The sequence below is a fragment of the Kitasatospora sp. NPDC052868 genome (assembly GCF_044547105.1).
Taxonomy (GTDB): domain Bacteria; phylum Actinomycetota; class Actinomycetes; order Streptomycetales; family Streptomycetaceae; genus Kitasatospora.
This window is the reverse complement of record NZ_JBITZW010000006.1, coordinates 1-114,090: the sequence shown is the minus strand read 5'-3', so window position 1 is coordinate 114,090 and position 114,090 is coordinate 1. Positions and strand designations below refer to the sequence as shown.

Sequence of the window (114,090 nt, the reverse complement as noted above, 5' to 3'; positions counted from 1 at the left end):
TCAACGCCTTGGTCTTGGTGACGGCGGCTTCGGCAAGTTCTGTCAAACCCGGCGCTCCGACGAGCGGCCGGTCCGAAAATTGGTTGAGACCACCTCATGTACGGACCGGGTCCGCGTCGAGTACCGTCCAGACAGCGGCGGCCCACCCGAAGGCCCGCCGACGGGGGGAGACCGAGGGGATCGGGGAGGGTTGCCCGTGCACCGCAACCGCAACCGCGCCGACGCGCCCACCGACGCCCCGCCCGGGCCCGCCTCCGCCGACGCCTGGCGGACCTTCGGCACCCGGCTGCGCCACTGGCGCCGCCGCGCGGGCTTCACCCAGGCCCAGCTCGGCGCCGCCGTCGGCTACGACCACACCGCCATCAGCAGGTTCGAGCACGGCACCCGCCGGGCCGGCCCGCGGCTGGCCGCCCGGTTCGACGAACTGCTCGCGGCCGACGGCGACCTGCTCACCGCCTGCCGCCGGGCCGAGGAGCAGGACGAGGACGGCCGCCCGCCCGCCCCCACCGGACTCGCCCGCCCGCCGCTGCCCGGCGGCCCCGCCCCCGACGAGGGCCTCGCACCGCTGCCGCCGCTCGCCGCCCTGCTGCCCGCCCGCCTCCCCGACTACGGGCTGCTCTGCCCGCTGCACGGCGCCGCCGGGTGCGCCGTCCCCTCGCCCGCCGACATCGCCGGCCTGCACGCCGCCTTCTGCGCCGCCCGCCCGGCCGGCCCGCCGCCCCTGGACGCCGACACCGCGCACGCCCTCACCGGCCTCCTCGCCGTCCACCTGCGGGCCGGCGAGGAGAGCCTGCGCCCGGGGCTGCCCACCGTCGAGCACACCCTGCGGGCCATCCTGCGGCGGCTCGCGCTGACCGCGGACGCCCGCGCCCGCCGCCCGCTCGCCCGGCTCGCCGCCGAGTACGCCCACGCCGCCGGGGGCCTGCGGATGCAGACCGGTCGCAACGCCACCGCGATGGCCTGCTTCGACCGGGCGCTCACCTGGTCCGAACTCGCCGACGACCCGGGCACCCAGGTCGCCGCGCTCAGCGACATGAGCACCCTCGCCCGGCTGGAGGGCGACGCCGCCTCGGCCCTCGGCTACGCCCGCGAGATCGGTCGCGCCGCCCCCGGCACACACTGGGCGGGCGCGATGGCGCAGGTCTCCCAGGCCCGCGCGCACGGCCTGGCCGGCGACGTCCGCGAGACCGTCCGGCACATCGGCCGCGCCCGGCTGCACCTCGACCACATCGGCGCGGGGGACGAGTTCGACGCGCCCTGGCTCTCCATCGCCTCGATGCGCCTGCGGGTCGAGGCCGGCGCCGCGGCCGCCCTGCGGGACGCCGCCGCGACGGTCGGCGACCCCCGGCTCGCGCTGCGCGCCGCCGAGGCCGCCTACACCGCGTTACGACTCCTGGCGCCAAACCAACTCCCCAGCTCCAGATTGCTGTTCACCATCCGCATCGCCGACTGCCACCTCTGCGCCCACGACCCGCAGGCCGCCGTCGAACTTCTCGACCCGCTCCTGGCCGACGCCCGGACCGACGCCGACGAAGCCGCGCTCCCCGCCCTGGTCCGCCATGAACTGCGCGGTCTGCGCGGCCGGTTGGCCGCCCACCCGACCCGGCACCCGGGCGTCACCGCCACCACCCGCCGACTGGCCGAACTCACCCGCTGAGCCCACCCGCAGAACCCGGCGGTGGAGCCTGTGAGCAGGGGTCACAGGATGATCGCCTGTCTGGCTGCCCGCCCCGGCCGACCCGACGATGGCGGCATCGGACGCCCTGCCACCCGCCGCGGCCGCCATCCGCCCGTCGTCCGAGGGCGCGGCCGCGCCCGAACGACAAGGTGGTGATCGCTGTGAGCAGCATCTCCGACCCGCCCCTGCCCGAGCGGACGAGGACCGGGCCGGCGGTGGCCGAGGAACCGTCGGCAGCCGCACCCGCACCCGCAGCCGACCCCGCCCCGGGCTTCGACCGGTGGCGCTACGCCGGGGTGTTCGTGCTGCTGTTCCTGTTCGGCACCGAGACCTTCCTGGTGTCGCCGCTGCTCCCGACCATCGCCGAGTCGATCCGCACGAGCGAGTCGGCCGCCGCGGCCAGCGTCACCGCCTACGTCCTGGTGTACGCGGTCTCCGCGCCCTTCCTCGGCCTGCTGAGCGACCGCTTCGGGCGCCGCCGCACCCTGCTGGCCGGCACCCTGCTCTTCGTGGCGTCGAACGCGGCCGCCGCGCTCTCCACCGGCCTGACCCTGCTGGTGCTCTCCCGCGCGGTGGCCGGACTGGCCGCGGCCGCGGCCGGCCCGGCGATCTGGGCGCACATCGCGGAGACCGCGCCGGACGCGGTCCGCGGCCGGGCCCTCGGCCTGGGCATGGCGCTGTTCTCCTCCGGCCAGGTGATCGGCGTGCCGCTGGGCGGCTTCCTGGCCGGGCTGGCCGGCTGGCGCTCGGCGTTCTGGGCGCTGGCCGTCGGCACCGCGGCGGCCGTCCCGCTGCTGCTGCGCCAGGTGAAGGGGAGCACCGCGCCGGCCGGCCCGCAGGTGGGGGCGGTCCGGGCGGTCCTGGCCGGCTGGGGCGATCCGGCGCTGCGCCGGGCCCTGCTGGTGAACACCGTCTTCCACGCGGCGAACCTGGGCGGGTACACCTTCCTCGGCGCGGTGCTCGTCCAGCGCTTCGACCTGTCGGTGGAGGCGCTCGGCCTGGTGGGCGTGCTGGTCGGCGCGGGCAGCGTGGCGGGCTCTCTGCTGGGCGGCCGGCTCGGCGACCGCGCGCGGGCGGCCGGGCGCAGCGACCTGCCGCTGCTGCCGCTCTGGGGCGTGCTGCTGGCGGTCGGCATCGCGGTCTTCGCGCAGGGCCCGGTCCTGGTGGTCGCGCTCGCGGGGGTGGTGGTCTGGTTCCTGGCCTCCGGGAGCTTCGTGACGGACCAGCAGACGCTGGCCGGCACCCTCGCCCCCGAGCTGCGCGCCACCTCCAGCGCCTGGCTGACCTCGACGATGTACGCGGGCACCGGCCTGGGCGCCTGGGCGGTGGGCGCGTTCGACGACGTGGCGGACGGCACCCTGCTGGTCGGCGGGGGGCTGGCGCTGCTCGCCGCGCTCGGCGGCCTGGCGGTCAACCTCCGCCTGCGCCGGGCCGCCGCCTGACGTGCCCGAGAACGCCTGACGGAGCCAGCGAGGCTTCAGCCGGCCCGGCGGTCCTCCGCCGGGCCGCCGGCGACGGCGCGCAGCGGGTGCGCCACCAGGTCGGTCATCCGGGCCCGGTCGGCGGCGCCCGCCGGAGTGAACAGCAGCACCAGCGCCGACGGGTCGTCGACCGGGTGGAACGAGGACAGCGCGAGCCGGACCGGGCCGATCCCGGCCGGTTCGACGGTGACGGTCCGGGCGGTCAGCTCCGCCACCGAGTGGCAGCCCCACCAGTGGCGGAGCTCCGGCGCGTCGGCGTCCAGGCGGCGGTAGACCTCGCCGGTGCGGGAGTCGCCCAGGGCGGGCCCGGCCTGCGCGCGGAAGTGCTGGAAGACGTTCATCGCGAGCGGCTCCCAGTCGTGCAGCACGGCGCGCAGCCGGTTGTCGGCGGCCATCAGCCACATCAGGTTGCGCCGGTCGGCGGGGACGGCCTCGGGCGCGCCCCAGAGCGCGGCCCAGGCGGGGTTCCAGCCCAGCAGGTCGAAGTACCGGTCGAGCAGCACGGCCGGGCTGGTCGGCCAGGAGTCCAGGACGGGCTGGACGGCCTCGGCCAGTCGGCCGGGACCCTGCTCCCCGCCGGCCGGCGACGGCTCGTGGTACCCGGCGAGCCGCATGGCGTGCCGCAGCCCGGCCGCGTCCAGCCGCAGGGCCCGGGCGACGGCCTCCAGGACCTGCCGGGAGGCGGTGACCCGGCCCTGCTCCAGCCAGGTGTACCAGGCCAGGCCGACGCCGGACAGCGAGGCGACCTCCTCGCGGCGCAGGCCGGGGGTGCGGCGCCGGGCGGTGGCGGTGAGGCCGACGTCGGCGGGCTTGAGGAGTTCCCGGTGGGCGCGCAGGAAGGCGCCGAGTTCCTGTCCGGCGGCGGGAGTTGACACGGTGGTGCTCCTCGGCGGGAGGCGGTGCGGGCTGTTCCAGAGTAGGCGGTGCCCGCCGGTGGTGGGGCCCTGGAGAGGTCCCAACCGGCGGGCATCACACAGTGTTAACAATGGCGCGCGGTCAGCGGGGCGTCAGCTGCCAGAGCCGGACCGGCATGTGGCTGACGTGGCCGCGCTCGCGCTGTCGGCGCCAGGCGCTCTCGCCGACGGCGCGGAAGAACGCGGCCCGCCGCTCGGCCGGGACGAGCCGGCTGTAGTAGTCGCCGAAGGTCGCGGCATGGAAGTGCTCGTACTGCTCGGCGCTCTCGACGGTGACCACGGCGTCGCGCTCCAGGTGCCCGTCGACGGCGAGGTGCGGGCCCAGCACCCGGGCCAGGTCGTCGACGGTCCGGGTGCGGACGGCGATCGGCAGCACCCCGCCGCGCTCGAACACGCCGGGGACGGCGTCCTGCGGGGTGCCGAGGGCGACCAGGGCGTCGCGGACCAGTTCGTCCTCGCCGCCGAGGCCGTGCGCGTCCCGGGCCGGGTGGTAGGTGGTGAGCAGGAACCGGCCGCCGGGGGCGAGGTGTTCGGCGGCCCAGGCGAAGATCCGCTCCTCGTCCGGGTGGAGCCAGTGCAGTACCGAGGTCTGGGTGATCACCTCGGCCCGGTGCGGCAGCGGCTCGGGCGCGGTGAGGTCGGCCTGGTGCAGGGCGACCCGCGCGCCGTACGGCCGCAGCCGCTCGGCCGCCTCGGCCAGCCGGTGCTCGGAGCGCTCCAGGCCCACGGCGAGCCGCAGTTCGGGGAAGCGCTCCAGCGCCGCCTGGAGCAGCTGGCCGATGCCGCTGCCGAGGTCGATCAGGGTCTGCGGGGCGGTGGTGAGCTGGTCGAGGACCCAGTCGCGGTCCTGGACCTGGCGCAGCCGGCTGGCGTCGGCGTACCCGGCGAGGGTGCGGGCCTGGATCTCGACGGCGGACGCGGTCACGGTCGGGCCTCCGGAAGGGTGGTGGTGGGGTGGTCGGCGGCGGGTCGGTCGACGAGGTCCAGCAGCCGCTGTCGGGCGGCGCTCTGGTCGTACCGTCGGTAGAGGTTGATCCGGTTGCGGGCGAGGTCGCCGCGGTGCACGTACTCGTAGAGGTCCTGGCGCTGGCCGAAGCCGTCCCCGGTGAGCTCCCAGGCGAGCCGGAACAGCCGGGACTTGCGCTCGGCGTCGATGCCGCGCCCGCGCATGTAGCGGTCGAGGTGCGGGCGCAGCCGGGGGTTGGCGAGGTCGCCGGCGGTGGGCTGGATCAGCAGGCCGGACGCGCCGATCCGGCGGACGATCTCGACGGCGCTGCCGGCCACCTCGGCGGACCAGACGCGGGAGGCGGCGGTGTCGCCGGGGGCGAACAGGCCGCCGTCGGTGACGCTGCCGCGGGCCTCGGCGGCGTCGAGGAAGTACTCGGTGAGCTCGGCGTACCCGGCGAGCCGGCCCAGGTCCTCCTGGATGTTGCGGAAGCCGTCCACGCCGATCGACTCGGCGACCAGGGTGGCGGTGGCCAGCAGGGTGCGCAGCCGCTCGCGGTAGCGGATGTGGCCGACGTACGCGCTCCAGGCGTTGATCCGCCCGAGTCCGGTGCGGGCCAACTCGCCGTCGCGGAGCAGGAAGACGCGGTCCCAGGGGACGAGCACGTCGTCGAAGAAGAGCATCGCGTCCTGCTCGTCGAAGCGCGCGCCGAGCGGGTGGGCGTGGCCCCAGGGGGCGCTGCCGAGCGGCTCGCGGGCGAGCGTGACCAGGCCGGGGGTGTTCAGCGGCAGGGCGAACCAGACCACGAACTGCTCGCCGCGGCGCTGGGTGAACGAGGCCGACAGGTAGACCAGCACCTCGTTGGCGAGCGGGGCGAGCGTGGTGAGCTGCTTGGCGCCGCGCACCACGATGCCGCGCTCGTTCTCCTCCAGGACCCGCAGGGCCAGGTCCGGGTCGTCCACCGGATCGGCGGAGCGGTCGATCTGCGGATCGCCGAGGGCGTGCGAGAGCACCAGGTCGTTGGTGGCGCAGTGCCGGTACCAGGCCTCGGCGTTGGCGCCGAAGCGCGGGTCGGCGGCGGCCAGCCGGTGGCGGAAGTCGTAGACGCCGACGGCGATCGAGGCCATGAAGGCAGGGGAGCGGCCCTGCTGGCCGAGCGCCTCGGCGTGCCAGAACTCGGCGCTGCGGCGCTGCAGCCGGAGGTCCTCCAGGGTGCGCGGCGGCTGATAGGCGCGGGCGAGCCGCAGACCGCTCTCCGGGTCCTTCCAGGTGAGCAGTTCGTGGTGCTCGGGGTCGTGCTGGAGGTCGATCAGCCGGGCGAGTTCGTCGGCGGCCGGGCGGAAGGCGGGGTGCTCGGCCGGGTTGTCGATCCGCCGGCCGTCGAGGTACAGCTCGCGGCCGTCGTCGAGTTCGGCCCGGTACCGGTCGCCGGTGAGCAGGCCGCGGGCGGCGCCGGGGGTGCCCGGGCCGCGGTCCGTTTCCAGCAGGGTCATGTGCCGACTCCTGTCGAGGTGAGGGGGGCGGGGGCCAGCAGCCGGTACTGGCCGTCGTGGTAGAGCAGCGGCTCTTCGGCGTCGGTGCCGCTGTCGGTATCGATGTCGGAGCCGGCGGCGGCGACCCGGCCGACCAGGATGGTGTGGTCGCCGCCCGGCAGCAGGCCGTGCAGCCGGCAGTCGAACCAGGCCAGGGCGTCCTCCAGGACGGGGGCGCCGGTGGTCTCGGGCCGCATCGGCACGGCGGTGAACACGCCGAGTGCGCGGCCGGCGCCGGGTGCGGCGAAGCGCCGGGCGACCGCGATCTGACGACTCGTCAGGACGGAGACGGCGAACCGGCCGGAGCCGCGCACCGCGGCCGCCAGCGGGCTGTGCCGGCTGACCGCGACGGTGACCAGCAGCGGGTCGAGGGAGAGGGTGCAGAACGAGGACACCGTCTTGGCGAAGACCTCGTCCCCGGCCCGGGTGGTGACGACCGCGACCCCGGTGCTCCAGCCGCGGGCGGCGGCCCGGAAGGCGGCCTCGGTGGCGGATCCGGCCGACGCGGCAGGTGCGGTGGGTGCGGCGGCCTGCGGGCTCCGGGCGGGGGCGCTCATCGCAGCCCCACCTTGTACGCCCGCAGCCACTCGTCGACCTGGACGAGGTGGTCCAGCCCGCCGACCGGGTTCGGCGCGGTCCGCGGTCCGGGCAGCGGCCGGCCCGCGGCCAGCAGGCCGCGGACGGCCTCCCGGTCCACCAGGTCGAACACCGGCGCGTTCGGGTCGGCCAGCAGCTCCCGGGCCCGTTCCGTCAGCACCTCGGTGTAGCGGACGGCCGGGGTGGACGGGTAGCCGCTCTTCGGCCGGTCGGCCACCTGCGGGGGCAGCAGGTCCCGGACGGCGTCGCGCAGCAGGCCCTTGGAGCGCCCCTGCGGTGCCTTCAGCGCCCACGGGACGTTCCACAGGTACTCCACCAGGCGGTGGTCGCAGAACGGCACCCGCACCTCCAGGCCCACCGACATCGACACCCGGTCCACCCGGTCCAGCAGCGGGGGCAGCCAGCGCGTCAGCGCCAGGTGGAACACCTCGCGGATCCGGGCCTGTTCGGCCGGCTCCCCGGCCAGCCGCGGCACCTCGGCGATCGAGCGGTGGTAGGCGGCGGCCGTGTACTCCTCGGGGCGGACCTCGGCCGCCACCTCGGGGCGCAGCAGCGCCGCCGGGGTGGTCCGGCCGTGCAGCCAGGGGAAGGTCGGCGCGGCGAGGGCCGCCGGGTCGTGGAAGTACGGGTAGCCGCCGAAGATCTCGTCGGCGGCCTCGCCGGAGAGCGCCACCGTGGAGCGCCGCCGCACCTCGCGGAAGAGCAGGTGCAGCGAGGCGTCCATCTCGCCCCAGCCGGGCCGGTCGCGGGCGCGCAGCACGGCGTCCCGGGCGTCCAGCAGGTCGTCGTCGGGCACCAGCACGGAGGTGTGCAGGGTGCCGATGTGGTCGGCGGCGGCCTGCACGTAGGGGGCGTCGAGGGTGGTGCGCCAGGCGTCGGGGGTGCGGTCGGCGCTGCCGGGGAAGTCCACCGAGAAGCTGGAGATCTTGCCCTGGCCGGCCCGTTCGCGGGCGGCGGCGGCCAGCGCGGTGACGGCGCTGGAGTCCACGCCGCCGGAGAGCAGGGTGCAGAGCGGGACGTCGCTGATCAGCTGGCGCTCCACCGCGTCGGCGAGCAGGGCGCGGACGGTGTCGCGGGTGGTCGCCTCGTCGTCCGGGTGCTCGGCCGACTCCAGCCGCCAGTACCGCAGTTCGCGGGTGGCGCCGCGGGTGACGCTGACCAGGTGGCCGGGGCGGACCTCGTGCAGGCCGCGGAACAGCCCGTGCCCGGTGCTCGGCGCGGCCGGCAGGGCGAACAGTTCGGCGATGCCCTCGGCGTCCAGCTCGGCGCGGAACAGCGGGTTGGCGAGCACCGCCTTCGGCTCGGAGCCGAACAGCACCCCTCCCGGGTGGGCGTGCCAGTACAGCGGTTTGATGCCCAGGTGGTCGCGGACCAGCAGCAGTTCCTCGCGCCGGTCGTCCCAGAGGGCGTACGCGAAGATGCCGTTGAACCGGGTCGGCGCGTCCCGGCCCCACTGGAGGTGGGCGCGGAGCACCACCTCGGTGTCGGAGCGGGTCCGGAACGCGTGGCCCAGGGCCTCCAGCTCGGCCCGCAGCTCACGGTGGTTGTACAGCTCGCCGTTGTAGCCGAGGACCGTGCCGGGCGGCCCGGACGGGCGGTCCGGCAGCGGCTGGGCGCCGCCGTCCAGGTCGATCACGGACAGCCGGCGGTGGCCGATCGCGGCGTGCCGGGACAGCCAGACGCCGTCCGCGTCGGGGCCGCGGCAGAGCAGGGTGGCGGTCATCTCCCGCAGCACGCGCTCCTGGTGGCGCAGGTCGGTGTGCCAGTCGATCCAACCGGTGACTCCGCACATTCAGGACTCCCGGGACTCGTCGGTGGTGGCGGCCTCGGGTGCGCAGGCCTCCCAGCGGCAGCCGTGGCCGGTCGGGCCGTTGTGCAGGCGGTGGGAGGGGCGGTGGCCCTTGGCCCGGATGTTGGCGGAGAGCGCCTCGGTGCAGTAGGTGCACGGCGAGGCGAGCGTGATCCGGACACCGGAGCGGCGGGCCTGCTCGCGGTAGTCCCAGATCGCGCAGTGCGTGATGGTCAGCGCGGCCCGTTCGGCGGAGGGTGCCGGGTCGTCGTCGAACTCGTAGTCGGATCCGTACAGTTCGGCCTGCCGGGCGATCCGGTGGATCGGATCGGCGGCGCCCCGGCCGTAGTCCGGTTCGACCTCCCGGTGCACCTCGGCGTTGGAGCGCGCCCAGGCCGCCAGCACCTCCTCGCCGTACCGGGCCACCAGGAACCGCTCCATCAGCGCCTGGCCGCGGAAGAACACCCGCTGCCACTCGGCGGCGGGGGCGCCCGGGCCCGGCAGGTCGGCGAAGATCTCCGACTGGAGGGCGAACCAGTCGGTCAGGTGCAGTTCGTCACCCCGCGAGACCAGGTAGCGGGTGAGGCCCGCCTCGGCCTCGTGCAGCCGCCGGCGCCACAGCGCGGACCGGTCGGCGTCGGGCATCGCCCGGTACGGGGACCGGGTCTCGGGCCGGGGGCGGGCGCCGGTGCCCGCCGCGGCCAGCACGGCCGTCAGCCCCCCGGCCTCCGGCCCGTTCGGATCACCGGTTCCGTCGGTCACATCACCCATCGGGCCGTCTCCCTTCGGCTTCACGTGCAGCTCGGACCGCTTGTCGTCTGCCGCCACGCTACGGATCGGGGTGACGGCGCCAGTAGCCCCGAACGGAGCCGGCCGGGGCGCCGATGGTCGCCGTCGGGATGCTCCGAAGGTCGCCCGGACCGGTCGGAGGCGACCGGTCCGGCACACGGGTGAGGGCGGGCCCCGCACAAGGCGGGACCCGCCCTCGGGGCGGTTCGTCGGAGCGGTTCGTCGGAGCGGTTCGTCGGGGCGGTTCGTCGGGGCGCGCCCGGATCGGGCGGTCAGCCCGCCAGGCCGTGCCGGTGGGCGTAGAGGGCGGCGCGCAGCCGGTCGGACTGGCCGGTCTTGCGCATGGCCTGGGTCAGGTGCTTCTTCACGGTGGCCTCGGCCAGGGCGAGTTCGCGCCCGATCTCGGCATTGCTCAGGCCGAGCCCGAGTTTGGCGAGCACCTCGCGCTCCCGACCGGTCAACCCGGCCTGCTGGGGCGGCGGTTCGGCGGCATGCGGCGGTGGAACGGCCTGGTGGGTGCGGGCGGCCGGCGGCGCCGGCAGGAACACCGACCCGCCGGCCGCGGCGAGTTGGACCGCGCCGATGATCCGCTCCTCGGCGAGGTCGAGCGGGAAGCAGCCGCTGGCCCCGGCCAGCAGGATCCGGCTGGCCTCGGCGGTGGACTCGGCCCGGCGCAGCAGCAGGACCCGGGCGCCGGGTGCGCCGTCCGGCCCGCGCAGTGCGACCACGGCGGCCAGGTCGTCGCCGAGCCCGGCCCCCCGGCCGAGCAGGATCACATCGGGTCTGACCCGGTGCACGGCGGCCACCGCGCGCACCGGGTCCCCGGTGGACCCGACCACGCTCAGGCCCGGCACGGTGGCCAGCACGCTGCGCAGTCCGGCGCTGGCCACCGGGTGCCGTTCGACCAGGAACACCCGGGTGGCGGTGGGGTGGTGGCGGTCCTCGGCCGCGCACATCGGGTGGCCGCAGGCGCAGCCGCCGGTCGTCCGGGCGGGCGGCGCCGGTTCGGCCAGCAGCTGGTGGCCGGCGATCAGGTCGAGCGGGTTGTCGATCTCGGCGTGCAGCGAGTCGACCGGGGCGTCCGCGGCCGCGGACTGCTCCGGGGCGCCGAGGGCGGCGCCGCGCTGCGGTCGGCGGGCGGGGTGGCGGCGGCCCCGGTGGCCGGCCGGCGCGGAGAACTTGCTCAGTGCTGCCATCGCGGGCCTCCGGGTACGGAGGGCAGGTCGGTGTGGTGCGGCATCGCGGATGCGGTCCCCTCGGAAATGGCGGGCCGGCCCGGTGGGCACGGCGCTACGGCGGGGATCCGGGGCGGCGCCCGACGGGGCGCGCGGGACGGATCCCGGGGTGAGGAGGAGGGCGCCGACCGGCCGCGGGTGTGGTCTCGGGAGGGTCAGCGCGCGTCGCGCAGTGGACACAGCTCGTCGAAGCACCTGCGGTGCCAGGAGCCGCCGATCCCGACCAGGGTGAAGTCGGTCCGCCGATAAACCATGTGGGAACCCTAGTTCCGGCCGCTCTTGCAGGTCAAGGACAGGACCGGGCCCCAGCGGCCGGGGCAGCGCCTCACCGCCCACCGCCGATCCTGTGATCAGCGGTAACAGCATGAACTCCTGACTGGCTGTCCGGTCCGCACCTCCGCAACCCTCCTCACATCGGCCGGAGCCGTGGACCGCCCCGTGCGGACGTCCTCGCCGACCCGCCCCGAGGCCGCCGCAGGACCAGGCCGGAAGCCACCGCGGACCCGGCCCGGCCCGCTGCCCACCCCGTTCCGCCCACCCCGTTCTGTCCACCCTGCTCTCTCCACCCCGCCGCGTGACCCGAACCGCCCACCCCGGAAGGACACCCCGCCCCATGCCCGCCCCGCCCCACCGGCCCGCCGCCGGCCCGTCCGGCGCCCCGACCCGGAGGGCCGGCGGGTGACCGGCTTCCTGCTCCGCCGCCTGCTGCTGGCCGTCCCCACCCTGCTCGGTGTCACCGCCGTGGTCTACGCGACCGTCGCCCTCGTCCCCGGCGACCCGGTCGCGGCCTTCCTCGGCCCCGGCGCCCCGCCCGAGGCCCGCCGGGAGCTCACCGAACGGCTCGGCCTGGACCGGGCCCTGCCCGTCCGCTACGCGGAATGGCTGGGGCACGCCCTCACCGGCGACCTCGGCACCTCCGTCTCCAACCAGCGCCCGGTCTCCGCACTGCTGCTCCCCGCCCTCGGCCAGACCCTGACCCTGACCGCCGCCGCCTTCCTGCTGGTCCTGCTCGGCGGCACCGCCCTCGGCGCGCTCGGCGCACTGCGCCCGCACGGAGTCGGCGGCCGGCTCTCCGGCGCGCTGTCCACCCTGGCGGTCTCCGCCCCGCAGTACTCGGTGGCGCTGCTGCTGATCGCCGTGTTCTCGGTCCAGCTGCGCTGGCTGCCGGCCGGCGGCACCCACGACGTGTTCGGCTCCGGCGGCCCGGCCGACCTGGTCCGGCACCTGGTGCTCCCCGCCCTCGCCGCCGCGCTCGTCCCGCTCGGCCTCACCGCCCGGGTGTTCCGGGCCGCGCTCGGCTCGGTGCTCGCCGGCGACCTCGCCGACGGCCTGCGCGCCCGCGGACTGGGCCGGGCCGCCGTGCTGCGGCACTGCGTGCACAACGCCTCGCCCGCGCTGCTGACCATCGGCGGCCTGCAACTCGCCTACCTGCTGGAGGGGGTGGTCTTCGTGGAGACCCTGTTCGCCTGGCCCGGCATCGGCCGGCTGCTCTACGACGGGCTGACCGCCCGCGACCTGCCGCTGGTCCAGGGCGGGGTGCTGGTGGTCGCGGTGGCGTTCGTCGGCGTCAACATCCTGGTCGACGCGGCGCACGCGGCGATCGATCCCCGGGTGAGGAGCTGACATGGCGTCGAGAAGAGCGGGCGTCCTCGTCCCCGCCGCACTGGCCGTCCTGCTGGTCCTGGTCGCCGCCGCCGCGCCGCTGCTCGCCCCCGACGACCCGACGGCCGGCCGCCTCCAGGACCGGCTGCTCGACCCGGGCACCCCTGGCCACCTGCTCGGCACCGACGGCCAGGGCCGCGACCTGCTGAGCCGGCTGATCTGGGCCGCCCGGGCCTCGCTCACCGGCGGGCTCGTCCCGGTGGCCGTCGCCGCCGTCGCCGGAGCCCTGCTCGGCATCGCGGCCGCCCTCGGCAGCCGGTTCACCGAACAGGCCCTGCTGCGCTCGCTGGACGTGCTCTACGCCTTCCCCGGGGTGTTGCTGGCGATCGCCGTCGCCACCCTGCTGCGGCCCGGCCTCGGCGCGACCGTCCTCGCGCTGTCGGTGGTGCTCACCCCGGCGGTCGCCCGGGTGGCGTTCACCGAGACGCGGCGGATCCGCTCCGCCGAGTACCTGGAGGCCGCCCGGGTGAGCGGCGCCGGCTGGGGCGCGCTCGTCCTGCGCCAGGTCCTGCCGGTGGTGGCGCCCGTGGTGCTGGTGTACGCCTCCTCGTTGGTCGGGCTCTCCATCGTGTACGCCGCCGGCCTCTCCTTCCTCGGCCTAGGCGTCGCCCCGCCCACCGCCGAGTGGGGCGCGATGCTCGACGAGCTGCGGCCCGCCCTGCTCACCCACCCGTGGGTGGCCGTCCTGCCCGGCCTCGCCATCCTGGTGGTCTCGGTCGTCTTCAACACCCTCGGCGAGGCCCTGCGCACCCGCATCGGGGACGGCGCCGCGCGCCTTCCGGAGGCCGCCCGCCTTCCGGAGGCCGCGCACCTCCCAGAGGCCGCCCACCTCCCGGAGGCCGTCCGATGAGCGCGCTGCTGGAGGTCGAGGACCTCACCGTCGAGTACCCCGGCGGGGTGCGGGCGGTGGACGGGGTGTCGCTCACCCTCGGCGCGGGCGGCGCGCTGGTGCTGCTCGGCGAGTCCGGGAGCGGCAAGACCACCGTCGCCCGCACCCTGCTCGGCCTGCCCGGCCGCGGAGCCCTGGTCACCGGTTCGGTCCGGCTGGAGGGCGCCGACCTGGGGGCCCTCGGCGAGCGGGAGCTGTCCGCGATCCGCGGCCGGCGGATCGGGTACGTGCCGCAGGACCCGACGGCCTCGCTCGACCCGCTGCGCCGGATCGGCCCCCAGCTCGCCGAGGTGCTGCGCCGCCACCGGGTCGCCGACGGCCGTCGGGCGGCCCGCGAGGCCGTGCCGAAGCTGCTCGCCACCGCCGGCATCCCCGACCCGGAGCGGGTCGCCCGCGCCTACCCGCACGAGCTCTCCGGCGGGCTGCGCCAGCGGGCCGCGATCGCCCTCGCGGTCTGCTGCGGTCCCGGGCTGCTGATCGCCGACGAGCCGACCACCGCCCTGGACGCCCTGGTCCGCGGCCGCATCCTGGACCTCTTCGCCACCCTGCGCGCCGACTGCGGCATCGCGCTGCTGCTGGTCACCCACGACCTCGCGGCCGCCCGGCGGGTCGGCGGGACGGTCGCGGTGATGCGGGCCGGGCGGGTCGTCGAGCACGGCCCGGCCGAGCGGGTCCTCGCCGACCCGGACCACGCCTTCACCGCGGCCCTGGTCGCCGCCGAACCGGGAGCACGCCGATGACGGGCAGGCCGATGACGGGCACACCGCCGACGGGCGATCCGTCGACCCTCGGGGAACAGCCCGCGCTGCTCGCCGTCGACGGCGCGGTCAAGCGCTACCGCGACCGGAGCGCCCTGGACGGCGTCAGCCTGACCGTCGCACCGGGCGAGACCGTCGGCCTGGTCGGCGAGTCCGGCTCCGGCAAGTCCACCCTGGCCCGGCTCGCCCTCGGCCTGCTGACCCCCGACGCGGGCACCGTGCGCTTCGCCGGCCGCGACCCGTCCCGGCTGCGCGGACGCGCCGACCGTGCCGTCCGCGGCCGGCTCCAGTTCGTGCCGCAGCACCCGCGCGGCTCGCTCAACCCCGGCCTGCGGGCCGGCGAGGCGGTCGCCTTCGCGCTGCGCCTGCACGGCACCCCCCGCCGCGACCGGCCGGCGGCCGTCGCCCGCCTCTTCGAACAGGTCGGCCTCGCCCCGGGCCTGGCGGACCGCTACCCCCGCGAGCTGTCCGGCGGGCAGCTCCAGCGGGTGGCCGTGGCGCGGGCCCTGGCCACCGGCCCCGACCTGGTGGTCTGCGACGAACCGACCTCCGCGCTGGACCGCAGCGTCCAGGCCCGGCTGCTCGACCTGCTCACCGAACTCCAGCAACGCACCGGCCTGGCCTACCTGTTCATCTCCCACGACCTCGCCGTGGTCCGGCACCTGGCGCACCGGGTGCTGGTCCTGCGGCACGGCCGGGTGCTGGAGGAGGGCCCGGCCGCCGAGCTCTGGGACGCCCCCGCCCACCCGTACACCCGGGCGCTGCTCGAAGCCGCCACCGGCCGCCCCCCGGGCACCTGAACCACCCGCACCCTTCCCACCTGCACTCTCCAGCTCTCCAGATGAACGAGGACCCCATGAGGCACAACGCCCGCATCCGCTCCAGAGCCGCCGCGCTGTCGGCCGCCGCCGTCCTGCTCACGGTCGCCGGCTGCGCCTCCGGCACCGACGGCAGCGGCGCCGCGGGCGCGGGCGGCGACGAGCGCGGCGGCACCCTGGTGATCGGCGCCACCGGCAGGCTGCCCAACCCCGACACCGTGATCGGCGGCGCCGGCTTCGAGGGCAAGCGCCTGGTCGGCTTCCAGATCTACGAGGGCCTCACCCGCTACGAACTCCTCAAGGACACCGACCGGCCGCCGGTGGTCACCGGCGCCCTCGCCACCTCCTGGGAGGTCGCCGCCGACGCCAGGACCTGGACCTTCACCCTCCGCAAGGGCGTCACCTTCCAGGACGGCACCCCGTTCGACGCCGACGCCGTGCTCTTCAACCTGGCCCGCTACCTGGACCGGAACAGCCCCGAGTACACCGACGCGCTCGGCGCCGCCGCCAAGGAGTACGCGGGCGACATCGCCTCCTACCGCAAGACCGACGAGGACCACGTCGAACTGGTCACCAAGGAGCCCAACGGCCACTTCCCCGAGGACCTCGCCCACGTCCTGATCGCCAGCCCCACCGCGGTGCGCCGGACCGGCTCCGCCGACTTCTCCCAGCACCCGGTCGGCACCGGCCCGTTCGCCTTCGCCTCGCAGACCGAGGGCCAGGAGATCGACCTGGTCGCCAACAAGACCTACTGGCGGGGCGCCCCCAAGCTCGACAAGCTGGTGATCAAGGCGCTCCCGGACGCCGCCGCCCGCACCGCCGCGCTGCGCTCCGGCGGCGTGAACTGGATCGAGTACCCCAACCCCGACGACATCGACAGCCTCAAGGCCGACGGCGTCCGGATCGCCGGCAACAGCTACGACCACCTCTGGTACTGGATCCTGGACACCGCCAAGGCGCCCTGGAACAACCCGCTGGTCCGCCGGGCCGCCAACTACGCGATCGACCGCAAGGCCATCGCCGAGAAGCTGCTGCACGGCACCGCCGACCCCGCCTACCAGGCCGCACCGCGGGCCACCGCCGCCTACGACCCGGCCGGCGACGTCTACTCCTACGACCCGGCCAAGGCCAGGCAGTTGCTCGCCGAGGCCGGCCTCCCGAACGGCTTCGCCACCTCCGTCACGGTGCCCACCGGCGGCTCCGGCAACCTGCTGCCGGTACCGATCGCCGAGGCCCTCCAGCGCGACCTCGCCGCCGTCGGCATCAAGGTCGAGCTGCGCACCACCGACTGGACGACCCTGATCGGCGCCGAGGCCAAGGGCCAGGTCGCGCTCGGCTCGGACGCCATCGCCCAGTCCACCACGCTGTTCCAGTCCGAGGCGCTGCTGCCGCTGTTCATCGGCTCCAAGAGCCCGTTCTGGACCGGCCACTACGCCAACCCGCAGGTGGACGAGCTGCTCGACTCCTCCGCCGCCTCGGCCGACCAGGCCGGCCGGCAGGCGGGCTACCGCAAGGCGCTCTCCCTGGTCACCCAGGACGCGCCCTGGCTCTTCGTGGTCAACGACCGCAACCCGCGGGCCCTTTCGCCCAAGGTCCAGGGCCTGGTCCAGCCGCAGTCCTGGTTCCTCGACCTGACCACCGTCCGGGTCGGCAGGTAGCCCGCCCGCCGGCCGGCCCCGACCGGGCGGCGCACGCACCACACCCAAGGCACCACAGGAAGGACGGCCATTCCCATGACCGCCCCGCACCAGCCGCACCACCTCACCCAGGCCGTCCCGGCGACCGCGCCGCCCGCCGAACCGCCGAAGTGGGGCGTCACCCTCCCGCTGCCGGGCCTGACCATCGACCGGCACCGGTTCCTCGTCGAACGGCTCCCCGACCTCGGCTACACCGACGTCTGGAGCGCCGAGGGCGGCGGCACCGACGCCTTCACCCCGCTCGCCGCCACCGCCGCCTGGTCGCCGAGCCTGCGGATCGGCACCGGCATCGTCCCGGTGCACACCCGCGGCCCGGCCGTACTCGCCCAGACCGCCGCGACGCTGGCCCAACTCGCCCCAGGCAGGCTGCTGCTGGGCATCGGAGCCTCGGTGCCGGCGCACGTCACCGACATCAACGGGATCCCGTTCGACGAGCCGTTCAAACGCACCAGGGACGTGCTGCGCTTCGTCACCAGGGCGCTGCGCGGCGAACACGTCTCCGGCGACTTCGACACCTTCTCGATCAGCGGCTACCGGCTGCCGCACCCGCCCGCCGACCCGGTCAAGGTCATCCTCGGCGCCCTGCGCCCCAACATGCTGCGGCTCGGCTTCACCGAGGGCGACGGCGCCATCACCAACCTGCTGTTCCCGCAGGACGTACCGAAGATCCTGGACGCCGTCGGCCCGCAGCCGCCCGGCAAGGAACTGGTGGTCAAGGTGTTCGTCTGCCCGACCGAGGACACCGACTACGCGCACCGGGCCAGCCGGCCCTTCCTCGCCTGGATCCTGAACCGCGAGCCGTACCGGAAGTTCCACGAATGGCTGGGCCACGGCGACCTGCTCGCCGAGACCCACCAGCGCTGGGCGGCCGGCGATCCGGAGGGCGCCCAGAAGGCCCTGCCGGACGAGGTGGTCGACGGACTGTTCGTCAGCGGCTCCCCCGAGGAGTGCCGCGAGCGCATCCTCGCCTACCACCGGCCCGGCGTCACCACCATCCAGCTGTACATCTCCCTGCCGCCCGAGGTCTTCGTCAGCCGCTCCCGGCTGCTCGACACCCTGGCCCGGCTCGGCCCGGCCGCGCTCTAGGTCCTCTCCTTCGGATCACGCCGGGTGGTCGCCACCGACCCTCCACGTCACCTTGCGAGGCACCCATGGAACTCGAGATCCGCGGCGGGGTCCGCGCCGCCGCCGTGCCGGGCCGCACCCCGCAGGAACGCCAGGCGCTGCGCTGGGCCCCCGACCTGCGGGACCGCACCGCCGACCCCGCCCACGTGGCCCGCACCGCGCGGGAGAACGAGGAGGACGGACTGGACAGCGCCCTCGTGGTGCAGTCCAGCTCCTGGCCCGACCCGTGGCTGGTGGCCGGCTGGGCCCTGGCCGCCACCAGCCGGCTGCGGATCGCCGTCGCCCACCGGGTCGGCACCACCGCGCCCACCGTCGCCGCCCGCTCGCTCGCCACCCTGGACCGGCTCTCCGGCGGGCGGGCGGCGGCCCACGTCATCGTCGGCTCCAGCGACCTCGACACCGCCCGCGACGGCGACCGGCTCGACAAGGAGGAGCGCTACCGCCGGGCCGACGAGTACCTGGAGGTCTTCACCCGCTACCTGGCCACCGGCCAGGACATCGACCACAAGGGCGAGTTCTACACCGTGCACGCCGCCCGCCCCGGCCTGCGCCCGCGTCCCGGCGGTGAACTGCTCTCCTTCGGCGGCTCCTCCCCGCAGGGCCTCGACCTCGCCGCCCGCTACGCCGAGGTGTACGCCGTCGGAGCGCTGCCGCTGCCCGACACCCGCCGCCGGATCGCCGAGGTCAGGGCCGCCGCCGCGGCCCACGGCCGCACCCTGCGGATCTGGCGGCACGTCACCGTCGTCCTCGCCGACACCGACGAGGAGGCCCGCGAACGCGTCCGCCGGCTGCGGCACGACGCCCTGCGGCTCACCTCGGGCCCCGACGGCGACCGCTGGGCGGAGGCCGTCCAGCTCGACCGGGACCGCGAGCGCGGCCGCTCGGACCCGCGCCACGGGGCGGACCAGGTCGCCGCGTACATCCGCCGCTCGCTCACCGCCGCCTACGTCGGCTCGCCCGCCGGCGTGGCCGCCCGGATCGGACTGCTGCGCTCGGCGGGGGTGGACATCGTGCAGCTCGACCTCCCGGTGGAGACCGACCACGACCGCGAGCTGCGCCGGGCCCTGGTCACCCGGCTGCGCACCGGCCGCGGCACCCTCGCCGCCGCCCGCGGCTGGTGACCCGGCGCCGGGCCGGCCGCACGGGGGCGGCCGTGGAGAGCCCTCTGCGCTCCCTCCGGGCGCCCTGCCGTCGACCGCCCGTGCCGCCCGGTCACTCGTAAGGATTGATCTGCCCGGCACCGGGGTTGCCCGGGGCGCGATCCGCGCATCAGCTGTCTGTTCGTGCAGACACGGGGCGCAGGGGGCGAGCAGAGGTGGAGGCGCGCGTGGTCGAGTCCAGGTCCGCGACCGAGCCGGCGACGGAGGGCGGGCCGCCGCCCGGACGGTCCGAACGCCTTCAACTACGCCTGTTCGGCGGCTTCGAGCTGTGCTGCGGTCCGGAGCGGCTGGCCCTCCCGCTGAACAGCCAGCGCCTCGTCGCGCTGCTCGTCCAGGACCTCCGCAGGGGCTTTCGGCCCACCACCGTGTGACGGCCCGGCAGGCATGCGGCCCGGGCGGTCGGCCCGCAGCAGGCGGGCCGGCCGGGCCGGCTCGGTCAGGCCCGGCGCGGTCAGCCCCGGAGGTGCGGCTCGGGGGTCCTGGCGGCGGAGGCGGGCGGCGGGGTCTGCCGGTAGAACAGGTCGATGTCGACCTCCTCGCCGCCCACGGTCAGGGTGTCCCAGACCCCGCTCGCGAGCAGGGTGCGCACGGTCTCGCCCTTCAGGGTGCGCAGGTGGTCGCGGAGGACGGTGTCGTCGGGCAGGCCGGGCAGGCGCGGTGCCAGCCGCTCCCGGATCGCCCGCAGCCGGACCATCAGGGCCTCGATGTCCGCCTCGACGTCCGCCTCGGGGTCGGCGCTCTCGGGCGCGGGCTGCTCGATGCTCAGGGCGATCCGGTCCTTGATGGCACAGCTGCCGCCCTGCTCGTCGGTGGTCACCATGGCGTTCCAGGCCCGGCTCTTGTGCCGGTACTGCAGCATCGACATCGCCGCCTCGTGCCGGACGAAGTCCGCGTCGCGGAAGGCCCGCCCGCGCCAGGCGCCGGTGAGCGAGCGGGCGAGCGAGATGGCCGAGGCCAGCCCGCTGTTGAGCCCGCGTCCCGGCCAGAAGTGGATCGCGTTGGCGGCGTCGCCGAGCAGGAACCCGTACGTCCCCGGGGTGCCGGAGGTCGGCGGGTAGAGCCGGGCGGTGAAGCGCGGCCGCTGCACCATGTCCAGCCGGAACCCGGTCACGGCGCTCAGGTCCTCCTCGGCGACGCCGAACAGGGCCAGGCCCTCCAGCACCCGCCGCCACAGCGCCGAGCCCTTGACCAGGGCGGGCAGGAAGAGCGTCCCGTGGGTGGCGCAGCGGAAGTCGCCGTCCTCGTTGCGGCCCATCAGGCACGGCCGCGAGGCGACGCACTGCTCGAACACGTGCCGGACGGGGTCGACCCCGATCACCTCGGCGGCCTCGGCGTCCGTCAGGCGCATGTTGAGGAAGCCCTCGCCGCGCAGCGAGTTCAGCAGGAAGCGGTTCTGGGCCACGGTCAGCAGGACGGACATCGGGTCGGTCAGCCCGGACTTCACCCGCAGCCCCAGCACGACGTCCTGGAGGTGCCGGCCGTCCAGCGAGTAGATCGAGGTGTCGGGGGTGCCGAACTTGTCGGTGAAGTACTCCCGAGTGCGCGAGCGGCCGCCCTCGCAGATGGCGAGCACCTGGTCCTCGGCCAGCTCCGCCCGCTGCTCGGCCGGGTCGAGGTTGGCGGGGACGAGCCGGATCCGGTCGGACTTCTCGTTCGCCAACTCCAGCAGCACGTCCTCGATGTAGGCGATCCGGATGTTGCGCGGGGCGAAGCCGCGCACGGAGTCCGGACCGGCCGGCCACATCTCGGAGTACGAGTCGGCGCCGAACAGGCGCTCCTGGACCTCCTCGGGGAGGTTCAGGTACTGGCGGCTCTGGACGGTCACGACCTGCTGGCGCCGGACGTTGCCCTGCGCCTGGGTCTTCCAGAGGACCCGCGAGCCGTCCTGGATCCAGCGGCCGTCGTACACCGTGACGGCCACGCGCCGACCCAGCAGGTGCTCCAGCAGCAGGGCGAGGCCCAGCCCCACCGGACCGCCGCCCGAGACGGTGACGCGCAGGACGGGCTCGGCGGCCGCGGGGGCCACCAGCTCGGTGATCGTCTCCATCGCGTCGGTGACCTCGAAACGGAAGACCTCGCCGCCGATCGTGATCACATCGCCGGACACCAGGACGTGGGAGGTCACCCGACTCCCGTTGACCAGCGTCCCGTTGCGGCTGCCCCGGTCGTACAGCACGTAGCGGCCCGCCTCGCGCAGCACCTCCGCGTGCAGGCGGGAGGCGCTTGTGCTGGTGATCCCCACGCTGCTGTCGCTGCTGCGGCCGAAGGTGACCGGCCGTTCGCCGACCGGGAACCGCCGCCCGGTCAGGGGCCCCTCGCGTCCGATGATCGCAGCTGGCATGACCACTCCGCTCTCTGGGTCTGTCGGTACTCGTCCTCGACCGGCGGCCGGCCCGGGCGTCGTCGGCCACGGCCTGGGGCCGCCGGATCGGCTCTCGCCAACGTCGGCGCTGCGGACAGGGGTTCGGGGCGGGCGGTGGATCGGGCCGGTGCCCGGACGCGGGGGCGGTCGGCGGATCGGTCGGGGACGGGGGCGGTCGGGGCTGGGCAGCGCCCGGGCGTTGTGGGACGCCCGGCCCGAACCGGCGGCGCTGCTCCTCGAAGGGGTCGGCCGGACGGCCGTTCGATCCGCTCCGGCCGTACGGGCTCGCCCCGTCGGCGCGCACGGTCCCGGACATCGACAGACCGACCCAACCGGTCACGGCCCCCACGTCCGTCACTCCGTGTGTCAGTCGACGGGCTCCAGGTTGTCGTCACGGGCAGCCGCGCGCAAGGCCGTGACGCCGGAAGTTGCCGAGCAGTTGCACGGCGGTGTTCTGGCGGAGACGCCGGCCGACGGTTGCGCCGCCCGCTCGGCGCACGGGGACCCGGCGGCGTTCGGGAGTGCTCCCACGCGCCCCTCGGCACCCCGGCACACGCTCTCCAGCATTCGCACCCCGGCACGCGCACCCCGCCCGGCAAGGCGCGGACGGGGTGGGCGGGGCAGCGTGGGTCGGGGCAGCGCGGACGGGGCCGGTCAGGCCTTCTTGACCACGCTCGACTTGAGCTGCATCGGCCCGAAGCCGTCGATCCGGCAGTCGATGTCGTGGCCGTCGACCCCGTCGACCAGCCGGATGTTGCGCACCTTCGTCCCGGCCTTGATCCCCGAGGGGCTGCCCTTGACCTTGAGGGCCTTGACGACGGTCACCGTGTCGCCGTCGGTCAGCACGTTGCCGACGGCGTCCTTGACCACCCGCTCCCCGGAGGCGCCCGCGTCGTCCGCCGCACCCTCGGCGGCCACCCACTCGTTGCCGCACTCGGGGCAGACCATGAGGGCGTTCATCTCGTAGGTGTACTCGCTGGAGCACTTGGGGCAGGGGGGAAGGTTCTCACTCACCCGGGCAGAGTATCCGAATCCGGACACCGGCCCCGCCCCACCCGGCCCGGCTACCCGCGGCCGGCCTGACAGCTGTGCAGGAATCGGTGCAGCAGCGCGGGCGGGGTGGGGAACGGCGTATGGCCGGCCGGGAGGTGGTGCCAGCTGACCGGGTGGCCCCAGCCGAGCAGGGTGTCCCGGACGGCCGCGCCCGCCGAGGGCGGGATCACCCAGTCGTCGGCGCCGTGGGCGATCCAGACCGGGGTGGCCGCGTTGGCCGGGCTGCGGCGCTCCGCCAGGTGCGCGGCCAGGTCGGCCGGCAGATACGGGGCGCTGAGGGCCAGGCCGGCCAGCGGGGACGGGTGGAGCAGACAGGTCACCAGGGCCATCACCGCGCCCTGCGAGAACCCGGCCAGCAGGACCCGGCCCGCCCCGGTGCGGCTGGTCTCGGCGTCCACCACCTCGTGCAGCCGCTCGGCCATGGCGAGGACGTCCGGCAGCCCGATCCGGTCCAGGCTGAAGACGCTCTGCGGGAACCAGGCGCGCACCAGGCGGCCGCCGCCGAGCCCGCCCGGCTGCTGCGGCGCGCGCGGGAACAGCCCCCGCGGGGGCCGGCCGGGCGGGCCGAGCAGCCGGGCGGTCGGGATCAGGGCGGACGGCTCCTGGCCCATGCCGTGCAGCCAGATCACGCTGGCGGGCGGCTCGTCCGCGTAGTGCGGCGGTCCCAGGGAGAGCTCGACGACGTCCAGCACCCGCGCTCAGCCCCGGGCCGCCGCGGCGGGGCGGGGAGGGCGTGGATCCGCAGGCCGGTGGAAGACCATCGACGCGTACTGGCCGCCGAAGCCGAACGAGTTCTTCAGCACCGTGCGGACCGGCCGCTCCACCGGCCGCGGGTTGGTCCGCACCGCGCACTCCGGGTCCGGTTCGACACAGGTCACCACCGGCGGCACGATCCCCCGGCAGAGCGTCAGCGCGGCCACCACCGACTCGACGATGCCGGAGGCGGCGGAGCCGTGCCCGGTCAGCGACTTGACGGCGCAGACGTCCAGCTCCGCCATCCGCTCACCGAAGACCCGGTGCAGCGCGCGGGCCTCGGTCAGGTCGTTGAGCCTGGTCGACGTCCCGTGCGCGTTGACCGAGTCGATCCCGGCGGGGCCGGTGCCCGAGCGCTCCAGGGCGGTCCGGATGACCCGCTCCACCGTCTCCACCTGCGGTGCGGTGATGTGCGTGGTGTCCACGGCGAGCCCCCAGCCGCCCACCACCGCGTGCACCCCGTCCACCCCGCGCCGGGCCGCGTGCTCGGCGGTCTCCAGCACGAGGGCGCCGGCGGACTCGTTGATGACCATCCCGGAGCGCCGCCGGTCGAACGGCATCGACGCCTGCGCGGGATCGCCCTTCCACCGGGAGAGCGCCATCAGCTGGTTGTACTGCGACAGCACGTACGGGGTGCTGCGGGATACCGCGGCGGTCACCACGACCACGTCCACCGTGCCCAGCCGCAGCAGCCGGGCGGCCTCCGCGATCGCCCGCAGCCCGCCCGAACAGGTGGCCTCCAGCCGGGTGGTGACCAGCGGGACGCCCAGCCGCTCGGAGACCTCGCGGGGGAACGCGGACACGTCGGTCGGCTCGGGTGGCAGCGGCCGGCCGTCCAGATAGGCGGCCACCGCCGCCGGGTCGTCCCCGATGGCGGTCCGACAGGCCGCGACCTCCTTGAGGTGGACGGCGTAGTCCCGCGGGTCCGAGCCGCTCGGGCCCGGCCACACCCGGGACCAGACCAGACCGGCGGGCCGGGCGAGCGGCCCGGTGACCCCGGCGTCGGTCAGCGCCTGGTCGACCGCGCAGTGCATGATCGTGTCGCTCCACGACCGGCCCGGAGCGCCCCAGCGCGCCCGCACCCGCTGCTTGAGCGCCTCGGGGATGACCCCGGAGACCCGGCCGCACGGCAGGCCCGACACGTCGATCCGGTCCTCGGCGACGAGCCCCGACCGGCCGGCCAGGTTGGCCTCCCAGAAGGACTCCACCGTCGCGCCGATGGGCGTGACCACGCCCATCCCGGTGATGACGATCCGACTGTCCACGCTAGCTCCCCTTCACGATCACGGCGGCACCCGCCGTCACCGCGTCCCGGCCGTGGCCGAGCGCGGTGACCAGGGCACCGGTGGCGCCGGGGACGGCGCGCGGCTCCCCGACGACGAAGTCCACGGACCCGAGCGCCGGGTCCGGTTTCCGCAGCAGGCCGACGGGCGGCACCCGGCCCTGGCGCAGCGCCTCCACGGCGAGCACCGCGTCGACGAGCGCGGAGCACTCCAGGGCGTTGCCGACGGTGCCCTTGCTCGACGTGGTGGGCACCGCCGGGCCCAGCCGCGGGGCGACGGCCTCGCACTCCACCTGGTCCAGCGCGGGGGAGCCGGCGCCGTGCGCCCACCAGAGGTCGGCGCGGCCGCCCGGGTGCGCCAGCACCTGCTCGACCACGGCCGCGGCGGCCGTGGACCGGTCGGCGGCGCAGAGCGTCTCGCAGGCGGCCAGCCCGGCGAGCGGGGCGGCGCCCCGGGCGCGGGCGGTGTCGGCGTTCTCGATCAGCAGGGCGGCCGCACCCTGGCCGACGAAGGTGCCGGCCCGGTCGAGGTCGAAGGGGCCGGACCCGGGGCGGGGCTCGCGCCCGAAGCGCTCCTCCCGGTCGAAGGCCACGGCGGTGGTCAGCGGCAGCGGCGGGCTGACGCCCACCACCAGCACCCGGTCCAGCTCCCCGCTCGTGATCAGCCGGACGGCCAGCGCCAGCGCGCCCAGCCCGCCGGCCCCGGTCTCGCCGTAGACGGAGAGGTTGGAGCCCTCGAAGCCCGAGGCGAGTGCGACGAACTGGCCGAGCTGGGACGGGATGCTCCGGATGTAGGCGTAGTCGGGCACCTCGTCGTAGAGCAGCTCGGCGATCGGCCGCTCGTCGCTCTGCGCCAGCACCGCGAGCCGCGGCAGGATCTCCGCCAGCTCGTCGGAGCCGTTGCTGCTGACGGCGACCACCGTGCCGCCGCGGGCGCCGTCCTGCGCCCCGGGCTCCCGGGCGGCCTCCCCGGCGGCCTGTTCCAGCGCGGCGCGGGCGACCGCCAGGCCCCAGTGTGCGCCCGGGCTCGCGTACTTGCGGATGTTCTTCCAGCGGGCGCCGTCCGGCCAGGGGGCCAGGGCCGGGTCCACCGCGGCGACCGGCCAGGGCAGGCCGGCGTCGGCGGTGAAACGGGGCCGGCCGGCGTCCAGCGCCTCCCAGGTGCGGTGCACGCCCGCGCCGGCGGCGGTGAGCAGGCCGGTGCCGGTGATGGCGATGTCGGGCACGGCGGGCATCCTCCCGGTGCTCACAGGCTCTGGTGGTCGCCGAGGCTGTGGCCCCAGAGCCGGTAGCCGCCGTCCACGGTGATGGTCTGTCCGGCGATCCAGGAGGCCTCGTCCAGGCAGAGCATCGCGACGACGTCGGCGCTGTTCTCCGGGGTGGTCATCCGGTCGCCCGCCCAGGGCGTGACGGACTGCTCGTGGTGCACGCCCTTGTGGAGGTCGGGCCGCACCTTGAAGACGCCGGTCTGGACGAGGCCGGGCCGTACGCAGTTCGCGACGATCCCGTACGGCGCCAGCTCGTAGGACAGGTACTCGGTCAGCGACTCCAGGGCCGCCTTGGCCGCGCCGAACAGGGCGGCGCCCGGGACGATGCGGGTGGTGGTGGAGTTGGTGATGGAGATGAACCGCGCCCCCGGGCGGTCCCGCATCAGCGGGATGGCGTGCTTGGCGAGCAGCCAGGTCGAGCGGGCGTTGGTGTCCTGGACGAACTGCCACTGGCCGAGGGTGGCGTCCTCCAGGCGGGTGAACTTGGTGGCCGCGCCGTTGGCGACCAGGATGTGCAGGTCGCCGTGCTGCTCACCGATGCCGGCCATCAGGTCCTCGATCGCCTCCGGTTCGGCGAGGTCGGCCTGGTGAAGCGTCACCGTGCTTCCCTGGTCGGCTAGTTCGGCGGCGATCTCCTTGGCCGGTTTGGCCCGGTCCACGTAGTTGACGCAGACGGTGGCGCCCCAGGCGGCCAGTTTGCGGGTGATCCCGGCGCCGATGCCCCGCGAGCCGCCGGTGACCAGTGCCACCTTGCCCTGCAGCGGTTGGAAGCCAGTGCTGCTCATCGTGCTGTCCCCTCGTCGGAATGGGTGCCGGCTGCGGCGGTGCCGGTTGCGGCGGCGGCGGTGGGAGCGGCCGCGGCGGGGCGGCGCAGCACCACCAGGCTCATCCGCCCGATGGCGTGGGTGCGCCCCTCGGCGTCGAACACCTTGCGGACCGAGTCGATCGTGCCCCGCCGCTCGTCGATCTCGGCCGAGCGCTCGGTCTCGGTGGTGAACCAGAACGGCTGGTCCGGGTAGACCGGCCGCAGGAAGTCCCAGGTGAGCCGCCGCATCCCGATGATCGCGGCGGGCGAGCCGTGCTGGACGCTCCAGCCGGAGGTCACCGAGTGGAGGAAGCCGCCGGGAACGATCCGCTCCTGGCGGTCCAGCGTGCGGGCGAACGCGGCGTCGTCGTGGATCGGGTGCTTCTCGCCCATCAGGTCGAGCAGGTGGTCCATCAGCGCGCCCTCGACCACCAGCGGGCCGAACCGCCGCACGGGCGCGGCGACGAGGTCCTCCCAGTACTTGATGTCCGCGCTCCTGCTGCCTGCGTTCGCGGCGTCCGGGTTCGCGGCGTCCGGGTTCGCGTCCGCGCTCGCGGCGTCGGCCCCGGTCATGCGGACCGCCTCCCGCCCGGCCGGTTGCGCATCACCAGGCGCCCGCCGTCGACGGTGATGGTCTGGCCCTGGATGTAGTCGGCCTCGTCGCCGGCCAGGAAGGCCACCACGGAGCCGATGTCCTCCGGGACGCCCCAGCGGGTGCCCGCGCCCTCCTCGCCGAGCAGGTCGGCGACGGCGGTGGTCATGTCGGTGCGCACCTTGCCGGGGGCGACGGTGTTGATCCGGATCCCCTTGTGGCCGACCTCGGCGGCGAGGGCGCGGGTGAGCGCCTCCAGCCCGCCCTTGGAGGCCGCGTAGGCACTCTGGCCCGGCCCGGGGATGCGCACCGAGTTCGACGAGATGTTGACGATGCGCCCCCACCCCTGGTCCAGCATCACCGGCAGGGCCGCCCGGCTGGTCAGGAACGGCCCGGTGAGGTTGGTGCGCAGGACGTGCTCCCAGCCGGCCGTCCCGGTCAGCAGCAGCAACCGGTCGTCGATCACGGCGGCGTTGTTCACCAGGACGTGGACTGCGCCGTCCTGTTCGGCGATCTCGTCGACCAGGGCGTTCACCCGGGCCTCGTCCGCGACGTCGGCGCGGTGCGCCCGGGCGCTGCCCCCGGCCGCCTCGATCTCCTGGACCACCTTGGCGGCCTCGTCGGCGGCCTCGCGGTAGACCACGTGGACGCGGTGTCCGTCCCGCGCCAGGCGCAGGGAGACGGCCCGTCCGATGCCGCGCGAGCCGCCGGTGACGATGGCGACCCTGTGGTGCTCGGTCATCTGCGCTCCTCCTCGATCGGTGCCACCGCGTCAGACGGCGGCGGGTTCGATGGCGGCGAGCACGGAGCCGACGGACCGGCGGTGGGCGTCGGCCTCCTCGTTCCAGGCGTCGAGGTCGAACTCCCCGCCGAGCTTGCGGTTGACCTTGCGGGCGAGCTGGAGGAGGTCCAGGGAGTCGAGGCCGAGGTCGTCGACGAGCGACTGCTCGGGGGTGACGGCGAGGTCGCCGAGTCCGGGCTTGACCTCGATGATCAGCTCGACCAGTTGGGCGAAACGGGCATCACTGGATGCGGACATGACAGCTCCTGGGGTTCTGTGGGTCGGGACGGCGGTGCGGCGGGTGTGGCGGGTCCAGGCCCTAGGCCGGGTCCTGGTCGGACAGGGCCCGCAGGGCGGCCCGGTCGGGCTTGCCGGTGGGGCCCAGCGGGAGTTCGGCGTGGAAGGTGATCGCGGCCGGCACGTGCTCGGGGGTGAGCGCGGCGCGGATGTGCCGGGCCAGCCCGTCGGCGGTGACGCGGCCGCCGGGGCGCAGGACGACGGCGGCCCGGGCCCGTTCGGTGCGGTCCCCGGCGACCACGGCGAAGACCGCGGCCTGGGCGACGTCGGGGTGGGCCAGGACGGCCCGCTCCACCGCCTCGGGGTGGAGCTTGATCCCGTTGGTCTTGATCACGTCGGCGATCCGGCCGTGGACGCTCAGGTAGCCGAGCCGGTCCGTCCGGCCGAGGTCGCCGGTGTGCAGCCAGCCGTCGCGGACGGTCCGCGCGGTCAGGTCGGGGTCGGCCCAGTAGCCGAGCATCGCGTGCGGTGAGCGCACACAGATCTCGCCCACCTCGCCGGGCGGCAGCGGCCGGCCGTCCGGGTCGAGGATCCGGATCTCGGCGACGGTCGGCCGCCCGACGGTGGCCAGCAGGGCCGGGTCGAGGTGCTCCTCCGGGGTCAGCCGGGTGACCGTCCCCGCCTCGCTCGTCCCGTAGGTCTGCAGCAGGATCGGCCCGAACAGCCCGACCGCCCTGGTCAGCCGCTCCGGGGAGGCCGGGCAGCCGAGGTAGTTGACCACCTTGAGGCTGGAGAGGTCGGTCGCGGCGGCGTCCGGGTGGTCCAGCAGCCGGTACAGCTGGGGAGGGCTGAGCGTCATCCGGGTGACCCGGTGGGTCCGGACGGCGCGCAGCACCTCGCCCGGCTCGAAGCCCTGGTGGAGCAGCACGGTGCCGCCGGAGGCCAGGGCGCCGTCGGCCATCACCCCGGCCATGTGGCTGAGCGGCAGGGTGACCAGGCACACCGACCGGAACTCCGAGGCCAGCCCCGCGGCGACGGCCAGGCTGCGCAGCCGAAACGCGGACGCCACCCCCTTGGGCCGGCCGGTGGAGCCGCTGGTGTAGGTCACCACACCGGGCTCCTCGGCGAGTTCGGCGAGGTCTGCGAGGTCGGCCGGTTCCGAGGACTCGGCCGGGCCCCCGCCGTCGGCGGCCGGGTCGAGCAGGTCCAGCAGGTCGGGCCCGGTGGCGCCGATCGAGGCCAGCCGCGGCGGGTCGGGCAGCCGGCCGCGGAGCCGGCGCGCCGTGTCGGCGTGTTCGGCGTCCACCGCCAGGACGGCCACCCCGCTCGGGGCGATCAGCTCCAGCAGGTCGTCGTCGGTGAACCGGCTCTGCGGGTCCACCGCGTTCGCGGTGTGCAGGTGCAGCGCGGTGGCGCCGAGCAGGTTCGCCGCGTACCGCAGCACCAGGGTGGCCGGGCTGTTGGTGACGGTCAGCACGCCGACCACCGGCCGCTCGCCGCGGCCCGCGCCGCCCGCCCCGACCCCGTGGCGGTGCAGGACCCGCGCCGCCGACCTGATCGAGCGGGCCAGCTCCGCCGCCGTGACGGCGCCGCCCCGCCAGCGGACGGCGACCCGCCCGGGTGCGGCGTCGAACACCTCCAGCAGCCGCTGGACGTACCGGCCGTCGGCGGGCGGCGGGCCGTCCGCGGGCCCGGCGCCGCGGGCCCCGGCCGGGGCGGTGGCGCCGACCGTGCCGGTCTCGCTGGTCATCAGGGCCTCCACTTCGCTTCGCCTCGACGGATCGGGGGTGTCCCGAGGGGGTGGGGCCCGGCGGGCGGGCCGGTCGAGGACCTCCCCGACCCGCCCGCCGCGCCCCCCTCCACGGGGTCAGGCCGCGTGCATGACGTCGTACTTGGCCGCCTCGACGAACTGCGGCGCCCACTTGCGCTTCTGCCAGAGGCAGTACCGGTTGAGCAGGTCGGCGAACACGCCCATCGGACGCCGGAAGTCGACGATCACGATGATCCTCGGCTCCTCGCTCTCGTTGATCACCTCGTGCTCGTGCGAGACGTCGAGGACGGTGCCCTCGCCCTCCCGCCAGGTGTAGTAGTCCCGCTCCAGCCGGATCCGGGGCGGGTTGTCGGTGGGTATCCGCACGCCGAGGTGGTAGCGGAGGATCCCCGCGTACGGGTCCCGGTGCGGGGGCAGCGGCACCTTGGGGTCGAGGATGGAGACGAAGGCGTTGATCACGTTCGGCGTGGACTCCGCGAACGCGAGCAGCGACGGGAGTTCGGTGCGGGCCAGCTCGTTCGGCCGCCCGAACATGTACGCGTAGTACAGCTTCCAGTCCTCCGACACCTGGGCGGCCCGGACCGGGTCGAAGGTGCCGTACTTCGGGATGTTCCGGTTCCTGAGCAGCTCGTCGACCTCGGCCTGGAGGGTCGGGAAGACCGTCTCCAGCTTCCGCACCGCCGGGAAGACGGTGCGCGGGGGAATGATCCGCGGCCGGTCGTTCCCCGCCGCGCGCAGGAAGACCCAGTTGGTGATGGCCCGCAGTCGTGCACCGTTGACGCTGGGTGAACCCTTCATGGAATGCTCCCGGTTGTCGTGGTTGGGCGTCGGTGGTCCGATCAGTCGGTGGTCCGATCAGAGCGAGGGGGCCGGCCGGACCTCGCCGGCCCGGGCGGACGGCAGGACGCGGCCCGCGACGTACCGGCCGGTGCCGATCCCGCCCATCAGCAGCACCCAGCCGGCCACCGGCAGTGCGGTGAGCAGACTGCCGACGAGCAGCGGGCCGACGGCGCTCTGGGTGGCCTCGCCGACCACGCAGGCGCTCTGGTAGAAGCCGTGCTCGCCCTCGGCGGCGAGGGTCGCGGACAGCCCCCACTCGCCGGCGGCCTCCAGCAGCTCGCCGACGGTCAGCGCGATCGTCGCGGTGACCAGGACGGCCACCTGGACGCCGGTCGGCACATGGCTGACCAGGCCCAGCAGCACGCAGCAGGTCGCCGTCCAGACGGCCGAGCCCCGGAAGCACCGCAGCGCCCCCGCGGTGGTCGTGGCGAGCCGGCTCACCGGGATCTGGCCGCCGATCGTGATCAGGGTGTTGATCATGAACAGCCACCCCATCGCGGACACCGGGACGTCGGTGTGCTCGGTGATCCACAGCGGCAGCACGGTGGTGAGCAGGGTGGTGTGCACGGTGAGGATCGCCGTGGACAGCGCGAGCAGCCCGCCGCTGCGCCGGGCGCGCGGCCGGTCGGCGTCCTCCCCGCCCGGCCGCCCGGCCGCGGTGGCGGCCGCCGGTCCGGGCCGGGCGCCGAGCGGCGTCAGCAGGAAGCAGACCGCCATCAGCACGTAGACGCCGCCGATCACCCCGTAGGCCAGGGCGTACCCGGAGGCGGAGTTCGCCGACAGCAGCCGCACCGCCACCAGCGCACCCAGCGCGAAGCCGACGTTGGTGACGGTGCGCGCCCAGGCGAGCCCCTTCACCCCGCTGCCGGCCGCGCCCGCGATCAGGCCCCGGCGCACCACGTTGCCGGCGCTGTCGAAGCCGCCGGCCGCGCAGAGCACCAGCATCAGCAGCCACGGCGTGTGCACCTGACCGGTGAGCGGCACCAGGACGGCCGTGCAGACGGCGGAGAGCGCCCCCGCCTGCCGGCCCAGGCCGCGGTCGATCAGCGCCCCGACCGGGAACGCCACCGCGACCGACGCCGCGCCCCACAGGGAGAGCGCCGTCGACGCGGCCAGCGTGCCCAGCCCGGCCGTCTTCAGCAGGTAGACCATCACGGTGGCGAGGAAGGTGCCCTTGCCGACGGACAGCACCAGGGTGGCGGCCAGCAGCCCGCCGGTGCCCTCCGGCGGGCGCGCGCCGAGCAGGGCGGCTAGTCGACGGCGCACAGTCCGCCCCGGCCCGCCTGCCACACCCGGGTGACGCCGTCCGGCGCCTCGATGTGGAACCGCATCTGCGCCAGGCACTGGTCGATGGTCTTCAGCATGCCGGCGTGGTCCGGCGCGCTGCCGCGCAGCAGGTCCATCCAGAGCGTGCCGCCCTCCGGCGCCAGCGTGCTGCCCACCGGGAACCGGGCGAGGTGGTCGATCACCCCGGGCTCCCGGAGGACGGCGTCCACGCCCTCGACCCGGCGCAGCACCCCGCCCTCCAGCGGCGGGTTGTTGAAGAACTGGAACTCGACGGTGTCCGAGCGCGCGGGGGCGACCGTGCCGACCGGCTGGCCGCAGGCCACCGCGATGCCGAAGGCCAGCCAGTCCGCCCCCGTCACCCGGCCGTACAGCTCGCTCTTGTACCCGCCGATGCGGCCGTTGACCTCGATCAGCCGCGGGCCGTCGGCGGTCAGCTTGACCTCGCTGTGGACCAGCCCGCGCCGCACGCCCAGCGCCCGGACGGCGTCCGCGGCCAGCCGGGCGATCGCCTCCAGCTCCGCCTCGGGCAGGTGCGAGGGGAAGAACGCGCCCACCTCGCGGAACGGGGTGATCATCGGCAGCTTGCCGCTGATCCCGAGCGTCTGCACCCGGCCGTCCTCCACCAGCCCCTCGACCGACACGTAGTCGGCGAAGTCGCCCTCGCCGCGGCCGCGCAGGAACTCCTCGACCACGAAGGGGCGTTCGGGGGTGGGCGTCAGGCCGGCGGGCAGCGCGCCGGGCTCCGGCACGTAGTAGGTGTCGCGGCTGCCCTGGCTTCGCACCGGCTTGACCACCACCGGGCCGTTGTGGGCCGTGAGTTCGGCCAGCAGCTCGTCCCGGCCGGTCACCACGGTGCAGCGGACGGCGTCCACCCCGGCCTCGGCCAGCCGCCGCCGCTGGGCCCACTTGTCGGTGAGCAGGGTGACGGTGTCGGGGTCGTGGAAGGACAGGCCCAGCCCGTCGCCGAGCTCGGAGATCAGCGGGACCATCGCCTCGCTGAAGGTCGTGACGCCGGCCGGGTGGTGGCGCCGCAGCTGTTCGACCGTCCGGCCCGGATCCTGCGGGTCGCAGGCGAGGACGGGGCCGAGGGCCGCGCACTCCGCCAGCTCCGGCTCACCGAGGGCGCCGGCCAGGGCCACGAAGACCGGGGTCTGCCCGCAGGCGGCCGCGGCCGCGGCGATCTCGGCGGGCCTGACGGCCGCGCCCGGGACGATGGCAACTACCACACTGGTCATGACTCACTCACACTCGTCGGGACGGATCAGGTACACGCGGTCCTTGAGCTCCTCGATGCGCTGCCGGTCGCGCCGCACGGCGTCCGCGGTGGCGCCGTGCAGGAAGATCCTCATGGTGCTGGAGTAGAGGTCCACGGTCGGGCGTATCCGCCCGCCCGGCTCGATCTTGAGGTTGAGCCCGAACACCGTCTCCAGGCCGCCCAGTTCGGCCACCACCTGCTGGTCGACGGCCTCCACCACGCCGGACAGCGCGGTGGAGGTGGTGGAGCAGACGGCCTCGCCGCGCCGGGTGTAGCGGCGGCCCGCGTACTCCGTCAGGAAGCGCCCGGGGTCGAGGTAGGCGAGCGCGGTCAGGGTGGCCTGGTTGCCGCCCGCGCACGCGTCGTGGAACCCCGGGTGCATGTTCCCGGCGATCCGGGAGCCGACCTCCACCAGGGCGGGGCCGTCGGGGGTGAGGATGACCTCCGCGTGCGTCGGGCCGTAGTCCACGCCCAGTGCCGTCAGCGACCGGTCCACGTAGTCGATCAGGGCCGGCGCCGGGCCCTCGTCGGCGCCCAGCAGGTGCTCCCAGTCGTAGATGTTGCGGCCGTTGGGAAGCAGCCGCTTGTGGTACATCCACACCCCGCAGACGTAGCGGCGGCCGCCGTACGACACCATGTCGACGACGTACTCCGCGCCGTGCAGGTACGACTGGACCAGCGCCTCCCGGTTGGTCTCGCAGTAGATCGTGTCCGAGGAGAGGACGGCCTCGGCGGCCGCCCGCACCTCCTCGGCGTCGGCGCAGACGAACACGCCGTCGCCGGCGGCGGACTTGAGCGGCTTCACCACCACGGGGTAGGCCGCGGCGCGCTGCGCCCAGCCGACCAGGTCCGCCACCTCGGAGCCCTTGAACTGCTCGGCGCAGCGCAGCCCGGCCTCCCGCAGCGTCTCGATCATCAGGTACTTGTCCCGCCGGGCCTCGGAGAGCGGGGTTCCGTTGGTCGGCACACCGAGCCGCTCCGACAGCGTGTCGGCGAGCGTCACCCCGGGCTCCTGGCCGGCCAGCACCGCCACCGGCTCGTACTTGGAGAGCAGTTCGACGGTCGTCTCCACGTCCTCGTGGACGATGTTCGCCAGGTAGTCGCCCAGGTCGGGAGCCGGCATCGAGGGCATGAACTCGGGCGTGCTCTGCACGTGCACCGTCTCGGCGCCCAGGGCGATGAACTCGGGCGAGAGGTACCTGCCCGAGGTGTAGGCATCGACCAGTACCACCACCGGTTTGTTACGTGACAACGGAACTCCTCGTGCTCCTCGTGCGGTTGGTCCGACGGGCGGCTGGGGGGCCTACCGCTTCGCGGCTGTCAGGTGGAGGAGAAACCCCCGTCGACGAAGATGGTCTGGCCGGTCACGTAGGACGAGGCCGCGCTCGCCAGGAAGACCGCGACCCCGGTGAAGTCGCCCAGCTCGCTGTTGCGTCCGGCCATCGTGCGGCGCGCCATGGCCTCCGTCCGGACCGGGTCCCGGAAGACCGCCTCGTTCAGCGGGGTGTGGACGAAGCCCGGCGCGATGGCGTTGACGCAGACGCCGCGCGCCGACCAGGCCTCCGCCTGGGAGCGGGTCAGTGCGGTCAGCGCCGCCTTGGAGACCCCGTAGGCGCCGCTGTTGCCGAACGCCCGGACGGCCTGCTGAGAGGCGATGTTGATGATCCGCCCCCAGCCGTTCTCCGCCATCCGCGGGCCGAACCGCTGGCCGAGCACGAACGGCGCGTCCAGGTTGGTGCGCAGCGTGCGGTCCCAGTCCGCCTCGGTCAACTCCTCCAGCGGGGGGCGGATGTTGACCCCGGCCGAGTTGACCAGGATGTCCGGGGCGCCGTGCCGCTCCAGCAGGGTGTCGGCGAGCCGGTGGGTGGCGTCGCGGTCGCCCAGGTCGGCGTCGATCCAGTCGGCGGTGCCGCCCTCGGCGCGCAGCGTGCGGACCGCCTCCGCCAGCGGCTCGGCGCGGCGGGCGGCCAGCACCACCTCGGCGCCGGCCCGGCACAGGGCCGAGGCGATCGCCAGTCCGATTCCCGAACTGCCCCCGGTGACGAGGGCCTGACGGCCCTTCAGGGAGAACAGGTCGTCGATGAACGCGTCCAAGGGGGGCTCCTTCGAAGGTGGCGGGACTCGCGGGCGGGCGGGTACTGCGCCCGGCCGGGCCTGAGGCCGCCCCGCGCACCGACCGCCGGCCTCAGGCCCGCTGGCGGGTGGGGCGCAGGCGGATGTCGTCGAGGTGGACGTGCTTCGGGCGACCGATCGCGAACCCGATGACGTCGGCGACGTCCTCGGGCGTCAACAGCGGCCCGTTCTCCTCGGCGATGGCCTCGAACCACGCGGCATCGTACCCGGCGGCGGCCTGGAATCCGGAGCGGACGAAGCCCGGTTCGATCAGGGTCACCCGGATGTTGTGCGTGCACACCTCCTGGCGCAGCGCCTCGACCAGCGAGTGCACGGCGAACTTGGTCGAGCCGTACACCGGGTTGGCCGCCGAGACCTGCCGGCCGACGGTGGAGCCGACGACCACCAGGTCCCGCACCCGGGCGCCGCCGTCGGCCTCCGCCTGCTTGACGAACTCGGCTGCGCAGGCGCGCAGTTGACGCAGCACGGCGAGGTAGTTCGCCTGGACGAGCTCCTCCCACCTGGACGGGTCGGAGCCCAGGACCGTCCCGGGCAGGCCCAGCCCCGCGGAGGCGACGAAGACGTCGGCCGGCCCCCACTCCCGTTCGGCCGCGGCGAGCAGCTCCTCGGTGTGGCCGGGCGCGGTGATGTCGCCGGCGAACGGGACCGCGCTGCCCGGCTCTTCGGCCAGCTCCGCGGCGAGTTCGGCGAGTCGTTCGGCCCGCCGCCCGGCGGCCACCACGCGGGCGCCCCGGCGGACGAGGTGGCGGGTGACGGCGCGTCCGATCCCGGAGGAGGACCCGGTGACGACGGCGATGCGTCCCTCTGTCATGTCGTACCCCTACTTGTCTGCGGCGAGGGAGAACTCGCCCTGGTCGATCAGGCCGGTGAAGTACTTGTGCAGCCAGCCGCGTTCGGGCGCGGGGAACTCCACGTCGAGGTGGGCGAGCAGGCGCCTGGTGCGGGTGTGGTCGTACCGGACGTTGCGTTCGGGCCGGCTCGCCCAGAAGTGCGCAAGGGCGACCTGCTCGTCGCGCTCGCCGAGGTAGCGCCCGAACAGCGAGGCGAAGTCCGCGGCCTCGTCCTGCTCCAGGGTGCAGCCGAGCTCGCGCAGCACGGTGAAGACGTCCTCGTAGCCGACCTCGTGGTGGGTGTCGACGTGGAAGGTCCCGCCGCGCACCCGTTCGCTGCGGGAGATCTCCAGGATGCCCTCGGCCACCAGGTCCACCGGGCTGAGCGCCAGGGTGCGGGCGCCGACCCGGGGCACCCGCCCGATCCGCACGGCGGCGCGCAGCAGTTGGACCAGCCGGTTGTCACCGCCGTTGCGCTGGAAGCGGCCGGACACCGAGTGCCCGGAGACGTTGCCGGAGCGGTAGATGAACCCGGCGCCGCCGGCCGCGACGAACGCGTGGACCAGGCGCTCCGCGTCGAACTTGCTGCGCTCGTACTCGTTGAGGAACTGCTGGCCGACGTTCAGGCTCTCCTCGGAGAAGACCGCCGCCGCGCCCTGCGGGCCGCTGCCGGACACCGCCAGGGTGGAGGCGTAGTGCAGGTCCTTGGGCCGGCCGGTGGAGGCCAGCCGGATCAGCGCCTGCAGCGGCTCGATGTTCAGCCGGTCGAAGGTCTCGCGGTCGCCGAACAGCCGGGTGTCGGCGGCCAGGTGGTAGATCGCGCCGACCTCGCGGCGCAGCCGCTCCTGCTCCTCCTCGGCGAGGCCGAAGCCGGGCTCGGCGAGGTCCCCGGACAGTACCGTGACGCGGTCGGCGTACCGGTCCAGGTCCTCGCCCGGCAGGTGCCAGGCGTAGGCGTCCCGCAGCCGCTCGGCGGCGGGGTGGCCGTCCCGGCCGCGGACCAGGCACTGCACTCGGCCCGTGGTGCGGGTCAGCAGGAGGTGCAGCAGGTGCGCGCCGATGAAGCCGGTGGCGCCGGTCAGCAGGACGTTGTCGTACTCCCGGACCGCGCCGGCCGGGGGTTCGCAGTGCAGGGCGCGCGGCACCTGGGCGAGCAGCCCGGTGCTGGAACCCTGCTCCACCACGAACTGCCCCTCGGCCGGGGGGAGTCCGGCGACCTCCAGGAGGTGCGCGCGGGTGGCGCGGGCCAGGGCGAGCATCTGCTCGGGGTCGTGCCGCCGCGGCGGGTAGGACAGGTCGGCGACCAGCTGGCCGTCGTGGACGCGAGCGGTGAGCTTGAGGGCGTGGCCGCGGTCGTTGCGCGGTCCGCGCACCGGGCCGAGCTGCCGGCGCGACGGTGCCAGGCGCAGGTCGTCGCCGTGCGGCAGGGCCAGCGTCCCGAGGTAGTTGAAGCAGACGTCGGTGCGCTGCGGCAGGCCGTGCAGGCCGTACGCGACGCCGTGGCGCGGGATGTCGGCCAGGGCCGCCGCGGCGGCCTTGCCGGTGGCGGCCGCGTCGTCGGCCACGGTGTCGATCCGGACGGGGAAGGTGGAGGTGAACCAGCCCACCACCCGGGAGACCTCGACCGACTCGTCAAGGGAGACCCGGCCGTGGCTCTCCACGTCCACCACGACCTCGTCGGTGCCGCGTTGGCGGGAGAGCGCCTGGGCGAAGGCGCCGAGCAGGGCCGCCTGCGGGGGCATGCCGGTGCTGGCCGCGGCCGCGCGGGCCAGGGTGTCGGTCTCGGCGCGGGAGAGCCGGAACCAGACCGCCTGGGCGTCCTCCTCCCGGTTGTCGCCGGCGGGGGACGGGCTCGGCACCGCGGGGAACCGGCCGAGGCCCTCCCAGTGCGCCAGGTCGGGCCGCAGGGCGGGGGCCTGGGCGCGCAGATGGGTGGCCCAGGCGCCGAAGTCGGTCGGGGCCGCCGCGGTGCCGGGGGCGGCGCCGCGGATCCGCTCGCCGTAGCGGCGGCTGAGGTCGTTGACCACGATGCGCCAGGAGACGGCGTCGACGGACAGGTGGTGGCAGACGAGCAGCAGGTGGGCCCGGGTGGGGCCGAGGAAGAGGTGGGCCCGGAAGAGCGCGCCGTCGGCGATCCGGATCCGGGTCTGCAGCTCGGCGGCGGTGTCCCGGATGTGCCGGGCGGCCGGGGCCTCCGCCGCGGGCAGGGCGGAGGTGGTGAACACGGCCGGGGGGTCGACGGGCACCCGGCGGTGGCCGCCGCCGGGTTCGGGCCGGAAGGCGGTGTGCAGCAGGGGGTGCAGGGCGACCACGTCCGCCACGGCGGCGGCCAGTTCGGCGGGCCGCACGGACCGGTCGGTGTCCAGCAGCAGGGCCTGGTTCCACTGGTCGGGCTGGGCGAACCCCTGCCGGAAGAACCACTCCTGGGCCGGCGACAGCGCGGTGTCGTCCGTCGGGACGGGCTCGCGGCCGGCACCCGGGCCGGGTTCGGCGGCATCCCGGCCGGCCCGCAGCCGGTCGGCCAGCGCCGCCGCGGTGGGCTCGGCCAGGAAGCCGGCGGCCGAGACCCGGTGGCCCCTGGCCTGGAGGTCCGCGATGACCTGGATGGCGTCGATGGAGTTGCCGCCGACCAGGGTGAAGTCGTCGTGGACACCGAAGTCGTCGTGACCGAGCTGGCGCCGCCAGGCCTCGCACACCTCGGCGAGCAGCGGGTCGTCGGTGGCGCGGGCCTGCTCGGTGCGGTCGGCGAGTCGGCTCTCGATCAGGCTCCGCAGCGCGCGCTGGTCGGTCTTCCCGTTGCCGGTGCGCGGGAAGGCCTCGAACACCTCGATCCGGTAGGGGATCATGTAGGACGGCAGCAGCTCGCGCAACTGCGCCCGCAGGTCGGCGGACCGGCCGTCGGCGGCGTCGGCCCGCGCCGCGACCGCGGCGACCAGCCTGGTGCGCTCCCCGGGGAGCAGCAGGGCGAGGGCGTCGGCCACGGCCGGCAGCCGGCGCAGCCCGGCCTCGACATGGCCGAGCTCCACCCGGTAGCCGCCGACCTTGACCTGCCGGTCGCCGCGGCCGAGGAACTCCAGCACGCCCCGGGCGTCGGCGCGCACCCGGTCGCCCGTGCGGTAGGCGCGGCCGGCGCCGGGGGCGGCGTCGTCCAGCTCGTCGGTGAAGGCCGCCGCGGTGGCCTGCGGGTTCGCCCGGTAGCCGAGCGCCACCGAGGGGCCGGCGATGTACAGCTCGCCGGTGGCGTCCCGCTGGTGGAACGCGCCGTCCGGGGTGCGGACGTAGAGGCCGGTCGCCCCCAGCGGGCTGCCGATCGGGACGGAGGCGGCGTCGCCCAGGGCGTCGAGGTCGGCCTCGCCGGTGAGCAGGTGTGTTGCGACGCCGACCGTCGCCTCGGTGGGCCCGTAGTGGTTGACCAGGGTGCGGGTGACGCCGGAGGCGAGGATGCGGCGGGCGAGCGGCAGGGACAGCAGCTCGCCGCCGAGCAGCAGGTGGCGCAGGGCGGGCCGGGAGTGCTCGTCCAGCCCGTAGGCCTGGAAGAGGACGGTCCAGTGCGAGGGGGTGGTCTTGAGGACGTCGATCCGCTCGCTCTGCAGGTAGCGGAGCAGGCCGGCGGGGTCGCGCCGGGTCGCCTCGTCCACCAGGTGCAGGGTGCCGCCGGTCCACAGGGCGAGGAAGACGCTGGTGTTGCCGAGGTCGGCGGCGAGCGTGGTGACGTGCGCGTAGTGCAGCGGCTCGGTGACGTCGAGCCGGGCGAGCAGCGATTCGGTGTAGTGCCGGATGTTGCCGTGGGTGACCATCACGCCCTTGGGCACCCCGGTGGAGCCGGACGTGAACAGCACGTACGCGGTGTCGTCCTGCGCGGGCCCGGGCCGGTCGGCCCCGTCCTCGTGCGGCGGCCGGACGTCCACGGCGTCGAACACGCCCAAGACGTCCAGCACCTCCAGTCCGCGCCGGCGCAGGTCCTCCTGGTACCGGGGCGAGCTGAGCACGAGGTCGGGGCCGGCCGCCAGGCCTCCCGTGTCCTTCGAGGCCGGTTCGGCCGGGTCGACCACCGTGTAGGCGGCGCCCGCGCCGAGGACCGCCAGCATGGCCGCGACCGCGTCGGGCGTGCGGTCGAGGTAGACGCCGACCAGGTGGCCGCGGCCGATGCCCCGGTGGCGCAGGCGACGGATCAGCCGACAAACCCTGTCGTCGAGTTGAGCGTAGGTCAGGAGTTCGCGACCTGCGGTGACGGCTGTTCGGTTCGGATGAGCCTTCGCGTGCGCGTGAACCAGCGCCGGGAGCATCTGCCGTAGTCCTCTGCGTGTCGACTCTTGATCGGTTCTCGATCGATGGACGGGCGGGGATCGGTGGACGGGCGGGGAGCCGGGATCAGCTCCAGAAGAGCAGCGGCTCCTGCGGCCCCTTGGAGGCGATGAAGGCGGCCGCGCCGACCCGGTGCTCGCCCTGGCCCGAGGTCACCGCGTGCAGCATCCGGGGGCTGAAGATGATGAGGTCCCCGGCGTCCGGGTGGATCTCGACCACCGGGGGCTCCACGGAGTCCCGCTCCAGGCCCTCGACCTCCAGGATGACCTTGGTCTCCTCCTCGGTGGGCTCCCGCTGCCACAGCTGCAGGGTGCCGCCCTCCGCGGGGACCTGGAGGTAGACGTTGGCGACCAGCTGGTTGAGCACGCCCTCGATCTCGGGGGCGTCGCTCTCCTGGTCGATCGCGTCGTTGTGCGGGTAGAACTCCGAGGTCGTCGGCTGGAAGACCCGGAAGGCGCCGACGAAGCAGGCCCGGCCGCGCAGGCGCAGCAGGTTCGCCCCGGACGGCCACAGCTCCTGGAGCTGGAGGCGGACCCGGTCGATCGGCGAGAGGTAGGGGTGGAACATCGAGCGGACGTCCTCGATCGCCGGCAGGGCCGCGTCGTGGTACTTCCTGGTCAGCTCGTCGTCCCACTTGGTGTCGATGTGCGGCATGTAGACGCGGCCGACGCTGCTGGTGTGCTGCTTGTGGTAGTTGCCGAGGGCCTGGTGGTTGATCGCCTTCTGGGCGACCTCCTTGGCGATGTCGACGGGGTAGTAGCCCCGGACGTGGATCGCGCCGATCTCGCGGTTCGCCAGCTGGAGCAGGCTCTCGGTGGTGAGCTCGTCAGCGATCTTGTTGGTCGCCGACCTGACGACCTGGGAGGTGACGGTCACGGAATGCGCTCCTTTTGGTGGACGGAAAGGGTGTGCGGGGGTGGCGCGGTGCCTTCGCGGGACCGGCCCGGTGAACAGGTCGGGCCGGTTGGGCCGGGCTGGCCGGTCAGGCCGGGTAGCGGCACGGGCCGTCTGCGCGCGGGGCGTCGAGGTCGCGCCAGACGGTGTCGAGGGCGTCGGCGAGCCGGCGGACGTCGTCGGGCCGGTGCACGGCCGACGGCGCGATCCGGAGGATCTCCTCGCCGGCCCGGACGCTCGGTGCGTTGATCGGCTGGATGTAGACGCCGTGGCGCTGCAGCAGCAGGGCGGACATCTTGCGGCACAGCTCGTCCTCGCCCACGAGGACGGAGACGATGTGCGACATGTCGGAGAGGAACGGGATCCGACGCTCCGTCAGCAGCCGGTGGAGCAGCTGCGCGTTGGCCCGCAGGCTGTCCCGTTCGGACTCGGACCTCCTGAGGTGGCGCACCGCGGCGAGCGCGGCCGCGGCCACGGCGGGGGGCAGCGAGGTGGTGAAGATGAACGGGCGGGAGAGGCTGCGGACCGCGTCGACCAGGGCGGCCGGCCCGGCGATGTAGCCGCCGCACACCCCGTACCCCTTGGCCAGGGTGCCCATGACGACGGTGAACTCGTCCGCCAGCCCGGTCCGGGCGGCGATGCCGGCTCCCTGGGGGCCGTACATCCCGACGGCGTGCACCTCGTCGAGGTAGGTCGTCGCGCCGTGCCGCCGGGCGATCTCGGCGATCCTGGCGAGCGGCGCGACATCGCCGGACATCGAGTACACCGACTCCAGCACGACCAGCTTCGGCCGGTCCGGTCCGGCCTCGGCGAGCAGTTCGTCGAGATGGTCGGCGTCGTTGTGCCGGAATATCCGCTTGGCCGCTCCGCTGTGCCGGATCCCGTCGATGATGGACGCGTGGTTCAACTCGTCCGAGAATACCGTGCAGTCCCCGGAAAGACCGGCCAGGACGGCGAGCGCGCCGTCGTTGGCGGTGTATCCGGAGGTGAAGAGCAGGGCCTCCTCCTTGCCGTGGAGATCGGCCAGCTCCTTTTCCAGGAGTACGTGGTGGTGATTGGTCCCGGCGATGTTCCGGGAGCCGCCCGAACCGGCGCCGAACTCCTCGGCGGCCTGCCGCATGGCGGCCACCACGGAGGTGTGCTGGCCCATTCCGAGATAGTCGTTGCTGCACCAGACGCTGATCTCGGACAGGCTGCCGCCGGTCGGGTCCTGTGCGGTCGTCGCGGCGGGGTACCGGCCGGCGATCCGGCCGATCTCCAGGAATTCACGGCCCCGCCCGGACGGCTCCGCCAGGCGCTGCGAAAAGAAATCGAGATGCCGGTTCACGATATCGACCCCCTCCCCGAATTTCGTGTTCTGTACGAATCTTCGCCACCGGTCGACCACCCCGGCCCGGAACACGCTAGGTGACCTCCGTCCGGACTGTCCAGGGAGATCGCTCTCTCCATTTCCACTCCGCGGTAATCGGCGGTCCACTGGGTGTGCCACTGCCTGTCCGATTTCCCGGCGATTACCGGGCGATGGACGAACCGTCGGCGGCCGCGGACCGGTAGTGCCATGCTTTTCCGGGTGCGCCGCGCGCCCGAGGGGAGGCTGTGCCGCGCATGGATACCGCGAACGACACGGGCGCCGGGGATGCCACCGACCGCACCGACCGCACCGACCGCACCGACGCCACCGGGACCTCGGGGGGCGGTGCGACGCTCTCGGTCGCGGCGGTGCTCGCCGAGTCGGCCCTGCGGCGGCCGGACCACCCCGCGGTCGTCCACGAGGGGCGGGAGATCCGCTACGGCGAGCTGTGGGAGCGGGCCCGGCGCTACGCGGCCGTGCTGCGCGAGGCCGGGACGGGCCCGGGCGACCGGGTCGCCCTGCTGCTGACCAACACGCCGCACTTCCCGATGGCGTACTTCGGGGTGCTGGCCCTGGGCGCGGTGGTCGTCCCCGTCCACCCGCTGCTGCGCGCCGGGCAGATCGCCCACCTGCTGCGGGACAGCGGCGCCCGGACGCTGGTCTGCGCGGCCTCGGCGCTGCCGGAGGCCCTGCGGGCGGTCGAGGAGGCGGCGAAGGAGGCGGCCGGGGAGGCGGCCGGGGAGGCGCCCAAGGCGGACCCGGCGGCCGAACCGGGCCCGCCGATGGCCGTGTTCACCCTGGCGGACACCGAGGGCGCCAGGGGTGCCGAGGGCGTCCCGCGGATCGACCTGCTCGCCGAGCGGGCCGAGCCGATCGACGGCCACCTGCCGCGCGCGCCCGGGGACATCGCCGTCATCCTCTACACCTCGGGGACCACCGGCCGGCCCAAGGGGGCCGCGCTGACCCACCTCAACATCGTCATGAACCTCACCACGACGGCCCGTTCGCCGTTCGACATGCGTCCGGAGGACCGGCTGCTGGGCTGTCTGCCGCTCTCCCACACCTTCGGTCAGCTGTGCGGGATGGGCGTCTGCTTCCTGGTCGGCGCCACCCTGGTGCTGATGCCCCGGTTCGAGGGCCGGCGGGCGGTCGAGCTGATGGCGGCCCACGGCTGCACGGTGTTCATGGGCGTCCCGACGATGTACCTCGCCCTGCTGGACGCCGTCGCCGAGGACGGCGCCGCCCGGCCGCGGCTGGACCGCGCGTACTCGGGCGGCTCGGCCCTCCCGGTGAAGGTGCTGGAGGAGGTGCAGCGGGCGTTCGGCTGCACCGTCTACGAGGGCTACGGCCTGACCGAGACCTCGCCGGTGGTGGCGTACAACCAGAAGGCCTGGCCGACCAGGCCCGGGACGGTGGGCCGGCCGGTCTGGGGCGTCCGGGTGGGCATCGCCCGGGCGGACGTCGAGGGGCGGATCGAGCTGCTGCCCGACGGCGAGGTGGGCGAGGTGGTGATCCGGGGCCACAACGTGATGGCCGGCTACCACAACCGCCCCGACGCGACCGCCGAGGTCCTGGTGGACGGCTGGTTCCGCTCCGGGGACCTCGGCAGGCTGGACGCCGACGGCTGTCTGACGATCGTGGACCGGAAGAAGGACCTGGTGCTGCGGGCCGGCTACAACGTCTACCCGCGCGAGGTGGAGGAGGTGCTGGTGCACCACCCGGCCGTCGCGCAGGTGGCGGTGATCGGCGTGCCGGACCGGGTCCACGGCGAGGAGGTGTGCGCGGTCGTGGTGCCGAGGCCCGGCAGGGTGGCGGACGCCGCCCTGGCCGCCGGGATCACCGCCTGGAGCCGGGAGCGGATCGCCGCCCACATGTACCCGCGGCGGGTCGAGTTCCTGGACGCCCTCCCGCTCGGGATCAGCGGGAAGGTGCTCAAGCGGGAGCTGGTCGCACGGTTCGGCGCCTGAGCCGGACGGCGGTCGGGTCGCCGTACCGTGCGCAGGTGTCCGCCACCGGCATCCGACGGTGCGTCACCGAGCGGCGGTGACGCACCGGTTTTCCTTGCTGCACTGATGAACTGACGAACCGTCAGGCCGCCGAGAGCGGTTCGAGGGTGATGGTGGTGGACCAGGGGGCGGTGTCGTCCCAGCTCGGCCGGCGGTCCGCGAGCTCCGGCCGGGCCGTGACGATCACCATCAGCGGCAGCGGACCGGGGGTGCGGACGGCCTCGCCGAGCGAGTCCAGCACCGGGTCGTCGGAGTGGTGCAGGTCCTCCAGGACGACCACCAACGGGTGGCCGGCCGCCGCCTGTTCGAGCGCGTTGCTCAGCCCGCCGGAGCTCTGGCCCTGGGGCCGGAGGATCCCGTCGGTGCTCCCGTCGGTGCTCCCGTCGGTGCTCCAGACCGTCGCCACGCCGTCCCGCCGCAGGCTGTCGCCGAAGTCGGTGACCAACCCGCTCTTCCCGGTGTCCCGGTTGCCCAGGATGGTGACCACGTGCGGTTTGCGCTTGCGGCGGACCAGCGTCAACAGGCTGATCAGCAAGTCCAGTTCGGCGGTCCGGTCAGGGGAGTGCAGGGTGCTGTCGGGGAGCGCCGGGGCGGCGGCAGGCCGCGGGGCGCCCAGGCGCGCCAGGGGCACCCCGCGCCCCGGGCCGGGCACGGGCTCGGCGCAGTACGCGGTGCCCGGTCCGGTCGGCTGCTGCCGCTGCGGCCCGGGTTGCGGCAGGGCCGGCCGCCCGGGAGCGGCCCGGGGCGCGGCGGGCAGGTCCAGCGCGGGGTCGTGCCGCAGGATCGCCTGGTAGAGGTCCTGGAGCTCCCGGCCGGGCTCCAGCCCGAACTCCTCCAGCAGCCGCGGGCGGAGCCGGCGGTAGACGCCCAGCGCCTCCACGTGCCGGCCGCAGCGGTAGAGCGCCAGCATCAGCAGGTGGCACATCCGCTCGCGGGGAGCGGCCAGGGCGACCTCGGCCTCCAGCTCGGCCATCACCTCGTGGTGGCGGCCGCCCTCCAGCTCGGCCTCGAAGAAGTCCTCCAGCGCGGCCATCCGGGAGTTGCGCAGCGCGGCCAGCTCCGGCCAGTCGATCCCGGTCTCGGCGAGGTCCTCCAGGACCGGCCCGCGCCAGCAGTCCAGCGCCTCCCGGAGCAGCCGGGCCGCCTCGCCCGGCGAGCCGGCCACGAGCCTCGCCCGGCCGTCCTGGACGAGCGACTGAAAGTGCGCCAGGTCGATGCGGCTGGTGTCGATCCGCAGCATGTAGCCGGGCGCGCGGCTCACCAGCTCGGCCGCGCGCGGGTCGACGCGGGCGCGGGACAGCAGCCCGCGCAGGCCCGACACGGCGTTCTGCAGCATCTTCCGCGCGGTCGGCGGGGCCTCCTGCGGCCACATCGCCTTCAGCAGCTGGGTGGTGGAGACCACCCGGTTCGCGTGGAGCAGCAGGAAGCCGAGCGTGGTCCGCTGGATGACGCCGCCCAGCGGCAGCAGCCGGCCGTCGTGGACCACCTCCAGCGGCCCCAGCAGCCGGAACATCACCTGGTCGGCCGCCGGGCGCGGCGGGCGGCCCGGCAGGGGGCCGGCCGGCGTCTGCGGCGCAGGCCCCGGCCGGCCGGGGCCGCCGGGGACTCCGTGGCCCGGGTAGTCGGTGTGGCCCGGGTAGTCGGCGTGGTCCGCGTGGTCGGCGCCGGCCGGCAGGGAGCGCAGCCGCACCGGGTCGGCACCGTTGTCTCGAATGTCTCGAAAGCTTTCAGAAAGGGGCATCCCGTACTCCGGTCGGATATTCGGAAAGGGTCCTCCGTGTGAGCGCCGGCCCTTGCGGTGACCGGCGCACCGTCCCCGTCGACCTTCCACGAGGTTCGTTCCGGCCGTCCGTACCCACCCGGTACGGCCGGCCCAAGGCTCCGCCTCGCAGGGGAGTTGCCGAGGCCGGCCCTTCGGTTTACCTGCACTCCGGGATTCCGCCTGTGATGTACGTCACAGTCCATGAATGAGGGCATATGGTGAACTTCGCGACAATTGACCCGATTTGGAGGCGTGGGTGTTTCGGGTGGTGGGAAGAGTCTCCGGGTTTGTTGCGTCCGTCACGTGGTCGGATTACGGTCCTGTCGCATGAACATGTCGAACGCCTGAACAGGAATGCAGACAAAGGCGGCAGATGTCCTACAATGTTTCGTTGGCCTCGTTCGCCATGGTTGTGGGGGGAGTGGCCGTCGCCGTGGGCGTCGCCGTACGGCGCTCGGGCCGGGGGGAGCTTCCCCAGCCGTCGGGTTGGGCGCTGGCCGGCCGGCGGCTCGGTCCGGTCGGCACGGCCGTCCTGCTGGGCGGCACCGTCTACACCGCCTACACCGTGGTGGCCGTCCCCGGACTCACCTACGCCACCGGCGGGTTCGGGCTCTACGCGCTCGCCTACACCATACTGCTGCAACCCGTCGCCATGGTGGTGCTCCCGCGACTGCGCCGACTCGCCGTCCGGCACGGGCTGGTGACGGCCGCCGATCTGGCGCTCAACCGGCACCGCTCGCACGCGTTGGCGCTCGCCGTCGCCCTCACCGGCATCCTGGCCGCGATGCCCTACCTCGTCCTCCAGGTGGTCGGACTCGAGGCCGTCCTGCGGGTCATGGGGGTCGATCCGGGCGGCCCCGTCGGGCTGCTCGGCCTCGCCGGGGTGTTCGCCGTGCTCGTCCTCGTCCTGCTCCCCGGCGGACTGCGGGCCTGCTCCTGGTTCGCCCGCTTCAAGGCCGTCCTGATCTTCGGCATGCTGGCCGCGGTGCTGGTCCTGGTCACCCGGAACGTGGCCGGCCCGCGCGAGGTGTTCGCCCTGGCCGGCCGCCGGCTGTCGGCCGAGGGGCTCGGCTCGCTCACCCCGCCCGGCTCCCAGACCGCCTATCTGACGCTCGCCCTGGGCTCGGTGCTCGCCCAGCTGATGTACCCGCAGGTGCTCACGGTGTCCTTCGCCGCCCGCAGCACCGACGCGCTGCGCCGCGCCGTCCTGTCGCTGCCGCTGTGGACCGCCGCGCTCGGCCTGTTCGCCTACCTCGGCTTCGTCGCGCTGGCGCTGGACGTCCGGACCCCGGTCGGGCACGCGGAACTGGCGGTGCCGATGCTGCTGCGCCGGCTCGACGCGCCCCCGGTCGAGGGGCTGCTGCTCGGCGCGCTGGCGATCGCGGCGCTGCTCCCGGCCGCGGTGATGGCCATCGGCATCTCGACCCTGGTGGCCCGCAACATCTACGCCGAGTACTTCAACCCGACCGCCACCCCGAAGCACGAGGTCCGCGCGGCCGGCTTCGCCGCCGTGGTGATCATCGTGGGCGCCCTCGCCTTCGCGCTGGCCCTCCACCCGCAGGACGCGATCAACCTCCACCTGCTGGGCGGGGTGTGGATCAGCCAGACCCTGCCCGCGGTCGGGCTCGCGCCGTTCACCCGATGGTTCCACCACCGGGCCCTGCTGGCCGGCTGGGCGGTGGGCATGCTGGCGGGGACGGCGATGGTGGTGAGCGGCGGCTTCTCCTCCGTCGTCGACGTGGGCCTGGGGCTGGTCCACCTGCCCGTGTACGTCGCGGTCACGGCGCTCTGCGCCAACCTCCTGGTGGTGGTGGTCCTGACCCCGGTACTCGACCGCGTCGGTGTGCCGCGCCGGTCCGAGCCCCCGGAGGAGGTCCGGGATGTCCAGCGCAGAGGCTCGCGATTCGCGGTGCGGGTCGACGGATGAGGAGCAGGGCGTGAACCACGCTGCCCAGGCGGCCGAGGCCTTCATGGTCGCCGAGCAGGAGAGCGGGCCGCCGGGCCGGGAACAGCCCGGCCGGTCGGACGACTTCAACCTGCGCGACGCCGACCGGGACGACGCCATCGCCCACCTGTTCGCCACCCACCACCGCGGACTCCTCCGGCTGGCCTTCCTGCTCGGCGCCGACGGGGACACCGAGGACGTGGTGGCCGAGGCCTTCTACCAACTCCACCGTCGATGGGGACGGTTGCGCTCGCCGGACGCGGCGCTGGGCTACCTCAGGGGCACCGTCTGCAACATGGCCCGGATGCGCCTGCGCCACCTCCGGGTGGTTCGCAAGCACACCCACCACATCGAGCGGCTGGAGCTGTCGGCCGAGGCCCAGGCGATCATCAGGGACGAACACCGGCTGGTGGTCAAGGCGTTGGCGGCCCTCCCGGCGCGGCAGCACCAGGTGCTGGTTCTGCGATACTGGCTCGACCTGAAGGAGGCGGAGATCGCGGAGATCATGGGTATCTCACCGGGCGCCGTGAAGTCCCATGCCTCCAGGGGGATGGCGAGGCTGAGCAGCGTCATGAAGGGAACCCAGGCATGAGCGCTTCCACCGAAGAGCGGTTGCGGGCCGTTCTCGCGCACCTCGCGGCGACCGTCGAGGCGCCCCCCGACGCCTACCAGCGCGCCCAACGGACCTGGAAGCGCTGCGAGGTGCGGCGCCGCGCGATCATGGTCTCGACCGCGCTGGTGCTGGTCGCCATCGCCTGCGCGATCGGCCTGTGGGCACTGTCCGGTGCCTCCCCCGGCCAGCACGTCATCTTCGACGACCACACCCGCCGCCCCAGCACCCTCTTCCCCCCGGGTTCCCCGTAGGGCCCCGGCTCTATCCTTCCTGCCCGCCCGCCGCCGCGAGGTCGCGGCGCTGCGCGCCGATCGCCTCCGGGTCCCACCCGGGGTGCGGGACGGAGGAGAGCAGCAGCCGGGTGTAGGGGTGCCGGGGCGTGGTGAGCAGCTCGTCGACGGGCCGGTGCTCCATCGTCCGGCCGCGGTACATCACCAGGGCCTCGTCGCAGATGTAGCGCACGACCGCCAGGTCGTGGCTGACGAAGACCAGCCCGATGCCGGTGTCCCGGCGGATGTCGGCGAGCAGGTTGAGGACCTGCGCCTGGACCGAGACGTCCAGCGCCGACACCGCCTCGTCCAGTACCAGGACGGCCGGCTCGACGGCCAGCGCCCGTGCGATGGCGGCGCGTTGGCGCTGTCCGCCGGAGAGCAGCCGCGGCGGCGCGGCGGCCTCCCGCTCGCCGAGGCCCACCTGGGCCAGCAACTCCCGTACCCGGGCCGCCCGGTAGGCCCGCCCGGCCCGTCCCGACCGCTCCGGGGAGCCGTGCAGGCGCAGCACCGCGTCCAGGGTGTCGCCGATGCCGAGGCGTGCGTCCAGCGACAGGTACGGGTCCTGGAAGACGATCTGGACGGCCTTGGCGCGGGCCAGCCGGGCGGCCCGGCCGCGGGTCCGCGGGGCGAGCGGGGTGCCCTGGACCAGGATCTCGCCGTGGTCGGGGCGTTCCAGGCCGACCAGCATCCGCGCGGTGGTGGTCTTGCCCGAACCGGACTCGCCCACGATGCCCAGGGCTCCGCCGGGGCGCAGGGTGAAGGAGAGGTCGTCGACCGCGACGAGGGGCGCCCCGCCGGTCGGGTAGGTCTTGCGCAGGCCGCTGACCTGGAGCAGCAGGCCGGGGTCGGTGGTCAACGGTCCTCCTCGGGAGCCGGGTTCGAAGCGGAGGCCGACGCCGGAGCCGTAACCGAAGCCGACGCCGAAGCCGGAGCCGGGGCCGAGCCGGGCCAGGCGGGTTCGGGCGAGGACGCGAGCTCCTCCGCCCGGTGGCAGGCGACCACCGTCGCCCCCACCGCGGCCGGCTCCGGCACGCTCTGGTCGCACAGCCCGGGCCGGGCGAACCGGCAGCGGTCGGCGAACGCGCAACCGGGGGCGCTCTGCGCCAGGCCCAGCGGGGCGCCGGGGATCGGCAGGAGCCGGCCGAGCGGCCCCTCCAACGGCGGCGAGGAGCCCAACAGGCCGGCGGTGTAGGGGTGTCGGGGCGCGGCGAGCAGGTCGGCGGCGGCGCCGGACTCGACGATCCGCCCGGCGTACATCACGTAGATCCGGTCGCAGGTGGCCGCCGCGAGGTCCAGGTCGTGGGTGATCAGGAGCAGGCCGAGGCCGATGTCGCGCTGGAGCCGGCGCAGGATGGCCATGATCTCGGCCTGGGTGGTGACGTCCAGCGCGGTCGTGGGCTCGTCGCAGAGCAGCAGGCGCGGCTCGGCGGTGAGCGCCCCGGCGATCATGACGCGCTGCAGCATGCCGCCGGACATCTGGTGCGGGTACTGGCGCAGGTGCCGGGGCGGGTCGGGCAGGCCGACGGCCGCCAGCAGTTCGAGGGCGCGGGCCCGGGCCCCGGCCTTCGAGCGGCCGCGGACCAGCCGCAGCTGCTCGGTGAGGAAGTCGCCGACCCGGCGCACCGGGTTGATGCCGGCCCGGGGGTCCTGGAAGATCATCGAGGCCTTGGCGGTGCGCACCTCGCGCAGGCTCGCCTGGTCCGCGCCGACCAGCTCGACCCCGTCCACCCGGACCAGGCCGCCGACCCGTGCGCCGGGCGGGAACAGGCCGAGTGCGGCGCGGGCGGTCACCGACTTGCCGGACCCGGACTCGCCGACCAGGGCGACGGCCTCCCCGGCGGCGACGCCCAGGCTGACGCCGTCCAGGATCGGCCGGGCCATCCCCGGCAGGGCGACGTGCAGGCCCTCGTACTCGAGCAGCGGCATCAGGATTCCCTCCCCGCGAGCCGGTCGCCGAGGTGCTCCCCGACGACGTTGAAGGCGACGACGACCAGCACGACCGCGACGGCCGGGACGATCGCGGACAGCGGCTGCCCCTGCAGCACGGCCGCCTGCCCCTGGTTGATCATGGCGCCCCAGTCGGGGGTGGGCGGTTGCACGCCGAGCCCGAGGAAGGACAGCGCGGCGAGGTCCAGCAGGGCGTAGCCGAAGTTGACCGTCGACTGGGCGAGGACGGTCGGCATGATGCCCGGCAGCAGCCGGCGCACCGCGACGAACACGGCCGAGTGGCCCTGGACCCGGTAGGCGGCGATGTACGGCCGCACCTTCTCCTGCGCGGTGAGGCTGCGCACCAGCCGGGCGGTGTACGGCAGGTAGGCGACGGCCATGGCCAGGACGGGCGCGGTCAGCCCCTTGCCGAACAGGGCGACGGCGAGGATCGCCAGCAGCAGGGCGGGGAAGGCGAACAGGATGTCCAGCACCCGGCCGATCAGGGCGTCGACCCAGCCGCCGCGCCAGGCGGCGAACAGGCCCACCGGGATGCCCGCGAGGGCGGCGAACGACACCACGGCGAGCGGTCCGGCCAGACTGGTGCGGGTCCCCTCGACGAGCGCCGAGAAGGTGTCGTGCCCGCCGCCGTCCGTCCCGAGCCAGTGCTCGGGGCCCGGGCCGGCGAAGCCGTTGCCGAGCTCGCCGAAGGCCGGGTCCTGCGGGGCGAGCCAGGGCGCGAACAGCGCCGCGAGGACGAACAGGCCGAGCACCAGCGCGCCCGCCCTGGTCAGCGGGCCGCCGCCGAGCCGCCGCAGGGTGCGCAGCGGGCTGCTCAACAGGGTTGTCGGGCTGCTCATCGGGCTCCTCCCGCCGCGCGCACACGCGGGTCGATCAGCGGCTGGACCAGGTCCACCACGGTGTTGACGACGACGAAGGCGGCGACCACCAGCAGCACGATCGCCTGGACGACCTGGAAGTCGAGCTGGTCCACGCACTGGACCAGCAGCGAGCCGACCCCGGACATGCCGAACGCGGTCTCCACGATCGCGGTGCTGACCAGCATCCCCGAGACCAGCAGCCCGCCGACGGTGGCGATCGGGCCGAGGGCGTTGCGCAGCACGTGCCGCCGGATGACCGTCCGCCGGGGCAGCCCGCGGCTCAGCGCGACCTCGACGTGCTCGCGCCGCAGCTCGTCGAGCATCGCCGAGCGGGTCACCCGGGTGACCAGCGCCATGAAGGTCACCGACAGGGCGATCGCGGGCAGCAGCACGTGGTGCAGCCGGTCCACCAGGCCGGTGCCGTTGCCGATGGTGGGGAACCAGCCGAGGTTCACCCCGAGGACCGAGCGCAGCACGATCGCCGCGACGAAGGAGGGCACCGCGGCGCCGACCGTCACCAGCAGCAGCACGGCGGAGCCGGTACGGGTGCCGCGCCGCAGCGCACCGACGATGCCGGCGCCGACGCCCACCACGGCGATCAGCAGGGTCGCCACCCCGACCAGCAGCAGGGTGGCCGGGAGCCGGGAGGCCAGTACCTCGCCGACGCTCTGGTGGAACAGGTGGGAGCGGCCGAAGTCGCCCTGCAGCACGCCCTCCAGCCAGTGCCAGTAGCGCACCGGGAACGGGTCGTCGAAGCCGTACTGCGCGCGGAGCGTGGCGAGTTCCTGCGGGCCCGGGCTGCGCCCGCGGACCAGGAAGGCGGCCGGATCGCCGGGTGCCAGGTAGAGCGAGGTGAACACCAGGAACGAGGTGACCAGCAGGGTCACCGCCATGCCCAGCAGTCTGCGCAGCGCCGATCGGGCCGCCCGCAGGGCGGCGGCGGGCGTCATCCCTTGGCGCCGATCTCGGCGGCCCACGGGTAGTAGAGGTAGGCGATGGACGGCTGGACACCGGTGATCCGCTTGCCGAGGAAGACGCTGACCGGCTCGGTGTACAGCGGCAGCCAGGGCAGCTGCGTCATGGCGATCTTCTGGGCGGTCCCGGTGGCGGCGGTGTGCTCGGCCGGGTCGTAGGCGCCGACGGCCCGGTCGACGGCCGCGTCGAACTGCGGGTCGGACCAGCCGCCGTAGTTGCTGAACGCCCCCGTCCGCAGCGAGCCGAACATGTCCAGCGGGTCGGTGATCGAGGTGTACCAGAAGGTCAGGAAGAGGTCGATGCCCTGGCGGGCGGCCGGGTCGGTGAAGAGCGCGGTGTACTTGTCCGCGGCGATGGTGTCGATCTCCGGCTTGAGCCCGATGGCCGTGGCGGCCTGGGCGACGGCCTGGGTGATGATGGTGGTCTGGGAGTCCAGCGGGCTGGTCGCGATCACCACCTTCTGGCCGGCCACCCCGGCCTCGGCGGCGAGCGCCTTCGCCTTGGCGGTGTCGTACGGGTAGGCGGGCAGGTCCTTGAGCAGGTCGGCGGCGCCCGGGGCGCCGTTCCAGTTGTTGTCCGTCACCAGGGAGTCGGCGACCTCGCCGACCCCGTTGGCGCCGGCCTTGACGATGCCCTTGCGGTCGATGGCCATCAGCAGGGCCCGGCGCACCCGGGCGTCGCCGAGCGGGCCCTTGAGGTTGTTGACCACCTCGGTGGCGACGGTGGTGTTCTGGCCGAAGTAGAGCGCGCCTCCGGGGGTGGACCTCAACTGCCCGTAGGCGGTGGGCGGGACCATCCAGCCGCCGTCGACCTCGCCGCTGCGGAAGGCGTTGACCCGGGTGGTCGGGTCGGACAGGAAGACGAACCTGACCTCGCCGGACTTGGCCTTCAGCCCGGGGTTCCAGTAGTCGTCGAAGCGCTTGAGCACCAGCGACTGGCCGGACGTCCAGGAGGAGAACGCGAACGGCCCGGTGCAGTTCACCCCGGTCGAGGGGTTGCCGTAGTCCTTGCCGGCCTTGGCCAGGGTGGCCGCCGACTCGATGGTGCCGGGGCCGGCCGCCAGGTACTTGTTGAAGGTGGAGTCCGGGGTCTTCAGGGTGACGGTGACCTCCAGTGCGCCGGTCTTCTCGATCGACCGCACGTTGCGGAACGGGTTGGCCCAGACGCCTGCCACGGCCGGGTCCAGGTTGCGGCGCAGCGAGGCGACGACGTCGTCCGCGGTGAGCTCCGTCCCGTCGTGGAAGTGCACCCCGGGGCGGATCCGGTAGACCCAGCTGGTGGGCGTCGGGTTGGTGAACGAGCTGGCCAGGTTGGGCGAGGTGGTGAGGTCCGGGTTCCACCGCAGCAGGCTCTCGCAGACGTTGGAGAGGATCTGGTTCGGCGGGAAGTCGAACGAGTAGGCGTAGTCGATCGAGGTCGGCTCGGCGAAGAGCGACCAGGTGAAGGAGTCGATGCCGCCCGCGGCGGCGGGCGTGGTGTCCGTCAGCCGGTAGCCGGCGGCGGTGTCGCCGCCCTGCTGGGCGGTGCCGCTGCAGGCGCTGGTGGCGAGGGCGGCGGCCGCGGTGGCGGCGGCCAGCAGGGCGCGGGGGCCGGATCTCATGGGGGGTCCTCCGTGGGGGAGTGGGCGGGGGTCAGGAGGTGGCGGTGAAGACGGCGCGGCCGTCGATGTAGGTGCGCAGCACCCGGGTGCGGCCGATCTCCTCGGCCGGGTGCTCGAAGGGGTCGCGGTCCAGCACGACGAGGTCCGCGAACTTGCCGACCTCGACCGTCCCGGTGACGTCGTCGAGGTGGTTCACCCAGGCGCTGCCGGCGGTGTACGCGGTGAGGGCCTGGGCGAGCGTCAGGGCCTGTTCGGGGTGGAACGGTTCGCGCGGCCGGTGGTCGGCCGAGGCGTTGGGGGCGTCCACCGGGACGGCCCGGTTGACCGCGACGTGGATGCCCCAGAGCGGGTTGGGGCTGCTCACCGACCAGTCGCTGCCGGCCACCAGCCGGGTGCCGGCCCGCTGGAGGTCCCCGAACGGGTACTGCCGGGCCGAGCGCTCGGGGCCGAGGAACGGGATCGTCAGCTCGTCCATCTGCGGCTCGTGCGCGGCCCACAGCGCCTGGATGTTGGCGGCGGCCCCCAGCTCGGCGAAGCGGGCGACGTCGTCGGGGTGGACCACTTGGAGATGGGCCAGGTGGTGGCGATTGTCGCCCGGGCCGTTGGCCTCCCGGGCCGCGGCCAGCGCGTCGAGCGCCTCGCGGACGGCGCGGTCGCCGAGCGCGTGGAAGTGCACCTGGAAGCCGGCCCTGTCCAGGGCGCGGACCGCCTCGTTGAGCACCTCCGGGCCGACGAAGGTGAGTCCGGAGTTCCCGGTGGGGCAACCGCAGCGGTCCAGGTAGGGCTCCAGCATGCTGGCGGTGAAGTTCTCCGCGATGCCGTCCTGCATGATCTTCACGGTGGTGGCGCGGAACCGGCCGAGCCGCCCGCCGCGGCGGCGCTCCTCCAGCTCGGGCAGCTGCTCCAGGCCGCGTTCGCGGTCCCACCAGAGCGCGCCCACCACCCGGGCCTGCAGGGCGCCCTCCCGGGCGGCGCGCAGGTAGACCTGGTAGTTGTCGGGGTTGCCGGGGAAGGCGCCGATCATGGCGTCCTGCCAGCTCGTCACCCCGAGCGAGAAGAGGTGCTGCTGGGCGACGAGCAGACCGGCGTGCGCCTCGTCCGCCGTCGCGACGGGGACGTGCGCGGCGACCAGGTCCATCGCCCCCTCCTGCAGGGTGCCGGCCGGGCTGCCGTCGGCCTCCCGTTCGATCCGGCCGTCCGCCGGGTCGGGGGTGTCGCGGTCGACGCCGGCCAGCCGCAGCGCCGCCGAGTTGACCCAGGCGCCGTGGCCGTCGCGGTTGGTGAGCAGCACGGGCCGGTCCGGCACCACGGCGTCGAGCATCGCGCGGGTGGGGACGCCCCCGGGGAAGACGTCCATCGACCAGCCGCCGCCGCAGATCCAGCGGGCGTCGGGGTGGGCCGCGGCGTAGCCGGCGACCGCCTCCAGGTAGCCCGCCACCGTGCGCTGCGCCGACAGGTCGCAGCGCAGCATCTGGACGCCGGCCACCGCCGGGTGCACGTGGGCGTCCTGGAACCCGGGGACGAGCAGGCCGCCCGCGAGGTCGACCACCTCGGTGTCGCGGCCCACCAGCAGCCGGACCGACGCCTCGTCGGCGACCGCGGTGATCCGGCCGTCCCGGACGGCCACCGCGGCCTCGATCGGCTCCGCCGCGGTCGCGGTGAAGACCCGGCCCCCCACGAAGACGGTGTCGGCCCGCTGCCCGTCGTTCGCCGCTTCGGCCTGTGCCATCAATGGAACCTCCCCCTCGGCGGGCGGGCCCGCTCGGCGTGTTGTTGTGGAGGAGTGAACGGCAGCGCAACACTGTTGTCAACAGTGTTGCGCAACATCGCGCACGCATCGATACACTGGGGGCACCATGCAGAAGAACCACGCAACTCCCGCCCGGACCAAGCGCGTCGGCGCCCAGCTGACGCCCGAGGCGATCATCGAGGCGAGCCTGCGGATCGCCGCCAGGGGCAGCGCCGACGCCTTCACCGTCCGCCGCCTCGGCGAGGAGCTGGGCGCCGATCCGACCGCGGTCTACCGGCACTTCCGCGACAAGGACGAGCTGCTGCTCTCCGTCGCCGACCGGACGCTGGGCGAGGTGCTGGAGAGCATCCCCGACGGCCTGGACTGGAAGGGGCGGCTGCGGGCGCTGGCCGACGGCTCGCTGGCGGTCGCCCTCAAGTACCCGGCGGTCAGCTCGGCGATGGCCAGCCGGACCACCCGGCGGGCCAACGAGTTCCGGGTCGTCGAGCTGATCCTCGGGGCCGTCATGGAGGCGGGGCTGGACGGCGCCGAGGCGGCCGTGCACTACCGGATGGTCGGCGACTCGCTGCTGGCCTACGTCGGGCAGCGGGCCGCCTACCTGCTCTTCGACCCGGAGGTCCGGGCCGCGGACGAGTCCTCGTGGAGCCGCGAGTACCGGGCGGTCGACGCCCAGGGGTTCCCGAACATCACCCGGCTGGGGCGCCAGCTGGCCGAGGTGACGCACGACCAGATCTTCCACGCCCGGGTGGAGGCGCTGATCACCGCGATCGAGCAGCGGGTCGCGGCCGTCCGCGGGGCGTGACGCGGGCGGTCCCGCGGTGAGCGCCGGGTGATCCCGGGGGCGGTTCGGGCGGTTCGGGCGGTCCGGGGTGGCCGGGGTCGGTGGCCGGGGATTCGGCGCGGGTTTGCGCAACACTGTTGACAACGGTGATGCGCGGGCGTTTCACTCCCCAGCAACTCGAACCACGCGTCGGGCGCCACGCCGCCGCGCGAGCCTCTCCGATCCGTCGCCGCCTGCCGCCCCCCACAGTGCCGCAGGGAGGCCGTCCCCCCGAGAAGAGGCACCACATGCACCGTGAACCCGCCGCCCCGCGCTCGACCCGCGCCGCGTCCGGCTCCCCGTCCGGCTCCCCGTCCAACGGCGGGGACCGGGCGGGCCTGCCCGATCCGCTGCGCGCGGCCTTCTCCGCCCTGGGCGAGGCTCGCCGCCGCCGGATGCCCGTCGCCGAGGTGGCCGGCGAGCGGGCCGAACGCGCCGAACGCCACCTCACCCGCCGCCGGATCCTCGGCACCGCGGGCGCCGTCGCCGCCGCCGGCCTGTCCACCGGACTGCTCGCCCCCGCCCCGGCCGCCGCGGCCACCGCACCCCGGGTGGTGGTCATCGGAGCCGGCCTCGCCGGGCTGCGCTGCGCCCACCGGCTGTGGAACCGGGCCAAGCCGGTCGCCGCGACCGTCTACGAGGCGGACACCACCCACCTCGGCGGCCGCTGCTGGTCCCTGCGCGGCTACTTCGCCGGCGGCCAGGTCTCCGAACACGGCGGATCCTTCATCAGCTCGACCGACCACGCCGTCCTCGCCCTGGCCGACAGCCTCGGCCTGCAGCGCGAGTACGCGAACGGCGGCGCGCTCGACTCCGGCGACTACGCGGCCTGGATCAACGGCACGCTGTACAGCGGCGAGCAGCAGCAGGACGACTGGATCGCCGGGGCGTTCGACGCCTTCAGCGCCTCCTACCGGGCCATCGGCACCCCGCGCCACGACCACCACACGGCCGAGGCCTACCGGCTGGACCAGCTGTCCTGCCTGGACTACCTCGACGAGATCGGCCTCCCGGCGGACTCCCGGCTCGGTCAGCTGATCCAGTCCATCCAGCTGCAGTCGGGCGGCGAGCCCGGGCAGTCCTCGGCGCTGGGCATGATCGGCTTCCTCGGCTCCTCCAGCGTGTTCGGCGGTGCCGAGGGGTTCGACGAGAAGTACCACCTGGTGGGTGGCAACGACCAGTTGGTCAGCGGCATGGTCGGACAGCTGCCCGCCGGGACGGTCCGTCAGGGGCACCAGCTGGTCGCCCTCGCGCAGAACGCCGACGGCGGCTACACCTGCACCTTCGACCAGTGCGGCAGCACCGTCACCGTCCGCGCCGACCACGTGGTGCTGGCGCTGCCGTTCAGCACGCTGCGCAACGTCGACCTCTCCCGGGCCAACCTGTCGGCCCTGAAGCTGACCGCGATCCGGCAGCAGGGGATGGGCCAGAACGGCAAGCTGGTCACCCAACTCTCCCGGAAGACCTGGCCCGCCCTCGGGTACAACGGCATCTCCAACACCGGACCGCTCGGCTACCAGACCGCCTGGGACGGCTCGGTCCAGCTGGGCCCGACGGGCGGACCGGCCCTGCTGGTCAACTTCCCCGGGGGCGACGGCGCCCGCGACCGGCTCACCGGCCCGGCGCACGGCCCGGCCCCGGCGGCCGACGTGACCGCCTTCCTCGCCCAGATCGAGCACCTCCACCCCGGCACCACGGCCACCTACAACGGCCGGGCCTACGAGGACCACTGGTCGCTCGACCCGTGGCACCTGGGCGCCTACCACTACTACCGGACCGGCCAGTACACCTCCTTCGCCGGCTACGAGGCGGTCCAGGAGGGCCGGATCCACTTCGCGGGCGAGCACACCGACGTGGACAACGCCACCCTCAACGCCGCACTGGCCTCCGGGGCCCGGGCGGCCGCCGAGGTCACCGCGCAGATCTGACCCGTCCCGTCCCGCCGGCACTCGGGAGGCCGGCGGGACGGGATGCGGTGCGCGCCGGCGAAATAGCGCCGGGCGCCGCTGGCCCCGGAGCTCGTGGGGCGGGTGGGACAGCCGTGTCGTTTTCCGGCGCCGCCCGCCGCCCTGCCCGCCCGCCGACCCGCCGACCCGCCGACCCGCCCGCCGACCCGCGCCGGGTGCCCCGCTCACAGATGGCGGACGGTGAGCCGGTCGGCCGCCGGGCCGGGCAGGGCGCAGGCCCCGACGAGCGGCCCCCGGCGGACCGGTACCAGCCGGAAGCCACCCCAACTCTCCATCGGTTCAAGGCCCTTGCCGATCAGATCGGCGCGGGCGAGGGTGCCCAGGGTGAGCCGGCCGACCTTGATCAGGGCCTCCTTGCGGACCCAGAGGTCGAGGAACGCCGTACCGGGATCGGGCGCCTCGCGCATCCACCGGTACTCGGCCGGGGCGAGCGCCCGGCGGGCCAGCGCGGGGGAGTGCCGGGCCGGGGTGGTCTCGACGTCGACGCCGAGCGGGCCCGCGCCGGCCGCCGCCGCCACCCACCCGCCGCGGGTGTGGGACCAGCCGACGGCGAGGTCCGGCGCCAGCGGGATGCTCGGCCGCCCGTGCTCCGCCGTGCAGTACTCGCATTCTTGACGGATCGTCACATCCTCGGGGTCGGTGCCGAGCACCTCGGCGGCGGCGATCCGGGCGAGCAGGTGCGCCGCCGTGAAGGTGTCCCGATCGTCCCGGTCCGGGATGGCGGCGGCCCGCCGGCGCTCCGCCGGGGTGAGGGCGGCCAGGGGGTCGCGCACCCGGGCCAGTACGGCCGCCGACCTGCTGGTCAGCACCAGGATTCGTGCACGGTCGGACGTGTGATTTTCAGTGGTCTGAACCTTCATGAATTCCCCTCTTACAGTGAATGGAATATGGAAGATCGCATTCCGATGGCGGCTCCAGTGACTCTCGATCAATCCTTGACGCAGAGGGTGAACGGCCAGCAAGATGACATCGATCCGTGACACGCGATGAAACCGAATTCTCAAAGGCCCGGGGGGTCTGGTGTTACGTAGGGGTCTTGGAGTGGCGGATGCTGTCAGACGGTCGGTGGACTTACGCCGACACGCTCCGGCGGTGACCGACCCCCTCCTTGGGAAGAGTCTGAGTTACCGGGAACTGTGGTCCCGGTCCGGCCGGCTGGCCGCCGCCCTGGTGCGGCGGGGCGTGGCCCCGGGCGATCTGGTGGTGGTGGATTCCGCCAGGTCGACCGATCTGGTGGTGGCGATGCTCGGCATCCTCCGGGCGGGTGCGGCCTACCTCCCGCTGGACACCCGGGCGCCGGCCGGGCGGGTGGCGGAGATCCTCGACGACGTCCGGGTGAAGGTGGCGGTCTCGGACGGCCGCCCGGACAGCGTGCTCGCCGCCGTCGCACCCCACCTCGACGTGCTGGCCGCCGAGCAGCCGCCGCCTGCCGGCAAGGTGCTCCTCCCCGACGCCGGCGGTGACGACCCCGCCTACGCCCTGTTCACCTCGGGCTCGACCGGCCGCCCCAAGGGCGTCCTGGTGCCGCACCGGGCCGTGCTGCGGCTCGCGGTGGCGGCGCGGTTCTGCACCGTCGAGCCCGGCGACCGGGTCGCCCAGCTCTCCAGCCCGGCCTTCGACGCCACCACCTTCGAGGTCTGGAACACCCTGGTGGCCGGCGGCGAGGTGGTGCTGCTGCCGTCCGTCGCCGAGCTGGCCATGGACGAATGGGTGGCGTTGGTGCGCCGCGAGCGGATCACCGCGATGTTCCTGACCACCTCGCTCTTCCACGCCCTCGCCCGCGAGGTGCCGGACGCCTGCTCCTCGCTCGCCACCGTGGTGGTCGGCGGCGAGCAGCTGGAGCTGCCGGCCGTGCGGCGGGTGCTCACCGCCGGGCCGCCGGGGCGCCTGGTCAACGGCTACGGCCCCACCGAGACCACCACCTTCGCCGCCTACTTCGACTGCACCGCGCAGAGCGTCGCCGGCCTGGAGCGGGTGCCGGTCGGCTACCCGCTGCAGGAGACCGAGCTGTACGTCCTGGACGAGGGGCTGCGCCCGGTGGCGGCCGGCGAGGTCGGCGAGCTGTGCGTCGGAGGGGCCGGGGTCGCGCTCGGCTACGTGGGCCGCCCCGAGCTGACCGCGGAGCGGTTCGTCGCCGACCCGGACGGCGGGCCCGGCCTGTACCGCACCGGGGACCTCGCCCGCCAGCTGCCGTCCGGCGCCCTGGAGGTGCTGGGCCGGCGCGACCGCCAGGTCAAGCTGCGCGGGTTCCGGATCGAGCTTCCGGAGATCGAGCTGGCCGCCACGGCGACCGGACTGGTGGACGCGGCCTTCGTGGAGAAGGAGGGCGAGGGACCGTCGGCCGTGCTGGCCGGCTACGTCCTCCCGGCGCCCGGTACCGACGCCGCCGCCCTGCCCGGGGAGCTCGCCGCCCGGCTCGCGGGCCGGCTGCCCTCGTACATGCTGCCGCCGCGCTGGCAGGTCCTGGCGCGCATCCCGTTCGGCGCCACGGGCAAGGTGGACCGCGCCGCGCTGGCCTCGGCGGTGGTGGCCGCGCCGGTCGACGCTGGCCCGGCCGGCCCCCTGGAGAGCGAGCTGCTGGAACTCTGCCGGCAGGTGCTCGGCGGTCGTCCGGCGCGCTCCGGCGACAACTTCCTGGACGCGGGCGGCAACTCCCTCGGCGCCACCCAGCTGGCATCCCGCATTTCCCGGGTGTTCGGCGTCCGGGTGCGGCCGGCCGAAATCCTGCTGGCCGCCACGATGGGCGAGCTGGCCGCCAGGGTGGAAAACCTCCGGACGGAAAAGGGCGGAGCGGCACGGGAATTCCCGGCCGAAAACCGCCGGTAGCCGGTTTCAAGCCACCGGTAGCCGATTTCAAACGTTCGGACCGTAAGAAGATTCCCGCCAGTTCCCTTCCCTGAATCAACGGCAGGGCGGTACAGCCCTGCCCCGCACAAGGAGAATTCGTGGATAACGGCGTTTCCACCGGCCTGTCAACGGTCGGTGAATCCGAGCTGACCGACCAGGTGCGCAAGGCGTGGGCCGAGGTGCTCGACCTGGACGACCCCGCAGAGGTCCCGCTGGACACCAACTTCCTTGAGGCAGGCGGCAGTTCGCTGCTGCTGATCATGCTCTGGGAGGAACTGCACGGGCTGACCGAGCTGCAGCTCAAGGTGTCGGACCTCTTCGAGCACAGCACGGTGCGCGGCCAGGCCCGGCTGCTGGCCGGAACCGCCACCCGGGCGCAGGCCTCGACCGGCGCCGAACAGCGCGCGAACCTGCTCGGCCGGGTGAAGCGCGCATCATGACGAGCGACACGGACATCGCGGTCGTCGGCGTCGGGTGCCGCTATCCCGACGCCTGGACGCCCCAGCAGTTCTGGCAGAACATCGACAGCGGGCGGGTGGCGATGCGCCCGCTCGCCGAGGCCGAGCTGACGGCCGCCGGATTCACCGCCGAGCAGATGCGGGCGCCCAACTTCGTCGGCACGGCGACCTCGCTCCCGGGCGTGGACCAGTTCGCCGCCGAGTTCTTCGGCTACTCCCCGCGCGACGCCGAGCTGATGGACCCGCAGCAGCGGATCTTCCTGGAGGCCGCCTGGGAGGCGCTGGAGTCCGCGGGACACCCGCCCGACGGCGACCTGGTGCTCAGCGTCTTCGCGGGCAGCGCGGCCGGCGGCTACTCGGCCGCGCTGTTCCACGCCCACGCCAACCGGCACGGCCTGCGCTCGGCCGTCGAGGACCTCGACCTCACGGTCGGCGGGCAGCCCGACTTCCTCACCTCGCGCACCGCGTACAAGTTCGGCGCCCGCGGCCCGGCGCTGAGCCTGCAGACCGGCTGCTCGTCCTCGCTGTACGCCGTGCACTACGCGACGCTCAGCCTGCTCTCCGGCGAGTGCGACATCGCGCTGGCCGGCGGCGCCACCGTCGTCGACCCCTTCCGGGGCTATCTGCACCGACCGGACGAGGGCGTCTCCCAGGACGGCTTCTGCCGCTCCTTCTCCGCCGACTCCACCGGCACGGCCTACAGCTCCGGCATCGGCGTGGTGGTACTGCGCCGGCTGGCCGACGCGCTGGCCGACGGCGACCCGGTGCTCGCCGTGCTGCGCGGCAGCGCCGTCGGCAACGACGGGCGCGACCGGATGGGCTACGTCGCCCCCAGCCCGACCGGCATTGCCGACGTGGTGGCGACCGCGCTGCAGGTGGCCGACGTACCGGCCGAGCTGATCCGCTACGTGGCCGCCCACGGCACCGCCACCCCGGTCGGCGACAACATCGAACTGCTGGCGCTCACCAAGGCGTTCCGGCGGACCACCGGCAAGAGCGGGTACTGCGGGCTCGGGTCGGTGATCACCAACATCGGGCACACCGGCGCGGCCGCCGGCATCGCAAGCTTCATCAAGGCGGTGCACGTCGCGCGGACCGGCGCGATACCGCCGCACCCGCTGTTCGACCGCCCCCGCGACCCCGAGGTGCTCGCCGACAGCCCGTTCTTCGTCACCACCAGCCCGCAGAGCTGCCCGGACCAGGACCGCCACGTCCTGGTGAACTCGCTCGGCGTCGGCGGCACCAACGCGGCGGCCGTGCTCGCCCCGCCGCCCGAGCCGACCAGGCCAGTGGCGCCCGCCCGGCCGGTGGCCCGGCTGGTGCTCTCCGCCCGCACCCGGGCCGAGCTGGACGAGCAGTCGCGCCGGCTGGCCGACGCCCTGGAGCGCGGCGGGACGGCCGTCCCCGACGTCGAGTACACCCTGCGCACCGGCCGCCAGGCCTTCGCCGAGCGCCGCGTGGTGACCGCGCCGCCGCAGGCGCTGAGCGCCGCGCTGCGGCTGCCCCGGCCGCCGCAGACCCGCACCGCGAAGTCCGAGCCCCGACAGGCCCTCGTGGTGCTTCCGCCGCAGGGCGGCGCGCCCGCCGAGCTGGTCCGGCGGCTGCTGGCCGCGCTGCCCGGCCACACCACGACACCGGTCGAACCGGCCGAGGGCGACTCGCCCGACGTCTTCACCCTGCTGCCCGCCGGCGGCCGGCCCGGGCCGCAGCGGCACGCCGTCGACCAGGCGGCGGAGCTGGAGGAGCAGCTGGAGGAGGCGCTGACCGCCGCCTGGCTCGCCGGGGTCACGGTTGACTGGGAGGCGCACTCCCGGGGCGCCGGACGCCGGGTGCCGCTGCCGACCTACCCGTTCACCCGCAAGCGCTACTGGGCGCTCGACCGTCTCGCCCAGGACGCCCTCGCCCCCGCCCAGCCCGGCCCGGCCCAGGCGGGCCAGTCGGCCGGTCCGGCCGGGGACGAGCTGGAGCAGCAGCTCGCCGACCTCTGGTCGCGCACCTTCGGCGTCGAACAGGTCGGCCCCGACCAGGAGTTCGCCGCCCTCGGCGGCACCTCGCTGCTCTCCGTGCAACTCGTCCTGGACATCGAGCGCGAGCACGGCGTCCTGGTCAACTTCCAGCGCGCGGGCGGCAGCCAGGCCACCGTCCGGAAGACCGCGGCGATCATCCGCGGGCTGCGGGCGGCCGGCGGCGAGCAGGTCGACGACGGCCCGCTGGACGCCGAGGACAGCGCGTTCGTCGACGCGGACCTCCAGCTCCCGCTGGTGCCGCTGGCCGCCGGCCAGGCCGCCGGGCGCGACACCCTGCTGACCGGTGCCACCGGCTACCTCGGCGCCTTCCTGCTGCACGAGCTGCTGCGGGTCACCGAGGGCACGGTCTACTGCCTGGTGCGGGCCGCGGACGAGGAGGCCGGCGGGCGCCGACTGGCCGAGGCCGCCGCCCGGCTCGGGCTGCCCGCGCCGGACCCCGAGCGGGTGCGGGTCGTCCCGGGCGACCTGCGCCGCGTCGGCGAGGCCCTGGCCGCCTACCAGGGAGGCGAGTTGGCCACCCGGGTGCGCCAGGTGTTCCACTGCGCCGCCAAGGTGGTGTTCACCGAGCCCTACAAGGTGCTGCGCCAGGACAACGTGCTGCCGACGGTGGAGCTGCTCAACTGGATGCGCGGACACGGCATCCGGGACTTCAGCTTCGTCTCCTCGCTGGTGGCCACCGCCCCGCTCGACGGCGGCCGGGTCCTGGAGACCAGGGACCAGCCGCTGGACCCGGAGCTCGACGCCTACGGCATCGGCAAGTGGGTCTGTGAGCGGCTGCTGGAGCGCGCGGACGCCGACGGCATGCGGGTCCGGGTGTTCCGGCCCGGCCTGATCATGGCCGCCGCCGAGTCCGGGGCCTGCAACGACAAGGACCTGATCTGGCTGACCCTGGCCAGCGGACTCGCGGTCGGCGCGCACCCGACCGACGACCGGCTGCACCCGGTGGCCCCGGTGGACCTGGTGGCCCGCGCGGTGGTCGAACTCGGCCTGGCGCAGAACTCGGTGGGCCGCGCCTACCACCTGGTGGACGACCGCTCGGTGAGCCTGCGCGGGCTGTTCGAGCAGCTCGCCGAGGCGGGCGTGCCGACCAGGCCGCTGCCCTACCCGCAGTGGCAGCAGCTGGTCGCCGACGAGGCCCGGCGCACCGGCAGCTCCGCGCTGGCCGCCACCGCCCTGCTGGAACTGGAGGGCCACGAGTACCCGGTGGACGGCATCGCCGCCCGCAACTGGACGCCCTGGCTGCGCCGGCACCGGCTGACCCCGGCCGTCAGCGGCGAGCAGCTGCGCCGCGCGCTGGCCTTCCTCGCCGAGCGCAACCCCGACCTCGGGTCGCTGCTGGCCGGCCTGCCCCCGGCGGGATCGGCGGCACCGGCGGCCCCGGCGCACGCAGGACGGACCGGGACCGCACCGGACCAGGCCGCACGAGACGAGGAGGACGAGACGCCATGACGGAAGCCAAGAGCACGGGCCCGCGGATCGCGGTGCTGGGCGCCGGCGTGATGGGCACCGGGATCGCCACGCTGGCCGTCGGCCACGGGCTGCCGGTCACCCTGGTGGACGTGGACCCGGACGTGGTGGCGCAGGCGCCCGGCAAGGTCCGCGCCCAGCTTCGGCTGGCGCAGCTGACCGGCCGGCTGGCGCGCGACCGCACCCCCGGTGAGCTGACCGCCACCACCGAGCTCGCGGCGATCGCCGAGGCCACCGTGGTCATCGAGGCGGTCACCGAACTCGCCGACCTGAAGAGCGAGGTGCTGCGCGCGGCGGCCGCCGTGGTGGCCCCGGGCACCCTGCTGGTGTCCAACACCTCCGCGGTGCCGATCGACGAGCAGGCGGCCGCGCTGGAGCGGCCGCAGGACCTGGTCGGCATCCACTTCATGAACCCGCCGTACATGATCCGCACCGTCGAGGTGATCCGCGGCCCGCGCAGCGGGGACGCGGCGGTCGCCGCCACCCTGGACCTGCTGACGGCGCTGGACCGCGACGGCGTGGTGGTCGGCGACGGCCCGGGCTTCGTGATCAACCGGATCCTCCAGCGCATGATCAACGAGGCGGCCCGGATCGTCGAGGACGGCATCGCCACCCCCGAGCAGGTCGACGCGCTGTTCACCGGCTGCCTCGGCCACACCACCGGCCCGCTGGCGACCGGCGACCTGATCGGCCTGGACAACGTCGCGGACTCCCTGCGGGTCCTCGCCGAGCGCACCGGCGACGCCGGCTACCAGCCCTGCGACCTGCTGTTGAAGAAGGTCGCCGACGGCCACTGGGGCCGCAAGAACGGCCAGGGCTTCCACTCCTACGCAGCCAACTAGCCAGCCAGGAAAGGTCGATACCCATGACTGTCGAAGCCGATCGGAGCGTCGAGGGCGCCATCACCGCCTTCGTCCAGGACCGCACCAAGACCGAACTCGCCGCGGACGCCGACCTGTTCGCCACCGGCCTGGTCTCCTCCCTGTTCGCGATGGAGCTGCTCGTCCACCTGGAGCAGACCTTCGCCGTCACCGTGGACGGCCCGGACCTCAAGCTCGACAACTTCCGTACCGTGGACGCGATGGCGGCCCTGGTGCGCCGACTCAAGGGCGGGGACCGGTGAGAGCGGAGTCGGACGACGCCCGCGCCCTGGTCACCCGGCTGGTGGGCGACCAGGCCGACGACTGGGACCGCGCCGGGCGGATCCCGGCCGAGGTGGTCAAGGAGCTGGCCGTCGCCGGGCTGCTCGCCGCACAGATCCCGCCCGAGTACGGCGGCCAGGGCTACAGCAGCGCCGTGAACGGCGAGTTCACCGCGCACGTCGGCACCCACTGCTCCTCGCTGCGCTCGCTGCTCACCTCGCACGGCATGGCGGCGTGGACGGTCCAGCGGATGGGCAGCGCCGAACAGCGCGCGACCTGGCTGCCCAGGCTGGCCGGCGGCTCGGTGTGCGCGGTCGCCTTCAGCGAGCCCGAGGCCGGCAGCGACCTGTCGGCGATGACCACCACCATCCGCCCGGACGGTGACGGCGTGGTGGTGGACGGCGGCAAGACCTGGATCACCGCCGCCGCCTACGCCGACCTGGTGCTGGTGTTCGGGCGCCACGGCTCCGGCGCGGCCGCGGTCCTGGTGCCCGCCGACGCACCGGGCGTGCGGATCCGCCCGGTGCCCGAGCCGATGGGCTGCCGCGCCGCCGGGCACTGCGAGGTGTCCCTGGACGGCGTCCGGGTGGACGCCGCCAACCTGCTGGGCGGGGCCGGCCTGCCGGTGGACTTCCTGGTCACCCCGGCGCTCTCGTTCGGGCGGCTGTCGGTGGCCTGGGGCTGCGTCGGGATCCTCCGCGCCTGCCTCACCGCCGCCACCCGGCACGCCCGCGGCCGCCGGCAGTTCGGCCGCCCCATCGCCGAACACCAGCTGGTGGCCCGGCACCTGGCCGAACTGGTGGTGGCGGAGCAGGCCGCCGCCCGGTACTGCGAGCACGCCTCCCGGCTGTGGGACGAGGGCTCGCCCGAGCTGGTCAACGCGACGGTGCTGGCCAAGCACCTCGCCGCGGGCGGCGCCGCGGCCGGCGCCGCCACCGCCGTCCAGGTACTCGGCTCGGCCGGGGCACGGGACGGCTCGGTGGTGGCGCGGGCGTACCGCGACGCGAAACTCATGCAGATCATCGAGGGCAGCGACGAGATCTGTCAGCTGCTGCTCGCCAAGCACGCGGAAGCGGTGTGGTCATGACGCAGGCCCAGGACGACGGCATCGGCATCGGCGCGGTGCACTGCGTCCTGCCCGAGACCCTGGTGCCGGTCGGCGAGCTGCCGGAGTCCGCGGCGCTGGACCACGACCAGGCCGAGTTCGCGGCCGGCAGCGGGGTGCACACCGTCGGCGTGATCGAGACGAGCGCCGCGGAACTCGCGGCCCGCGCCTGCCGCGAGCTGCTCGCCGAGGGGTCCGGCGCCGTACCGGACACCTTCGTCCTGGTGGCCCCGCGCGCGCCCGAGGTACTGCTGAGCTCGGACGCGGCCCGGGTGCAGGCCGAGGCCAAGCTGGAGGGCGCCTTCGCCTTCACCCTGGACGGTCTGGGCTGCACCGGCTCCAGCTCGGCCTGGGCGCTCGCCCGGGACCTCCTGGTCGCCGACCCGGCCCGGGAGCGCGTGCTGATCGCGCACGCCAGCCGCCCCGCGGCGCTGGACCGGGTGCGCTACCCGGTCACCGTGATCGGCGACGGCGCCTACGCGATGACGATGGTGCGCGGCGGCCGGCCGAGGCTGCGGGCCCACCGGCAGGCCACCGACGGCACCTTCCACGACCTGTTCGAGATCGACTACCGCAGCGTGCCCTGGTACGAGTGGCGCGAGGTCTGCACGTCCCCGGACCGCTACCGCTTCGAGCTGGCGCTGCACAGCCGCAACCGGCTCGCCTCGCTGGTCGAGCAGGTCCTGGCGGACGCCGGGATCGGCAAGGAGCGGATCGCCGCCACGCTGATGCAGAACGTCGCGGCGAGCGCCTACCGGTTCTACGAGACGCTGCTCGGCCTGCCCGTCCACCCGGTCTGCGGGGAGCACCTGGCGGCCTACGGACACCTGGGTGCGATGGATGTGGTGCTCAACCTTCAGGCGCTGCTGGCGCGTCGTGAGCTGACCGAGGGGGATCTGGTGCTCGTCCTGAACAACAGTCCGGTGGCGGCCTGGGCGGTGACCCTGTGGGAGGTGTGAAGTGCCTGGTCTGGGACCTGGACAACACGCTCTGGCAGGGCACCCTGCTGGAGGACGGCGAGGTGCGGTTCGCCGAGGAGCTGCGCGCCGTCGTCCTTGAGCTGGACGCCCGGGGCATCCTGCAGTCCGTCGCCAGCAAGAACGACCACGACCTGGCCTGGGCGCAGTTGGAGAAGCTCGGCCTCGCCGAGTACCTGGTGGTGCCGCAGATCGGCTGGGGGCCGAAGTCGGACTCGATCCGGCGGATCGCCGAGGAGCTGAACTTCGCCGTCTCCACCATCGCCTTCATCGACGACCAGCCGGCCGAGCGCGCCGAGGTGGCCTTCCACCTGCCGCAGGTGCGCTGCTACGAGGCCGAACAGGCCCTGGAGCTCACGGGGTTGGCGGAGTTCACGCCCGCGCAGGTGACCGCGGACTCGGCCCGGCGCCGGCCGATGTACCAGGAGAACGCCCGCCGGGAGGCGGCCCGCGGCGAGTACACCGGCCCCGACGAGGAGTTCCTGCGCTCGCTCGCGATCGAGATGACGATCGTGCGGGCCACCGGGGAGCAGCTCGCCCGGGTGGAGGAACTCACCCTGCGCACCAGCCAGATGAACGCCACCGGGGTGCACTACGGACAGGACGCGCTGGCCGCGCTGCTGGCCGACCCGGGGCACGAGGTGCTGGTGGTCACCATGGCGGACCGCTTCGGCGAGCACGGCGCGGTGGGCATCGTGCTGCTGGAGAAGCACCCGGGGGTGTGGCGGCTGAAGCTGCTGGCCACCTCGTGCCGGGTGGTGTCGTTCGGCGCCGGGGCGGTGCTGCTGCGCTGGCTGACCGACCAGGCCGCGGCCGCCTCGGTCCACCTGGCGGCGGACTTCCGACGCACCGACCGCAACCGGATCATGGAGGTGGCGTACCGCTTCGCCGGCTTCGAGGACGTGGCCTGCGACTGCCTGGCCGCGCTGCCGGAACCGGACGCCGAGGGCGTCCAGCGGCTGCACATCGTGCCGGTGGCGCAGCCGGAGCCGACCACCATGCGGCTGCACGCCCCGCAGCTGTCCCGGGCCGGACGGGAGGCGTCGTGACGGCGCTGCCGGCGGAGCACGGGCGCACGCTGTACGAGTGGTTCGAGCGGTCCGCGCAGCGCACCCCCGACGCGGTCGCGGTGCACCTCAACGGCGTGGACGTGTCCTACGGGGAGCTGCACGGGTACGCCGAGGCGCTGGCCGGGCGGATCCTGCGGGAGTGCGACGGCCCGCCGCGCCGGGTGGCCCTGCTGGCCAACCGCAGCCTGGTGGCCTTCGCCGGCTACCTGGCGGTGCTGCGGCTCGGCGCGGCCGTCGTCCCGCTCAACCCGGCGTTCCCGCAGGTCCGCAACCAGCGGGTGTGCGAACTCGCCCAGGTGGACCTGGTGCTGGCCGACGAGACCGGCCTCGGGGGCCGGCCCTGGCCGACCGGGCTGCCGGTCCCGCTGCTGAACCTGTTCGACGGTGAACTCGACACCAAGGGCGACGAGTTGCCGCCGTACCGGGGCCGCCCGGAGGACGTCGCCTACATCCTGTTCACCTCGGGCTCCACCGGTACCCCCAAGGGGGTGCCGGTGCGGCACCGGAACGCCTCGCCCTACGTGGCGTACAACGTGGACCGCTACCAGGTCGGTCCGGGCTGCCGGACGTCGCACACCTTCGACCTCACCTTCGACCCCTCGGTGTTCGACCTGTTCGTCACCTGGGGCGGCGGCGCGACCCTGGTCGTCCCCGGTCCGACCGACCTGCTGACACCGGTGGACTACCTGGTCGCCAACCGGATCACGCACTGGTTCTCGGTGCCGTCCGTGGTGTCGGTCAGCGCCGAGCTGGGCAACCTGCCGGCCGGCGCCGTCGAGGGGCTGCGCTACAGCGTCTTCATCGGCGAGCCGCTCTCCTACCGGCAGGCCCGGCGCTGGCAGCAGGCGGCGCCGGACACGGTGATCGAGAACGTCTACGGGCCGACCGAGCTCGCCGTCGCCTGCACCTCCCACCGGCTGCCGGCCGACCCCGCCGACTGGCCCGACACCTCCAACGACTCGGTGCCGATCGGCCCGCTGTACGGGTTCCTGGAGTACCTGCTGCTGGACGAGCAGGGCCGGCCGGGCGACGAGGGCGAGCTGTGCGTCCGCGGCGCGCAGCGCTTCGACGGCTACCTGGACCAGGCCGACAACGCCGGCCGCTTCCTCGCCCACGAGCAGGGCCGCACCACCGGGTACGACGGCACCGGCCCGCTGACCGAGGCGCACTACTACCGCACCGGCGACCGGGTGCGCTTCGAGCCGGCCGGCCTGGTGCACCTCGGCCGGCTGGACAACCAGCTGAAGATCCGCGGCTACCGGGTCGAACTCGGGGAGATCGAGGCGGTCCTGTGCCGCCACCCCGAGGTGCTCCAGGCGGTCGTGGTGCCGGTGCGGCCGGGCGAGGACTCCGGCGCGGGCCGGCAGATCGAGCTGGTCGGCTTCTACACCGGCGCCGAGCAGGAGCCGCGCGAGCTGGTGCGGTGGCTGCGCAAACGGCTGCCCATGCACATGGTGCCGCGGCGCTTCCACCGGCTCGACGCCCTGCCGCTGAACCCGAACGGCAAGACCGACCGCGGCGCGCTGCGCGACCTCACCACCTAGGGCTGAGACCCCCGGCCCGCCCGCTTCCCCCCGCACCCGCACCCGTAGAGAACTGAGAGCTGAGAACGAATGGCCTCCCTGAAAGAGCTGATCCCCCCGGCGGGCCCGATCCGGGTGCTCTGCCTGAGCCATGTGTCGAAGACGGCGGCGCACGGCATCCTGATGTCCGTCGCGGTCCTCTACTTCACCCGCACCGTGCACATCGAGGCCGACCGGGTGGGCCTGGCGCTGAGCGTCGGCGCGGTGGTCGGCATGCTGGCCGCCGTCCCGGCGGGGCGGCTCGCGGACGCGGTGGGGCCGCGCAACACCACGGTGGTGCTGCTCTGCCTGATGGGCGTGTTCGTCTGCGGCTACCCGCTGGTCGGGGACTTCACCGGGCTGCTGGCGATCAGCGCGCTGGTGCTCGCCGTCGAGTCGTCGGTGGACGCCTCGGTCGGCGCGCTGATCGCCGGGCTGATCCCGGCCGACGAGCGGGTGACCGCCGTCTCGTACATGCGGGCGGCGGCCAACCTCAGTGTGGCCATCGGTGCCGCGGCCGGCGCGATCGGCCTCTACCTGGACACCCACACCGCCTATCTGACCCTGCTGTTCGGCGCCGGCGCGCTGTTCGTGGCCGCCGGGGTCGCCTACCTGTCGGTGCCGCGGGTCGAGCCGGCCCCGGCCGAGGAGGCCGAGGGCCCGATCTGGCCGGTGCTGCGGGACGCGCCGTTCGCGGCGGTGGCACTCACCAACAGCGTCCTGATCATGAACTCCGGGGTGCTGATCGTCGCACTGCCGATCTGGATCTCGGAGCACACCGACGCGCCGGCCTGGCTCTTCCCGCTGGTCGTGATCATCAACGCCGCCTCGGTGGTCTTCTTCCAGGTCCGGGTCAGCAAGGGCACCGAGGACGTGCCGGGCGGCGCCCGGGCGATGCGGATCTCGGGCTTCCTGCTGGCCGGCTGCTGCGCCCTGTTCGCGCTGGCCAGCGGCCGCTCGGCCTGGCTGGCGGTGCTGGTGCTGGTGCTCGGCGCGATGGTCCACGTGGTCGGCGAGATGCTGCACGCGGCCGGCTCCTGGTCGCTCAGCTTCGGCCTGGCCCCCGACCACGCCCAGGGCCAGTACCAGGGCATGTTCGCCATGTCGACGCAGCTCGGCTCGATGATCACCCCGGTGCTGGCCACCGTCCTGCTCACCCGCTTCGGCGCCTCCGGGTGGCTGGTCTTCGCCGTGCTGTTCGCGGTGACCGGCGCCCTGGTGCCGAGCGCCGCCCGCTGGGCCCAGCGCACCCGCAAACCGGCCGCCGTCGCGGTCGCCGAAGGCCAGGGAGGAATCGCCTGATGGACCTGAGTCTGTTCTACTTCGCCGACGACAGCCGCGAGAACGGCACCGACCGCTACCAACTCCTGCTGGACGGTGCCCGGTTCGCGGACGAGAACGGCTTCACCGCGGTCTGGACGCCCGAACGGCACTTCCACCCGTTCGGCGGCCTGTACCCGAACCCGGCGGTCACCGGCGCCGCACTGGCGGCCGTCACCCGCACCATCGGGATCCGGGCCGGCAGCGTGGTCGCCCCGCTGCACCACCCGGTGCGGATCGCCGAGGAGTGGTCGGTGGTCGACAACATCTCCGGCGGCCGGGTGGGCCTGTCCTTCGCCTCCGGCTGGCACGCGACGGACTTCGCGCTGCGCCCGGAGAACTACGCGGACCGCCGCCGGGTGACCGTGGAGTACATCGAGCAGGTCCGCGCCCTGTGGCGGGGCGAGCCGATGCGCACCCTGGACGGCGTCGGCAACGACTGCGAACTGACCGTCCACCCGCGGCCCGTCCAGCCGGAGCTGCCGGTCTGGCTGACCAGCGCCGGCGGGGTGGAGACCTTCCGCAACGCCGGGCGGGCCGGAGCCGGCGTGCTGACCCACCTGCTCGGCCAGGAGCCCGCCCAGCTCGCCGAACGGATCGCCGCCTACCGGGAGGCCTACGCCGAGCGGCCCGGCGCCGACGGCGGCCGCGGCCACGTGGTGCTGATGGTGCACGCCTTCGTCGGCGAGGACGAGGACGAGGTGCGCGAGCTGGTGCGCGAACCGCTCAACCGGTACCTGCGCAGCTCGCTCGGGCTGCTGCTGGGCGCCCAGGTGGACGGCAAGCGGAAGATCGACCCGGCGAAACTCTCCGAGCAGGACACCGAGTTCATCGTCAACCGCTCCTTCGAGCGCTACTACGAGCACGGCGGACTGCTCGGCACCGTCGGCAAACTCCGCACCGTCGCCGCCGAGTTCGCGGACCTGGGAGTCGACGAGATGGCCTGCCTGATCGACTTCGGCCTGCCGGGCGCCACCGTGCTCGGCGCCCTGCCGCACCTCGCCAAGCTGCGCCAGGAGATCCAGGACGTCCAGGGGGTGGCCCGGTGACCGGGATCCTCGCCTTCGAGACCGGCCTGCCGGCCGGGCGGATGGACGTCAAGCGAATGCACGCCGAGTCCGGGCTGCCGCTGGAGGACATCCTCGGCTGGACGCACTGCGGCGAGATCCCGGTGTTCGGCGAGGACGAGACGGCCTGGGAGCTGCTGAGCACCGCCGCGCGCCGGGTGCTGGAGCGCACCGGCGTGGCACCCGAGCGGATCGGCCAGGTCATCGTGGCCGGCTCCGGCGAGTGGGACCACCCGGCCTGGTCGCCCTCCGCGACGATCGCCCACGAGCTGGGCATCACCGGGGCGCAGTGCTTCGAGGTGGTCAACTTCTGCAACTCCCCGGCGACCGCCCTGCAGATCGCCGCGGACACCGTCGCCGCCGGACGGGTCACCCACTCGCTGGTGCTGCTCGGCGAGCGGCTGAGCCGCAGCGTCGACTACGCCGACCCGGAGTCGGTCGCACTGTTCAACACCGGGGACTCCGTGGTGGCCGTCCTGGTCGGCACCGAGGACCCGCAGTTCGAGCTGGTGCACTCGCGGATCCGCACCGACCCGAGCTGGCACGGCCACTACGTCGGCGAGTACGAGTACGACCGGGTGGTGGTCCGCCGCCGCGCGCGCCGGCTCAACCTGCCGCAGACCTATGTGAAGAACTACCGGGCGCTCGCCGAACAGACCCTCACCGCGCTCGGCCGCGGCGTCGAGGACGTCGGCTGGTTCCTGATGAACCACATGGACAAGCGGGTGCACGAGCGGGTCCTGACCTCGCTCGGCATCCCCGCCGAGCGCAGCGTCTTCAACTACCACCGGCTGGGCCACATGGGCGGCGGCGACACCTTCCTCGCGCTGGCCGACCTGCAGGCCGAACAGCGGCTGCGCAGCGGCGACCTGGTGCTGCTGGCGACCAGCGGCACCGGCTTCAGCTGGGGCGTCACCGCCCTGGTCCACCGGTGAACCGCCCCGACCGGACCTCCCGACGAATCACCGACGACCCACCGACGATGCATCGACCCGGCATCAGATCCGGCATCAGATCCGAGGAGCAACAGTGGTCCTGAACGGGATCTTCGACGACAAGTTCCACGCGGCCGTCGAGCCGCTGCGGGTGGCGGGAGCGGGCACCGAGGCCGCCGGCCCGTGGCTGGCCGCGCTGGTCGGCCTGGTCCGGCCGCGCAACGTGCTCGAGGTCGGCATGGGCTACACCACGCCGTACCTGGCCGCCGCGCTGGCCTCCGCCGCCGAGCAGACCCGCCTGGAGTCCGCCGCACTGGCCGCCAAGAGCCGTCGGGCGCTGGCCGGCGACGGCCTCGGCGACGACTGGCTGTTCGCCGAACCGCCGCTCGCCGCACCCGACTTCCACCTGGCCGGCTACCAGCCCCGGATGGTCGCCGTCGACAACCTCTCCATCGAGGGCTCGTCGGCCGGCCGGGTCACCGAGGTGCTCCGCCAACTCGGCCTCGACCACCTGGTGTCGGTCGCCAACTGCGACCTCACCGAGGCCGACGACCACCTGCCGGCGGACTTCACCCCGATCGACCTGGCCTGGGTGGACGCCTACGAGTGCCTCTACTTCTTCGACCACTACTGGGAGCGGATCAACCCCGACGGCGGCCTGCTCGCCATGCACTACCTGATGACCTACCCCGAGGGGGAGGCGGTGCTGCGCTACTTCCGCGGCTACCAGCAGGCCCACCCGGGCGAGTTGGAGATCGTCAACCTGCTCGAACCGCACAAGCTCATGCAGAACAGCGTGACCCTGCTGCGCCGCACCAGCGGCGCCGGCGGCCGACAGCGGCTGGGCAAGGCGGGCCACGTCCGGTACTCCGATGCGCTCACCGACGACGCACGCACCCACGCAGGGACAGGCGAATGACGGCGACACAGGACGGCGGCTGCGGCCGGCTGATCGGCACGACCTTCTCACACGGGCGCGACGAGGTGGAGCGGCTGGCGCTGCGCACCGCCGCCCGCCTGCGGGACCGGGGCGTGCGCTCCGGCGACCGGGTGATGCTCAAGGCGGAGAACAGCGTCGAGTCGGTGGCCGCGTTCCTCGCGCTGCTGCACCTGGACACCTCCGTCAGCCTGCTGGACAACCAGCTCACCGCCGCCGACGTCGAACGCGGCGCCCGGCTGACCGGCGCCCGCTGGCTGCTCGGCCAGCGCGAGGAGACGGCCGGCGAACAGGTGGTCTGCCTGCGGCTGGCGGACCTCGTCCAGGGCGCGCCCGACGGCGCCCCGCCCGAGGACGTCCCGACCGGCAGTGAACCGACCGGCGAGCGGCTGGACTTCGAGGCCTGGTCGCGCCGGGCCGACGCGCTGATCACCTGGTCCTCCGGCTCCACCGGCGACCCCAAGGCGGTGGTGCGCCGCGGCCGGGCCCTGTTCGACAACCTGTCGGCCACCGCCGACCGGATGGGCTACCGCAGCGACGACGTCCTGCTGCCGCTGCTGCCGTTCACCCACTTCTACGGCCTCACCCTGCTGATGCTCTGGTGGCGCCTCGGCTGCTCGCTGGCGCTCACCACGGCCGGGCGGCTGGACCGCGCGCTGCACGTGGCCCGCGAGGCCGGCGTGACCGTCGTCGACGCCACACCCGCCACCTACCACAGCATCCTGCGGGTCACCGGGCGCCACCCGGAGCTGCGCGAGGGCCTCGCCGGGGTCCGGATGTGGTGCGTCGGCGGCGCACCGCTGTCCGAGACGCTCGCCGACGACTTCCGCGCCGCCTTCGGGCTGCCCCTGCTGGACGGCTACGGGAGCAGCGAGGCCGGCAACATCGCGCTGGCCCCGGCCGACGGCGCGGTCGGCTGCGGCCGCCCGCTGGACGGCGTGCAGGTCAGCGTGGTCGACCCGGACGGCGCCGCCGTCCCGCCCGGCGGGATCGGGCGCATCCTGGTGCGCACCCCCGCGCTGATGGAGGGATACCTGCTCGCCGACGGCACCGTCGCCGGCGCCGAGGAGCCGTTCTACGCCACCGGCGACCTGGGCTACCTCGACGCCGCCGGACACCTCTTCGTGGTGGGCCGCGCCAACGCCGTGCACCGCTTCGGGCACACCCTCTACCCGAGCGCCATCGAGGCCCGCGCGCAGGCCTGCGGCGCCCCGGTGAAGGTGCTCGCCTTCGACGACGCCCGGCGCGGAGCCCAGCTGGTCTTCGTGGTGGCCGACCCGGACGGCGGCACGCCCCGCGGCTGGCAGGAGGCGATCAACGCCCTGCTGCCCGGGTACGAGCAGCCCAACCGGGTGCTGGTGGTCGACGAGTTCCCGCTGAAGTCCACCGGCAAGCCCGACCTCGCGGGGCTGCGCCAGTTCGCCCTGGCCCGGCTGGCCGAGGAGCCCAACGGGCCCGCCGCCGAGCCGGCCGCGCACCCCGCCGCTGGCCCGGCCGAGCCGCAGCCCACCGCGCCGGCCGGCGACGGCGACGGCATACCGTTCCCCGAGCGGGTGGCGGCGCTGCGGCGCACGCTTGACTTCCTGCGCGAGCAGCCGGACGCCGTCCTCCAGGTCCTCACCTCGATGGCCACCCACCGCTCGGTGGAGCTCGAACTGGAGGCGGCGCTCGCCACCCTGGACGGTGCCCTGGCCGAGGTCGCCGGCAACCGGCCGCAGGCGGTCGAGCGGATGGCCGTCTTCATGCCGTCCAACGTGCTGCTCTACTCCTACGTGATGTACGCCCTGGTGCCCTCGCTGTACGTCCGCGACGTCACCCTGCGCCCGTCCAGCAAGGTCGCCGCGCAGACCCGGCAGCTGCACGAACTGCTGGCCCCCGTGCACGGCCTGCCGATCGAGCTGAGCGACCTCTCCCAGCGCAAGTTCGTCGAGGGGCCGTGCGCCCTCGCCGGGCTGCTGGTCTTCACCGGCACGTACGCCAACGCCGAGCGGGTCCGGGCCGCCCTGGGCCGGGAGCAGGTGTTCGTCTTCTTCGGCCAGGGGGTCAACCCCTTCGTGCTCGGCCCCGACGCCGACGTCGAGCTGGCCGTCGAGGACGCGATCCGGATCCGGCTGCACAACTCCGGCCAGGACTGCTTCGCCCCCGACGTGCTGCTGGTGCCCCGCGAACTGCGGGACGGCTTCGTCGCGCGCCTGTGCAAGCGCCTGTCGGAACTGCGGTTCGGCGAGAACGCCGACCCGGACGCCGACTACGGCCCGCTGTACTACCAGGACGCCCTGGCCGACTCGGTCGAGTACCTCCAGCGCAACCGGCACGCCATCGTCCACGGCGGCACCGCCGACTTCCGCACCGGCCGGGTCGACCCGACGGTCTTCGTCCGCGACCTGGCGGACGGCCCCGCGATCAGCGAGTTCTTCTCCCCGATGTTCAACGTCGTCGGCTACCCGGACCGCGAGACGCTGCGCCGCGAGCTCGGCTCGCCGTTCATGAGCGAGCGCGCGATGGGGGCGATGGCCTACGGCCTGGACGAGGAGCTGCGGGAGCTGCTGGCCGGCAAGCACTCGGTGGCGGTCGACCGCACCCTGCTGGACATCGACGACGGGAACCGGCCGTTCGGCGGCCGCGGCATGATGGCGAACTACGTCAGCTTCAACGGGACTCGCACCGCCGAGCCGCTGCTGCTGTCGAAGGTCGTCTCCGACTACTTCGGGCGAGGCGAGTGATGACAGAGCAGCACCTGACCCAGGAGCCGGCCCGGACCGGACCGGCCGACCAGGCCTCCCACCGGACGCCGTGGCACGCCGTCGCCGACTGGCTCCGCTTCCACGAGCGGCGGACCGTCTTCGGCCTGCCGGGCGACGACCTCGGCCTGCTGGAGGCACTGGAGGACGCGGACACCCGGCTGGTGCTCTGCCGCGACCAGCGCAACGCGGTGTTCATGACCACCGGGTACGCGCTGGCCTCCGGCGGCTTCGGGGTCTGCGTCGTCGGCAAGGGCCCGGCGCTCACCAACACCCTCACCGGCCTGCTGGAGGCCCGCACCGGCGGCGTGCCGCTGGTCCTGATCGCCGGCGGCACCGGCGCCGACCGGCGCGGCTCCGGGGCCTTCCAGGAGCTCGACCAACTCGCCCTGGTCCAGCCGCTGGTGAGCTGGGCGCACCGGGTCGACGACCCGGCCCGGCTGCCGGCCGCGCTCGACAGGGCCGCCGCGCTCGCCGCGGCCGGCGTACCCGGGCCGGTCTACCTGGAGATCCCGGACCACCTGCTGGAGCAGGCGGTGCCGCACGACCGCCCGTGGGCCGCGGTCCCGGTCCGGCTGCCGAGCGCGGCCCCGGCCGACGACGCCGGGTACGCCGTCCTGGCGGCCGCCCGGCGGCCCGTCCTGCTGGTCGGCGGCGGCATGCGCGGCCGCAACGGGGACCGCGTCCTGGAACGGCTGGCCGAGCGCACCGGCGCCGCGGTCTTCGCCACCGCCTCGGGGCGCGGCGCCTTCGACGAGCACCACCCCGCCTTCGCCGGCCTGGCCGGCCTCTACACCCCGCAGACCGCCCGCGAGCTGTGGCAGAGCGCCGACGCGGTGGTCGCCCTCGGCTCCCGGCTGGAGGAGACCGCCACCTACCCGCTCGGCTTCGCCCCGGCCGGCGTCCCCGTCGTCCAGGTCAACACCGACCCGGCCGGCCTCTCCCACGAGTTCGCCGGACCCCGGCTGGTCGGCGACGCCCCCAGCACGGCGGCCGGCTGGCTGGCGCGGCTGGAGCAGGCCGGCGCGGCCCCCGACGAGGAGCGGCAGGCCGCGATCGCCGCGGTCCGCGAGCGGGTCCGGGAGGCCGCCGGAGCCAGGCTCGCCGCCGCGGCCGCCGCCGGCCGGCTCACCGTGGCGCAGGTCCTCGCCGAGCTGGACGAGGCCGTCGGCCCGGACCGCATCCTCGTCCAGGAGAACGGCCTGTCGGACATGTGGTCCTACTTCCACCCGTACTGGGTGTGCGGCCCCACCGCCGGCTCCATCGTGCCCTCCGAGCAGACCAGCCTCGGCTTCGGCGCCTCGGCCGCGGGCGGCGCCGCCCTCGCCGCGCCCGGCCGCACGGTGGTCGCGCTGGTCGGCGACGGCGCGTTCGCCATGGTGGCCAACGACCTGCGCACCCTCGCCCGGGAGGGCGTCCCGGTGCTCTACGTGGTGCTGCGCAACGGCGGGTACGGCTGGCTCCAGCGCCAGCTCGACGAACGCGGCACCCCCAGCCGGTTCCGCTTCACGCACGACGCCGAGCGCCTGCACGTCCCCGACCTCGACGGGGTCCACCACCTGCCGGTCGAGCCGGGCGCCACGGTCGCCGAGCTGCGCGAGGCGCTGCGGCAGGCGGTGGCGGTGCACGGCAAGGGCGGGATCGCGGTACTGGAGGTCGCCGTGGAGCTCGGCGACGTCTCGGACGAGATCGTCGAGCTGTCCCACGAGTCGGCCCCGGCCATCTCCTACTAGGCCGGAGGACCACCGTGAGCCTGTCCCACGACCACAGCCCGCCGGACCATCCGGAGGCCGACCCCTTCGGGCCGGTCCGCCACGGCCTGCGCAGCGCACCGCTCTCCGCCGCCCAGGAGCGGCTCTGGTTCATCGACGCCGCCGCCCACGGCTCGGTGACCTACAACGTGCCGCTGCTGATGCGCTGGCACGAGCCGGTGGACGTGCCGGCGCTGCGCACCGCGCTGACGGCCGTCGTCACCCGGCACGAGGTGCTGCGGACCACCTACCGGGTGGCCGACGGCCGCCCCGTCCAGGAGGTGCGCGACCCCGGGCCCGTCGAGCTCGCCGTCGTCGACCTGTCCGGCGAGCCGGAGCCGCTGCGCCGACTCGACGAGCAGGCCGCCGCGGCGGCCCGGCAGCCCCTCGACCTGGCCGAGCGGCCACCGCTCGCCTGCACCGTCTGGCAGGGCCTGCCCGGCGGTGACGCGGTGCTGCTCAACATCCACCACATCGCCGTCGACGGCTGGTCGCTCGGCGTGCTCTTCGAGGACCTCGCCGCCGGCTACGAGGCCGCGCTCGCCGGGCGCGACCCAGAGCTCCCCGAACTCCCCATCCAGTACACGGACTTCGCGATCTGGGACGGCCAGGAGCTGGCCGGCGAGGAGGCCCGCGAACTGCTGGCCGAGCGGGCCGGGCAGCTGTCCGCCGTCCCCTCCGGGCTCGCCCTGGCCGGCCGGGCCCCGGCCACCCCGAGGGAGGGCGACCGCCCGGGCGCCGAGCACGTCTTCGAGCTGCCCGCCGAGCTCTGGGCCGCCGTCGGCGGCCTCGCCCACGACCTGCGGGTCACCCCGTTCGTGGTGGTGTTCGCCGCGTTCCAGGCCGTCGTCCAGCGCTGGTCCGGCCGGGACGCCTTCCTGCTCGGCGTGGTCGCCGCCGACCGGCCCGAACAGTCCCTCGAGGACCTGGTCGGCTTCTTCGTCAACACCGTCCCGCAGCGCTGCACGGTGAACCCCGAGGAGTCCTTCGCCGACCTCTGCTCGGCGGTGCGCACCGAGGCCTTCGACAGCCTCGGCTACCAGCGCATCCCGTTCGACCGGCTCACCGCGGCCCTGCCCGACACCCCGCGCGGCGCCCTGGTGAACATCGGCTTCGCCCTGCAGAACTACCCCGTCCCCCGCTACTCCCGGCCGCCGCGCTGGGAGCGGGCGCAGCTCCTGCCCACCGGCGCCGCCAAGTTCGACCTGCTGTTCATCCTCGACGAGACCCCGGCCGGGGTCACCGGCACCATCGAGTACGACACCGACTGCTACCCGCCCGCGCTGGCCGCCCGGCTGGCCGAGGGATTCCGGGCGCTGCTCTCGGCCGCCGTCGAGGCACCGCAGCAGACCCTCGCCCGGCTGCCCGTCACCGAGCGGGCGCCCGGCGCGCTGCCGGCCTGCGTCGTCCCCGGCGAGCGGCGCGACCTGGTGGGCCGCCACCTCGGCGGCGCCGACCCGGAGCACGCGACGGTGCTGGACGCCATCGCGGCGCGGATCGCCGCCGCGGACCAGGCCGCCCCGGCGGTCACCTGCGACGGGGCGGACCTCGGCTGGGGCGAGCTGGACGCCTGGTCCTGGGCCGTCGCGGCCGCCCTGCGCGAGCTCGGCATCGGCCCCGGCGACCACGTGCCCGTCGTCGCCACCCGCGGCGGCGCCCTGGTGGCCGGCTGGCTCGGCGTCCTGCGCAGCGGCGCCGCCTACGCCCCGATCGGGCTGGACACCCCGCCCGACCGCCTGGCGCACATCATCGGCCGGCTCGACGCCAAGGCCGTCGTGGTGGACGCCGCCGGCGCCGACCTGACCGGCTCGCCCGGCCCCGCGCTGCTCCAGCTGGAGCCGCTGCGCGGCACGAGCGCCCCGGCCGTCCCCCCGCGGCTGACCGGGCGGGACACCGCGATGGTCATCCACACCTCCGGCAGCACCGGCCGGCCCAAGGGCGTCCTGGTCTCCCACCAGGGCCTGCTGAACACCGTCCTGTGGTGGATCGAGGACGAGGGCCTGGGCCCGGACGGCCGGCTGCTCTGCACCTGCGCCACCTCCTTCGACGTCGCCAACTTCGACGTGATCCGCTCGCTGGCGGCCGGCGCGCTGCTGGTCCTCGCCGACGACCGGCAGCGGCGCGACCCTGGCGCCCTCGCCGAGCTGGTCCGCGGACCGCTCGGGATCACCTCCACCTCCATGACGCCGAGCATGGCGCGGGCCGCCCTCGACACCGACGCCGGCGGGCCGACCACGCTGCGCACCGCCTACTTCGCCGGCGAGGCCGTCACCCGGCAGCTCGCCGCGGCCTGCACGGAGAAGTGGGGCGCCGAGGTCCGCAACGCCTACGGGCCCACCGAGGCGTCCTGCCTGAGCACCTGCGGCACGGTGGACCTCGCCGACGAGCGGCCGCCGATCGGGGTCCCGCTGCCCAACACCCGCGCCTACCTCCTCGGCCCGCACCGCGAGGAGCTGCCCGTCGGCGTCCCCGGCGAGCTGTACGTGGCCGGCGTCGGCCTCGCCCTCGGCTACCTGGGCCGGCCCGACCTCACCGAACAGGCCTTCCTGCCGGACCCGTTCGGCACCGGGCCGGACGACCGGATGTACCGCACCGGCGACCGGGTGGCACTGCGGCCGGACGGCCGGCTCGACTACATCGGCCGGGTCGACGACCAGGTGAAGATCCTCGGCAACCGGATCGAGCCGGGGGAGGTCCGCCGCCTGCTGGAGGAGCACCCCCGGGTGCGGGCGGCCGCCGTCCTGGCGGTCGGCGAGCCCAAGCGGCTGGTCGGCTACCTGGAGCTGCACGACGGCGGTGAACCGCCCACCCGGGACGAGGTGGTGGCCCCGCTGCGGCGCTGGCTGCCCGCGGCGGTGCTGCCCGCCGAGGTGTACGCGGTGGCCAAGCTGCCGTTCACCCAGAACGACAAGCTGAACACCGCGGCGCTCGCCACGCTGCCCGCCGTGCTGCTGCCGGAGGGGCGGGCCGTCCGGGCGGAGCTCGGCCCGGACGAGCGGCGCGCCGCCCGGCTGATCGCCGGGATCCTCTCCGAGGCGACCGGCCGGGTGTTCGCGCCCGACACCGGGTTCGCGCCGGACACCGACTTCTTCGGCCTCGGCGGGCACTCGCTGCTGGCGGTCCGGCTGCTCGCGGCGGCCGAGGCGGAGGCGGGGGCGCCGGTCGCGCTGCGCGACTTCCTGGCCGAGCCGACGGTCGCCGGCCTGGGCCGGCTGCTGGCCGGCGCCGGCCGGTCGGCTGTGTCCGAGGGGTCCGCCGCGCCCGCCGCGCCCGCCTCCGATGCGGACACGTCCGCTCCCGGGCCGAACGCTGCGCAGGGGGGTGTGGCGACCTCGGTCCAGCAGCGGCTCTGGTTCATCGACCGGCTGCCGGGCGTCCGCAGCGCCTATCTGCTGCCCACCGTCCTGGAGTTGACCGGACCGGTGGACCGGGTGGCGCTCGCCGGGGCGCTGGCGGCGGTGCTCGGCCGCCACCCGGCGCTGCGCGCCCGGTTCACCCTCGACCGGAAGCTCCGGAAGGTGGTCTACTCCACGGCGGGCTCCCCGCCGGAGGTCACCGTCACCGACGCGGGCGACTGGTCGCCGGAGGCCCTGGCCGAGCACATCGGCGAGGTCTGCTGGACGCCCTTCGACCTGGCCGTCGAGGCACCCGCCCGGGCCGAGGTGATCGCGGTCGGCGAGCGGACGGTCGTGGTGTTCGCGGCCCACCACATCGTCCTGGACGGCTGGTCGCTGGGCCTGCTGCTGGAGCAGCTCGGGCGGGAGTACCGGCAGCCGGGGGCCGTGGCCTTCGGGTCGACCGGCTCCGACCGGTCGGGCGCGGCCGAGGCGTCCCCCGACTCGCTCGCCGCGGTGGTCGCCCGGCTGACGGGCGCGCCGACCGACGCGGTCCTGCCGCACGACCGGCCGCGCGGGGCCGCCCAGGGCTCCCTCGCGGGCCTGCGCAGCGCCCGGCTCCCGGCGGAGACGACGGCACGGCTGCGGGCCCTCGCCGCCGAGACGGGCGCGACCACGTTCATGCTCACCGCCGCCGTGCTCGCCACCGCACTGGCCCGCGGCGGCGGACAGCGGGACTTCCTGTTCGCCTTCCCCTGGGCGGGCCGTGAGGCCGCAGATGCCGAGACCGTCGGGATGTTCGTCAACACCCTCGTGCTGCGGGTGGACCTGCGCGACGAGCCCGACCGGCGGGAGCTGCTCGCCCGGATCAAGGCCGAGGCGACGGTCTGCTACCGCAACGCCGACGTGCCCTTCGACGAGCTGGTCGCGGCCCTGCACCCGGACCGCGACCTCAGCCGCCCGGCGCTGACCCCCGTCTACCTGGCGGCCACCGACGCCCCCACCCGGCCGGGGGACTTCGGCCCCGGAGTGGCGGCGCGGCTGCTGCCGCTGGAGCCGCTGCACAGCAAGTACGAGCTCGAACTCACCGCCACCGACCACGCGTCGGACCTCGAGTTCACGCTCACCTACCAGGAGAACCTGTTCGACGCCGCCACCGCCGAGCGCCTGCTGGACGCGGTGGTGGCCGCCGCCACCGACCTGGCGGCCGGCCCGGACGCCGACCGCCCGCACCGAGGGGATTCACGATGACCAAGAACGACGTGCTCACGGCCCTGGCCGAGGCCTTCCACGAGGTCGGCAACGTCGACGCCGCCGCCGTCCGGCCGGAGGCGTCCCTCTTCACCGACCTCAACATCGACTCGATGGTGATCGCCGAGGCGCTGATCCTGCTGGAGCAGCGGTTCGGCCTGGAGGTGGGCGACGAGTTCGCCGACGGCCTCTCCACCGTGGACGACCTGGCCGAGCACGTGCTGGCCAACAGCGCCCGCGTCTGACGCCGCCCGCCCGAACGGCCCGGGCCTCCCGCCGGAAATCCGGCGGGAGGCCCGGGCCGTCCGCGTGACCCGAAAGAGCGGCCCTAAACGATTGCCAGTGCCTCGACCTCGATCAGGAAGTCCTCCCGAACCAGGGCGGAGACCTGGACGGTCGCGCTGGCCGGCGGCCGGCTCAGGTCGAGGAACTCGTCACTGCCGGCGTAGACCTCGGGAAGCCGGCTGAGGTCGGTGACATAACAGGTGATCTTGAGGACGTTGTCGAAGGTCGCGCCCTCCGCCGCCAGCGCCGAGCGGAGGTTGGTGAAGACCTGCCGGGTCTGCGCCTCCATGTCGCCGGGGCCGACCAGCTCGCCCTTCTCGTCCAGCGCGACCTGGCCCGCCGTCACCACGATCCGGCCGGTGCCGGAGACGACGTGGCTGTACCCGTTCGCGGTCTTGAGGCCGGGGACCTCCTGGTGGTGGCGCAGCTCGGTCATCAGATCCCCCTGGTCTGCAGAATGTGGGTGACCGCCGCGGACATGTTGAGCGCGCCGTGGCCGGCCCGCTCCGCCTCGGCGAACCAGTCGGACACCGCGGCGAGCACCGGCAGCGGCGCGCCCGAGGTGCGGGCGGCGGCGTCGACCAGGGCCGCGTCCTTGGCCGCCAGCGAAAGCGAGAAGGACGGCCGGTGCTCTCCCGCCTCGACCACAGGCCGCCAGCCGTCGGACAGTTCACCGAGGTAGGTCCGCGACAGCACGTCGAAGGTGGTGTCCCGGGACAGGCCCAGGCCGCCGCCCAGCGCCAGCGACTCGCCGAGCAGCGTGGCCATCGCGATCAGCGCGGAGTTCGCGACCAGCTTGGCCGCCGTCCCGGCGCCGACCCCGCCGACCCGGTGGACCTCGCCGAACACCGACAGCAGCGCCGACAGCCGCTCCACCGTCTCGTCGTCACCGCCGGTCAGCACGGTCAGCGTGCCGCTCTCGACCTGCGGGATGCTGCCCATGACCGGCGCGTCGAGCAGCGCCACCCCCGCCGGGACCTGCGCCGCCAGCCGGGCGGTGGCCTCGGGCGACACGGTGGACATCTGCACGACCGTCCGGCCGGGAACGCAGCCGCTCAGCACGCCGTCGGGCCCCTCGGTGGCCTCGGCCAGCGCGTCCGGGTCGGAGACCATCACGATGGTGACGTCGGCCTCCTGAGCCGCCTGCGCCGGGGTGGCCACGGCCTTCGCACCGGCCTCGACCAGCGGCGCGGCGCGGTCGGCGGAGCGGTTCCAGACGAAGGTCTGGTAGCCGGCGTCCACTAATCGGCGCGCCATCCGGCTTCCCATGACTCCCAGGCCGACAACTGAAACGGTGAGCATCCTGCGATGCCTCCTCGCGGTTCTTGGGGACTCGGGGCCGCCGTTCGGTCCGTTACGGAGAGTCCGTTCCTCACGCTAGCAGAGTCAACTTGACCAGGTGGGAGGGGAGATGATTGACCATCCGGCTTTCCGGGCCGGGACCGGGACCCGGCCGGGCCGGAGGGCCCCGCGGGTCAGTCGGCGGGCCGCGCCGACCGGGTGGCGCGGGTCAGCCACCAGGTGGCCGCGAGGCAGACGGCGGCGAGCACGAAGAGCACCGCCGGGACCATCCGCACCTCGAAGAGCTCGATGGCCCGGCCCAGCACCGGTCCGGCCGCCACCCCGCCCACCATCGAGGCGGCGATGACCAGCGCGCCGGCCCGCTGCGCCGCCGGCACGGCGCGCTTGAGCCAGGGCAGCCCGGTGGGGAAGATCGGCGCGATGAACAGGCCGACGCCCGCGTAGGCGTAGGGCGCCGCGCCGGGCAGTACCGCCGCCAGCAGGCACACCGACATGCCCGCGCAGCTGACCGCGATGATGACCGGCTCCGACCAGCGCAGCGTCAGCGGCGCCACCAGGAAGCGGCCCAGCGTGAGCATCAGCCAGTAGACCGAGGTCGCCGAGGCGGCTACCGTGGTGCCGTAGCCCACCGCCTCCAGATGGGTCGGCTCCCAGCCGCCGACGCCCGCCTCCACCCCGACGTGCAGGACGTACAGCAGCACGAACACGCCGAGCAGCGAGGCGGTCCGGCTCTTCACCCCGGCGGCGGAGGCGGCGGCGGGGGCGCCGGAACCGGGCGCGTCGGGGGCGTCGGCGGGGCGGCCGCCCTGGTCCGGGGTTCGGTCGCGGACGCCGCCGAGCGGGAGCAGCAGCAGGGCGGCCAGGACGGCGAAGACGACGAAGACGGCCGGGTAGCGGTCGGCGCCCAGCGCACCGATCAGCGCCGGGCCGATGATCGCACCGATGCCGAAGTGGGCGTTGAGGATGTTCAGCATGGCGGGGCTGCGCCGCCCGAAGCCGGTGGCGAAGAGCTGGTTCAGCCCGTAGTCGATGCCGCCGAAGCCGAAGCCGGTGACCAGCGCGCCGAGGAGGGCGAGTGGCCAGTTCGGCGCCAGCGCGAAGGCCGTGCCGCCGACCGCCATGAGGGCGTAGGAGACGCCCAGCAGAGCCCGGTTGCCGATCCGCCCGTAGGCCCGGTCGAAGGCGAGGACACCGGTGACGCCGCCGATGAAGTGGGCGCTCAGGGCGAGTCCGGCACCGGAGGGGGACAGCCCGAACTCCTCCCGCAGGGCCGGGAGGGCCGGCCCGTACAGCGACTGCAGCGCGCCGATCAGGACGAAGCCGACGCAGGAGGCGACGATCGCCGGTGTGCTGAACCAGCGGTCGGCGCTCCCGGTCTTGGCCGACCGGGCGGACAGGGTGTGCATAGGTCTCTCTCCGGGTGGGTGAGGCGGGTGAGTCGGACGGGGACGCGGAACGGACGGGGGCCGACGGGCCGTCAGCGGTTCAGGAACCGGGCGGCGATCTCGTGGGCGAAGGCCATGATCGTGCCCTGCGGGCTGATCCCGGTGACGCCGGGGAGCACGCTGGCATCGCTGACGTGGAGGTTGCGGAAGCCGTGCGGCCGCCCGTGCTCGTCGCACACGCCGCCGCGGTCCGGCCGGCCCATCCGGCAGGACGCCATCCCGTGGACGGAGACCAGCTCCCAGTCGGCGGGGCGGACGCCGGCGCAGAAGGACTCGACGTCGGCCGCCGTGCGCAGCGGGCCCGCCGCGGCGACCGGCGGGACGAGTTCGACGGCGCCGGCGGCCAGCAGCAGCCGTGCGGTGTCCGCGAACGCCGTGCGGAGCGCGGTGTGGTCCTCGGCGGTCATGCCGTGCCGCAGCAGGGTGCCGCCGAGCGGCAGCGCGGTGACCCGGGCCCTGCCGCGCAGCCGCACCTGGGTGGTGTAGACGGCCGACCGGTCGAGCCGGTCGAGAATTCCCTCGACCAGCTGCGGGGGGTGTCCGGCGAGCGCCGCGGCGAGGCTCCCGGGGGTCAGGTTGGACGGCATGACGAGGACGCCGCGATCGGTGAACTCGTGGACCTGGGCGGTGAAGATCGTCCCGTTGGTCGCCGCGACGGGGTCGGCGAAGCGGGCGACGGTCCGCAGGTTGACGTGCAGGCCCAGCTCGCGGCCGGCGCGGTCCGGGTGGATCCCGCTGCGCTGCAGCAGGGCGGGGGTGCCGATCGGGCCGGCCGCGACGAACACCGTCCGGGCCCGGTGGAACGCGCGCCGGCCCTGCTCGTCCACGGTCAGGACGCCCTGGACGTCCCGTCCGTCGTGCCGGATCCGCAGCGCCCGCGTCCCCGGGAGGATCCGCGCACCGAGGCGCTCGGCCTGCGGGAGGTAGGTCAGGGCGGTGCTCTGCTTGGCCCCGCTGGTGCATCCGGTGGTGCAGCGGTTGCGCCGCAGGCATCCGTGCAGCGCCCGCTCGGGGTACTGCCAGCGCCACCCGAGGCGGTCGGCTCCGGCGGCGAGGAGGACGGAGTCGCGGTCCCCTCCGTCGGGGGTCTGCGGCTCGACCCGGAGGCGTTCGACGATCCGGCGCAGGTGCGGGGCGAGGTCCGCGGCCCGGTAGCCGTCGACACCGTGGACGGCGGCCCAGCGGCTCAGCAGGGCGGCGGAGGGCTGCCACAGGAGCCCGCCGTTGACGACGGTCGTCCCGCCGACGCAGCGGCCCTCGCCGTAGGCGATGGTGGGCCGCCCGAAGATCGGGGTCAGGCCGCCCTGGCGGTAGAGCCGGCGCATGTTCTCGGCGGGTGTCGCGGCGCCGAGCTCGTCGGTGGTGACGCGCGGGCCCTCCTCGATCACGTGCACCTGGTGGCCGGCCGTCGCCAGGTCCAGGGCGACGGCGCTGCCGCCGGCACCGGAGCCGATGACCAGGACGTCGCAGTCGCGGGTCGGCGTGCCGCGGCGGGCGCGCGGCCAGGGCGCCGTCACCGGGCCGCCGCCCGGGGCTCCGGGCCGTCCAGTGCGCCGTACAGGGCGAGCGCGGTGCTCGCCCGCAGCACCTGGGCCACTCCGGGGAGCCGGCCGAGGCGGGCCATCGCCACCCGGTCGGCCGCGGCGGGGGCCCGGTGCACGCTGTGTCCGCCCGCGCAGCGGAACAGTGCGGGAATCGCGCGCAGCACCGCGCAGTAGCCGAGCCGGTACGGCAGCGGGAGGGTGGCGATGGTGCCCTGGACGTGGCGCTCGGCGGCGCCGGCCGCACCGGTGGCGCGCAGGCAGGCGTAGTGGCGCTGCCAGTAGGCCGGCAGGCCGCTGGCGCGCACCGCGCCGGAGCGGTCGGTCGGGTGGATCGGTCGCAGCGGTCGGAGGAGTCTCAGCAGTCGCATCAGCCGCTCACCTTCTCCTTGACGAAGCCCGCCAGCAGCCGCCCGGCGCCCTGGTCGAGGACCTCGCCCAGGGCGGACAGGAAGACGTCGACGTCCTTGGGCTCGGCCACCAGGGGCGGCGAGGCGATCAGGGCGATCTCCCGGTTGGACCCGAAGAAGGTCAGCACGCCGTGGTCCCGGTAGAGGGCGGCGACCACCGCGGCGGTGAGCAGCTTGGGCACCGCCTGCGGGTCCTTCGCGAAGCCGCCGGGCAGGGCCGCCCGGATCCGGTCCGGGATCCTCGGCCCGCTGCGCAGGAAGAGGCCGTGCAGGGCGCCGCGGCCCCGGGTGCCGGTCACCAGGCGGGGGTGGCGCGCGGCCAGGTCGGCCAGTCCGGCGCCCAGCCTGGCCCCGAGCTCCCGGGCCCGGCCGGGGAAGTCCTCGTCCACGGCGACGGCCACGGCCTCCAGGGCGGTGGCGGTCTCCTCGCCGAAGCCGTAGTAGGTGGTGCTGTGCAGGGTGGCGTCGGCAAGGTTGTCGTACGCCCGCCGGAAGACCGCCTCGCGGGCGGTGTACGCGGAGATCGAGGCCTTGCCGCCGCCGAAGGACTTGGACATGGCGAGGACGTCGGGGACGAGGTCCGGGTGGCGCATGAAGTGGAACAGCTCCCCGGTCTTGCCCCAGCCGGTGTAGACCTCGTCGAAGATCAGCACGATGTCCAGCTCGGTGCAGATCCGCCGCAGCTCGTAGAGGAACCGCGCCGAGCACTCGCGCAGGCTGGAGGCGCTGAAGGGCTCCAGGACCACCGCGTAGACGTCGCTGCTGCCGTCGGATCCGCGGTGGCGCTCCAGCGCGGCGGTGAGGGAGTCCAGGTCGTCGTAGGCGAAGGAGTCGGTGCCGGGGATCTCCGGAAAGGGGAAGTGGATCTCGGGGGAGGCGGTCAGGCTGCCGGCCCCGAGGAGCTTCCCGTGGAAGGCGATGTCGCTGTGGAGGATCGTCCCGCGGTGTCCGGCGTGGTACTTGTAGGCGAGCTTGACCGCCCCTTCCACCGCCTCCGCACCGGAGTTGGGGAAGTAGCTCACGTTCAGGTCGCCCGGGAGCAGGGCGGCGAGGTTGTGGCTGAGGGCCGCGACATACGGGGAGAAGAAGTTCTTGTGCACCTCCATCCGCTGCTCGCGCTGGAAGCGCTCGCGGACGGCGAGGATCCGGGGGTGGTTGTGGCCGTGGTTCAGCACTCCGACGCCGCCGGTGAAGTCCAGGATCCTTCGGCCGTCGCGGAGTCGGATCCAGGCGCCCTCGGCGTGGTCCACCGTGTCCCGGCCGAAGCCGAAGGACCCGATCAGGTCCACCTGGCTGCGACTGACGTGGGCGCGGTAGAGCTGGTGGATCCGGGCGATCTCCAGGTTGTGGCAGTCGTCGAAGGTGATCAGCTCACTCATGGTCCGCCCCGTTCTCGCCGTCCCGGGTGAGGGGACTCCTGTGGTCCAGCTGCTCGGCCATCAGCAGGGCCGCCTGGCGGCCGCCGCGCACCGCGTAGTTGGTGCCCCGGTCCTCGGGGAACACCTGGGCCATCCCGGCGAGGTACACGCCGGGGATCCGGCTCTGCAGCGGCGGCATGGTGCGGGTGTAGCCGGGGGTGACGACCGGCTGGGCGTACTCGGCGCGCCAGACGTGGTAGCGGTCGACCCAGCCGCGGTCGAAGCCGGGGAACATCCGCCGCAGGTGCGGCAGGCTGAACTCGAAGACCTGCTCGTCCGTCATCCGGTACAGCTCGGCGTCCGCCGGCAGGTACTTGGAGAGGTAGACGATGTGGCGTCCGCCGTAGCGGGACGGGTCGTCGAGGTTGGTGTGCTCGATGACGCCGACGTAGGGGAAGGACGGGTCGTTGACGTTCAGCCAGTAGGTGTCGGAGAGCTTGCGGTTGTTCTCCAGTACCAGGCAGACGTTGGCCAGGTAGCCGATCTGGCGGAGCTGCCGGGACAGCGCCGGGACGGCCGGGTGGGCGGCCTCGGGGTGGTCGAGGAGGCGCGCGGCCTGCTCGGGGGCGGTGGTCACCAGCACCTGGCGGGCCGGGTGCAGCCGCCCGCCGGCCGCCACCGCGGTGAGGCCGTACCCGTCGGCGTGGAGCGCCTCGGCGGCGGTGCCCGTGCGGACGTCCACCCCGAGCTCGGCCAGTCGGCGCCCGAGCGCCGTCAGCAGGGTCCTGCTGCCGCCGCGCAGGTAGTACAGCGTCTCGCTGCCGGACTTGGTGCGGCTGCCGCCGCGCAGGTGCAGCTTGGTCCACATCCAGGTCGCGCCGACCTGCCCGGCGTAGTCGCCGAACTTGCCCTCCAGCAGCGGCCGCCAGACGACGTCGTAGACGCGGCGGCCGCCGAGCGAGACGAGCCACTCCTCGGCCGTGCGGTGCTCCAGCTCCCGCCAGTTCCGCACCCGTCCGGCGCGCACGGCCAGCAGACCGAGCCGGAGGCGGTCGGTGAACGCCAGCGGGGCGAAGCGCAGGACGTCGATCGGCTTGGAGAGCTTGAAGATCGTGTTGGCGTAGTACATGCCGGTCCGGGTGAGGTGCGGCTCCACCGCGTCGGCGATGCCCAACTCCTCGCACAGCCGCAGGATTTCGGTGTCGGAGGAGAACCAGTGGTGGTAGAAGCGCTCCAGCTCCCGGTCGCCCACGGTGAAGGAGGCGGCGAGGCCGCCGATCTCGTCCTCGGCCTCCAGGACGCGCACGCTCACCCCCTTCGCGGCGAGCTCCAGGGCGGCGGTCAGACCGGTGAACCCGCCGCCCACCACCACCACGTCGACCGGCTTCTCCACCACGTCGGCCGCTTCGGGCACCGGGGTTGCCTCCGTTGCTTCCACAGCCTTGTTCTGACGACTCGTCAACTTCTCCGGTGCGGCGGTCATCGGGCCACCCCCGAGGCGATCGACGCCTGCAGAGCGGAGGCCGGGCGGGATCGTTGGATCCGCTCCCCGACGACGAAGGGCGGTCGGCCCTGTGCGTGGCGCAGGGTGGCGTTGACGTACTCCCCGAGCACCCCGATCGCGAGGGTCTGGACTCCGAGGGAGTAGGCCCAGCGGGCGGTCCGGAGATCGCGCCGGGCCAGTGCGACCACCGTGGCGACGGCCGCCGAGAGCAGGCCGCCGGCGGCCGTCGCCCGGATCGGCAGAGCCGACCCGGAGATGATTCCGCGGCGGGAGAGTTCGAGCATCTTGCGGAGCGTGTACTTCGACGTGCCGGCGGCGCGCGGGTCGCGGCGGTACGGCACCGACGTCTCGGGGAGGCCGGCCCAGCTGATCGTGCCGCGGAGGAAGAGCTCCTGGCCGCCTAGGCCGTCGAGCAGGTCGACCACCGACCGGTCCAACAGGCGGAAGTCGCCCGTGTCCAGGGCCACCGGGTGATCGGACATGCCGTTCAGCAGCCGGTAGTAGGCGAAGGCGGTGGCCCGCTTGAGGACGCCCTCCCCCTTGCGCTCGATCCGGCGGGCCGAGACCACCGACCAGCCGTCCCGCCAGCGGGCGACCAGGTCCGGGATGAGCTCGGGCGGATCCTGGAGGTCGGCGTCGATGATCACGACGGCGTCGCCGGTCGCGTCCCGGAGCCCGGCGAGGCAGGCGGCCTGGTGGCCGAAGTTGCGGCTCAGCCTGGCGGCCCGGACGTGCTCCGACCCGGCCGCGAACTCCCTGATGAGGGACCACGTGTCGTCGGTGCTGCCGTCGTCGACGTAGAGGACCTCGTACGTCACCCCGCGGCCGGCCCGCAGGGCGCGGACGAGCCGCGCGTGGGTCGCGGGCAGGACCGACTCCTCGTTGAAGCACGGCACGACGACGGTCACGAGCGACGAGGCCGCTGTCCGTGGGGCCGGTTGGATGGTGGTGGGCATGCGACATCCCCCTGTGTGAACCTGTTGGAATGTGTTCGTAGCCGGGTGGCGCCACTCGGGTCGTAGGGCGGCCAGTGTGCGCGTGAACCAGCGCTGGGGCGGCAACAGTTAAGGTCATGCCGGGGTGCGGGGCAGGTCTGGACCCTGGGCCGGCAGGGTTGGGGAAGTGGAGGCGACCACTCGATCACCGCAAGATTAAACAGAAAACGACGGGACCGTACAGGGCGTTTTTTCGACCACCCGGAGCTGTCCGACGGGGGATCGACGGGAACCGGCCACCGCCGGTCGAGGCGCCGAACCGTGGGGCACGGTCGCCTGCCCGCCGGCCCGCGCCCCGTCCGATCCGACGTCAGGTCGGCCGGCGGTCAACGGCCCGGACCCGTCGCCGGCCGGCCGGAGAGGGCCGCCGCCGCACCCTGAACTCATTGCAAGCAGGCTGAAAGCGGTCCTGGCCCGGAGTCGTTACCGGCCGAACCAGGTCGTGTACTGGCCGAAAACCTCACCCGGGCAACGGCGGTGGCGTGCTGGTAGGGCCTGTCTTCAGACCCCGTCGTCCGCCGGGACGGCGGGCGGCCCGGCCTCTACGATGGGCCGATGAAGTCGATCAAGCAGGTCCAAATCACCTTCGACTGCGCGGTACCGCTGCGCGTCGCCCGCTTCTGGTCCGAGGTGCTGGGGTACGTCACGCCGCCGCCCCCGGAGGGGTTTGCCACCTGGGACGACTTCGACCGCGAACCGCGGCCCGGGTACGAGGGGCCGGCGTTCGCGGCGTGCGCCGATCCCTCGGGTGTCGGCCCGCGGCTGTTCTTCCAGCGCGTTCCCGAAGGCAAGGTCGTCAAGAACCGGGTGCACCTGGACGTGCGGGTCGGCACCGGACTCGTCGGAGAGGAGCGCCTGGCCGCAATCGAGGCCGAGTGCGCACGACTGCTCCCGCTCGGCGCGGTCCGGGGGAAGCTGCTGGTCGCCGACGGCGTCAACGAGTCGTGCCTCCTGATGCAGGACATCGAGGGCAACGAGTTCTGCCTCGACTGAGCGGGCGCTGACGCGGTACCTCCGCCGGTCGGCCGCCCACGGCACGACGAAGCTCCGGTGGTGCGGGGTGGCCTGGGAGGGTCACCTCGCACCACCGGAGCTTCGTCGCGTTCCCGGCGGCGGTCGTTTCGCCGGCCGGGACGCTCAGGCCTGCCCGCCCGCGTACGCCAGCGGCGGGAGGACGGCCTGGGCGTCCCGGCCGGCGAACCAGAGGCCGATGGCGAGGGCGGTCGCCGCCTCCAGCAGCCCCGCGCGGACCAGACCGCCGGCCGGCACCGGCTCGGCGCCGAGATCGGTGGCCAGCCGGCCGACCAGGGCGAGCGCCTCCGGGTCGTCGCCGCAGAGGGGGACGGCGAGCGGGCGGCCGTCGAAGACCGGCGGCGTGCGCCGCCAGACGCTCTCGTGGCAGACGTTGAAGGCCTTCACCACGTGCGTGCCGGGTGCGGCGGCGGCGATCCGCTCGGCCATCGACGGGCCGCCGGCCGTGGTGAGGGTGAGGGTGCCGGACGCGATCGGGTTGGTGCAGTCGATCAGCACCCGCCCGGCCGGCGGGGCCGCCGCCACGACCACCCGCTCCACCCGGTCGGCCGGGACGGCGAGCAGCACCGCCTCGCCGAACCCGGCGGCCGCGGCCGGGTGTTCCACGGCCCGCGCGCCCGCGCCCAGCTGCCGGGCCGCGGCGGCGGCCCGGGACGCGTCCCGGGCGCCGAACGCCACCTCGTGCCCGGCCCGGACCCACTGCCCGCCGAGCGCCTGTGCCATGTTGCCCGCTCCGATGATGCCGATCCGCATGGGAGACCTCCTACGCCGAGTCCGAGCCGACCCCGGTCGGGGCCGCTTCGGGATGACTCTAGGAACGGCGATGGTTACCGATTGGTGCGTGGCGGACGGGCGAGGATGAGGGGGGGGACCGCCGATGGCGGCGAACGGTGCGACGGACGGTGCGGCGCAAGGCGTGACGGGCGGCGGGGCGGGCGAGGCCTTCCTGGCGGACTGCCGGGCCCGGGTCGCCTTCGACCTGCTGGCCAACACCTGGAGCTCGGTGGTGCTCTGGGCGCTGCGCGAGGCGCCCGCGCGCCCCGGCGCCCTGCGGGTGCGGATCGGCGGCATCAGCGCCAAGGTCCTCACCGAGACGCTGCGCCGTCTGGAGTTCAACGGGCTGGTGGAGCGCCGCAGCTATCCGCAGGCCCCGCCCCGGGTCGAGTACGCCCTCACACCGCTCGGCCGCACCCTGCTGCCCACCCTGGAGGCCCTGGGGGAGTGGGGCTTCCGCCACGGCGACGCGGTCCTGGAGGCCCAGGACCGGGCGCAGGAGAGGGGTTGACGCCCCGCCACCCGGCGCCGGTGTTGGAGCGTGTTCGCTCGTTGACTCTGCGTCATGGAATGATCGGCGGGCGGGCGGCACCGGGCCGACCGCTGAGGACGGGGTGCCCCGCCCGGGATCGACGCCTACGGCGATGACCGGGCGGAGCCCGCGAGCAAGGAGTGCAGGTGAACGGGGACCATGGCCTCGAAGCGGCCCGCCGCGCCGACCCCGCCGACGTCGCGCGCAGGATCGCCGACCGGCGCTCCCAACTCGGCCTGACCGAAGAGGTGCTGGCGAACCGGGCGGCGATGTCCCCGAGCTACCTCCGGCACCTGCTGGAGGCCGGTCCGGTCTTCGACCCGGGCGGGTTCGTGCGGATCGCCGCCGCGCTGCGGCTCGGCTACCAGGAGCTGCTCGAAGGGCGCGCCGACGCCCCGCCCGGGCAGCCGGACGCCGCGCCGCACCCGCAGCTGTTCCACCTCACCGAGGCCGAGTGCTGGGACCGGATCGGCACCCACGGCGTCGGCCGGATCGCCCTGCCCGTCGACCCGGGCCCGGCCGTCTTCCCGGTCAACTACACCGTGGACGACGGGACGATCGTCTTCCGCACCGCCGCGCAGGGCGCCGCCACGCCGGACGACGGATCCCCGGTGTCCTTCCAGGTCGACCGGATCGACGACCACCTGAGCCAGGGCTGGAGCGTCCTCCTCCTGGGCCGGGCGCGGCACGTCGGGGATCCGGACACCGTCGAGCACCTGCGACAGCTGCCGGGTACGACGTCCTGGGCCGGCGGCAGCCACCCGCTCTGGGTGCGCATCCAGCCGGACGAGATCACCGGCCGCCGCATCGCAAGCCCCGGCGCGCCCACCGCGGCGGCCGATTCCTAGAAGACGCCCGGTCCGCGGTACGGCTCAGGACACCAGCGGCTGCTCCTCCAGTTCCGTCAGCTGCACGGTGCACAGTCCGTTGCGCTCGGCCCTGACGTCCGTGACCTCGAGCCGGGTGCCGGGCGGCAGGATGAACTCCTCCTCGTCGGTGAACGCGGAGAAGCTGCGGATGCCCACCGCCCGGGCGGGGAGCACCTCGAAGAGGGTCCGCTTGCCGCGGCTGCCGAGGAGGGCCCGCGCCACGCCGGGTTTGGCGGTGCACGAGGGGGCGGCGGCGGCCGGTCTGCTTCGGGGGTGTCACGGGGGTGTTGCCCCGGATTGCGGTTCCGATGTGCCACTTGATCGCCACCCGGCCGCGTGTGAGTGTGGGCCGGACGCCCGGTGATCGGTATCCGGGTGGTGACAGTCGATCCGCGCCACCCGGTGGCGAGTCGGTCGCGGAGAACGGAGGACCGGTGCCGTCGCCCTCGCAGCCCCTTCGCAAGCTGGGCTTCCTGACCATCGGACTCTTCGACCCGGCCGACCCCGCCCGGGGGCACGAGTCGACACTGCGGCTCATCGAGCTGGGCGAGCAACTGGGGTTCGACAGCGGCTGGGTGCGCCACCGGCACCTGCAGTACGGGATCTCCTCGCCCGTCGCCGTGCTGGCGGCGGCCTCGCAGCGCACCCGCCGCATCCAACTGGGCACCGCGGTCATCCCGTTGGGCTGGGAGAACCCGCTGCGGCTGGCCGAGGACCTGGCGACCACCGACCTCCTCTCCGGTGGCCGGCTCAACCCCGGTATCAGCGTCGGGCGGCCGGGGCACTACGACCGGATCGCCTCCGCGCTGTACCCCGACACCGCCGAGGCCGAGGAGTTCGGCTACCAGCGGGTGCGCCGGCTGCTGGACTTCGTCCGGGGCGAGCCGGCCACCGACTTCAGCGGCGTCGAGGGCATCGAGGTCTACTCGGACCGGGTCCAGCCCGTCGCACCCGGCCTGGCGGACCGCATCTGGTACGGCGGCGGGAGCCTGCGCTCGGCCCGGTGGGCTGGTGAGCAGGGCCTGAGCCTGCTCACCAGCAACGTGGTGCGGGCGGAGGAGTCGGAGGACTTCGCCGAGATCCAGCGGTCGCAGATCACCGCCTTCCGCGACCACCACCCCGAGGGCGGGCGGGCCCGGGTCTCCCAGGGGCTGGTGGTCATCCCCACCGACAGCGCCTCGGCGGAGCAGCGGGCGAGGTACCGGGAGTACGCCCGCAGCCGGCTGCCGCGCACCGCCGCCCCGCAGGGCCCGGCGCGGATGATGTTCGCGCCGGACCTGGTCGGGACGTCCGCCGAGATCGCCGAACGGCTCTACGCCCACGCCGCGTTCCGGGAGGTCGACGAGGTGGTCTTCGCGCTGCCGTTCACCTTCGGCGAGGAGGACTACGTGCAGATCCTCACCGACATCGCCACCCGCCTCGCCCCCGCGCTCGGCTGGCACCCGGCCGTCTGACCGACCGCGGCCGGTCCGGCGGCCGGGCCGGAGGCCGGACCGGGCCGGAGAGGGCCTACGCCTCGTCGACCTCCAGACCGTAGGCGACGACGGCCTGGTGCAGCCCGCCCGGGTACCCGGCGAGGGCGGGGGTGAAGTCCCAGTCCCCGGCGGCGTCGCGGTCGAACCTGCCCAGGCGCATCGCGGTGTTGGTCGCGGCGCCGTCGGCCAGGTGCACGATGGCCGGGTCCTGGTCGGCGCCGGCTTCGAGGATCAGGGCCGGTCCGCCGAACCCGGCCATGGTCGCCGCCGGGTGGTTCTCGACATCGGCGGCGGCGATCACCACCAGCCGGTCCGCATCGGCGGGAAGCGCGTCGAAGTCGACCATCAGGCAGGCGTTGGCGTCGCCGTAGCCGGTGACCAGGCGCACCGAACCGTCCGGCGTCGAGCCGTTGTTGTAGAACACCAGGTGCTCGTCCGACAGCGCCTTGTTCCCCTGGCACACCAGGGCGGCGATGTCGTACTCCTCCTCGCCGGTCCAGTGCAGGAGGAGCCGGGCGGGCTCGGCGGCCACCTCGATCCCGGGCAGGTCGCCCTCGTCGCCGAGTCCGGCGGCGCCGTACCGGGCGGCCGCGAACACCTCGTTCAGTCCGTGGTGCTTGAGCAGGCCGACCAGCTCGGCACCGTTGATCAGGGTGATCGGCTTCCCGGTGACGAACTGGTGCGAGCTCGGGCCGAACCTGCTGGTCGTGACGAGTACGGCCTTGGTCGCGGCCTGGTCGTGCTGAAGCGTCCCGTACAGGTCCCGCACGGCCGAGGGCGTCACCGTGTCCCGGTACCGCTTCACCTGCACGATCACGTTCCCGCCGCGGAACGGGTCCGTGTCGATGCCGCGTACGTCCACTCCACCGTCCCGCGACCGGGCCGTGAGCTCGACCTTCATGCCCATGGCCTCCATCAGCCGGGCGATCAGCTGCTCGAACTCGACGGGGTCCAGCTCCATCAGCAGCTGGAGCTCGCGAACCCGTTTGGCCATCCGGCCGCGGTTCGCGGTGGTGTCATCACGGAGGTGACGGAACAGCAGGCGCTGCGCGCGACGCTCGGCAGTGTCGGGGCTGCTGAGACGGTGGAGCTTGCGGCTCCGGGACATTCTGCCCCCTACAGGGTTACGGGTTAGGGCAGGCGCCACGGTAGGGCCGGCAGCCGACACTCCGTCACCCATGTTTCACAATCGATAACTTCGGGATTCCGGGGGCGTCCTGACGGCCTCCCCGGCGCCGTGCAGCCGACCCGGCCAGGGCGCCTCAGTCGATGACCTTGGCGATGAACGCTGCGAGGTTCGACCTGGTGCGCTGGATCTTCTCCTCCAGGGTGAGGGACTCGTGCAGCCGCCCCCCGGCGCCCGCGTCCTTCCGGCCCCGCACGTAGAGCGAGCAGGCCAGGTCGCTGCACATGTAGGCGCCCACGGTGTTGCCCTGCCGCCCGGCGGGCCCGGCCTTGGGCGCGACCATGAGGGAGACCCCGCCGGTGTGGCTGGTCACGCACAGCGAGCAGATGCTGCGCCGGGCCTGCCAGGCGGCGGCGCCCGGGCTGCGCAGCACCAGGCCCTGCGGGCGGCCGTCGAGCTCGACGACGAGGTAGGCCCGATCCGGGGCCTGCGGGTCCCGCCAGCCGAGGAAGTCCAGGTCGTCCCAGGGCTGTTCGGCCAGGTCGCGGGGGATGTTCAGGCGCTTCGCCTCGCCCTTGGTGCAGTTCAGGAAGGCGGTGCGGATGTCGTGTTCGGTCAGCTGCTCCATGACACCGCAGACTAATTTGCCTAAGACCTTTAGGCAAACGCATAATGGGTGATGCCGAGCAGGAGGAAAACCATGGTTCGCGTAGGACTCACCGCGGAACGGCTGACCCGCGCCGGGGCGGAGCTGGCCGACGAGGTCGGGTTCCAGCAGGTGACCGTCTCCGAGCTGGCCCGCCGCTTCGACGTCAAGGTCGCGAGCCTCTACTCGCACGTCAGGAACTCCCAGGACCTCAAGACCCGGATCGCCCTGCTCGCACTGGAGGAACTCGCCGACCGCGCCGCCGAGGCGCTGGCCGGCCGCGCCGGCAAGGACGCGCTGGCCGCCTTCGCCGCCACCTACCGCGACTACGCCCGGCAGCACCCCGGCCGCTACGCCGCCGCGCAGTTCAGGCTCGACCCCGAGACGGCGGCCGCGAGCGCCGGCGTCCGGCAGGCGCAGATGACGCGGGCGATCCTGCGCGGCTACGACCTCGCCGAACCGGACCAGACGCACGCCGTCCGGATGCTGGGCGGCATGGTCCACGGCTACATCGGCCTGGAGCTGGCCGGAGGCTTTGCTCACACGGCCGTCGACCCGCAGCAGTCCTGGGACTGGATCGTGGACTCCCTGGACACCCTGCTGCGCACCCGCGCCACGCACTGAACCGTCGCCCCGGCACCGGGGCGGCCGGTCTCCGCAGGTCTTCGTACACGACTTCGGCGCGAGGATCGCGACCGTCGCCCATGACCGCCGGTGCCTGAGCGCCGTCGGCCGCGACCTAGGATTCTGTCCGTGTCCAGGGCGGACGCCCTGGACACGGTGGACAGGCGGGCAGTGGGGACGGCATGGCGGTCGGACGCAGTGGCGGGGGCGAGGCGGAGTTCCTGGCGGACCTCCGCCGACTCGGGGAGGTTCATCGGACCGGGCTGGCCGGAACGCACTCGTTGCGGGTCGTCGCGCGCGCTGTCGGGGTGTCACCGACGACGGTCGGCGAGTGGCTGAAGGGGACCCGGGTCCCGCAACGGCCGGAAGCCTTCGTGCGGTTGGTCGCCGTGCTGCGGACGGCCGCTGCACAGGCCCGGATCGAGCTGTCGCCGACCGACTGCCACCTGCTGGACCCCGATGAGTGGCGTTTCCGGTACGAGGCCGTCGCCCGAAGCCGTGCGCAGTCCGTTGGCGCAGGGGTGCAGCGCGCCCAGGCCCTGACCGCGCTCGCCGGTACGGAGTCACCCACCCGCGATTCCGACCTGCCCGACAGGCCGCGCCCGGTCGCCCGGTGGACGGCACAGCAGCTCGGTGTCCATCCGGCCGTCCCCGGCCGCGCCTTCGAGTCCGGTGCGGGCTTCGTGCTCCCCGAGTACGTCGAGCGGGGCCACGACCGGCGGCTGCGCGCGCAGTTGGACGCGGTGGCCGACGACGGGCGGAGCGCGCTTGTCGTCATCCAGGGGGGATCCTGCACGGGCAAGACGCGCACGGCGTTCGAAGCGGTCCGGGCTTCGCTGGGGGACTGGCAGCTGGTGTTCCCGAAGACCGCCGAGAGTCTGCTCGCGCTGCTGGCCGCCGATGCCGCAGGGCCGCGGACGGTGCTGTGGCTGAACGAGGCGCAGAACGTGATCGACGGACCGAAGGGCGAGGCCGCCGCCGCGGCGCTGCGGCGCGGCCTTGAGCGGCGCGGCCCGTTGGTGATCGTCGCCACGCTCTGGCCGGACCTGCACCGCAGGCTCGCCGAGCGTCCCGCCGAGGGTTTGGACCGCCACCCGCAGGCCCGGGGACTGCTCGCCTCGGGGTCGGTGGTCCACGTACCCGGGGCCTTCGAACGGGCGGCGCTCGCGGACCTGATGGCCAGGGACGACGCCTCGCTCGCAGTGGCCGCCGCAACGAGCCGGTCCGGGGGAGTCACCCAGGTGCTGGCGGGCGGTCCGGCCCTCGTCGACCACTATGAGAGCGCCGTCGGATCGGACTGCTACGCCTGGGCGGTCGTCACGGCCGCCATGGACGCGCGCCGGCTCGGCCACGGCCCGTCCATCCCGCTCGCCCTGCTGGAGGCGGCGGCCCCGGGCTACCTGACGAAGGACCAGCGCGCCGAGGCGCCCGCGGACTGGTTCGCGGACGCCCTGGCGTACGCGCGGACGAAGGTGAAGGGCGTGGTCGCGGCCCTCGGCGAGGTCGCCAACGACCACGGGATGGGCGCGCGGCCGGGGGTCTGCCAGCTGGCCGACTACCTTGACCACTACGGCCGCGCCGCGCGTCGGAGCTGCTTCCCGCCGGCGTCGTTCTGGGAGGCGGTGCGCCACCACGCGGGGACGGCTAGGGACCTGTGCGAGCTCGCACGGTCCGCGAGCAGGCGAGGGCGCGAGCGAGTCGCCGACCTGCTCCTGTGGCAGGCGGCGGAACAGGGCCACACTGCGGCCTGGACCGACCTCGTGACAGCCAGGGAGGACCGAGGCCTCTCGGCGGAGGCGGAGCGGCTGGCCCGGGTGGCGCTACGGAGTGGGGACTCCGAAGCGATGTGCATGCTGGCCTTGGAACGCGGCCTGGCCGGCGACGGGGCAGAGGGCGAGCGGCTCTGCCGCGAGGCCGCAGAGACGGGCCATGCCGATGCTCTGGTCTCCCTGGCCGGGATGCTGGGAGGAGGCCCCGAGGCCGAGGATCTGCTCGCCAGGGCAGTGGAGGCGGGCTCGTCCGAAGCACCCCACGACCTCGGACGGCTGCGCCGGGCCGCCGGCGATCCCGAGGAGGCGATGCGCCTGTTCAGGATCGGCGCTGCTGCCGGGGATCTCGACGCCACCGGTGAGTTGATCAACTGGGAGGAGGACCACGGCAACCAGGAGGAGGCCGAACGTCTGGCGCGTCGGTACATGGAGCGTGGCAAGGGGTTCGTGCTGGCACTGCTGGCCGCAGACAGGAACGCAGCCGGCGACCGGGCCGATGCTGAGAGGCTCGCCTGGGAGGTGGTCGACTTTGCCGATCGCCATGCGTCGGCCGAGGCGGAGGGGCCATGGGGCAACGGCGTCTCCGCGGCGACCATGGTACTGCTGGCCTGTGCCCAGGACGAGGGCGAGGCGCGGGTCGACGAGGTTCTGCGGCGGCTTGCCGAGTACCGAAGCCCGCAGACGCTGGTGCGCGTGGCCAGGTACTGGGAGGACTGCGACGCCGGTGTGGCGGAGAGGCTGTACCGCCGGGCGGCCGAGGCCGGAAACCATGAGGCGTTGGGATGCCTGGCCCGGATGAGGCTGGGAGACGCCGCCGAGACCGAGCGGTTGCTGCGGTCCGTGGCGGACGCCGGCGGCGGCGTGGACGGGTTGGCGCACTTCTGGGAGGACGAGGGTCGCCCGGAGGACGCCGACCGCCTGATGGCCTACGGCCTTGAGATCGACGGCTCCGTCGCCGAGCCGTGGGACATGCGCACGGACGTGAACGCGCACGCGCAGACGCGCTCCGGCCCGACGACGGAGCGTGGGCAGCGGGGCTGAGCGTCCGCGCTGCCTGTGGTCACCAGGGCAGCAGGCCCCGGACGACCCGGCCCAGCCTGGCGAGGTGGTCCAGCAGGGTGGTCAGGGTGCGGCGGGCCGCGGTACGGCGGTAGGCGTGCCGCGACCACACCGTCGGCAGGACGACGCCGACGTACAGCAACAGGAAGAGGGCGAGAGCGACGAGGCCGGTCGGGCCGAGGGTCTCGACGGCGCGGATGCCGGTGTCGTGCAGGGCCTTGATGAGCGTCATGGTGGTCGCCTTCGTGGGAGGTCGGGGCCGATGAGGCAGACCGTTCCTGTCCAGGAGGGTGTCCAGCAGCCGTTCGCGGGATCCTGGACGGCCCCGGCCCGAACGCGCTGGTCCGGGCCCCGGGGGCGAAGGCGTCCAGTTCGACGCGTCCGGGGACTGGACGGCTCCGCGCGCCGTGATGCCTCCTGCGCCGGGCGGCGGCGGGCGGCGGGCGGTCGTAGGGTCGAAGCCTGTTCCCGAGGAGGGGTTCCGATGCGCAGCGTGACCTACTCGATGGGCGTTTCCCTGGACGGCTACATCGTCGGGCCGAACGGCGACTTCGACTGGACGGCGCCCGACGAGGACGTCTTCCGCTTCTGGATCGACGAGATCCGGGAGGTCGGCGTCCACCTGTTGGGGCGGCGGCTGTACGAGACGATGCTGTACTGGGAGACCGCCGACCAGGACCCGTCGCTCGACGACTCGATGCGGGAGTGGGCCGCGCTCTGGAACCCGCTCCCGAAGGTGGTGTTCTCCACCACGCTGTCGACGGTGCAGGGTACTGCCCGGCTGGCCTCCGGCGGCCTGGCGGAGGAGATCGGGCGGTTGCGGGCCGAGCCGGGGGAGGGCGACATCGCGATCGGCGGCGCGACGCTCGCCGCCGAGGCGGCCGCGTCGGATCTGATCGACGAGTACCGGGCCATGGTCTACCCGGTGCTGGTCGGCGGCGGCGTTCCGTTCTTTCCCCGGCGCGAGCGCCGGGTGGATCTCGAACTCGTCGAGACCCGCGTCTTCGGCTCGGGAGTCGTCTACCTCCGCCACCGGGTGGCGCGGCACGTGGGGAAATAGGACTCCGGCAGGTCACCCGTCGGGGTCCTGCCGGAGTCCGCGGACGTCAGCCTGCTGCCTGGTACTCGCCGTTCTCGGCGCGGAAGATCTGCCGGGCCTTGCAGAGCAGCTGGAGGTCGCGGCGTACGGTGCGCGGGTCCGGGCGGGGCAGGTACGTCTCGCGGGCCCGCTTCCAGTCCCAGGTGCCGCCGTCCCTCATCATGATGTCCAGGAGCCGCTGCCGGCGTTCGATCGCCGAGGCGGGTGGGGTTTGGTCGTCGTTCATGGGCTTATTCTCCCGCATCGCGGCGGGCCGACTCGACCCGAGGGCGGCGGGCACTGCCAAGATCGACCGGAGAGGCCCTAAGCCGTGCAGGACGGGCAGAGGCCCCGGTAGGTGACCGCGACGCCGGCGACGGTGAAGCCGAAGCGCTCCGAGGCGGGGAGGTCGGCGAGCGGGTCGCCGGTGGGGTGGACGTCGCGGATGGCGCCGCAACCGGTGCACACCAGGTGGTGGTGGGGGTGGTGGGCGTTGGGGTCGAAGCGTCTGGCCCGCCCGTCGGTGGAGACCTCGGTGACCTCGCCGAGGGCGACCAGCTCGCCCAGCGTGTTGTAGACGGTCGCGCGCGAGATCTCGGGCAGCCGCTCCGCCGCCCGGGCGTGCACCTCGTCGGCGGTGAGGTGGACGTGCTCGCCGTCGAGGACCTCCGCGACGACCCGTCGCTGGGAGGTCATCCGCCAGTTGCGCCCGCGCAGCCGCTCCAGCAGGTCACTCATATCGGCTCACCTCACCGGGGTCATCGGGAAGACCGGGGTCATCGGGAAAACGGATCGTATCAACGCGCATCCGCTGGTGACCGGCGGCAGGCTTGGCGTGGTTCTTGACTTGGATTTTGTCCATCGTAGGATCGGCTCCGGCGTTAGCCTAGGGACAGGACGACTCCAGTACGGCAGGAGAAGACAGCGTGACTGCACCACCGCCGTGCGGCCCCCGGTACCGGGTAGGCCGGCACCGGGGTGAGCGACCGGCGGGGCTGCCGCACCGGATGCGTCCGAGGAGCACGGCTTCCCTGCCGACGAGGCCCACCAGGCCCACGCGGCCGACGACGCCGTGACCCGCCGGGGCCCCGGCCCCGGCTCTTTCACCGCCCGCAGTTCCTGAACACAGTGATCCGCCCGGCCCGGAGGGATTCCCATGTCTGAGAACCATGATGCGATCGTCACCGATGCGAAGCCGGAGGGCGGCGGTGGCTGCCCCGTCGCGCACGACCGTGCGTCGCACCCGACGCAGGGCGGCGGAAACCGCCAGTGGTGGCCGGACCGGCTCAACCTGAAGATCCTTGCCAAGAACCCCGCCGTGGCCAACCCGCTCGGCGAGGAGTTCGACTACGCCGAGGGCTTCCGGAGCCTCGACCTCGCGGCCGTGAAGCGGGACCTCGCGGAGGTGCTGACCACCTCCCAGGACTGGTGGCCGGCCGACTACGGCCACTACGGCCCGTTCATCATCCGGATGGCCTGGCACAGCGCCGGCACCTACCGGATCAGCGACGGCCGCGGCGGCGCCGGGGCAGGCCAGCAGCGCTTCGCCCCGCTCGACAGCTGGCCGGACAACGCCAACCTCGACAAGGCCCGCCGCCTGCTGTGGCCGGTGAAGAAGAAGTACGGCCGCAACCTCTCCTGGGCCGACCTGATGATCCTGGCCGGCAACGTCGCCCTGGAGACGATGGGCTTCGAGACCTTCGGCTTCGGCGGCGGCCGCGCCGACGTCTGGGAGCCGGAGGAGGACGTCTACTGGGGCCCGGAGACCACCTGGCTCGACGACCAGCGCTACACCGGCGACCGCGAGCTGGAGAGCCCGCTCGGCGCCGTCCAGATGGGCCTCATCTACGTCAACCCGGAGGGCCCCAACGGCAACCCGGACCCGATCGCGGCGGCCCGCGACATCCGTGAGACGTTCCGCCGGATGGCGATGAACGACGAGGAGACGGTCGCCCTGATCGCGGGCGGCCACACCTTCGGCAAGACCCACGGCGCCGGCCCGGCGGACAGCGTCGGCCCGGACCCGGAGGCCGCCCCGATCGAGCAGCAGGGCCTGGGCTGGAAGAGCACCTTCGGCACCGGCAAGGGCGGCGACGCCATCACCAGCGGCCTCGAGGGCGCCTGGACGGCCACTCCGGTGGCCTGGGACAACACCTTCTTCGAGACCCTCTTCGGCTTCGAGTGGGAGCTGACCAAGAGCCCGGCCGGCGCCCACCAGTGGAAGCCGAAGGAGGGCGCCGGCGCGGGCACCGTCCCGGACGCGCACGACCCGGCGAAGACCCACGCCCCGACGATGCTGACCACCGACCTCTCGCTGCGCTTCGACCCGGTCTACGAGCGGATCTCCCGGCGCTTCCTGGAGAACCCCGCGGAGTTCGCGGACGCCTTCGCCCGGGCGTGGTTCAAGCTGACCCACCGCGACATGGGCCCGGTCGTGCGCTACCTCGGCCCGGAGGTCCCGACCGAGACCCTGCTGTGGCAGGACCCGCTGCCGGCCGTCACCCACGAGCTCGTCGACGCCGCCGACATCGCCGCGCTCAAGGAGCAGATCCTCGCCTCGGGCCTGACCGTGGCCCAGCTGGCCTCCACCGCCTGGGCCTCGGCCTCGTCCTTCCGCGGCAGCGACATGCGCGGCGGCGCCAACGGCGCGCGGGTGCGCCTCGAGCCGCAGAGCGGCTGGGAGGTCAACGAGCCGGAGCAGCTGGCGACGGTGCTGAGCACCCTGGAGAGCGTCCGGAAGGCGTTCAACGGGGCGCGGTCCGGGGGCCGGCAGGTCTCGCTCGCGGACCTGATCGTGCTCGCCGGCGGCGTGGGCGTCGAGCGGGCCGCCAAGGAGGCGGGCTTCGCGGTCGAGGTCCCGTTCAGGCCGGGCCGGGTGGACGCGGCGCAGGACCAGACCGACGTGGAGTCGTTCTCCGCGCTGGAGCCGACCGCCGACGGGTTCCGCAACTACCTCGGCAAGGGCAACCGCCTGCCGGCCGAGTACCTGCTGGTCGACCGGGCCAACCTGCTGAACCTGAGCGCCCCGGAGCTGACCGTCCTCGTCGGCGGCCTGCGGGTGCTCGGCGCCAACCACCAGGGGTCGTCGCTCGGCGTCCTCACCACGGCGCCCGGCACGCTGACCAACGACTTCTTCGTCAACCTGCTCGACCTGGGCACGGTCTGGAAGGCGACCTCCGCGGACGCGAACACCTTCGAGGGCCGTGACGCGGCCACCGGCGAGGTCAAGTGGACCGGCAGCCGCGCCGACCTGGTGTTCGGCTCCAACTCCGAGCTGCGCGCCGTCGCCGAGGTCTACGCGAGCGACGACGCCAAGGAGAAGTTCGTCCGGGACTTCGTCGCCGCGTGGGTCAAGGTGATGGAGCTCGACCGCTTCGACCTGGTCTGACCGCAGCGTCGAGCGCCACGGCGCCGAGTGTCGCAGCGCCGAGCGTTGCAGCGCCGAGCGTCGCAGCGCCGAGAAGCACGGCATCGAGCGCCAGCACGGCATGACGCGGTGACGCCACCGCCCACCGTGTGACGGCCCGCCCGCCACCGCCCCCGGGGATCCCCCGGAGCGGTGGCGGGCGGGCCGTTCGCATGTCCGGGAGCCGTCTGCGGGCCGTCCCGGGCGGGCGGGCCCGTGCCGGTGAGGGCCCCGCAGAGCCGATGAGGAGCCGATGGGGAGGGCCCCCGGACAGCATGGTGGAGCGACTCGATCGGACGGGTCGAACCCCACAAGGAGGTCACATGACCAGGACCCTCACGTCGTTCGGCGACCGGATGCTGGGCGCCCTGCTGAAGCAGAAGAAGGCCGGCGCCTGCGTGCCGCCGGACTACTGCGGTGTCGTCGCCTGTAACTCGCAGGGCGGCTTCTGTTCGGGCGGCTGGTGGTGGCAGCCGATGTGCAACGGCTACTACAACTGCACCGGCACCTGCAAGGGCACCGGCGGCCTCCAGTACAACAAGAAGGTCGCGTACGGCTGCTGACGACCGCAAGGGCGGGGGCCCCGGCTCGGCGGCCCCCGCCCTCCGCCGCCCTTCGAACGGCCCAGATTCGAACGGCCCAGAGAGGAACCGACATGCTCACCGCCCTCATCGTCTCCACCGTCGCGCTCGGCCTTGCCATCGCGGCCAACCTCGTCCTCACCTTCGCCGTGATCCGCAGGCTGCGGACGCTGGAGGAGGGTGGCACGGGCGCCCCCGACGCCCTGCCGGCGGTCGGCACCGCCGTCGCCGAGTTCAGCGCCGTCACGACCTACGGCGAGGAGCTGACCGCGGCCGACGTGGCCGCCGGGGACGCCTTCGCCGGCTTCGTCATGGTCGGCTGCACGCCCTGCGGCACGCTGATCGAGTCCCTGGCCGGCGGCGCCGCCACCGGGGCCGCCGACCCGCTGTTCTTCGTCGTCGGCGACCCGGAGAACCCGGAGACCCGCAGGATGACCGCCGCCCTGGACGCCGTCGGCCGGGTGGCCGTCGTCGCCGAGAAGTCCTCGGCCACCGCGGCCTTCGGCCAGGTCGGCGCCTTCCCGACACTGCTCCGGCTCAAGGACGGCGTGATCACCGCGGCCGGCCACGACCTGGCCGACGTCGTGCCCGCGACGGCGCACCGCACGGGGGCCGACCGCCCGGCCCAGGTCCGGGAAACGGTGTGATCACGACGGTCGCCGGGCGGGTGCGGACCGCGGCCGCCGCACTGCGGCTGGGCTGGCGGGCCTCGCCGCAGGGGATCCTGCTCCAGCTGCTGCTCGCCCTGCTCACCGGCGCCCTGCCCGCCGTGCTGGCCTACACCACCAAGCTGCTCGTCGACGCGCTCGCCGGCGCGGGCGGCCCCGGCGCGGCCGACGGCACCCGGGTGGCGTGGCTCGCGGCGGGGGGAGCCGTCCTTGCCGGGGCGACCGCCGTGCTCAACCACGTCACGGCGCTGATCGGCGCCATGGTCGGCCGGGCCGTGAACCTCGAGGTGCAGGACCGGCTCTACGAACGGGTCAACGCCTACCGGGGGCTGCGCCCGTTCGAGGACCCGGCGACCCAGGACCGCATCCGGCTCGCCGAGACCGCGGCCCAGGGCGCACCGCACGACGTCCTCGACTTCCTGCTCGACTCGGTCCGCAGCACCGCGACGATCGCCGGGTTCCTCGGCACGGTGCTGGTGTTCTGGCCGCCGATGGGCGCGCTCCTCGTGCTCTGCGTCGCCGTCTCCGTGGCCGGCCACCTGCGCACCTCCCGGGGCATGGCCGACACCGCCGCCGCGATCGTCCCCGCCACCCGGCGGTACTACTTCTACCGGACGCTGCTCATCGACCCGCGGGCCGCCAAGGAGATCCGGCTGTTCGGCACCGGGCCGCTCTTTCGCCGCCGTGCGGTCGAGGGGCTCCGCGAGACGACCGGCGCCGGCCTGGCGGCCCTGCGCCGCGGCGTCCTCGTCCAGTCGGGGCTCGCCCTGCTCACCGCCGCGGCCGCCGGCACCGCGGCCGTCGTCGTGGCACGGCAGGTGCTCGCCGGCCGGATCACCCTCGGCGACATGACGCTGTTCACCGCCGCGGTGGCGGCCGTCCAGGGCGCGCTGTCGGCCATCGTGATGCAACTCGGGCGCGCGGAGGAGGCGTTGCGGCTCTTCGGGCACTACCTCGCGCTGCTCGGCTCGCCCGCGGACCTGGCGGACGGCACGGTCGTACCGCCGCCGCTGCGGGACGGCATCACCTTCGAGGACGTGTGGTTCCGCTACACCCCGGACGCCCCCTGGGCGCTGCGCGGTGTCCAGCTGCACCTCCCGCACGGCAGCGCCGTCGGCCTGGTCGGCGTGAACGGCGCGGGCAAGAGCACGCTGGTCAAGCTGCTCTGCCGGTTCTACGACCCCGACCGCGGGCGGATCCTGTGGGACGGCGTCGACATCCGCACGATGCCGGTCGACGAACTGCGGCGCAGGATCGGCGCCACGTTCCAGGACTTCATGACCTACGACCTGACCGCCGCCGAGAACATCGGCCTGGGCGCCGTCGAGCACCGGGAGGACCTCGACCGGATCCGGGCCGCCGCCGCCCGGGCCGGCATCGACCGGAGCCTGGAGCGGCTGCCGCGCGGCTACCGGACCATGCTCAGCCGGACGTTCACCGACGAGGACGAGCAGGACGGCGTGCTGCTCTCCGGCGGCCAGTGGCAGCGCGTCGCCCTCGCCCGGTCGCTCATGCGCGAGGACGGCGAGCTGCTCATCCTGGACGAGCCCAGCTCCGGACTCGACGCGCTCGCCGAGCGGGAGGTCCACCAGGCGCTGCGCCGCCACCGGGCCGGGCGCACCAGTCTGCTGATCTCGCACCGGCTCGCCGCCCTGCGGGAGGCCGACCTGATCGTGGTGCTCTTCGAAGGGCGGGTCGTGGAACGCGGAGGCCATGACGAGCTGGTGGCCCTCGACGGCCGGTACGCGGAGATGTTCGCCGCGCAGGCCGAGGGCTACCGGGCGGCGGCCGGGCACGGCGGGCCGCCGCCCGGGGAGCCGCCGCACAGCGCGGTGCCGCACGGCGAGCCGCCGCGCGTCGGGGTGGAACAGCCCGGAGGAGTGCGGTGAACGCCCTTCCGCTGACCGCGGCGGCCGCCGGTGCGCTGGCCGGCCTCGCGGCGACGGCGCTGCTGCTCCGCCGCTCCTTCGAGCTGGTCGTGGTGGAGGGCGGCAGCATGGAGCCCACCCTGCGGGACGGCGACCGGGTGCTGGTGCGCCGCACCACGGTGTTCCGCCGCGGCGACGTGGTGGTCATCCCCGTCCCGGGCGGGCCGCGCGACCCGGGGGACTCGCCCTGGCTGGTGAAGCGGGTCAGCGGCGTGGCGGGCGACCCGGCCGCGGGCGGCTGCCCCGCGGTGCCGTCCGGACACCTCGCCGTCCTCGGGGACGGCCCGCGCAGCCTGGACTCGCGGACCTTCGGCACCGTCCCGAGCCGGACCGCCCTGGGCGTCGCCGTCCGCCGGATGTCCCGCGACGGGCGACCCGCGCAGTCCCTGAACCGCTCGGGGCACCGGACGACCCACGGTTCGAGGAGGACCGCATGACCATGCTGCAACTGGCCGCCCGCGCCCTGCTGGTGGTGGTGTTCGGCACCGCCCTGGTCGGCAAGGCGCGCAGCCGCGCGGCCCTGGCCGCGTTCGCCGCCGACCTGGCCGGCTTCCGCTGGCTGCCGGCCGGCCTGCGGCGGTCGACCGCCGTCGGTGTGATCGTCGCCGAACTGGCGACCGTGGCACTGCTCGCGACCGTGCGACAGGCCGGCGCGGCGGCCGCGCTCGTGCTGCTGGCCGGGTTCACCGCCGCGACCCTGCGGGCCGGGCGGGCGGCGGACTGCCGGTGCTTCGGCCGGGCGAAGCCGGCGGCGCGGGGCGGCGCCGGGGGCTTCGTCCTGCGCAACGCCCTGCTCGCCGCCGGCGCGCTCGCCGCGGGCCTGGCCCCCGGGGGCGCCGTGGCCCCCGCGCTGGCGGCCGCCGCCCTCGCCGCGGGTGCGGCGGCGGGCGCCCTGGTCGTCCGGTGGGACGACATCGCCTACCTGTTCCAGGGGCCCGCCGCGCCCCGGCGCTCCTGACGGTCCCGGCGGGCCGCCACTCCGCAGGCTCCGCCGGGACCGTCAGGCCGTCGGACCGGTCAGCGACCCGTGCGCCGGTGGTGCGGAAGGACGCGCGCCGGGTGGCAGCAGAGCCGGCGGAGCCGGGGGAGACTGGTACGGGCGTGCCGGCGCGGGCTCTGCAGATCCGGGTCACCGCGCAGGACGGCGTTCTCCAGCTCCACCAGGGCGGGCCCCGGGTCCAGCCCGAACTCGTCCGCGAGCAGTGCCCGCAGCCGGCGGGCCACGGCCAGTGCGTCGGTCTGCCGCCCGCTGCGGTACAGGGCGAGGACCAGCCGCTCCACGAGGCGCTCGCGCTCGGGGTAGCGGTCCACCAGTGCCGTCAGTTCGGGGACGAGCTCCTGGTGGCGTCCCGCGCCGAGTTCGATGTCCGCCAGCAGCTCGTAGGCGGCGAAACGTTCCTCCTCCAGGTGCGCCCGGACCGGCTCCGCGAACGGCGCGTCGATCCCGGTGAGCGCGCCGCCGCGCCACAGGCCGAGCCCGTTCCGCAGATGCCGGACGGCCTGCGCGTGCTCGCCCAGCCCGGTGAGCCGCCGCGCCTGTGCGACCTCCCGGCAGAAGTCCACGGTGTCGAGGTCGTGCCGGCCGACCGACAGGCGGTATCCGCCCGCCAGCGAGGTGATCGCCCCCGTTCCGGCCGGTGCGACGGCCCCCGGAAGCAGCTTGCGCAGGGCCGAGACGGCGGTGTGCACCTGGCCGCGGGCGCTGCGCGGCGGGCGCTCGCCCCAGAGTGCGTCCACCAGCTGCTCGATGCAGACCTGGTGGTTCGCGTTCAGCAGCAGGAACGTCAACACCGCCCGCCGGCGCGGCCGTTCGATGGGCACCACGGTGTCCCGGTCGAACACTTCCAATGGTCCAAGAACTGTGTAGCGCATGTTCCCCCCGAGCTACGGACCTTGTGGGCAGCTCAAGCGAACTCCCCTTGGTCGAAGGGGAGTCCGCGGCTCGCGATTTCGCGTGATCATAAGCCGTCGTTTCGGCTATGGGAACCGTGCCGGCGAAACCCGGGTACACGGGTGGGACGGGTGCGATCGAGGCCGGGCTCCGACGGTCCGAGCCGTTCCGCAGCCCGCGACGGGGGTGACCTGCGGCTCCCGTTCGGTGGCGCCGGTCTGTGAGCCCTGATGCCCAGGATGCCCCTGGGACCGCCGGCCCGGCGCCAGGATCGGCTGACCGCCGGGCACTGCGCGGGTGGCCCAACCGGTCCCGGATATGCCGCGACGCCGCTGCTCCCTGCCCGGTGTTCGGGTGGGTGCAGCGGCGTTGTCGTGTGGCGTGTGGTGGTGCCGGGGTGTTACTTGGTGAGGC

The 114,090-nt window shown here is 74.4% G+C and carries 96 protein-coding genes; 46 read left to right on the top strand and 50 right to left on the bottom strand.

All coding sequences use genetic code 11. The features are described from left to right. The first annotated feature begins 196 nt into the window (after positions 1-196). Positions 197-1,657, top strand: a complete 1,461-nt coding sequence (locus tag ACIGZJ_RS12835; RefSeq protein ID WP_396457207.1) for a helix-turn-helix domain-containing protein — start codon at positions 197-199, stop codon at positions 1,655-1,657. A gap of 182 nt (positions 1,658-1,839) precedes the next feature. Next, positions 1,840-3,120: an MFS transporter gene (locus ACIGZJ_RS12830; protein ID WP_396457206.1), complete on the top strand. Its 1,281-nt coding sequence runs from the start codon at positions 1,840-1,842 to the stop codon at positions 3,118-3,120. Positions 3,121-3,155: 35 nt separating this feature from the next. Here the strand turns inward: ACIGZJ_RS12830 and ACIGZJ_RS12825 are convergent, their stop codons facing one another. The 7 genes from ACIGZJ_RS12825 to ACIGZJ_RS12795 all read right to left on the bottom strand — a co-directional run bounded on the left by ACIGZJ_RS12825 (position 3,156) and on the right by ACIGZJ_RS12795 (position 10,922). Continuing rightward, entirely contained in the window at positions 3,156-4,034 is an 879-nt protein-coding gene (locus tag ACIGZJ_RS12825) for a helix-turn-helix domain-containing protein (RefSeq protein WP_396457205.1), read from the bottom strand. A 121-nt stretch (positions 4,035-4,155) separates the two neighbouring features. Continuing rightward, a complete protein-coding gene (locus ACIGZJ_RS12820) occupies positions 4,156-4,998 on the bottom strand; it encodes a class I SAM-dependent methyltransferase (protein WP_396457204.1) in 843 nt (280 codons plus the stop codon). Continuing rightward, positions 4,995-6,512 (bottom strand): 4-hydroxyphenylacetate 3-hydroxylase family protein, encoded by a 1,518-nt coding sequence (locus ACIGZJ_RS12815; RefSeq protein ID WP_396457203.1) that lies wholly within the window; start codon positions 6,510-6,512, stop codon positions 4,995-4,997. The genes ACIGZJ_RS12820 and ACIGZJ_RS12815 overlap by 4 nt, the downstream gene beginning before the upstream one ends. After that, the gene (locus ACIGZJ_RS12810) at positions 6,509-7,108 is read right to left on the bottom strand and encodes a flavin reductase family protein (protein ID WP_396457202.1); all 600 of its coding nucleotides are present in this window, start codon (positions 7,106-7,108) and stop codon (positions 6,509-6,511) included. Before ACIGZJ_RS12810 ends, ACIGZJ_RS12815 begins: the two co-directional genes overlap by 4 nt. After that, positions 7,105-8,940 (bottom strand): asparagine synthase (glutamine-hydrolyzing), encoded by a 1,836-nt coding sequence (gene asnB / locus ACIGZJ_RS12805; RefSeq protein ID WP_396457201.1) that lies wholly within the window; start codon positions 8,938-8,940, stop codon positions 7,105-7,107. Before asnB ends, ACIGZJ_RS12810 begins: the two co-directional genes overlap by 4 nt. Beyond that, complete coding sequence (locus ACIGZJ_RS12800; RefSeq protein WP_396457200.1) at positions 8,941-9,708, bottom strand: hypothetical protein; 768 nt, start codon at positions 9,706-9,708, stop codon at positions 8,941-8,943. 290 nt (positions 9,709-9,998) lie between these two features. Beyond that, positions 9,999-10,922 carry a LuxR C-terminal-related transcriptional regulator gene (locus tag ACIGZJ_RS12795; protein ID WP_396457199.1) on the bottom strand — a complete coding sequence of 308 codons (924 nt, stop codon included), beginning with the start codon at positions 10,920-10,922 and terminating at the stop codon, positions 9,999-10,001. A gap of 717 nt (positions 10,923-11,639) precedes the next feature. Between ACIGZJ_RS12795 and ACIGZJ_RS12790 the strand changes: the two genes are divergently transcribed. The 8 genes from ACIGZJ_RS12790 to ACIGZJ_RS12755 all read left to right on the top strand — a co-directional run bounded on the left by ACIGZJ_RS12790 (position 11,640) and on the right by ACIGZJ_RS12755 (position 19,441). Further along, positions 11,640-12,584, top strand: a complete 945-nt coding sequence (locus ACIGZJ_RS12790; RefSeq protein WP_396457198.1) for an ABC transporter permease — start codon at positions 11,640-11,642, stop codon at positions 12,582-12,584. Position 12,585: 1 nt separating this feature from the next. Beyond that, positions 12,586-13,473, top strand: coding sequence for an ABC transporter permease (locus ACIGZJ_RS12785; protein WP_396457197.1), 888 nt, complete (start codon positions 12,586-12,588; stop codon positions 13,471-13,473). After that, positions 13,470-14,252: an ABC transporter ATP-binding protein gene (locus ACIGZJ_RS12780; RefSeq protein WP_396457196.1), complete on the top strand. Its 783-nt coding sequence runs from the start codon at positions 13,470-13,472 to the stop codon at positions 14,250-14,252. Before ACIGZJ_RS12785 ends, ACIGZJ_RS12780 begins: the two co-directional genes overlap by 4 nt. Further along, positions 14,249-15,070, top strand: a complete 822-nt coding sequence (locus ACIGZJ_RS12775; RefSeq protein WP_396457195.1) for an ABC transporter ATP-binding protein — start codon at positions 14,249-14,251, stop codon at positions 15,068-15,070. Before ACIGZJ_RS12780 ends, ACIGZJ_RS12775 begins: the two co-directional genes overlap by 4 nt. A gap of 56 nt (positions 15,071-15,126) precedes the next feature. Further along, on the top strand, positions 15,127-16,746 hold the full coding sequence (locus tag ACIGZJ_RS12770) for an ABC transporter substrate-binding protein (protein ID WP_396457194.1): 1,620 nt from the start codon (positions 15,127-15,129) through the stop codon (positions 16,744-16,746). A 75-nt stretch (positions 16,747-16,821) separates the two neighbouring features. Then, positions 16,822-17,871 (top strand): LLM class F420-dependent oxidoreductase, encoded by a 1,050-nt coding sequence (locus tag ACIGZJ_RS12765; RefSeq protein WP_396457193.1) that lies wholly within the window; start codon positions 16,822-16,824, stop codon positions 17,869-17,871. A 65-nt stretch (positions 17,872-17,936) separates the two neighbouring features. Beyond that, positions 17,937-19,031 carry an LLM class flavin-dependent oxidoreductase gene (locus ACIGZJ_RS12760; RefSeq protein WP_396457192.1) on the top strand — a complete coding sequence of 365 codons (1,095 nt, stop codon included), beginning with the start codon at positions 17,937-17,939 and terminating at the stop codon, positions 19,029-19,031. A 206-nt stretch (positions 19,032-19,237) separates the two neighbouring features. Next, positions 19,238-19,441 (top strand): hypothetical protein, encoded by a 204-nt coding sequence (locus tag ACIGZJ_RS12755; protein ID WP_396457191.1) that lies wholly within the window; start codon positions 19,238-19,240, stop codon positions 19,439-19,441. Between the two features lie 80 nt (positions 19,442-19,521). On the opposite strand, the gene ACIGZJ_RS12750 is transcribed toward ACIGZJ_RS12755, so the two are convergent. The 19 genes from ACIGZJ_RS12750 to hemA all read right to left on the bottom strand — a co-directional run bounded on the left by ACIGZJ_RS12750 (position 19,522) and on the right by hemA (position 42,845). Further along, positions 19,522-21,411, bottom strand: a complete 1,890-nt coding sequence (locus ACIGZJ_RS12750) for an FHA domain-containing protein (protein WP_396457190.1) — start codon at positions 21,409-21,411, stop codon at positions 19,522-19,524. Positions 21,412-22,086: 675 nt separating this feature from the next. Then, positions 22,087-22,446: a zinc ribbon domain-containing protein YjdM gene (locus tag ACIGZJ_RS12745; RefSeq protein WP_396457189.1), complete on the bottom strand. Its 360-nt coding sequence runs from the start codon at positions 22,444-22,446 to the stop codon at positions 22,087-22,089. 50 nt (positions 22,447-22,496) lie between these two features. Continuing rightward, on the bottom strand, positions 22,497-23,177 hold the full coding sequence (locus ACIGZJ_RS12740) for an alpha/beta hydrolase (protein WP_396457188.1): 681 nt from the start codon (positions 23,175-23,177) through the stop codon (positions 22,497-22,499). Between the two features lie 6 nt (positions 23,178-23,183). Then, a complete protein-coding gene (locus ACIGZJ_RS12735) occupies positions 23,184-24,503 on the bottom strand; it encodes a beta-ketoacyl-[acyl-carrier-protein] synthase family protein (protein WP_396457187.1) in 1,320 nt (439 codons plus the stop codon). A gap of 1 nt (position 24,504) precedes the next feature. Then, the gene (locus tag ACIGZJ_RS12730) at positions 24,505-25,746 is read right to left on the bottom strand and encodes a beta-ketoacyl synthase N-terminal-like domain-containing protein (protein ID WP_396457186.1); all 1,242 of its coding nucleotides are present in this window, start codon (positions 25,744-25,746) and stop codon (positions 24,505-24,507) included. Between the two features lie 20 nt (positions 25,747-25,766). Continuing rightward, positions 25,767-26,573 (bottom strand): SDR family NAD(P)-dependent oxidoreductase, encoded by an 807-nt coding sequence (locus ACIGZJ_RS12725; RefSeq protein WP_396457185.1) that lies wholly within the window; start codon positions 26,571-26,573, stop codon positions 25,767-25,769. After that, entirely contained in the window at positions 26,570-27,166 is a 597-nt protein-coding gene (locus tag ACIGZJ_RS12720) for a MaoC family dehydratase (RefSeq protein ID WP_396457184.1), read from the bottom strand. The genes ACIGZJ_RS12725 and ACIGZJ_RS12720 overlap by 4 nt, the downstream gene beginning before the upstream one ends. Then, a complete protein-coding gene (locus ACIGZJ_RS12715) occupies positions 27,163-27,927 on the bottom strand; it encodes a 3-oxoacyl-ACP reductase family protein (protein WP_396457183.1) in 765 nt (254 codons plus the stop codon). Before ACIGZJ_RS12715 ends, ACIGZJ_RS12720 begins: the two co-directional genes overlap by 4 nt. 30 nt (positions 27,928-27,957) lie before the next feature. Beyond that, positions 27,958-28,224, bottom strand: a complete 267-nt coding sequence (locus ACIGZJ_RS12710) for a phosphopantetheine-binding protein (protein ID WP_396457182.1) — start codon at positions 28,222-28,224, stop codon at positions 27,958-27,960. A 61-nt stretch (positions 28,225-28,285) separates the two neighbouring features. Further along, positions 28,286-29,953 carry an AMP-binding protein gene (locus tag ACIGZJ_RS12705; protein ID WP_396457181.1) on the bottom strand — a complete coding sequence of 556 codons (1,668 nt, stop codon included), beginning with the start codon at positions 29,951-29,953 and terminating at the stop codon, positions 28,286-28,288. Positions 29,954-30,070: 117 nt separating this feature from the next. Further along, entirely contained in the window at positions 30,071-30,772 is a 702-nt protein-coding gene (locus ACIGZJ_RS12700) for an aspartyl/asparaginyl beta-hydroxylase domain-containing protein (protein ID WP_392940012.1), read from the bottom strand. Positions 30,773-30,829: 57 nt separating this feature from the next. Further along, positions 30,830-32,080 carry a hypothetical protein gene (locus ACIGZJ_RS12695; RefSeq protein ID WP_396457180.1) on the bottom strand — a complete coding sequence of 417 codons (1,251 nt, stop codon included), beginning with the start codon at positions 32,078-32,080 and terminating at the stop codon, positions 30,830-30,832. Next, a complete protein-coding gene (locus ACIGZJ_RS12690) occupies positions 32,065-33,336 on the bottom strand; it encodes an acetyl-CoA carboxylase biotin carboxylase subunit family protein (RefSeq protein WP_396457179.1) in 1,272 nt (423 codons plus the stop codon). Before ACIGZJ_RS12690 ends, ACIGZJ_RS12695 begins: the two co-directional genes overlap by 16 nt. A 3-nt stretch (positions 33,337-33,339) precedes the next feature. Then, entirely contained in the window at positions 33,340-34,608 is a 1,269-nt protein-coding gene (locus ACIGZJ_RS12685) for an ATP-grasp domain-containing protein (protein ID WP_396457178.1), read from the bottom strand. 68 nt (positions 34,609-34,676) lie between these two features. Further along, positions 34,677-35,450, bottom strand: coding sequence for an SDR family NAD(P)-dependent oxidoreductase (locus ACIGZJ_RS12680; RefSeq protein ID WP_392940004.1), 774 nt, complete (start codon positions 35,448-35,450; stop codon positions 34,677-34,679). A gap of 91 nt (positions 35,451-35,541) precedes the next feature. Next, positions 35,542-36,300 (bottom strand): SDR family oxidoreductase, encoded by a 759-nt coding sequence (locus tag ACIGZJ_RS12675; RefSeq protein WP_396457177.1) that lies wholly within the window; start codon positions 36,298-36,300, stop codon positions 35,542-35,544. Positions 36,301-36,309: 9 nt separating this feature from the next. Next, positions 36,310-40,605, bottom strand: coding sequence for an amino acid adenylation domain-containing protein (locus ACIGZJ_RS12670; protein ID WP_396457176.1), 4,296 nt, complete (start codon positions 40,603-40,605; stop codon positions 36,310-36,312). A gap of 85 nt (positions 40,606-40,690) precedes the next feature. Continuing rightward, on the bottom strand, positions 40,691-41,500 hold the full coding sequence (locus tag ACIGZJ_RS12665; protein ID WP_392939998.1) for a 2OG-Fe(II) oxygenase: 810 nt from the start codon (positions 41,498-41,500) through the stop codon (positions 40,691-40,693). Positions 41,501-41,606: 106 nt separating this feature from the next. After that, positions 41,607-42,845: a 5-aminolevulinate synthase gene (hemA, locus tag ACIGZJ_RS12660; protein ID WP_396457175.1), complete on the bottom strand. Its 1,239-nt coding sequence runs from the start codon at positions 42,843-42,845 to the stop codon at positions 41,607-41,609. A gap of 278 nt (positions 42,846-43,123) precedes the next feature. Between hemA and ACIGZJ_RS12655 the strand changes: the two genes are divergently transcribed. Then, positions 43,124-44,836 carry a long-chain fatty acid--CoA ligase gene (locus ACIGZJ_RS12655; protein ID WP_396457174.1) on the top strand — a complete coding sequence of 571 codons (1,713 nt, stop codon included), beginning with the start codon at positions 43,124-43,126 and terminating at the stop codon, positions 44,834-44,836. Between the two features lie 121 nt (positions 44,837-44,957). On the opposite strand, the gene ACIGZJ_RS12650 is transcribed toward ACIGZJ_RS12655, so the two are convergent. Next, a complete protein-coding gene (locus ACIGZJ_RS12650) occupies positions 44,958-46,565 on the bottom strand; it encodes a BTAD domain-containing putative transcriptional regulator (RefSeq protein ID WP_396457173.1) in 1,608 nt (535 codons plus the stop codon). Positions 46,566-47,028: 463 nt separating this feature from the next. Between ACIGZJ_RS12650 and ACIGZJ_RS12645 the strand changes: the two genes are divergently transcribed. The 3 genes from ACIGZJ_RS12645 to ACIGZJ_RS12635 are packed head-to-tail and all read left to right on the top strand — an operon-like array spanning position 47,029 to position 49,446. Then, a complete protein-coding gene (locus tag ACIGZJ_RS12645) occupies positions 47,029-48,564 on the top strand; it encodes a sodium:solute symporter (protein WP_396457172.1) in 1,536 nt (511 codons plus the stop codon). Between the two features lie 10 nt (positions 48,565-48,574). Beyond that, complete coding sequence (locus tag ACIGZJ_RS12640; RefSeq protein WP_396457171.1) at positions 48,575-49,174, top strand: SigE family RNA polymerase sigma factor; 600 nt, start codon at positions 48,575-48,577, stop codon at positions 49,172-49,174. Continuing rightward, positions 49,171-49,446: a hypothetical protein gene (locus tag ACIGZJ_RS12635; RefSeq protein ID WP_396457170.1), complete on the top strand. Its 276-nt coding sequence runs from the start codon at positions 49,171-49,173 to the stop codon at positions 49,444-49,446. The genes ACIGZJ_RS12640 and ACIGZJ_RS12635 overlap by 4 nt, the downstream gene beginning before the upstream one ends. Positions 49,447-49,456: 10 nt before the next feature. Here the strand turns inward: ACIGZJ_RS12635 and ACIGZJ_RS12630 are convergent, their stop codons facing one another. Genes ACIGZJ_RS12630 through ACIGZJ_RS12605 form a run of 6 tightly spaced genes read right to left on the bottom strand, consistent with a single transcriptional unit; the run spans position 49,457 to position 56,578 of the window. Continuing rightward, positions 49,457-50,323 carry an ATP-binding cassette domain-containing protein gene (locus tag ACIGZJ_RS12630; protein WP_396457169.1) on the bottom strand — a complete coding sequence of 289 codons (867 nt, stop codon included), beginning with the start codon at positions 50,321-50,323 and terminating at the stop codon, positions 49,457-49,459. Next, the gene (locus tag ACIGZJ_RS12625) at positions 50,320-51,393 is read right to left on the bottom strand and encodes an ABC transporter ATP-binding protein (RefSeq protein ID WP_396457168.1); all 1,074 of its coding nucleotides are present in this window, start codon (positions 51,391-51,393) and stop codon (positions 50,320-50,322) included. The genes ACIGZJ_RS12630 and ACIGZJ_RS12625 overlap by 4 nt, the downstream gene beginning before the upstream one ends. Continuing rightward, positions 51,393-52,253 carry an ABC transporter permease gene (locus ACIGZJ_RS12620; RefSeq protein ID WP_392939981.1) on the bottom strand — a complete coding sequence of 287 codons (861 nt, stop codon included), beginning with the start codon at positions 52,251-52,253 and terminating at the stop codon, positions 51,393-51,395. Before ACIGZJ_RS12620 ends, ACIGZJ_RS12625 begins: the two co-directional genes overlap by 1 nt. Then, entirely contained in the window at positions 52,250-53,224 is a 975-nt protein-coding gene (locus ACIGZJ_RS12615; RefSeq protein WP_392939979.1) for an ABC transporter permease, read from the bottom strand. Before ACIGZJ_RS12615 ends, ACIGZJ_RS12620 begins: the two co-directional genes overlap by 4 nt. Next, positions 53,221-54,849, bottom strand: a complete 1,629-nt coding sequence (locus tag ACIGZJ_RS12610) for an ABC transporter substrate-binding protein (protein WP_396457167.1) — start codon at positions 54,847-54,849, stop codon at positions 53,221-53,223. The genes ACIGZJ_RS12615 and ACIGZJ_RS12610 overlap by 4 nt, the downstream gene beginning before the upstream one ends. 31 nt (positions 54,850-54,880) lie before the next feature. Then, the gene (locus tag ACIGZJ_RS12605; protein ID WP_396457166.1) at positions 54,881-56,578 is read right to left on the bottom strand and encodes an amidohydrolase; all 1,698 of its coding nucleotides are present in this window, start codon (positions 56,576-56,578) and stop codon (positions 54,881-54,883) included. A gap of 127 nt (positions 56,579-56,705) precedes the next feature. On the opposite strand from ACIGZJ_RS12605, the gene ACIGZJ_RS12600 reads away from it, so the two are divergent. Beyond that, positions 56,706-57,401, top strand: a complete 696-nt coding sequence (locus ACIGZJ_RS12600) for a TetR/AcrR family transcriptional regulator (protein WP_396457165.1) — start codon at positions 56,706-56,708, stop codon at positions 57,399-57,401. 266 nt (positions 57,402-57,667) lie between these two features. After that, positions 57,668-59,347 (top strand): flavin monoamine oxidase family protein, encoded by a 1,680-nt coding sequence (locus ACIGZJ_RS12595; protein ID WP_396457164.1) that lies wholly within the window; start codon positions 57,668-57,670, stop codon positions 59,345-59,347. Positions 59,348-59,550: 203 nt separating this feature from the next. Here the strand turns inward: ACIGZJ_RS12595 and ACIGZJ_RS12590 are convergent, their stop codons facing one another. Beyond that, complete coding sequence (locus tag ACIGZJ_RS12590; protein ID WP_396457163.1) at positions 59,551-60,246, bottom strand: 4'-phosphopantetheinyl transferase family protein; 696 nt, start codon at positions 60,244-60,246, stop codon at positions 59,551-59,553. A gap of 160 nt (positions 60,247-60,406) precedes the next feature. Here ACIGZJ_RS12590 and ACIGZJ_RS12585 point away from each other — a divergent pair, with 160 nt between their 5' ends. From ACIGZJ_RS12585 to ACIGZJ_RS12505, 17 genes are all read left to right on the top strand, one after another. Next, positions 60,407-62,212, top strand: coding sequence for an amino acid adenylation domain-containing protein (locus ACIGZJ_RS12585; protein ID WP_396457162.1), 1,806 nt, complete (start codon positions 60,407-60,409; stop codon positions 62,210-62,212). Positions 62,213-62,331: 119 nt separating this feature from the next. Further along, positions 62,332-62,673 carry an acyl carrier protein gene (locus ACIGZJ_RS12580; RefSeq protein WP_392939970.1) on the top strand — a complete coding sequence of 114 codons (342 nt, stop codon included), beginning with the start codon at positions 62,332-62,334 and terminating at the stop codon, positions 62,671-62,673. Beyond that, positions 62,670-66,167, top strand: coding sequence for a thioester reductase domain-containing protein (locus ACIGZJ_RS12575; protein ID WP_396457161.1), 3,498 nt, complete (start codon positions 62,670-62,672; stop codon positions 66,165-66,167). The genes ACIGZJ_RS12580 and ACIGZJ_RS12575 overlap by 4 nt, the downstream gene beginning before the upstream one ends. After that, complete coding sequence (locus ACIGZJ_RS12570) at positions 66,164-67,027, top strand: 3-hydroxyacyl-CoA dehydrogenase family protein (protein WP_396457160.1); 864 nt, start codon at positions 66,164-66,166, stop codon at positions 67,025-67,027. The genes ACIGZJ_RS12575 and ACIGZJ_RS12570 overlap by 4 nt, the downstream gene beginning before the upstream one ends. Positions 67,028-67,050: 23 nt before the next feature. Continuing rightward, positions 67,051-67,308, top strand: coding sequence for an acyl carrier protein (locus ACIGZJ_RS12565; RefSeq protein ID WP_392939964.1), 258 nt, complete (start codon positions 67,051-67,053; stop codon positions 67,306-67,308). Continuing rightward, a complete protein-coding gene (locus ACIGZJ_RS12560; protein WP_396457159.1) occupies positions 67,305-68,414 on the top strand; it encodes an acyl-CoA dehydrogenase family protein in 1,110 nt (369 codons plus the stop codon). Before ACIGZJ_RS12565 ends, ACIGZJ_RS12560 begins: the two co-directional genes overlap by 4 nt. Further along, complete coding sequence (locus tag ACIGZJ_RS12555; protein WP_396457158.1) at positions 68,411-69,391, top strand: 3-oxoacyl-ACP synthase; 981 nt, start codon at positions 68,411-68,413, stop codon at positions 69,389-69,391. Before ACIGZJ_RS12560 ends, ACIGZJ_RS12555 begins: the two co-directional genes overlap by 4 nt. Continuing rightward, on the top strand, positions 69,379-70,458 hold the full coding sequence (locus tag ACIGZJ_RS12550; RefSeq protein ID WP_396457157.1) for an HAD-IIIC family phosphatase: 1,080 nt from the start codon (positions 69,379-69,381) through the stop codon (positions 70,456-70,458). Before ACIGZJ_RS12555 ends, ACIGZJ_RS12550 begins: the two co-directional genes overlap by 13 nt. After that, on the top strand, positions 70,455-72,023 hold the full coding sequence (locus ACIGZJ_RS12545; protein ID WP_396457156.1) for an amino acid adenylation domain-containing protein: 1,569 nt from the start codon (positions 70,455-70,457) through the stop codon (positions 72,021-72,023). The genes ACIGZJ_RS12550 and ACIGZJ_RS12545 overlap by 4 nt, the downstream gene beginning before the upstream one ends. 69 nt (positions 72,024-72,092) lie before the next feature. Continuing rightward, positions 72,093-73,343 carry an MFS transporter gene (locus ACIGZJ_RS12540; RefSeq protein ID WP_392939955.1) on the top strand — a complete coding sequence of 417 codons (1,251 nt, stop codon included), beginning with the start codon at positions 72,093-72,095 and terminating at the stop codon, positions 73,341-73,343. Beyond that, positions 73,343-74,410 carry a MupA/Atu3671 family FMN-dependent luciferase-like monooxygenase gene (locus ACIGZJ_RS12535; protein WP_396457155.1) on the top strand — a complete coding sequence of 356 codons (1,068 nt, stop codon included), beginning with the start codon at positions 73,343-73,345 and terminating at the stop codon, positions 74,408-74,410. Before ACIGZJ_RS12540 ends, ACIGZJ_RS12535 begins: the two co-directional genes overlap by 1 nt. Further along, entirely contained in the window at positions 74,407-75,363 is a 957-nt protein-coding gene (locus tag ACIGZJ_RS12530) for a 3-oxoacyl-ACP synthase III family protein (protein ID WP_396457154.1), read from the top strand. The genes ACIGZJ_RS12535 and ACIGZJ_RS12530 overlap by 4 nt, the downstream gene beginning before the upstream one ends. Positions 75,364-75,457: 94 nt before the next feature. After that, positions 75,458-76,282 (top strand): hypothetical protein, encoded by an 825-nt coding sequence (locus ACIGZJ_RS12525; RefSeq protein ID WP_396457153.1) that lies wholly within the window; start codon positions 75,458-75,460, stop codon positions 76,280-76,282. Beyond that, entirely contained in the window at positions 76,279-79,023 is a 2,745-nt protein-coding gene (locus tag ACIGZJ_RS12520) for an aldehyde dehydrogenase family protein (protein WP_396457152.1), read from the top strand. The genes ACIGZJ_RS12525 and ACIGZJ_RS12520 overlap by 4 nt, the downstream gene beginning before the upstream one ends. Then, the gene (locus tag ACIGZJ_RS12515; RefSeq protein WP_396457151.1) at positions 79,023-80,774 is read left to right on the top strand and encodes a thiamine pyrophosphate-binding protein; all 1,752 of its coding nucleotides are present in this window, start codon (positions 79,023-79,025) and stop codon (positions 80,772-80,774) included. The genes ACIGZJ_RS12520 and ACIGZJ_RS12515 overlap by 1 nt, the downstream gene beginning before the upstream one ends. A 14-nt stretch (positions 80,775-80,788) precedes the next feature. Further along, a complete protein-coding gene (locus ACIGZJ_RS12510) occupies positions 80,789-85,378 on the top strand; it encodes an amino acid adenylation domain-containing protein (protein ID WP_396457150.1) in 4,590 nt (1,529 codons plus the stop codon). Further along, complete coding sequence (locus ACIGZJ_RS12505; RefSeq protein ID WP_387948876.1) at positions 85,375-85,623, top strand: acyl carrier protein; 249 nt, start codon at positions 85,375-85,377, stop codon at positions 85,621-85,623. Before ACIGZJ_RS12510 ends, ACIGZJ_RS12505 begins: the two co-directional genes overlap by 4 nt. An 83-nt stretch (positions 85,624-85,706) precedes the next feature. On the opposite strand, the gene ACIGZJ_RS12500 is transcribed toward ACIGZJ_RS12505, so the two are convergent. The 8 genes from ACIGZJ_RS12500 to ACIGZJ_RS12465 form a co-directional block, all read right to left on the bottom strand. Beyond that, positions 85,707-86,099: a RidA family protein gene (locus tag ACIGZJ_RS12500; RefSeq protein WP_387948875.1), complete on the bottom strand. Its 393-nt coding sequence runs from the start codon at positions 86,097-86,099 to the stop codon at positions 85,707-85,709. Continuing rightward, a complete protein-coding gene (locus ACIGZJ_RS12495; RefSeq protein ID WP_396457149.1) occupies positions 86,099-86,965 on the bottom strand; it encodes an NAD(P)-dependent oxidoreductase in 867 nt (288 codons plus the stop codon). The genes ACIGZJ_RS12500 and ACIGZJ_RS12495 overlap by 1 nt, the downstream gene beginning before the upstream one ends. Positions 86,966-87,138: 173 nt before the next feature. Further along, entirely contained in the window at positions 87,139-88,371 is a 1,233-nt protein-coding gene (locus tag ACIGZJ_RS12490; RefSeq protein WP_396457148.1) for an MFS transporter, read from the bottom strand. A gap of 71 nt (positions 88,372-88,442) precedes the next feature. Next, complete coding sequence (locus ACIGZJ_RS12485; protein WP_396457147.1) at positions 88,443-89,927, bottom strand: GMC family oxidoreductase N-terminal domain-containing protein; 1,485 nt, start codon at positions 89,925-89,927, stop codon at positions 88,443-88,445. Next, positions 89,924-90,322, bottom strand: a complete 399-nt coding sequence (locus ACIGZJ_RS12480; protein WP_396457146.1) for a hypothetical protein — start codon at positions 90,320-90,322, stop codon at positions 89,924-89,926. The genes ACIGZJ_RS12485 and ACIGZJ_RS12480 overlap by 4 nt, the downstream gene beginning before the upstream one ends. After that, positions 90,322-91,740 (bottom strand): aspartate aminotransferase family protein, encoded by a 1,419-nt coding sequence (locus ACIGZJ_RS12475; protein ID WP_396457145.1) that lies wholly within the window; start codon positions 91,738-91,740, stop codon positions 90,322-90,324. The genes ACIGZJ_RS12480 and ACIGZJ_RS12475 overlap by 1 nt, the downstream gene beginning before the upstream one ends. Beyond that, positions 91,733-93,133: an NAD(P)/FAD-dependent oxidoreductase gene (locus tag ACIGZJ_RS12470; protein WP_396457144.1), complete on the bottom strand. Its 1,401-nt coding sequence runs from the start codon at positions 93,131-93,133 to the stop codon at positions 91,733-91,735. Before ACIGZJ_RS12470 ends, ACIGZJ_RS12475 begins: the two co-directional genes overlap by 8 nt. 65 nt (positions 93,134-93,198) lie before the next feature. Then, positions 93,199-94,179 carry a glycosyltransferase family 2 protein gene (locus tag ACIGZJ_RS12465; RefSeq protein WP_396457143.1) on the bottom strand — a complete coding sequence of 327 codons (981 nt, stop codon included), beginning with the start codon at positions 94,177-94,179 and terminating at the stop codon, positions 93,199-93,201. 594 nt (positions 94,180-94,773) lie between these two features. Between ACIGZJ_RS12465 and ACIGZJ_RS12460 the strand changes: the two genes are divergently transcribed. Then, positions 94,774-95,211 carry a VOC family protein gene (locus ACIGZJ_RS12460; protein WP_396457142.1) on the top strand — a complete coding sequence of 146 codons (438 nt, stop codon included), beginning with the start codon at positions 94,774-94,776 and terminating at the stop codon, positions 95,209-95,211. Between the two features lie 144 nt (positions 95,212-95,355). Here the strand turns inward: ACIGZJ_RS12460 and ACIGZJ_RS12455 are convergent, their stop codons facing one another. Continuing rightward, a complete protein-coding gene (locus ACIGZJ_RS12455; RefSeq protein ID WP_396457141.1) occupies positions 95,356-96,003 on the bottom strand; it encodes an NADPH-dependent F420 reductase in 648 nt (215 codons plus the stop codon). Between the two features lie 124 nt (positions 96,004-96,127). Here ACIGZJ_RS12455 and ACIGZJ_RS12450 point away from each other — a divergent pair, with 124 nt between their 5' ends. Both ACIGZJ_RS12450 and ACIGZJ_RS12445 read left to right on the top strand, forming a co-directional pair. Beyond that, positions 96,128-96,535 (top strand): winged helix-turn-helix transcriptional regulator, encoded by a 408-nt coding sequence (locus ACIGZJ_RS12450; RefSeq protein WP_396457140.1) that lies wholly within the window; start codon positions 96,128-96,130, stop codon positions 96,533-96,535. A gap of 167 nt (positions 96,536-96,702) precedes the next feature. Next, complete coding sequence (locus tag ACIGZJ_RS12445; protein ID WP_396457139.1) at positions 96,703-97,404, top strand: helix-turn-helix domain-containing protein; 702 nt, start codon at positions 96,703-96,705, stop codon at positions 97,402-97,404. 24 nt (positions 97,405-97,428) lie between these two features. On the opposite strand, the gene ACIGZJ_RS12440 is transcribed toward ACIGZJ_RS12445, so the two are convergent. After that, positions 97,429-97,647: an ADP-ribosyltransferase domain-containing protein gene (locus ACIGZJ_RS12440; RefSeq protein ID WP_396457138.1), complete on the bottom strand. Its 219-nt coding sequence runs from the start codon at positions 97,645-97,647 to the stop codon at positions 97,429-97,431. Between the two features lie 212 nt (positions 97,648-97,859). Between ACIGZJ_RS12440 and ACIGZJ_RS12435 the strand changes: the two genes are divergently transcribed. Next, positions 97,860-98,879 carry an LLM class flavin-dependent oxidoreductase gene (locus ACIGZJ_RS12435; protein ID WP_396457137.1) on the top strand — a complete coding sequence of 340 codons (1,020 nt, stop codon included), beginning with the start codon at positions 97,860-97,862 and terminating at the stop codon, positions 98,877-98,879. Between the two features lie 55 nt (positions 98,880-98,934). Here the strand turns inward: ACIGZJ_RS12435 and ACIGZJ_RS12430 are convergent, their stop codons facing one another. Then, positions 98,935-99,894 (bottom strand): restriction endonuclease, encoded by a 960-nt coding sequence (locus ACIGZJ_RS12430; protein ID WP_396457136.1) that lies wholly within the window; start codon positions 99,892-99,894, stop codon positions 98,935-98,937. Between the two features lie 268 nt (positions 99,895-100,162). Further along, complete coding sequence (locus ACIGZJ_RS12425) at positions 100,163-100,654, bottom strand: FBP domain-containing protein (RefSeq protein ID WP_396457135.1); 492 nt, start codon at positions 100,652-100,654, stop codon at positions 100,163-100,165. A gap of 72 nt (positions 100,655-100,726) precedes the next feature. On the opposite strand from ACIGZJ_RS12425, the gene ACIGZJ_RS12420 reads away from it, so the two are divergent. Together ACIGZJ_RS12420 and ACIGZJ_RS12415 are read left to right on the top strand one after the other, a co-directional pair. Next, positions 100,727-101,296 (top strand): TetR/AcrR family transcriptional regulator, encoded by a 570-nt coding sequence (locus ACIGZJ_RS12420; RefSeq protein ID WP_396457134.1) that lies wholly within the window; start codon positions 100,727-100,729, stop codon positions 101,294-101,296. Positions 101,297-101,670: 374 nt separating this feature from the next. Continuing rightward, positions 101,671-104,106, top strand: a complete 2,436-nt coding sequence (locus tag ACIGZJ_RS12415) for a hypothetical protein (RefSeq protein WP_396457133.1) — start codon at positions 101,671-101,673, stop codon at positions 104,104-104,106. Between the two features lie 19 nt (positions 104,107-104,125). Here the strand turns inward: ACIGZJ_RS12415 and ACIGZJ_RS12410 are convergent, their stop codons facing one another. Further along, positions 104,126-104,356 (bottom strand): hypothetical protein, encoded by a 231-nt coding sequence (locus tag ACIGZJ_RS12410; protein ID WP_396457132.1) that lies wholly within the window; start codon positions 104,354-104,356, stop codon positions 104,126-104,128. Positions 104,357-104,608: 252 nt separating this feature from the next. Here ACIGZJ_RS12410 and ACIGZJ_RS12405 point away from each other — a divergent pair, with 252 nt between their 5' ends. Beyond that, positions 104,609-105,184 (top strand): dihydrofolate reductase family protein, encoded by a 576-nt coding sequence (locus ACIGZJ_RS12405; RefSeq protein WP_396457131.1) that lies wholly within the window; start codon positions 104,609-104,611, stop codon positions 105,182-105,184. Positions 105,185-105,230: 46 nt separating this feature from the next. On the opposite strand, the gene ACIGZJ_RS12400 is transcribed toward ACIGZJ_RS12405, so the two are convergent. Further along, positions 105,231-105,449, bottom strand: a complete 219-nt coding sequence (locus ACIGZJ_RS12400) for a hypothetical protein (RefSeq protein WP_396457130.1) — start codon at positions 105,447-105,449, stop codon at positions 105,231-105,233. A 77-nt stretch (positions 105,450-105,526) separates the two neighbouring features. After that, positions 105,527-105,940, bottom strand: a complete 414-nt coding sequence (locus tag ACIGZJ_RS12395; protein ID WP_392939910.1) for a Fur family transcriptional regulator — start codon at positions 105,938-105,940, stop codon at positions 105,527-105,529. Between the two features lie 418 nt (positions 105,941-106,358). Between ACIGZJ_RS12395 and katG the strand changes: the two genes are divergently transcribed. The 6 genes from katG to ACIGZJ_RS12365 all read left to right on the top strand — a co-directional run bounded on the left by katG (position 106,359) and on the right by ACIGZJ_RS12365 (position 112,743). After that, on the top strand, positions 106,359-108,590 hold the full coding sequence (katG, locus tag ACIGZJ_RS12390) for a catalase/peroxidase HPI (RefSeq protein ID WP_396457129.1): 2,232 nt from the start codon (positions 106,359-106,361) through the stop codon (positions 108,588-108,590). A gap of 341 nt (positions 108,591-108,931) precedes the next feature. Further along, the gene (locus ACIGZJ_RS12385) at positions 108,932-109,171 is read left to right on the top strand and encodes a hypothetical protein (RefSeq protein ID WP_392939906.1); all 240 of its coding nucleotides are present in this window, start codon (positions 108,932-108,934) and stop codon (positions 109,169-109,171) included. A 92-nt stretch (positions 109,172-109,263) separates the two neighbouring features. Beyond that, a complete protein-coding gene (locus ACIGZJ_RS12380; protein ID WP_396457128.1) occupies positions 109,264-109,836 on the top strand; it encodes a hypothetical protein in 573 nt (190 codons plus the stop codon). Beyond that, positions 109,833-111,746 (top strand): ABC transporter ATP-binding protein, encoded by a 1,914-nt coding sequence (locus ACIGZJ_RS12375; RefSeq protein ID WP_396457127.1) that lies wholly within the window; start codon positions 109,833-109,835, stop codon positions 111,744-111,746. Before ACIGZJ_RS12380 ends, ACIGZJ_RS12375 begins: the two co-directional genes overlap by 4 nt. Next, positions 111,743-112,222, top strand: a complete 480-nt coding sequence (locus ACIGZJ_RS12370) for a S26 family signal peptidase (protein WP_396457126.1) — start codon at positions 111,743-111,745, stop codon at positions 112,220-112,222. Before ACIGZJ_RS12375 ends, ACIGZJ_RS12370 begins: the two co-directional genes overlap by 4 nt. Then, positions 112,219-112,743, top strand: a complete 525-nt coding sequence (locus ACIGZJ_RS12365; RefSeq protein ID WP_396457125.1) for a MauE/DoxX family redox-associated membrane protein — start codon at positions 112,219-112,221, stop codon at positions 112,741-112,743. Before ACIGZJ_RS12370 ends, ACIGZJ_RS12365 begins: the two co-directional genes overlap by 4 nt. A 59-nt stretch (positions 112,744-112,802) precedes the next feature. Here the strand turns inward: ACIGZJ_RS12365 and ACIGZJ_RS12360 are convergent, their stop codons facing one another. Beyond that, on the bottom strand, positions 112,803-113,627 hold the full coding sequence (locus ACIGZJ_RS12360; protein WP_396457124.1) for a BTAD domain-containing putative transcriptional regulator: 825 nt from the start codon (positions 113,625-113,627) through the stop codon (positions 112,803-112,805). Positions 113,628-114,090 lie beyond the last annotated feature (463 nt).

What these genes read in the sequence shown, in the direction of transcription:
- katG (WP_396457129.1), top strand. Translation starts at nt 106,359, where the DNA reads ATGTCTGAGAACCATGATGCGATCGTCACCGATGCGAAGCCGGAGGGC.
- ACIGZJ_RS12410 (WP_396457132.1), bottom strand. Translation starts at nt 104,356, where the DNA reads ATGACGCTCATCAAGGCCCTGCACGACACCGGCATCCGCGCCGTCGAG.
- ACIGZJ_RS12780 (WP_396457196.1), top strand. Translation starts at nt 13,470, where the DNA reads ATGAGCGCGCTGCTGGAGGTCGAGGACCTCACCGTCGAGTACCCCGGC.
- ACIGZJ_RS12400 (WP_396457130.1), bottom strand. Translation starts at nt 105,449, where the DNA reads ATGAACGACGACCAAACCCCACCCGCCTCGGCGATCGAACGCCGGCAG.
- ACIGZJ_RS12465 (WP_396457143.1), bottom strand. Translation starts at nt 94,179, where the DNA reads ATGCCCACCACCATCCAACCGGCCCCACGGACAGCGGCCTCGTCGCTC.
- ACIGZJ_RS12725 (WP_396457185.1), bottom strand. Translation starts at nt 26,573, where the DNA reads ATGAGCAGCACTGGCTTCCAACCGCTGCAGGGCAAGGTGGCACTGGTC.
- ACIGZJ_RS12700 (WP_392940012.1), bottom strand. Translation starts at nt 30,772, where the DNA reads ATGAAGGGTTCACCCAGCGTCAACGGTGCACGACTGCGGGCCATCACC.
- ACIGZJ_RS12775 (WP_396457195.1), top strand. Translation starts at nt 14,249, where the DNA reads ATGACGGGCAGGCCGATGACGGGCACACCGCCGACGGGCGATCCGTCG.
- ACIGZJ_RS12710 (WP_396457182.1), bottom strand. Translation starts at nt 28,224, where the DNA reads ATGTCCGCATCCAGTGATGCCCGTTTCGCCCAACTGGTCGAGCTGATC.
- ACIGZJ_RS12520 (WP_396457152.1), top strand. Translation starts at nt 76,279, where the DNA reads ATGACGGCGACACAGGACGGCGGCTGCGGCCGGCTGATCGGCACGACC.
- ACIGZJ_RS12450 (WP_396457140.1), top strand. Translation starts at nt 96,128, where the DNA reads ATGGCGGCGAACGGTGCGACGGACGGTGCGGCGCAAGGCGTGACGGGC.
- ACIGZJ_RS12815 (WP_396457203.1), bottom strand. Translation starts at nt 6,512, where the DNA reads ATGACCCTGCTGGAAACGGACCGCGGCCCGGGCACCCCCGGCGCCGCC.
- ACIGZJ_RS12800 (WP_396457200.1), bottom strand. Translation starts at nt 9,708, where the DNA reads ATGGGTGATGTGACCGACGGAACCGGTGATCCGAACGGGCCGGAGGCC.
- ACIGZJ_RS12540 (WP_392939955.1), top strand. Translation starts at nt 72,093, where the DNA reads ATGGCCTCCCTGAAAGAGCTGATCCCCCCGGCGGGCCCGATCCGGGTG.
- ACIGZJ_RS12720 (WP_396457184.1), bottom strand. Translation starts at nt 27,166, where the DNA reads ATGACCGGGGCCGACGCCGCGAGCGCGGACGCGAACCCGGACGCCGCG.
- ACIGZJ_RS12600 (WP_396457165.1), top strand. Translation starts at nt 56,706, where the DNA reads ATGCAGAAGAACCACGCAACTCCCGCCCGGACCAAGCGCGTCGGCGCC.
- ACIGZJ_RS12635 (WP_396457170.1), top strand. Translation starts at nt 49,171, where the DNA reads ATGAGCGCTTCCACCGAAGAGCGGTTGCGGGCCGTTCTCGCGCACCTC.
- ACIGZJ_RS12675 (WP_396457177.1), bottom strand. Translation starts at nt 36,300, where the DNA reads ATGACAGAGGGACGCATCGCCGTCGTCACCGGGTCCTCCTCCGGGATC.
- ACIGZJ_RS12770 (WP_396457194.1), top strand. Translation starts at nt 15,127, where the DNA reads ATGAGGCACAACGCCCGCATCCGCTCCAGAGCCGCCGCGCTGTCGGCC.
- ACIGZJ_RS12590 (WP_396457163.1), bottom strand. Translation starts at nt 60,246, where the DNA reads ATGAAGGTTCAGACCACTGAAAATCACACGTCCGACCGTGCACGAATC.
- ACIGZJ_RS12380 (WP_396457128.1), top strand. Translation starts at nt 109,264, where the DNA reads ATGCTCACCGCCCTCATCGTCTCCACCGTCGCGCTCGGCCTTGCCATC.
- ACIGZJ_RS12750 (WP_396457190.1), bottom strand. Translation starts at nt 21,411, where the DNA reads ATGCCAGCTGCGATCATCGGACGCGAGGGGCCCCTGACCGGGCGGCGG.
- ACIGZJ_RS12605 (WP_396457166.1), bottom strand. Translation starts at nt 56,578, where the DNA reads ATGGCACAGGCCGAAGCGGCGAACGACGGGCAGCGGGCCGACACCGTC.
- ACIGZJ_RS12575 (WP_396457161.1), top strand. Translation starts at nt 62,670, where the DNA reads ATGACGAGCGACACGGACATCGCGGTCGTCGGCGTCGGGTGCCGCTAT.
- ACIGZJ_RS12655 (WP_396457174.1), top strand. Translation starts at nt 43,124, where the DNA reads ATGGATACCGCGAACGACACGGGCGCCGGGGATGCCACCGACCGCACC.
- ACIGZJ_RS12365 (WP_396457125.1), top strand. Translation starts at nt 112,219, where the DNA reads ATGACCATGCTGCAACTGGCCGCCCGCGCCCTGCTGGTGGTGGTGTTC.
- ACIGZJ_RS12760 (WP_396457192.1), top strand. Translation starts at nt 17,937, where the DNA reads ATGGAACTCGAGATCCGCGGCGGGGTCCGCGCCGCCGCCGTGCCGGGC.
- ACIGZJ_RS12500 (WP_387948875.1), bottom strand. Translation starts at nt 86,099, where the DNA reads ATGACCGAGCTGCGCCACCACCAGGAGGTCCCCGGCCTCAAGACCGCG.
- ACIGZJ_RS12785 (WP_396457197.1), top strand. Translation starts at nt 12,586, where the DNA reads ATGGCGTCGAGAAGAGCGGGCGTCCTCGTCCCCGCCGCACTGGCCGTC.
- ACIGZJ_RS12670 (WP_396457176.1), bottom strand. Translation starts at nt 40,605, where the DNA reads ATGCTCCCGGCGCTGGTTCACGCGCACGCGAAGGCTCATCCGAACCGA.
- ACIGZJ_RS12625 (WP_396457168.1), bottom strand. Translation starts at nt 51,393, where the DNA reads ATGCCGCTGCTCGAGTACGAGGGCCTGCACGTCGCCCTGCCGGGGATG.
- ACIGZJ_RS12555 (WP_396457158.1), top strand. Translation starts at nt 68,411, where the DNA reads ATGACGCAGGCCCAGGACGACGGCATCGGCATCGGCGCGGTGCACTGC.
- ACIGZJ_RS12480 (WP_396457146.1), bottom strand. Translation starts at nt 90,322, where the DNA reads ATGCGACTGCTGAGACTCCTCCGACCGCTGCGACCGATCCACCCGACC.
- asnB (WP_396457201.1), bottom strand. Translation starts at nt 8,940, where the DNA reads ATGTGCGGAGTCACCGGTTGGATCGACTGGCACACCGACCTGCGCCAC.
- ACIGZJ_RS12565 (WP_392939964.1), top strand. Translation starts at nt 67,051, where the DNA reads ATGACTGTCGAAGCCGATCGGAGCGTCGAGGGCGCCATCACCGCCTTC.
- ACIGZJ_RS12395 (WP_392939910.1), bottom strand. Translation starts at nt 105,940, where the DNA reads ATGAGTGACCTGCTGGAGCGGCTGCGCGGGCGCAACTGGCGGATGACC.
- ACIGZJ_RS12690 (WP_396457179.1), bottom strand. Translation starts at nt 33,336, where the DNA reads ATGACCAGTGTGGTAGTTGCCATCGTCCCGGGCGCGGCCGTCAGGCCC.
- ACIGZJ_RS12460 (WP_396457142.1), top strand. Translation starts at nt 94,774, where the DNA reads ATGAAGTCGATCAAGCAGGTCCAAATCACCTTCGACTGCGCGGTACCG.
- ACIGZJ_RS12430 (WP_396457136.1), bottom strand. Translation starts at nt 99,894, where the DNA reads ATGGCCAAACGGGTTCGCGAGCTCCAGCTGCTGATGGAGCTGGACCCC.
- ACIGZJ_RS12610 (WP_396457167.1), bottom strand. Translation starts at nt 54,849, where the DNA reads ATGAGATCCGGCCCCCGCGCCCTGCTGGCCGCCGCCACCGCGGCCGCC.
- ACIGZJ_RS12425 (WP_396457135.1), bottom strand. Translation starts at nt 100,654, where the DNA reads ATGGAGCAGCTGACCGAACACGACATCCGCACCGCCTTCCTGAACTGC.
- ACIGZJ_RS12810 (WP_396457202.1), bottom strand. Translation starts at nt 7,108, where the DNA reads ATGAGCGCCCCCGCCCGGAGCCCGCAGGCCGCCGCACCCACCGCACCT.
- ACIGZJ_RS12715 (WP_396457183.1), bottom strand. Translation starts at nt 27,927, where the DNA reads ATGACCGAGCACCACAGGGTCGCCATCGTCACCGGCGGCTCGCGCGGC.
- ACIGZJ_RS12535 (WP_396457155.1), top strand. Translation starts at nt 73,343, where the DNA reads ATGGACCTGAGTCTGTTCTACTTCGCCGACGACAGCCGCGAGAACGGC.
- ACIGZJ_RS12515 (WP_396457151.1), top strand. Translation starts at nt 79,023, where the DNA reads ATGACAGAGCAGCACCTGACCCAGGAGCCGGCCCGGACCGGACCGGCC.
- ACIGZJ_RS12405 (WP_396457131.1), top strand. Translation starts at nt 104,609, where the DNA reads ATGCGCAGCGTGACCTACTCGATGGGCGTTTCCCTGGACGGCTACATC.
- ACIGZJ_RS12495 (WP_396457149.1), bottom strand. Translation starts at nt 86,965, where the DNA reads ATGCTCACCGTTTCAGTTGTCGGCCTGGGAGTCATGGGAAGCCGGATG.
- ACIGZJ_RS12795 (WP_396457199.1), bottom strand. Translation starts at nt 10,922, where the DNA reads ATGGCAGCACTGAGCAAGTTCTCCGCGCCGGCCGGCCACCGGGGCCGC.
- ACIGZJ_RS12705 (WP_396457181.1), bottom strand. Translation starts at nt 29,953, where the DNA reads ATGACCAGCGAGACCGGCACGGTCGGCGCCACCGCCCCGGCCGGGGCC.
- ACIGZJ_RS12490 (WP_396457148.1), bottom strand. Translation starts at nt 88,371, where the DNA reads ATGCACACCCTGTCCGCCCGGTCGGCCAAGACCGGGAGCGCCGACCGC.
- ACIGZJ_RS12385 (WP_392939906.1), top strand. Translation starts at nt 108,932, where the DNA reads ATGACCAGGACCCTCACGTCGTTCGGCGACCGGATGCTGGGCGCCCTG.
- ACIGZJ_RS12505 (WP_387948876.1), top strand. Translation starts at nt 85,375, where the DNA reads ATGACCAAGAACGACGTGCTCACGGCCCTGGCCGAGGCCTTCCACGAG.
- ACIGZJ_RS12475 (WP_396457145.1), bottom strand. Translation starts at nt 91,740, where the DNA reads ATGAGTGAGCTGATCACCTTCGACGACTGCCACAACCTGGAGATCGCC.
- ACIGZJ_RS12620 (WP_392939981.1), bottom strand. Translation starts at nt 52,253, where the DNA reads ATGAGCAGCCCGACAACCCTGTTGAGCAGCCCGCTGCGCACCCTGCGG.
- ACIGZJ_RS12765 (WP_396457193.1), top strand. Translation starts at nt 16,822, where the DNA reads ATGACCGCCCCGCACCAGCCGCACCACCTCACCCAGGCCGTCCCGGCG.
- ACIGZJ_RS12420 (WP_396457134.1), top strand. Translation starts at nt 100,727, where the DNA reads ATGGTTCGCGTAGGACTCACCGCGGAACGGCTGACCCGCGCCGGGGCG.
- ACIGZJ_RS12570 (WP_396457160.1), top strand. Translation starts at nt 66,164, where the DNA reads ATGACGGAAGCCAAGAGCACGGGCCCGCGGATCGCGGTGCTGGGCGCC.
- ACIGZJ_RS12615 (WP_392939979.1), bottom strand. Translation starts at nt 53,224, where the DNA reads ATGACGCCCGCCGCCGCCCTGCGGGCGGCCCGATCGGCGCTGCGCAGA.
- ACIGZJ_RS12455 (WP_396457141.1), bottom strand. Translation starts at nt 96,003, where the DNA reads ATGCGGATCGGCATCATCGGAGCGGGCAACATGGCACAGGCGCTCGGC.
- ACIGZJ_RS12595 (WP_396457164.1), top strand. Translation starts at nt 57,668, where the DNA reads ATGCACCGTGAACCCGCCGCCCCGCGCTCGACCCGCGCCGCGTCCGGC.